Source organism: Micromonospora zamorensis (assembly GCF_900090275.1).
GTDB lineage: Bacteria > Actinomycetota > Actinomycetes > Mycobacteriales > Micromonosporaceae > Micromonospora > Micromonospora zamorensis.
This window is the reverse complement of record NZ_LT607755.1, coordinates 1,036,263-1,151,605: the sequence shown is the minus strand read 5'-3', so window position 1 is coordinate 1,151,605 and position 115,343 is coordinate 1,036,263. Positions and strand designations below refer to the sequence as shown.

Here is a 115,343-nt window from a genome sequence, read left to right as displayed (position 1 = left end):
TGGGTCGCACTGCGCACCTTCTTCACCGGGGCGTGGGCCAACCGCAACGCCGTGCAGCGCGTACTCAAGATCTTCTACCAGGACGCCGAGGTGGTGAACAACGTCCGCCCCGAGCTGCTTCCGTTCGACCTCGGCGCGGAACTGCACGTCAAGAGCGACCTCATCGCGGTGCACTACCGGCGACGCCGCCAGGAGCTGGCCGAACGAGGCTGGATGCTCTCCGACGCCGACCGGATCACGGGCGACGTGCCGCGCCGGGAGGCGACCGTCATCCCCTCGCCGGCCCGCCGGGAGAACCCGGAGCTGGCCCGCGCCTGGGTGCACAAGGCCAAGGGCGACCACCCGACCGTGGCGGAGGCGCAGCGGATCGGGCTCAAGCGCATCACCGAGGAAGAGGGCGCCGACGCCGCCGCAGGAGCCGAGGCGCAGGCGAGCCCCACCAGCAGCGCGACGACGAAGGAGCAGGCATGAGTCTCCCGCTGGAACTCTGCGAGAACGCGGTGGCCCACCTGACCGCCCGGCACCCGCTCACCGCGGTCATCGACGAGCCGCTGAGCAGCCCGATGTCGCCCGACCCGGTGGGTGCGCTGCGGGTCTGGCAGGGCGCACCCGGTCAGCCGGTGGCCAAGGTGGTCTACGTCGGGCTGGTCGTTCCGATGATCCGCCTCGACAGCCACATGGTCTTCGCCTTCACCGCCGCCGACAGCGCGGTCCCGCACTTCACCCTGGACTCGGTGTACGGCGGCGACTACTACGCCTACCACCTCGACCTGATTCCCCGGGCCGAGCTGAGCAGCCACCTGCCCTACCTGGACGCGGCGTACCAGCCGCTCACCCCGGTCTTCACCGAGGCCAGCGCGATGGACGGGCTGAGCCGGGCCGACATCGGGCCGCGCCAGCACGCGCTGATGTCGCCGTGGATGCTGGTCAGCCGGGCCACCGAGGAGGCGTTCCGGAAGATCGGAGCCGCCGTCTCCGCGTACGCCGAGCACTGGTCCGCGCTGGTGACCGACGGCCTACCGGCCGACGTCGTGGCGGGCCTGGCCGACACCGACCTGGCCGCCCGCGACACCGCCGTGCGGGTCAACCTGTTCAGTCCCGACGTCGACCCGGTCTGGGCCCGGGTCACCCGGCTGATCGGCGAGCCGGCGACCGACCGGATCCGGGCGGAGCTGATCGGCAATGGGTGAACCGACCGCACCGGCGGCGGCTGAACCGAGCGAGTGGCAGCAGCGGATCGCCGGCGAGTGGCACGGCCGGCCGTCGCTGTTCACCGCCACCGGTGTGTGGCAGGGCTTCGAGAAGATCCGCCGCTCGTCGGTCTTCGCCGACGGCGTCACCACGTACTTCATGGACGGCGGGCTGGTCGGCGGGGGCGAGCTGGCCGGGCGCTACCGGCTGGGCGCGCCGTTCGCCTTCGGCGTCATCGACTCCGACGCCGACCGGGTCTACACCGGCCCCGACTTCTTCGGCACCGGCCAGCCGTACGGCTCCTTTGTAGACTCGCATTACTACGGCCCCGGCTGGCAGGTCGACCTGAACACCTGGAATCAGGTGTTGCCCGACGGCGAGACCCAGGTCTACTCGTCGATGCTCTACCAGGGCTGGACGGTGGTGGGCTGCTTCAACGGCGTCTACACCCGAAGCTTCGACCACGACACCAACCCCGACACCCGCGAGCGGGTGGCGCGGTTCCTGTCCGCCGAGGAGCGGCGCGGTCCGGTGCCGTACATCCTGCCGACCAAGCAGGCCGGCGCGTTCACCGGCAGCTGCGAGCTGTGGGGCGCCGACCAGCAGCTGCGCGGCGAGGTCGCGGTGCGCCTCGACCTGGAGCCGATCGATCTGCTGCGCACCCGGCGGGTGGTCAGCTGGGCCGGTGCTGGCCTGGACCGGCGGTACGTGGTCGAGCAGCGCCGCGACGGTGACCGGCTGTTCTTCGAGGGCCCCGACGCCTGGGGCAACGCGCAGGGCTTCGGCCGGGCCAGCTACCCGTCCTGGCACTTTCACGCTGACGGCGGCGACGTGTGGAAGGTCAAGGGCCGCGAGTTCGCCATCGACGCCGAACCGGGCATGTCCGCCGGCGGGCGCCTCGCCGTGGTGTACGAGCTGTTCCGGGGCAACGTGCTGGACAGCGTCCTACACGGCCTGCTCGCCTGGGAGCCGGCCGAATGACCGCGGTGGTGGTGACCGGCGGCACCCGCGGGATCGGTGCCGGCCTGGTACGCGCGCTGCTGGCCCGCGGCGCCCGGGTCGCGTTCTGCGGACGCAGCGCGGAGTCGGTGGCAACTGCGCTCGCCACACTGCGTTCCGAAGCCTCCGTGCCGGCCGGAGCCGAGGTGCTCGGGGTACGTGCGGACGTCACCGACCGCGCCGACGTGTCCGTGCTCTGGGCGACGGCCGCCGAGGCGTTCGGCGGGGTCGACATCTGGATCAACAACGCGGGCACGAACCATGCCCGCCGCCCACTGTGGGAGCTGCCGCCGGCAGAGCTGGACGGAGTGCTCGCGGCGAACCTGGGCGGGGTGGCACGGGCCAGCGCGGTGGTGCTCGCCGCGATGATCGAGCAGGGCCGCGGCGCGCTGTGGAACATGGAGGGCTTCGGCTCCAACGGCCAGGCCCGGCCGGGGCTGACCGGGTACGGGGCATCGAAGCGCGCGGTCACCTACCTGACCGACGGGCTGGCCAAGGAGCTCGCCGCAGCCGGGGTCGCCGACAGGGTCACCGTGCACCACCTCTCCCCCGGCATCGTCGTGACCGACCTGCTCACCCACGACTACCCGCCGGACGAGCTGGCGAAGGCCAAGAAGGTCTTCAACATCCTCGGTGACCGGGTCGAGACGGTCACCCCGTGGCTGGCCGACCGGGTCCTCGCCGGGGGCCGCAACGGCAGCCGGGCCGCCTGGCTGACCAGCCGCAAGGCCGCCGCTCGGTTCGCCGTCGCCGCCTTCCGCAAGCGCGACCTCTTCGGCGAGCCCGTCGGCGGCCCCGCGGTGACCCGGCGCGAGCACCTGTCGTGAACGGCAGCGACTACACCGTCGTCCTCGCGCTGGAGGACTTCGTGCCGACCGGTCTGGCGCTGGTCGGGTTCTGGATCCTGGCCAGCGTGGCCGCCCGGGTCGTGCCGCAAGTGGGCCCGGTCGCCCGCGTCAGCGCCGTCCTGATCGGCCTCGGCGGCCTGGCCAAGTCGACCTGGAAGTTGCTGCTGGCCGGATTCTCGATCGACCTGCCCTGGCTGGAGGCGGCGCTGTTCCCGCTGATGGCGGTCGGCGCGGTCGGGCTGATCTGGGGCCTGGCGAGCGCGCTGCGCGGGCGTAGCGTGCCGTGGTGGCCGTTCGCCGCCGTGCTGGCCGTGACCGCCGGCGTGGCCGCCGCGTACGCCATCTTCGCCCCCATCTTCGCCCTCGCCACCACGGGCGTGACCACCGTCAGCGTCCTGGCCGCGATCATCGCCGGCCGGCGGCGTGCCTGGGGCGCGGTGGCGCTCTACGTCGCCGGGCTGGCCTGCGTGCTGCTGCTGGTGCCGCTGCGCAACCACCCCGATCACGAAACCCTGGCCATGCAGTGGGTGGAGCAGGGCACCAACACCCTCGGACAGGCGGCGCTGCTGGCCGCGGCGTGGCTGACCGTGCGCGCTCACCACCCGGCCTCGACCACGTCCCACCCGACCCCCGCCCAGGAAGGAGCCGTCCGCTCATGACCGACGCGCTCGGCTGGCGCCGCAAGTTCGGCGTCATCGCCCCGTCGACCAACACCATCGTGGAGCCGGACTTCTACCGGATGACAGTGCCCGGGGTGACCGCGCACTTCTCCCGGATCCACATCCGCGACCAGGACCTCTCCAGCGACGGCAACTTCGAGAACCTCCTGACCCAGATCCGCGACGAGATCGGCGGGGCCTGCGAGCGGGTGCTGACCTGCGAGCCCGACTACATGGTGATGGGCATGTCCGCCGAGACGTTCTGGGGCGGCGTCGAGGGCAACCGGCAGTTCGTCGCCCAGATCAAGGCGATCACCGGGCTGGAGGTGGCGACCGGCGCGGAGGCGTGTGAGCGGGCACTGCGCCTCTACGGCGCACGCCGCATCGGCGTGGTCACACCGTACCAACCGATCGGCGACACGAACGTCGTGCAGTTCTTCTCCGAGATCGGCTTCGAGGTGGCCGCGATCGAGGGACTCAAGTGCCCGACCGCGGTCTCCATCGCCCACGTTCCGGAGGACGAGTTGCGCCGGGCGCTGCTGGCCGTGGACGGCCCGGACGTCGACGCCCTGGTCCAATGCGGCACCAACCTGTCGATGGTCGGGCTGGCCGACGAGGCCGAGCGCTGGCTCGGCAAGCCGGTGATCGCCATCAACGCGGCGACCTGGTGGATGGCGCTGCGCGAGAACGGGATCACCGACAAGGTGTACGGCGCCGGTTCCCTGCTGCGCGAGCACTGACACGGCGCTGTCGGCAAACGCAAGCGGCGCGGGCCGGGGCAGCATCCCCGGCCCGCGCCGTTCGCCGGTTCAGCTGCGCAGCAGACGGCGACGCCTCGGCAGCACCACGACCAGACCGACACCGAGCAGGAGCGCCGCGCTCGACCAGAGCAGTATCAGCGTCGTCACGCCCCCCTCGCCCGTGGTCGGGAGCGACCCACCACCGTCGCCGTTGCCACCGCCACCGCCTTCGCCCTCGTCGTCGGTCGCGGCCCGCGACTTCACCGTGAACTTGGCGACGATCGACGTCTCCTTCGGGCCGGTGACCGGATCGGCGCCGGCGTTGCACTCGGTGTCGACCTGCGGGTGATCGAAGACGACGTTGGTGACCGTCAGACTGACCAGGCCCGCCTGCGAGGTGGTGTAGGTCCCGGTCAGCGTCGCGCCGGGCAGTATCGCGTTGGCGTCGATCGCGCCGTACGCCGGGCCCGTCAGGTTGACCGTGCCGCTGCCCACCCCGCCGACCTTGACGGTCGCCTTGGGCACCAGGTCACCGGCGCCGACAGGCACCGGTCCGCTCTTCGGGCCGGCTGAGAACTTCAGGCTCACCGTCACCTTGGCACCCCGACCGGGGTTGCTGGGCGACATGCTCAGCGTGTGCGTGGCGGTCCACGTCGAGAGGCTGCTCAGCGTCTTGCAGTTCAGCTTCACGCTTTTCGGGCCGAAGGGTTGGGCCGACGTGTCGACCTCGTCGGTTGCCGTCGGCGGCGGGTCGTCCGTCGCGGACGGCGGGAGCGACGGCGACGGTTTCGCGGAGGGCGGCGGCGTTGCGGAGGCGGACGGGCTCGGCGGTGGGGTCGCGGTGCCGGTACCGCCGACGGTGAAGCTCTCCACGATAGAGGTCGGCACCGGTGCGGCCTTGTGGTCGCGGTCGCCGGCCGCCGAGCAGTGCGTCGTGGCCGAGGCGTTGGCGAAGGTGACCCGGCCGACGGTGAGCGTCGCCGCCCCGGCCGCGGCGGCGAAGTAGGTGCCGGTCGCGGTGATCGGGCCGAGCGGTTGCGCCGGGGCGACGGCCCGCGCGGGGTACGAGGACATCCGCAGCGTCGCGCTGCCGGAGAGCGAACCGCCCAGGGCCAGCGTGACGTTCACCGGAACGTCACCGGCGTTCAGCCCCACCGGCCCGTTGTCGGGGCCGGTGGGCGCGGTGAGTGTGACGGTCACCGTGTCGCCGACCTTCGGCTCGGCCGGCGACTGGGTCAGGGTGAAGGTGTCCTGCCAGACCGTCGGCGAGCTGCCGGTGCCGGCGTCGTTGAAGTAGAGCCGGCAGCCCAGCGTCGCGGCCGTGGGACCGATCGCCGCGGCCGGTGGCGCCGCCCGGGCGGGGGCCGCCGCTGGGATCGTCAGCAGCAGCGGCGCCAGGACGAGCGCGGGCGCTGCCATCCGGACGGGGAAACGACGTCGGGTCATGAGGACCTCCGGTTCCGGTAGGGCATCAGCACGAGCAGGCCGATGCAGAGCAACAGCAGGCCGGAGCCGACCAGCACGGTGACGGCGTACCGGTCCGGGCCGGCGTTCACCCGGTTGGCGTTGACCAGCGTCGGGGCCGATGTGCCGGCGGCGCCCGCCGGCCCGGTCGGGGGTGAGGTGGTGGCGGCCGGTGTGGCCGAGGGTGCCGCCGGCGCGGCTGGGGTCGCGGACGGGGTTGCCGGTGCGGGCTTCTGCGCCGGCTTCTTGCCGAACGTCAACGTCACCGAGACCTTGTTGGCCTCGACCTGGTCGGCGTTGCCGCTCGTGGGCAGGATCTGCGCCGCGACCACGCACTCGCGCTTGGTGCAGTCGAACGCGCCGAACTTCTGGGCCAGCTTCAGGGTGACCGTGGGCAGCTTCCCGCTGCCGTCGGCGTTGACGAACGCGGCGCCGCCGGACAGATTGCAGTCGGTCGGGCCCTTGAAGCCGGCGACGCACTGACCGACGGCGATCTGCTTCAGGTTCGGGGCGAAACCCGAACCGTTGACGATGACCTGCTGCTTGTCCGTCAGCCCGGTGGTCACGCTGACGGTGAGGGCCGGCGCGGCGAACGCGGCCGGGGGTGCTGCCACGACGGCGAGGCCACTGCTGGTGGCGAGCAGGGCGGCGAGCGTGAGCGCCCGGCGGCGGAAGGTTCGCACGGCGATCTCCTGACAGGTTCGGCGCAGGCCGGCACGGGCACGTGGCGGGGCGACGCGGAGCGGGCTCACGACGGCACCGTCGTACGTTGAGCGGGCACGCCGGAGCGGTTGACGGCGGCGTGGTCGGTGCCGAGGTAGGAGCGGACCACGTCGGGGTGGGCGCGGACCTCCTGCGGGGTGCCGTCGGCGATGACCCGGCCGCCGTCCATCGCGACCAGGCGGTCGGCGAGCCGGGCGAGCAGCGGCAGGTCGTGCTCGATGATGACCATGGTGACCCCGAGTTCGTCGTGGATCCGGCGCAGCACCTCGCCCAGCGCGACGCCGTCGGTCTGGGACACTCCTGATGAGGGCTCGTCGAGCAGCAGCAGCGCTGGCTCCAGCGCCAGCAGGCAGGTGATCTCGACGATCCGGCGGGTGCCGGTGGACAGTTCCCCGACCAACCGATCGGCGAGCGGGGCCAGGCCCATCAGCGTGACAAGTTCCTCGGCCCGGTGGCGCTTGGCCTGGTCCGGCCCGGTGGCACCAAGAGCCGCGGCGACGAGGCTGGTCGGTGCGGTGCGTTCACCTGCCACCATGACGGTCTCCAGCACCGTCATGGTGGCGAAGAGCCGGGCGTCCTGGAACGAGCGCACCAGCCCGAGACCGGCCCGCCGCTGCGGCGACAGCCCGGTGACCGGGCGGCCGGCGAACAGGACCGCGCCCCGGTCGGGGCGGGTGAAGCCGGCGATGATTTCGAACAGGGTGGTCTTGCCGGCGCCGTTCGGGCCGATGATGCCGACCACCTCGCCGGCGGCGACGTCCAGGCTGGCCCCGGCGACGGCCCGCACGCCGCCGAAGGAGCGGGCCACCTCCCGCACCGAGAGCAGCGGCTCGCCGGTCGCCGCCGGTCGCAGCGGGACGGTGCGCGGCGGGAGCGTGATCGGGCCACCGCCGCTGGCGGCCTGCGCCGGCCCGCCCATCTCCTCGGTGGCGGACGGCGTCGGTGCGTCGCGCCCGCGGGCGATCAGCGCGGCGATCCGGTCACGCAGCCACAGCACCGGCCCGCCGAGTCCGGCCGGCAGCGCGATCACCACGACCAGCCAGACCAGGGTCAGCGCGGCCTGGCCGATGATGTCCAGTTCCAGGAATCCGGGTACGCCGACGATCAGGAACGCCCCGAGCAGCGGGCCGCCCAGCAGCGTGATCCCGCCGACCACCACTGTGGCGACGACGTCGATGCTGGCCGACGCCGGGAACGTGTTCACGGTGAGCTGGCTCTGCCCGTGGCCGATCACCGCCCCGCCGAGACCGGCGAGCGCGCCCGCGACCGCGTACGCCTGCAGGACCCGCACCGGCACCGCGACGGTGAACGCGCGGGCGGCGTCGGCGTTGTCACGCAGCGCCACCAGGATCCGCCCGAAGGCGCCGGCGCGCAGGTTGGCGGTGACCCACAGGCCCAGCAGCAGCACCACCAGCGCGAACAGGTAGTAGTCGGTGGCCAGGTCGAAGGTGTGGCCGAGGATGCGCGGCTTGGGCACCTGCGCGCCATCGCCGAGCAGCCAACCCTGCCGCAGCAGGAACGTGCTGGTGGCCAGCGCGAAGGCGAGCGTGGTGACGGCGAGGGCGAGCCCGCGCAGGCGCAGCGCCGGCACGCCGACCGCGACTGCGGCCAGCGCCGCCGCCGCGCAGCCGGCGAGGATCCCCAGGAACAGGTTGCCGGTCCGCACGGAGACCTGCACCGACACCGCGGCGCCGATGCCGGCGAACGCGAACTGGCCCAGGGACAGCTCGCCGGCCACACCGGTGACCAGCCCGATCGACAGGCCCACCAGGGTGAAGCCGATGATCGCGATGAGCACCGAGGCGGTCTCATTGCTGATCACGAAGGCCAGCACGGCGGCGACGGCAAAGCCCACCCCGGCGACGACCCGGCCCAGGTTGCGCAGCAGCCAGATCCGCTGGTAGGCGGCGGGCAGCGGCGGCGCACCGATCCGGCCCCAGCCGCCGTCCTCGCCGTCGCGGCGCGCGCGGACCGGATGGGCCAGCAGCGCGACCAGGATGACCGCGACCAGGGCCAGCTCCACGAGGCCGCCGCTGGACTGACCGGACAGCAGGATCTGCTCCCCCACCCCGATGCCCAGCGAGGCGCCGAACGCGATCGGGACGGAGGAGAACCGGGCGATCACCGCGCCGGCGAGGCCCCGCACCAGCAGGGCCGGGCCGAGCGACTCAATCGACTGGGTGCCCTGGGTCGGCGCCATGAGGATCGCCGAGAAGGCGGCCACGGCACCGGCGATCGACCAGGCGAGGGTCGCCATCCGGGCCGCGGTGACGCCGTTGAGGGTGGCCGCGTCGGGGGCGTCGGCGGCGGCCCGGATCGCCAGCCCGAACCGGCTGCGCTTGAGAAACATGGCGAGCCCGACCAGCAGCACCGGAGTGAGCAGCAGCATCGCGGTGAACGCCGGGCCGACCGGGGTGTTGCCGATGGTGAACGACGGCATGCCGGGCGGCGCCGGGAACGCCGGGCCGCTGGCTCCCGAGCTGTTCACCAGCAGGGCGAGCACGAGCACGAACTGGGACAGCCCGAGGGTGGCGATCATGCCGATCACCCGGGGCCGGTGCCGCAGCCGGCGGACCACGCTCAGCTCGATCGCGCCGGAGACCGCGGCGGCGGCGAGCATCCCGACCGGCAGGGCGAGCCAGTACGGCAGCACCCCGTCACCGACCAGCCGGCCGAGCACGGCGGCGCCGAACACCCCGACCGCGCCGTGTGCGAAGTTGACGAACCGGCTGGACCGGTAGACCAGCACCAGCCCGACCGCCAGCAGCCCGTACGTGAGGCCGGTGAACAGGCCCAGCACGATGCGGTCCGGGCCGACGTCGAAACCGCCGATCATCGGATCACCGCCCCGTCCACCGGGGTGGCCTCCGACGTGGGCGCGTCCTGCGCCTGGGGCGCGGGCTCGGTGTCGTGCGCCTGGGGCGCGGGCTCGGTGTCCTCGGCTGGCGCGTGGCCGCCGAGCATCAGGGCCCGGACCAGGTCCGGCTGACCGGCCAGCTCGCCCGCGGTGTGCTCGGCGACCATCGCACCCTTCTCCATGAAGTAGATCCGGTCGGCCAGCGACAGCGCCACATTGACGGACTGCTCCACCACCAGCACCGAGGTGCCCAGCGCGTTGAGTCGGCGCAGCATCTCCAGCAGGCCGCCGACGACGACCGGGGCCAGGCCGAGCGACAACTCGTCGACCAGCAGCATCCGGGGGCGCTGGATCAGCGTCTTGGCGAGCACGAGCAGTTGCCGCTCACCGCCCGACAGGGTGGCGGCGACCTGGTCGCGCCGCTCGTAGAGGCGGGGAAAGACGGCGAACGACGCGTCGACCCCCCGGTGCACCGCGTCGCTGCGCCGGCCCAGCGCGTAGCCGTGCATGCGCAGGTTCTCGGTGACGGTGAGCGAGCCGAACACCGCCTGACCGACCACCGTGGACATGCCGAGCTCGATCCGGCGGGGCGCGGTCAGCGCGGTCACGTCGGCCCCGCCGAGCCGGACCACCCCGGCTGCGGGGCGATGCAGGCCGGAGAGCACCCGCAGGAACGTGGTCTTGCCGACCCCGTTCGGGCCGCAGATCGCCACCATCTCGCCGTCGCCGACGCGTACGGCCGCGTCGTAGAGCACCTGGACCGGACCGTACGCCGCGTCGATGCCGGAGCAGGAGAGAGCGGCCGGACGTGCGCCGCTGTGCCGTAGCCGGGCGACCTCCGCCTCGTCGGCGAGCACCCGGGCCAACCGTTCGGCGTCAGCGGCGGCGGTGCGCCGGAGCCGTCGGGCGTAGCCGGCGCCGACCAGCACCGCCGCCGCGGCCACCGCCAACGCCGGACCGGCGCCGTACCGGGTGTTGAGCAGGGCGAGCAGGCCGGCGCCGCCCAGGCCACCGGCCAGGGACAGCACCGATGTCGCCGCCACGAACGCGGGGCCGGCGTCGGGGTGGAGCACCTCGGCGGCGATGCGTTCGCCCGAGACGGCGAGCGCGACCAGCGCACCGACGGCGACGGCCAGGCCGGATGCGAACAGCACGACGCCGACCGTGGCCCCGACGGACAGGGCACCGGCGGCGACGAGCAACCCGGCCGGGGCTGCGGCGACGGCGAGGCGCAGCGCCCGCTCCCCGCGCACGAGCACCGCAAGCGCGGCCCCGGCGAGCAGCGCGTCGCCGATGACTCCGACGGCGCCGCGCGGACCGAGGCCGAACCCGGTGCGCAGCACGTCGACGGCGAAGATCAGCGCGCCGGGCACGATCATGCCGAGGCCGGCCTGGGCCAGCACGGCGGTACGCGCGGTGCGTGGGCGGGTGGCGTTGTCGAACAGGGTGCGTAGCGCCGGTGGCCAGCCGGCATCGCCCGGCAGTTCCGCGGCGGTCGCCCCGGCCAGCACGCCGAGCGCCGCGAGGACGCCCGCCGCCGCCCAGTGGTAACCGGATCCGCCGCCCGTGCCGCTGGCGAGCAGCGCGGCCAGGCCGAGCCCGTTCAGCAGCCCCACGTGCCAGTACCGCAGGGCGGCCGTCGCGGCGGCGATCGCGCGGCCGGACACCACCAGGACCGCCCAGGGCAGTCCGAGCGCGGTGAGCGCGAGCAGCCCCGGCACCGGGACGGCGACGTTGACCACCAGCAGCAGCGCGGCGCCCAGCCCGGCGCCGGCGAGCAGCGCGGCGCGTACCGAATGGCGGTGCGGTACCCGCTGCACGACCGCGACGGTCGCTGCCGCGCCGACCACCGCGGCGGCGATCACCGCGGTCAGCACGCTGGTCAGGTCGACATCGAGACTCCGGGCGAGTCCCGCGGCGCCGAGCAGCGGCACCCCGGTCAGCAAGCCGCTGGCCGTACCCGCTCCCCAGCCCGCGCTGCGGGAACGCCATGCTCTTGCACCGTCGCGGGCGGTGCCCGGCGGGACGCTCCGGCGGGTGTTGTCATCGGGTCGCAAAGGACACGTCCTCCCCGCGGTAGGTGAAGCAGGCGCAGCCGCTGTCGTAGCCGAACGCCCGGTAGCCGTTCGAGGCGGCGAACCGGTCCGGGCCGAGCCGCCCGGAGAATCCGGTGGCCGGCTGGAACTGCGTGTCGAGCCTGCCCACGGCCGCCAGCCACCGGTGCGCGTTGAGGTCCGCGCCGAGGTCCTTCGCGCCGGTCTGCAGCAGCAGGACCGCGTCGCAGTACGGGAAGGCCACGCGGGCGTTCTCGCGGGTGCCGAACGATTCCCCCGCTGCGGCGAAGATGCCCAGGCAGGCTCGTTCGGGGTCGGTGGCGGGGAAGGCGTACTCCCGGTCGGCGACGTCCTGGCTGGGGTTGAAGCCGATGCCCACCGCCCCGGTCAGTGCCTCGCGCGGAATGATGTCCGGGTTGCCGATCAGGAAGCTGGGATTGTCGTAGCTGGAGATGCCGTACCGGGCGGTGAAGCCCTGCGCGGAGGCGGAGGTGAGGAAGAAGGAGGCCAGCCGGGTCCCGCCGAGGAAGAAGACCCGCTCGACGCGCTTGGCCCGCAGGTCGACGGCGGCCTGGTTGAGCCCGGTGTTGAGGGTGCCCAGGTCGGTGGAGTCGATCCAGGCCACGGTCGGGGTGATTTCCCGCTGCTTCAGGTACGGCACCACGTGCTGCTCGTACATCGCGCGGTTGGCCGGTGCGTCGACCGCGACGATGCCCGCCTGCCGGGCACCGTCGAAGAAGCCCTGCGCGGCCAGCGCCGGCAGGTACGCGCGCACGAAGTCGTCGTACGCGGGATAGGCCGGGGCGAACAGGTATGGCGCGAGGCGCTCGTTCGTTGCCTGGTCGATGGTGATCAGGGTGGCGTCGAGCACCAGGGTGTGCCGCTGTGCGTAGCAGGGGCGGGCGTTGGCCTGCAACTGACCGGTGAGCACGACCGCGAACGCGCGGTCGTCCTGGGTGATCTGGTTGCAGAGCTTCTCTTCGGCGGCCGGTGAGTCGTCGCTCGCCTCGTAGTTGCGGAAGACCGCTCGCATCCGCCGGCCGGCGATGCCGCCGTTGGCGTTGACGTGGCTTTCCAGCGCCCGCATCTGGCGTACCGGGTCGCCGGCCGAGGCGGTGTTGAACCCGGTCAGGTTCGCCGTCCTGGTCAGGTCGGTGCCGACGAACACGACGGTGACCGCGTCGGCGGTGACGCCGGGTCCGACGCCGGTGCCGTCGGCGCCGCCCACTCCGGGCAGCACCGCGCCGCAGCCGACGAAGGCGAGCAGCGCGGCGACGGTGGCGATGGCCGCCCGTACCGTCAGGGCCCGGTCCCAGCCGGTGGTGTGGGTGCCAGGGTCGCGACTCATCGAGGGCTCCCGAGGTAGGTGTCGAGCGCGGCCAGATCGATCACGGCGGCGGCGCTCTGGTTGCCGGCGCGTGCTCCGGCCGGCGTGGCCGCGCCTGGGCGGGCGGCGAGCACCGCGTCGAGGGCGGTGAGGTCGATGACCGCGGTGCCGGCGGCCTCGGTGCCGGATGCGTTCGGCAGTCCGGTGTCGCCGAGCAGGTCCCGCAGCGCGGCGACGCTCAGGTGGGCGTTGGCCCGTCGACGTAGCCGGCCGGCGCCGGGAGCGTCGTCGAAGACGAGGTACGCCCCGAGTGAGCCGACCCGCACGACGGACGGCAGCAGCGTGCCGGTCGGGGCGGCGGCCATCGCGGGCAGCGGCGGGCGGTCGCGGCGGTTGGCGATGCGGCGGGCGATGCCCACGACGATCAGCGTCCCGCCGAGCAGGTGCACCAGGAACAGGCCCCACGGGTACGTCCGGAGCGTCACCTCGGCCGGGCCGAACCCGCCCAGGTCGGCCTGCACGGTGTACCGGCCGAACGCGGCGAACGGGGTGGTGACGGGTATCCGGTAGGTGCGTGTCTCGCCCGGCCGGATACTGCCGGTGCCGGGCGTGCTGACCCGGTCGCCGCCGCCGTCCCGGCCGATCCGGACGTTGAGGGGCGGGTTGGGCAGCGGGTGCGGCCCGGGGTTGTGCACTGTGTAGACGAGGGTCCGGGTCGCGGCGGCGCCGAACAGGCTCCGCCAGCCCGGTCGGCCGGCGATCCTCGCCTCGACCAGGTCGAGGCGGACCGGGGCGGCCGAGACGGTGGGGGTCTCTCCCATGGTGTGCCCGGTGAGTTCCAGCGGCGCGTCGACCTGGCCGCGCGCGGTGCCGCCGACGAGCGTGGCGTGCACGACGCACGGGCAGGGCACCGGCGGGGTGCCGAGCACGAGTTGCACCGCGAAGGTGCCGTCCGGGCGCACCGGAACAGCCAGGGCGGCACGTGTGTCGCAGGAGGCCGAACCGCCGATGGCGAGTTGCCCGCAGGTGACGAGCTGGACCAGTGCGCCGCCGGGCCAGCCGGTGCCGTTCACCCCGAGCCGGTCGCCCGGTGCCGCCGCCGGGGCGGCGAGGGTCAGTCCCTCGGCTGCCCACGCCGGCCCGGTGGGCAGTGCCAGCCCGATGACCAGCCCGCACACGACGGCGGTCAGGGTGCGTCCGATCCTCGTCATCCGACCTCCGCGTGCGCGCGGACGCGTGAGACGCCCCGGGGGCGGGCCACCTGGGCGCGGCGGCGCCTGCGCCAGGCCACGACTGCGGCGGCGATCAGCGCGGCGAGTGCGGCGACGCCGGTCCAGGAGACGACGACGGTACGGGTGGTCCGCACCGTGAGCACGCCGCCGTCGGCCTTCGCCGTCACGGTGGCGGTGACGACGTCGACCGGCCACAGGCCGGTGAACCGGGTACGCATCCGCGACTCGGCGCCCGGGACCAGGTCGAGCTGTGGGGTGGCGCCACGCTGGTGGATCCGGTGGCCGAACATGCCGGAGGCGGTGACCGTGATGGTGGGGGCGAGGCGCAGGTTGCCGGTGTTGGCCAGGGTGTATTCCAGGGCACCGTCGACCGGCGTGGGCAGCCAGGGCGTCGGGTGCGTCAGGTCCAGGTCGGCGAGGTTGAGCCCGGGCATCTCCGGCCCGGCCACCCGCAGGTAGATGCGGGCGCCGACGGCCCGCTGCACCGCGACGGCGACGCCGTTCTGCTCGCTCCGACCGCCCGGGACGGACTCCATCGCGACGATGCCGCCGATGTGGTCGCCGGGGCTGGCGTTCGTGGGGATGGTGATGGTGAACGGGATGTCGGCCTGCGCCTTGGGCGGGAGCACCACGGTGCCGGCGCCGACCACCGTCCACACCCCGATGTCCGACTGCTTCTCGGTGAGCTGGCGCAGCGCGAATCCGCCGTCGCGGGCGGTGTTGTAGGCGTCCGCGCCGTACACGGTGAAGGTGCGCTCGGTGTCGGTGCGGTTGATCACCCGCACGGAGTCGGTGAGGGTCCGGCCGGCGGGTGACTCGAGGAAGAAGTAGAGCCGGGGGGTGGGTCCGGCGTTGGCCGGCGGGGTGGGCACGACGGCCCACTCGCCGTTGTCCGCAGCGGCGGCCGGCCTGATCGGGACGACGGTCAGCGTGACAGCGGCGACTGCGGCGGCGAGGGCTGCCGCACCGGTGCGGAGGCGGCGTGGCCAGAGGGGGTGACGCACGCGGTTCCACCCTTCGACTGGTCGGTGTGGGGGCGGCCGGCTCGCACCGACCGCCCTCACCTCGATGCGGTCCTCAGCTCAGGGTGAGCGTGAGGGTCGCGGCGTAGGTACCGGCGAGCTGGTTCGCCGGCACGGAGAGGGTCAGCCCGGCTGAGGCGTCGAAGCTGCCGCCCGTACCGGTGGCGCTGGTCGGTGCGGAGCAGAGCGTCGCCGCGTCGACCGTGCCCGGGGTGCCGGCCACCGCGGTGACCGCGTTGGTCGCGCCCGCGGTGTCGACGCAGGCCGGTGTCCAGGACAGGTTGCTCTTGGCGATGGTTCCGCCCGGGGTGCCGGTGAAGTCGGTGACCGTGCCGACGAGGCTCCACCCGAAGGTGCTGCCCCGGTGGTCGGTCACCGTGACGGTCGACAGGTTGCCCGTCGCCGTCTGCACGCTGCCGCCGACGGTGACGCCGGAGAACGGGATGTTGCCGGTGCCGGCGGCGCGAGCCATCGACAGGTTTCCGGCGGTCACGGTCTCCGACAGGTTGTACGACAGGGTGCAGTTGCCGGTCGTGGCCGAGCCGGTCTTGGCGGTGCACGAGTCAGCCGACCCGGTCCACGCGGAGATCGCGAACAGGGCGCCGGACTGCGCGCCGATGTACGCGGTGGCGCTGTCCGTGACGGTGAAGGTGGCGTTGATCCCACCGGTGGCGCCGGCCGTGGCCGTCGTTGCCGGGTCGCTCGTCGCGGGCGGCGGCGGGGCGCCGGTGAGCGCCTTGTAACCGCCGATCGTGACTGTGCTGCCCGGGTTCCAGTTGGTGCCGGTGACCGTCACCACGGTGCCGGAGCCGCCACCGCTGGGAGTGATCGCGATGCCCGGCGAGCCGAGAATCGTGATCGGGACGGAGACCGTGTTGGTCCCGTCCGAGACCGCCACGGTACGTGCTCCCGTGGTGGCGCCGCTGGGCACCGTGAGCGTGCCGGTGCCGACGCCGGCGGCGTCGGTCGTGCCCGTGCCGGAGCCTTCGGCCGTTCCGGTGCCGTCGGCCGCGCGCAGTGTTGCGGTCAGTGCGGTGGACGGCGCGAGACCGGTCACCGCGTAGTTGATGACGTTGCCGGCCCGGGCAGCCCCGGTCACGGTCTGGCCGGTCACCGAGGTGACCGAGACCGTGCCGCCGAAGACGGTGAAGCTCTCCACGATGGAGGTCGGGACCGGTGCTGCCTTGTGGTCCCGGTCGCCAGCCGCGGAGCAGTACGTCTTGGCGATCGGGTTGTTGAGGATCACCCGGTTGACGGTGAGCGTCGCGGCTCCGGTCGCTCCGGCCACATAGGTGCCGGTGGCGGTGATCGGGCCGGTGGGGGTGTTGCCGGGGACAGGACCGGCGGGGTAGTTGGTCTGCTGGAGGGTGACCGGGCCGCTCTGTGAGCCACCCAGCGCCGCCTCCACGACGATCGGCACGTCACCGGGGTTGATCGCGACCGGGCCGTTGTTCGGACCGGCCGCAGCGGTGAAGGTCACCGTCACGGTCTGACCCGGGCTCGGCGTCGCCGGCGTCTGAGTGAGCCCGAACGAGTCGGCCCAGTTCGTCGGCGAGCTGCCGGTACCGGCGTCGTTGAAGTACAGCCGGCATCCCAGGTTGCCCGGGGTGGGGCCGTACGCCTGCGCGGGGGACACGCAGACCGCGGTCGCGGCGGCGGCCAACGCCGCTACGCCCACCGCTGTTGCCGTAGTTCTGAGCAATCCCATTGCGGTCCCGCTCTCCTTCCTGTGGGGAACGGTGCACCCCTGGCTGCCGTTTCGCTAGTGGAAACAGCAGTTTCCAAAATTGGATAGGTTCATAAAGGCAGCCGGCCGACCCTCCTGTCAATAGCCCGACAGGCGATTTGACTCCGGCCGATGTGATCGATTCCCCGGGCCAGCGCAGCGCCGACGGGCGGGTTCGGCGGCACGGCCTTGGCAGGGGGCCCGAGATGGGGCAGAGTGTGGAAACGGCGTTTCCATGAGGAGGTCCAGGTGCGTTACGTGATCATCGGGTGCGGCAACGTCGGCATGGAGCTGGCCCGTCGTTGGGTCTCGGCCGGCCACCAGGTGATCGGCACGACCACCTCCCCCGACCGGGTGCCCGAGCTGGCCCCCGTCTGCACCGAGGTGGCGGTCCTCCGTGGCAGCGACCGTCCCGCCGTCGAGCGGGTCACTCACGACGCCGACGCGGTCGTGCTCACCGTGAGCCCGCGCATCGCCCGAGCCTTCGACGCCGACCAGCGCATCGCCGAGTACGCCGACACGCTCACCGCGTCCGCGCGCACCGCCGCCGCCGTGCATCCCCGGGTGGTCTTCACCAGTTCGGTGTCGGTCTACGGTGCCGGCCATGGCGCGCTGGTCGACGAGGCAACCCCGGTCACCGACGACCCGGACGCCTCCCCCCGCAACTTCGCCGCCGCCGAGGCCGCCGTGCTGGCCGCCCCGCGCGGCGCCGCGCTGCGGATCCCCGACGTGTACGGGCATCCGCGCGACCTCGACTATCCGACCCGGGTGAAGCTGGCCCACGAGATGCTCGGCGGCAGCGTGCCGTTCTCGGCCGAGGCCCTGCACTACCGCATCGACTACCGCGACGCCGCCGCCGCGCTCGACTTCGTGGTGACCCGCGACCTCACGGGCGTGTTCAACGCGGTACCGGACGCGGTCGTGCCGCAGACCAACCAGGCCGTCCTCGACGAGCTCTGCGCCGCCGGGGGCTGGCCCGCGCTGACCTACCGGGGTGAGATCAGGACCCCGTTCGTGCCGATCAGCTCCGGCAAGCTGCGCGCGGAGGGCTTCGCCTTCGCACACTGACTCGGCCCGCATCCTGCGTCCGCTGTGGACGGGCCGGCCGAGACCGGCTCAGCCGGCGGTCCCCGCGAGCCGGCGCCCGACCAGCCGACCGAAGGCCATGGCCGGGGTCAGGCACATGCCGGAGCAGAACGCGTTGCCATTGACAGCGGCGGAGCCGATCACCTCACCGACGGCGTACAGACCGGGGATCGTCGTGCCGTCCGCACGGCGGACCCGCAGCAGCTCGTCCACGTCCAGGCCGGCGAACGTGATCAGGGTGACCGGATGGTTCTCCAGCGCGTAGAACGGCGGCTCGACGATCGGCGCCGGCAGGTACGTTCGGCCGAAGTCGGCATCCCGGCCGTCGGCGACGAAACCGTTGTAGCGGGCCACCGTGGCCGACAGCCCCGCCGGGTCGATGCCGGCCAACCCGGCGAGCTCCGCCAGCCCGGACGCCCGGTGCACGCCGCGGCGCCGGCCGCACTGGGCGTCCAGCTCGGCCGCGCTCCAGCCGTGCACCATCGGGTACGACTCGCGTAGGGCATGGGCGTCGAAGACCGTCCAGAAGGTCATCCGGTCGACAGTGGTCAGCACCCGCTCCTTGTGGTCGATGCTGGGCTCATCCTCGGCGATCCAGCGACTTCCGGCGCGGTCGACGTAGATCTCCCAGGGCGGCCGCTCCGGCGCCACCAGGTGCGGCCGGTGCGCCCAGTCGACCCGAAGGTCGCCGTCGACCGGGGGCAGCCCGCCGAAGGTGGGGATGTAGCGGCCCAGGCCCTGCAGGCCGGCGCCGACCGACCGACCCATGAGCAGGCCGTCGCCGGTCGAGGTGGGCGCCGCCGAGGTGGTCAGCGGCGCGCCCTCCAGCTCGGCGAACAGCTCCGGCGCGTACCCGAATCCGCCGGTGGCGAGCACGACGGCGGGTGCCCGCCACCGCGCGCCGTCGGCGGTGGCCACCCCGACCACCGCGCCGCCCTCGGTCAGCAGCTCGGTGACGCGCACCTCGCAGCGCAGGTCGATGCGGCCGGCGGCCAGATGCGCGTCGAGCATCGGGCGCAGCACGGCCAGAATGGCCGGACCGCCGGGGACGGTGGTGGCGTGGACGGTCCGCGGCGTGCGGTACGGCTCGTGCCCGTACACGATGCGGGGCGTACCCGGATCGACGGTGAGCCCGGCGGCGAGCAGCCACTCCAGCACCGCCGGCTGTTCGCGCAACGTCAGCCGGGTCAGGTCGGCCCGTGCGGCGCCCCGGCTGATCCGCCAGACGTCGTCGAAGTGCCGCTCGGGGTCGTCGCTGATGCCCCGCTCATGCTGCAGCGAGAAGCCGCCGGCGGACAGGTGCCCACCCGAGTACGGCAGGGCGCCCCCAACGTCCGGCGCCTTCTCCAACAGCAGCACGGTGCCGCCCGCGTCGGCGGCGGCGATGGCACAGGCCAGGCCGCCCGGCCCTGCGCCCACAACGATCATGGTCGGCACACCCACCTCCGGCACTCCCGTTGCGTTTCTCTGGATGTGACAGTGTTTCCATAAATTCGGACACCGTCAAACGTCCTGCGGGGTGTGGCTGGGGTTTTCAGCCCACCGGGTGGTTGGGGATCCTCGATCGGACGGCCAGGCCGTACAGGCAGGCCAGCCCGGCCAGGATGCCGAACAGGACGAACGGGCCGGCGGGGCGCCAGTTGTCGTACAGGGTGCCACCGGCGGCGAACGCGATCATGATGCCGATGCCGCCGCTGAGCGCGAACGTTCCGATGACCGACCCCCGGGTACGGCTGGGAGCCTGTTCGGCGATCAGCACCTGACTGGAGATGACGGCGCTGACCTGGCCGAGGCCGATCAGCGCGGCGACGGCGTAGCCGAGCGGGCTGAACGGGTCCCCGACGAAGATCGTGGCGGTGTAGCCGAGGGCGGCGGTCCCCAGGGAGATCAGCACCGCGTCGGTGCGGGACAGCCGGTCGGCGATGATGCCGATGGCCGGTGCCCCGATCAACGCGATGCCGTTGGCCACTCCCAGCAACAGACCTGCCTTGGCCAGCGCCTCGGCTTCGCTGAGCCCGAGGTGCTGGGTGCCGTACTGCTGTGCCCAGAGGGTGAGGTAGGCACCGACGAGCGCCAGGTCAGCTCGGGCGACGAAGGCGCTGAGGTAGGCGAAGGAGACGCCGGGGCGCCGGATCTCGGCGACGCCCTCGCGCAGCAGCCTCGGGATCGGGATGTGCTCGGAGTGCGTTGTCGCCAGCCCGCCCCGGAGGGTGAGCCGCATCAGGATCGCGGTGAGCAGGGCCAGCCCGCCGACGATGAGGTAGGTCGCCCGCAGCGCGGCGATCGTGTCCATCCCCATGCCCTCGAAGATGTCCGGCAGTTTGACCAGCACGAAGAACGTGACGAGCGCGCCGAGACCGTTGCAGAAGCCGAGGATGCCGTTGGCCCTGCCGCGGGTGGTGTCCTGGACGTAGTCGGCGACCACTGCCGTGAGCATCACGGTGACCATCGCCACGCCGACGGCGGCGACACCCCGGGCCAGGTAGTAGGGCAGGACCGAGCCGACGAACGGTGCCATGCCGACGCCGAGGCCAAGCAGAATGTAACCGCTGACCACGATCGGGCGCCGTCCGAGGCGGTCGGACCAGGCACCGGCCAGGCCGACCGCCGCGATCAGGACGATTTCACTGATCAGCCCAGCGGTGCCCACGATCGAACCCTGCTCCCCCTTGGGCACACCCAGGATGGAGGTGAGTAGCGCCGTCTGCGCGGCCGGGATGAACGTGAACGTCATGATCGACGTCAGCGCCAGCCAGTAGTACCCGCTGATGTTGGCCCGGGTCGTGCCCGGTGAGAGCTGGAGCGGGCCGAACGTGGTGGCCTGCTCGCCGACCTCCGGCGCGGCGGCGGTGTCTTCCTGGCTGCGATGCACGCTGGTCCCCTGCCCTGTGATGGCATGAATGGAAACGCTGTTTCCACACACTAGCGGGTCAGGGCCCGGACGGGATGGCGTCGGTGCGGCGCATTTCTCGCCGCCCGGTCCCCTTCCGGCGCCGTCGACCCGCCCCCGGTTGCGCGACCGGCGGGCTCAGGAGGCCGACGACGCCGCGGGCGTTGTGCGAACCGACAGCGGGTCAACGGCCGGAAGCGGTTCATCGTCACACCTCGATGCTGCACCGGTTGGACGGCGACGACCCGTACGAGACGAAGCTGCAGACCGCAACGCTGCGATACCTGACCAGCTCCCGCGCGTACGCCACCAGCCTGGCCGAGAACTACGTGGGCCTGCCCCTCGGCTGACCTCGGCGCCGGGTCGGCGGCGGCCCTCTATTGCTACTCATCGATTCGTGGTAGAAATCTTTCGCACTGCCCGTTCCCAGGCAATAATTTCTTCAGACGGAGGCAACGTGAGAGTCACTGCCGGGTGGCTGGCGAGTCTCATCCTTGCCGCAGCAATCGTGGCGCCCGCCCAGTCGATTGCTGTGGCCGCGACACCCACACAAGCATCGACTGCAGTGACGCCGCTGGCCACCGGCCCGCAACCCGGCACCTTCACCGGCCGGGGATTCGACACCTGCGCCGCTCCGTCACAGACCACGATGAACGCGTGGCGGGCCAGTTCGCCCTACGGCGCGGTCGGCATCTACATCAGCGGGGCGAGCCGCTCCTGTTCCCAGCCCAACCTCACCGCAAGCTGGGTGGCAAACCAGACCAGCAACGGATGGCGACTGATCCCCATCGAACTGGGTTACCAGGCACCGTGCGGCACCCGCACGCCGAAGATGTCCGCCGATCCCACCACCGCCCGGTCGCAAGGCGTCTCCGCGGCCAACAGCGCCGCGAATGCCGCCCAGGCACTGGGCATCGGCACTGCGAGCACCATCTACAACGACATCGAGCAGTACCCGTCGAACGCGTCGTGCCGGGCCGCCGTGCTGTCGTTCCTGTCCGGTTGGACCGAGCAGTTGCACGTACGGGGCTACCTCGCCGGCATGTACTCCAGCGGTTCGTCCGGCATCAAGGACGTCTGCGAGGCATACGACAACCCGAGCTACACGCGACTCGACCAGATCTGGATCGCCTGGTGGAACGGGGTGGCTGACACCGATGCCGGAAGTTACTGCGCCGATGCCTACTACGCGAACCAGCAGCGCTTGCACCAGTACGCCGGGGAGGTCACCGAGACGTGGGGTGGCGTCACGATGAAGATCGACCGCAACTACCTCGACGTGAGGGTTACGCAGACCCCGCCGCCGCAGCAGTGGACCACGACCATCGACAACAGCGCCTCGGGCGGGTTCACCGCGAGCACTGCATGGGGCACGTCGGCCTACTCCAGCCAACGGTTCGGCACCGACTACCGGTTTACCAGTCCGGTGTCGTCCAGCGACGTCGCCTGGTTCCGGTCGACCATCCCGGCGACCGGAAGCTATGAGATCTCAGTCTGGTACCCGGCCGACGCGGGCTACAACAACCAGACGCCATACCTTGTGGAGACCACCACAGGCAGCAGGTCCGTCTCCGTCAATCAGCGGGCCAACGGCGGTAGGTGGGTCTCGATCGGCGTGTTCACCCTGGCTGCGGGCACGGGCAACAAGGTCGGCGTGAGTCGCTGGACCAGCGGCACCGGACTCGTGGTCGCCGACGCGGTGCGGATCACCCGGGTCTGAGCCCCCTCGCCTCGGCCAGGTTCCTGCCGATTCCCCGGGCACCGAAGCCGGCCTCCTTGAGGGTCCGGTACGCGACGATCTTCGGGGTGACCCGCCTCCGCAGTGGACAGGTTGGAGCCGGCGGTTCGTACCCGACAGGCCCACCGGAGAAAAGACCCGGGATCGGTGTCGCCGGAAAACCTCTCGATTCGAGTGACGCGGATCGACCACAATGCCAGCGTGGAACGCGAGCGCCTGGTGAAGTTGAGCAAACGGATGTCGAAGGCACTCCGGCACGATCCCGAGCGGGCCGGCCTGGTGCTCGATCCCGCCGGTTGGACTCCCGTCGACGCTCTGCTCGCCGCCCTACGGATCGAGCGGGCCGAGCTGGACGCGGTCGTCGCCGGCAACGACAAGCAGCGGTTCGCTGTCGAGCGCGGCGCCGACGGGGTGCTGCGGATCCGGGCCAACCAGGGCCACTCAGTCCCGGTGGACCTCGGGCTGCCCCCGGTCACCCCACCGGACCGGCTCTATCACGGCACCAGCGCCGGCGCGCTGGAGTCGATCCGGGCCGCCGGCCTGCACCGCGGCGGCCGGCACCACGTCCATCTCTCCGCCGAAACCGAGACCGCCCACCGGGTCGGCGCCCGACGCGCCGGTCGGGTCGTGATCCTCACCATCGACGCGGCGGCGATGGCCGCCGACGGGCACGTGTTCCACCGCAGCGCCAACGGTGTCTGGCTCACCAACGCGGTCCCTGCCAGCTATCTGCTCGACTGAGCCCTGGCCAGGCCCGCACCGCTGTTTCCGGCGAGGTGCGCGCGGCCTCGAACGGAATGAGGCACCAGACATCCGGAGCGAGCTACGAGAAGTGCCTCGCCGAGGCTCACCGCCGTCGCGCTTGAATCCACAGGAGCGCTCAACCGAGGGTGAAGCGGAAGAAGCGGGGGCGGTAGATGCCCGGGTCGCGGTAGTGGTCCGCGTCGGGGGAGATACGGGTGTCCATGCTGTTGACGTTGTACGAGGCGATGAACGTGTCGCCGGAGCTGAGTGCCGCGTGCACGTGGGCGTTGTACGAGATGACGTTCGGATTCCAGTAGCTGCCGTACGGACCGGGTTCGGGCATCCGGTAGACCGGGGTTTTGTCGGTGAAGGGACCGTACGGTGAGCAGGACGTCCACGCGTTGATCTGACCGCTGAACGCCAGGGTGCTGTCCTGGCTGAGCAGGAGGAACTGCCCGCCCCAGGGGGTGACGCTGTATTCGTTGGCGATGCCGGTCAGCAGGTTGCGAGAGTTCTGCTCTCGGAACGTCCAGCCCCACGGCGTGTGGTACTGCCAGGTGCCGCTGGCAAGGTCGCTTCCGTACACCCGGGCGATGCGCATCTGCTTGTTGATCGGGGAGTCGTCCACGCCGTAGACGTAGGTGTAGCCGTCGCCGCTGCGGCTGGCCGGCAGCAGCCCCGATCCCCAGGCGACGCCGCTGGCCGAGGGCAGCTGTCGGACGCTGACCGGGGCTCGTAGGTTGGACAGGGCGAAGTTCGCCACCACGTTGCGGTTGAATCGCCAGTCCCAGGCGCCGGACCCGAAGCGCTCGTACTCCTGGTACACCACCTGCAGCTGACCGCCGGAGACGTGGCCGTCGCCGACCCAGTACCACTTGCCGGGTCCGGACGGAGGCATCAACGCCCGGGGTGCCCCGGCGGTGCCGCCCTGATACGTGGTCAGGCTGCCGCCGTTCTGCACCACGAACGTGTTGTTCACCAGCGGTGCGCTCACTGGTCTGGTGCCGTCGCCGTTGAGCGGCCCCATCCAGGTGTCGGAGAACAGCCAGACGATCCGCCCGTCGGGCAGCTTCACCGAGTACGTGGAGTCGCCGCCGGTCCAGCCGTCCGGCGTGCTGGCCGCGTACCGGTTGAATGTGCCCTCCGGCTCGACGGTGGTCTCCACGCTGTTCACCGACAGCGGCCGCAGGACGCACGAGCGGCCTGTGAGCGGCAGTGTGGTCTCCACGTAGGTGCTGAACGTCTTCGGGCTGCTGTCCGCGTCGGCGGAGTGGATGTCCAGCTCGGTCCAGGTCGTCACCAGGGTGGCGACCATGGGGTACGCGAAGTCCGCCACGGTGATCAGACCGCCGGCGTCGGGGTAGCGCACCGTCTGGATGCTCGGGTACTTCACCTGCGTGCCAGCGCTGCCAGCCGGCGACCAGATGACCACCGCGGAGCTGCGGTTGGCATCCTTGCCCGTGTCGATCAGCAGCGTCGAGCAGTACCCGCAGCCCGGGTCGCCAGAATTCTGAACGGCCCGGAAATCATGGTAGACGGCGCCGCCCTTACGCAGGATGTCCTGGTACTCCACGTGCATGCCAGCGGGTGTCGAGTGACTCTTGCGGGCCGGCCTCGCGCCGCCAAGAACGTCGCCGCTCGTCCCACTCAGGGAGGAGATGTTGTCACGCCACAGTTTCGTGTCGGAATCCGTGTAGCCGTAGCTGCGCCACGCGTCCACCGTCGGGGCGGGGGCGGCGTTCGCCTTGGCCAGCCGATAGTTGGCGATGTGGTAGCCCAGCAGCATGTCCTTGAAGTTCAGGCCGTAGCCCTGCGCGGCGTGCCGGATCGCCTCGATCGGCAGATGGTCGTGGTCCCGGATGCTTTCCCAGGTCCGCCGCACGAAGACCGGGTCGATCTGCTCGGTAAGGTACGTGGGTAGCAGGAATGCGCCGTACTGCGGGCCCTCTGCCAGGCCGCCCCACGAGTTGAGCGCCGACCCTGGTTTGCTGAGCACGTCGTAGACGTTGCGCGCATACAGCTTCTCCTCGCCGGGGATGGGCACGTACGGCTCGCGGGCGTAGGTCTGGTGGGCGGCCCACTCGGCGGTGGCCTCCATCCACCAGTTCATTGAACCGAACTCCTCACCGCGCACCAAGGTGGCAAGGAAATCGAGGCTGACGTCAGACTTGTCCCAGTACTGGTACTGCATGACGTGGAACAGCTCATGCCGGGGCAGGTAATCCCAGTCGTCCTGCCCGTTGGGCACCAGCATGGTGGCCTGCTGATTGAGCCCGAACGGCAACACGAAAGGCGCGTCAATCTCCAACCCGAGGCCGCCGACGACAGGGATCTCGTCAACGCCGTAGACCAACACCCACGGCTTGCCGTCGCGCACCGGCAGCGGGTAACCCATCTCGCGATACTCGTCGACAGCGATCGCGAGCGAATTCAGCAGGTGCTGGACCGCCTTGGCCCGCCCGTTGGAATGGTAGTCCGCCGGAATGCCCGGCCCGCCTGCTCCGGCGATGTTGAACAGGATGAGGAACTCGCCGGCAGATGCCCGGCAGCGGTAGGTGACACCGAGATAGTCGAACGGCTCCGCGGCGCAGTCGTCGTAGCCGGCCGCCGCAGGGGCGGCAGCCGGCGCGGCGACGTCCGGCGCGATCATCCTCGCCGCCTCGGGCTCAGCGTTCGCTGCCAGCATCGAGAGGTAGGTCAGGTACCGCTGCGGGTCGCGGATGGCACCGGTCTGCCGTAGGTGGGCGGGTACTGCCCGGGGCGAGCGAAGCGCGGTGAGTCCGTACCGCACCGCGTCGTCCCGGGAAAGCTTTCCCCGGTGGTACGCCGAGAGGATCCGTTCGCCCGGTCCAAAGTCGGGCGGAGTGACTGCCTTGTGCGGCGCAATGCTGGGCGGGGCCTCCTCGAACGGCTTGGGCCTCGGGACCGGCGGGGTATTCAGGTCCGGCTTGGGGGTGTGCGGCGCTGGAGCGGTGCCAATGGCACGGCTGGCGGCTCGCGCGGTGTCTGGGTCGGGGGCTGCCTGCGCAGCGCCACTGGTAGACACTGCCCCGGCCAGAACTACCGTCGCCATGACCAGAGCCAGGGTCTTCCTCATCTACCGCTCCTAGCTGGAGGTTGTAGGACGTTTCGGGTTGCACGTGCAGTCTTGAGGTGCGCTGAGCAGCCACTGTGGATTGTTTCGACCGCCATGTGAGCCGAGTTTCCGTCCTTGGGTCGCCGACCAGGTCGCGAGCCCGATCTCCGACGGCGCGTTCGGGACCGCCGGCTACATCGCGACGATGCTGATGCCGATCATGCGTGCGCCGGTCTCGGTACGCGGGCGGTGCGTGCTGCCCGGAGCAAACACCACGTAACTGCCGGGGCCCAGGCGGTGGCCCCGATCGATGAACTCGCCCGACACCACGTAGTAGCGCTCTTCGCCGTCGTGCACGTCCACCTCTGGCCACTCCGTTCCCGGGGCGAAGTCGTACATCCAGCCACGGGCCCGCTCGGTCGCCGGCAGGCGCCGTCCGACGATGCCGGGGACGACCTCGACGGGTTCCACCTCATCGACCTGCAGGATCTGCACATCATCGGATTCATGCGTCACGCAGTCATGATCGTCGTGTCGGCCCTTACCGGCCAGTGTCTGGAATGACGTTGCCAGGTACATTCTTGCCATGATCATTCATCGGGTGGTCGCCCTCGTCCTGCCGCCGCAGTCCACGTTCGAACTGGCGTGTGTCGCTGAGGTGTTCGGCGTGCAGCGCCCCGGCCTACCAGTCAGCTACCGGTTCGAGGTGTGTGCCGAGCAACCGGGCATCGTGTCCACGATGGCGGGATACGACATGGCGGTCACCAGTGGGCTGCACGCGCTCGAGACCGCGGACACGGTGGTGATCCCCGGCTGGCAACGCCGCGAGCAGCCCGCTCCGCCCACCGTGATCGATGCGCTGCAGCGCGCCCACAGACGCGGCGCCCGCATCGTCGCCATCTGCTCCGGCGCCTTCCTACTCGCCCACACCGGGCTGCTCGATCGGCGCAGGGCGACCACTCACTGGCGGATGGCCGCCGAGTTCGCTGCCCAGTTTCCGGGCGTGCACGTCGAAGCCGACAGCCTGTACATCGACCACGGCGACGTCGCGACCAGCGCAGGCACCGCCGCCGGCATCGACCTGTGCCTGCACCTGGTCCGCAATGACCACGGCGCCGCTCACGCCAATCAGATCGCCCGGCACATGGTCATGCCGCCACATCGCGAGGGCGGGCAGCTGCAGTACGCGGCAACACCCCTGACCGCGCGTACCCCGGTGTCCGTGGCCCCCGTCCTCGACTGGGCCGCGGAGAGACTGCACGAGCCGCTCACCGTCAACGACCTCGCCGCACAGGCCAAAATGTCCCCGCGCACACTCGCCCGCAGATTCACCGCGCAACTGGGTATCAGCCCAGGACAGTGGCTGCTCCAGCAACGCATCACGGCCGCGCGAGCCCTGTTGGAGGAGACCGAACTGCCGGTCGAGACAATTGCTACCAGAGTGGGCCTATCCACGGCCACCAACCTGCGCCGCCGTTTCCGCACCACGGTGAACACCACACCGACCGCCTACCGCCGCTCCTTCGGCCGCGGCGCGAGCACCTAGACCACAGGCCACGACGCCGAGCCCGAGCTGCCTCTCCGGCAACTCGACAGCGGGCGGGCCTCTTCGAACCTCCGCCGTCCTGTGGCAGGCGTGGCACGCGGTGGCATTGACGGTTCGTTCGGATGCAGTGTCGCGCCGTCGACCCGAAGAACCGCAGCGACCTCCCGGATGCAGGTCTCGAACAAGGCGACCAGAGACTCGCTCAAGCGCCTGGCGATTCACTCGGCCACTGACGCCGTTGCAGGACTAGCCGCTGCACGACAGCAGAAAGGCCACCTCCCGAACCCGGGAAGCGGCCTCTGACCTGCGGAACTGACAGTGGGCGATGCTGGTATCGAACCAGCGACCTCTTCGGTGTGAACTCTCGGCAACCCGGTTGGATCGGGCTTGATGCGAGGTCAGACGGCCTGCTGACGCGCCTTTCGGGCCGGTTCGGCCGGGACCGTTGCTGCACTTCGCTGCTGTACGGCTGGCGTCAGACGAGACGCTGGATGCGGACCTTCGGACGCTCGTTCCGGACGTGGCTGTGTTTGTGCTGCCGGACCTGCTCGTCCCAGACCTCTTGGTCGTAGTCCGGGTCCGGCGGGATCCATTTGTGGGAGCCGTCGCTGTAGTGGAACTTCTCGTCACCCGGCCGCAGGATGCTCACCGAAGCCACCCGAGGAAGCGTCTGTGCAGCGCACCCGCCGGCACCCAGGTCAGGTCCTCGGAGGCCCGCACCAGCTGCGCACCTAGGTAGAGAGCCAGGGAGATCGGAGCGTCGTCGAACTCGGCGCGTAGCTCGCGCTGCCGCGTACGGCAGGGCCAGGGCGCATCGCAGCCGCCACAGCTCCAGATCGGCAGCACCGGGCCGTGCGTGGTCATGTGCGACCTCCGAGCAGCGCCGCCGTCATCGACCGGGCCTGCCGGCTGGTCGCCCAGTCCACCTGCCAGCATGGGTACGGCGTGAGCCGCGACCACCACGCCCGGCAACCGGTGCACAGGCCGTCGTTAGCGAGCAGGTGCACGACCAGGATTTGCCGCTCCGCATCGTTGCTCACTGCTCCTCCTCGGCGGGCCAGTGCCCCCGGTTGATCGGAATGCGGTGTCGGCTGTGACAGGGCAGTTCCGCCCCACAGCGGCAGACCCAGTTCCACCTCTGCCACGACCAAGCCGGGCGGTGTCGCCGTCCAGGGTCATCGCGACGGCGATCAGGTACTGGTCGTAGGTCACTCGTCGCCATGGTGGTGTCCTGTCCCCCATCACTGGCTCCCTCCACCGGGCAGCACTCCACGGCCGACCCCGAAACGACGGGATCAAATCTGGAACGTTCGGTAACTGCGACGCTACGATCACGACGGCGGCGGTGGGACTCACCCGCAGTACGAGTGAGCAGGCCAGATGAGCCGCCGCAGCAGTGGTTTCACGGCGAAACGTCGACCACGGGTCAACGTAGGGATGACGTATGAAAGGTCACGGACGATCAGCACCACATCGCGGCGAGGTGACCGGCTACCTGTTCAAGCTGATCCGGGAGTCCATCCCGCTCACGCAGGAGCAGCTCGCCGTCGACCTGGACGTCGATCGCGTGACCGTGCAGAGCTGGGAGTCCGGGCGCCGACCATTCACCGCGGTACCGCTCGGGCAGGCGATCGCCGTTCGACGCCGGCTCGGACGGCTCGGCGCGAACACAACCCTGCTCGCAGCACTTGACGACGCCGCTGAGGCGGATCTCATCCTTGCCGCCGTCCTCAACGAGAATGTGGGCCGTTGCGACATCGCCGAACAGCCGCTGGGCTGGTCCGTACTCACCCACCGTCTGACCGACTTGATCCTCTGGGCCGTCCTCGGGCAGACACCGACCTTCGCCCGAGGGCTACCCATCGCCCATCCCCGACGGGGTCCAGTCGCGTCCGGGCCAACCTTGCCCGTCGACGAGCAACGTGCGTTCTTTACTCACCTTCACGTGCTCGCCGATCGCGCCGCAGCCGGACGGCATCGGAACGTGCTGCTGCACCGGCAAGCCTGCTTCCTTGCCGGCATGGACCCCACGAAGGCAGCAGCAGGTTGGCTCACCCAGACCACCGCCCGATCACACCGCACGACCACCTTTCACACCTGGTCACCGCTGTGGCCCGACGCTCGCTCCGTCGTCACGTCCCTCGCTAACCAGGGCGACCCGGAACCGTTACGAGACTTCATCGCTCGCGCGCATCCCGATGACTCCTGCGAGCGAGCGGCTCTCAACTACTCGGCCTACTGGGTGGGCGAGATCCCGTACCGCCACCGCGACGACTCCTTCATGCCCGAAGCGCTCGCTGACTGGAATGGCTCAATCCTTCTTCGGCACCTGGTTCATCGCCTCAATCCGGGGCATTCCTTCGTTGACCTCAACATCCACAATGTCTGGGCTCTGCTGGCCGCACGACGCGGTCTCGCTCTCGACAACCCCGCCGCGACTCGGGCGCTCCTCGACCGCAGTGTCCCGCTCCTGGACAGTGACCGGATCTCCGCACAGTCGCGGCAGGAACTAACCTCTATCGTCTACAGCCTGCGGGCGGACGGACTCACCGGCACAGGGACGGGCAGATGACCGACGATCACGACGCCGCCGGAGCGATGAACTTCATCTTCGAAGCTGGCGTCCTCAAACGCGCTGCCCGGACCGGATGGTGGTTCGCCGGCGTCAAGCAACCCGAGTCCATCGCCGAGCACTCCTTCCGAACGGCGCTCATCGGAATGATGCTCGCCGCCATGGAGGGCGCCGACCCAGCCCGAGTGTCGATGCTCTGCACCCTGCACGACACTCAGGAAACCCGAATCACCGACATCCCACACATCGCCAAGCGCTATCTCACCGCCGTACCCAACACCGCCGTCACCGCCGACCAGGTCGCCGCCTGTCCCCCAGCCGTCGCCGACGTCATCACCGCCGCCGTCGCCGAGTACGAAGCTGGCGAGACACTGGAAGCCGTCGTCGCTCGTGACGCTGACAAGCTGGAATGCCTCGTCCAAGCCGTCGAGTACCGCCACCAAGGCGTCGACAACGTGCAGCGCTGGATCGACAGCTCACGAGCGGCTCTGAAGACCGCCAGCGCCCACCGCCTTGCCGACGCCGCCCTCAGCGGACAGCCCCTGGCTTGGCTCGCTCCCCCGCCGCACGCGTAAGCGTTCAACACTTGGCTTTGTATTGATGCCGGCGATGGGCACAGTCGATCAAGTGGACGAGACGCCTCGTGACCTGGGCATGAAGAGTCCTAGCCGGTCATTGGTAGTCACTGCTGGTCCACCTAAGACGACCTGAGATCGACATGATCTTGGGTCGGCTGATGCCGTAACCCGGACGCGCCCCAGGCGGCATCAGACGCACACGGTTCAGGAAGGAGATAGCGCCGCCCGCGCCACCTCCCGTCCTGCCAGGACATTCGTCCACCGACTCCCGGCCGATGATCCTGATCATTCGGTGCATGTTCCGGATCTTGCGACGTCCGGGATTACTCACTTACAAGCTCTGTGCAAGTCGTCTCGCGGGCAGGCTCCTGCAGTAAAGGGCATGCTCGAATCCAGCCAACCAATGGCAATGGCGTCCGGGGCGCCCGGGTAGTAGTCACAGGGCGCCAGGTCCGGGATGTACGTCACGCGTCGATCATCGCAGTCAGGCGCGGGCCGTGCGAACAACAAAACGACGGTGCGGGCCGCCTCTGGGCGGCCCGCACCGTTATCGATCGCCGGGCGCGTTACGCCCGCTGGCGGGTGGGAGTTCCCGGCCTACAGGTCGGCCTTCGTCACGCGGGAGGATTCGTACGTCGTGGAGGCCTGGGGGAGGCCCGGCACGGTGGAGATGTCCTTGACCAGCATGCCGGTCGTGGCGTCGATGGTCAGCACCTCGCCAGCCTCGCCGCCGAACACCTCGGGGCTGGCGGTGATCGTCAGCGTGGCCTTGCCGTGGGTGGTCGAGTTCTTGACGCTGACCGCGGAGATGGTGGACAGCAGACGCAGCACGCCGGCCCGGACCTGCGTGTTGCCGTCGCCAGCGGACAGCGCTTGGGTGCTGTAGGTCCATAGGGCGTTGTCGAAGTGCCGCTGAACGGCCTGGGGGCTGTACGGCTTCGGCTTGGCGTTGCCGCCCTTCTGCTTGATGATCACCTGCGCGGACGCCTGCTGCTTGTCCCATACCGCCTTCTGCGCTGCGGGGTCGAGGCCCACCAGCGGATCCTTGGCTGCCTTGAGCATCTGGGTCCGGCCGTCGGCCGGGCTGCTGTCCGCCGCGGCGACGGCTGCCTTGAGGAGCGGAGCGTAGCCGCCGTCCGTCATCTGGTCCTGGTGACGGGCGATCGCACGCTTGATGTCCTTCACGCTGTTGCCCGTATAGATCGCGTGATCGTCGGTGTACAGCGTGTAGACGACCTGCATGGTCTTGGTGCCGTGGACCTGCGTCGCCTTCACCAGCCACGCGTCGCCCGCCGACGGGGTAACCGTCTTGATGGACCCGGCCAGGGTCATCAGCGGCGCGCGCTCTGCGGACCCGTCGACGGTGGTCGAGCTCGAGGTGGCGGCTGACGAATCCTTGCCGGCCTCGATGCCCCCGGTCGCCGGCGAGTTGAGCACCACAGCGACGACTGCCGCCGCGGCGGCAACCCCCACCCCGGCGCCGATGCCCAATCGGCCCGCGATACCGATCCGGCGGCGGCGCTGAATCGCCGGGCTGGATTCGTGGTCCCGCGTGGTTGTCGTCGTTTCCATGGTTGAAGTCGCCTCCATAGTCGTGTTCTCCGCTGATATCGCGCCCAGCAGCCGCACGGTTCCGGGGTCGGCCATAGCCGCCCGCAGCACCGCCCGCGCCCGCTGATACGCCTCCGGGCGTAGTGGTTCTGCGCTGCCCAACGCACCGACCAGATCGAGCTCGTCGGTCATCGGTGTCTCTCCTTCGTGCTGTTGCGGTCCTTCAGAAGCGCGGACACCCCCGGGGCGTCGCGCACTGCCGTCCTGGCCTGGCTCAGCAGCCGCCGCGCGGTGCCCGCTGGTATGCCGAGTGCCCGCGCGGCGTCGGCTGCGGTCAGGTCCTCCCAGGCGACGAGCCTCAGGACCTCCCGCTCTTCGGGTTTGAGCCGCGTGAGGGCCGACCGGAGCACCGCCCGGGCGTCCATGCCGAGGTCCACCGCCGACCACGGATCCCATCCAGTAGCCACGTCCGGTACGTCCGCGACCAGGTCCTCGGCCGGCCGGGACCGCCAGTAGCGTCGCAAGCGATTCAATGCCACCCCGTACAGCCACGGCCGCGCATCGTTGTACGACCGGTCGTACGATCGCCGCGACTCGAACGCCGCAACCCAAACCTCGCCCAGGAGGTCCTCAGCCGCATCCCGCCCCGCCCGGCGAACGAGGTACGAACCGACGGCGGCCTCATGGCGCTCGACCACCTCCACGAAGGCGTCGACATCGCCATCCAGCGACCGGCCTATCAAATCCGCATCCGAATCCATGGCCCTCCTCGGCAAAGTCCGCGCTTCACCCTGACATTGCCGATCAGGCGGGGAAGTGTTCAGGCGCCGAGGTCCGACGGCAAGCGGTCGCCCAATAGCGACCTCTCAGCGGCGATCTGCGGCTGCGGCTGCGGCTGCGGCTGCGGGCCCAGCTTCGCTACCTGCCCGATCTCACGGGTGGCGTTGGCCATCGGAGGCGATTGGGATCAGTCTGGCTGCTACGTCTTCGAGGTCGCCGAAGCCACTGACGGTTTGCAACAGGCCGTGGGTCCGGTAATAGGCGCGCAACGGCTCGATCTGCTCTTGGTGGTTCTCTTGTGAATGCGTGTACATGAGCAGGAGTTCCTGGCGTCGCTCGGCTTGCTGGGGGTCCAGTTCTATCCGTCGTTCTACCCGGCGGTGAACGGCGAGACGGAGTTGGTCCTCAGTCAGGACGAGCTCGATCACTGTGTCGGGCCCGTGACCGCTCTGCGTCAGCAACTCGGCCTGACGGATCTTGCGAGGGAAGTTGTACAGCACCCAGCCGCCGTCGACGTTGGCTAGGGCTTCAGCGACCACTCCGACCATCAGCTCATCCGGGACAAGATGTCCGGCCTGCATATACCCGTTCGCCTCTTCGCCCAGCGGAGTCTGCTGCTGCACGTGTTGGCGGAAGACGTTGCCTGCGCTGACGACCTGTAGGCCGGTGGCTGCCAGGGCCGACGCAGCGGAAGCCAGGTCGACTACCGGGCCGGCGATGAGGGCCACGTTGGGCATGTGCACTCCCTTGGGGACGCCGACGAGCCAAGCTATCAGCACAATTAGCACATGACGTCAGATGTCAATGTAGAGCGTCAGCCCGGATGCGCCAGGGCGGCAGCCGGCCCTTGATGCCGATTGCCCAAATCACGGCGGGTTGACTTGTCGGTACCGGGTGTTATTTGGCGCTCATCGAGCACGCCAGCGCGGCCTTCCTACCGGATCGCTGGACTCGACTTCGGAGATGCCGAGCGGCCTTCCTGCTGCTGATGCGGGTCACGTCCCGCCAGCTCTCGATCGCACCGGCCGCCGCGCCAAGTCGTTGGGCTCGGTGTAGTTGTGCAGGCTGCTTTCGGCGATCGCGGTGGTGATGGCGATGAGCGCCGCCCGCTTGTCCAGGCCACGGTCCCGGGTGATGTCGGCGATGGCCCTGGCGCAGGAGACGTGGTAGCTGTTGAGCGCCCCGTCTTTGACGTAGCCGTTCATTTGGGATCGGAGCTGACTGGCGTTGGTGTTGTCCGCTGAGCTGGGCCCGGGCGCGCGCCGAACGCCGGTCAGAGCAGTGTCAGCTCGAAGCACCCCCACCCGTCGCCGGCCTGCGCGACGAGCTTCCACGTTCCGGCGGCCGGCAACGGGATGCCGCTGGGGTACATCGCCTGCCCGGCGTCGTTGGTCGCCAGCGAGCCGGCGCTGTAGGTCTCGGTGCGGCCGCCGGAGGTCGCGGTCACGGTGAGCGCAGCGTTGAGCTGGGGGCGGGCCGGCAGCCAGAACAGCTTGCCCAGGTCGGGGCCGAGGTCAGGATGCCATTGCCGGCGGTACTCCACAAAGTCCCCGGCGATGAAGTCGCCCGAGCGCACCAGCGTGGCGTCGCCGGGCACCGCGACGCACTCGCGCCGGGCGCTGCCGGGCAGGCTCTGCTGGAAGGCCGGCACCGGCGGCGACGCGGCCGGCGCCGACGGCACCGGCGCCGACCCGGCCGGCGAGGCCGGGCCGGCGGCGGGCGGGGCTGGTGCAGTACACCCGCAGAGCACCAGTGCCACGACGAACAGCGGGATTGCTCGCACGGCGTTGCCTCTCTCCTCAGGCGGCTGGGGTCCAGATCGAGACCCGGCCGCTCCAACAGGCTATGAGCGTCGCGGTCGTGATGCATTGCGTCGGCGGGGAGGCGGCGGGGCGAATCGCCGGGTTATCGTGTCCGGCGAGGATTGATCTGGTGAATGCTGACCCGTCGTACCCCGGTGGGCCGTCCGGATCCGGGCGCGCGTCTGGCTTAATCAGCATCGGGAGCGATGCGGCCGCCGTCGAGCAGGACCAGCACTCCGCCGTCCACGAGGCGCTCGCCGTCGAACATCCGTGCGGCCTGGACGGCGTGCTTCGTCATCGTCATCACCCAGTCTCACCCTGCGCGGCCACAGCCGCCACCGACGCCTCCTCGTCCTCCGGCGACAGCCGGTGGTGGCCCGACCATCGCACCGCGCACCTGGTGGCCGGCCTCCCTCGCCAGGGTGATCCCCGCTCCGTCCGGCGGGCCAGCGGTGGGCACCCAGGCGCAGCATAAAGGCCACCTCCCGAACCCGGGAGATGGCCTTTGACCTGCGAGAACTCAGAGTGGGGGATGCTGGTTGCGGCTCTCGCGGTTCGTCAGGAGCCGGGTTCGAGCGTCCACTGGCTGGTCCACCAGCCGGCGGGCGCGGCGCCGTACTGGACGCTGCCGGTCATGTTCTCGGTATGAGCGTAGGTGCCCTTCCAACGGTTCTTCAGGCGTAGGTGACCGTCGACGGACTCCTGGCTCCACTGCGCCGACCAGTAGGTGCCGGGCACCGTCCCGGTCTGCACGGTGCCAGTCTGGTTCTCCACGTGGAGGTAGTTGCCGGTGGCGCGGTTCTTGAGCCGGACGTAGCCGTCGACGTTCTCGACGGCCCACTGAGCGGACTGGTCGGTGCCGGAAGCGGCGACGTACTTGGCGGTGCCGCTGCCGTCGTCCTTGACGTACTGGCCGGTCTGCCGGTTCTTCAGCCGCTGATAGGACACCGGGTAGCCGCCGTCCTTCTTGTAGACGCGCAGGTAGTCGACGCTCCAGGTCTTGGGCCAGACGTCGTTGTGCCGACCGGAGCCGGCGTCGGTGTAGATGCCCATGATGAGCCCCATTGGCATGTTTTGCTCCCCAAACCGGGCTCGCAGTAGCCGGCGGCGTATGCGGATCCGCTGGGCGGCGCCCCGACGTCTTGAGCGCCGGCATCGGCGGTCGGGCTGGTGTCGCGCTCGATCGCCGACGGATCTATGCCGGCTCGCGCACGCCGCCGGCGTTGCCACCGTCGTCTGGCGTCGGTTCGGCCGGGGCTTCGGGCAGTTCGTCCGGCGCGCCAGGCAGAAGGACGCCCACGTCGTCGGGCACCGGTTCACGCGGGTCGATGGGCGGATACTGTTCGGGGTCGAGATCCGGTCCAGTCATCAGGCGAGTATCCGTCGTCTTCCGGACTGCCGCTCGTCGGGCCCGCGAGCCGGGCGGCCTTCCCCTCGCCTTAGGCGACTGGCGGCATTGATCCATCGGCTGCCGGTCACCTCGGGCGGTGCTCATCGGCGTCGGCCATAGCCCACTCGCCCCGATGGCCACGTGGCCGGGAGGTCAACCAATCCGGCGCGGGGTTGCTGGTCGGCTGAAGTGCCTGGCATGATCCGGACATGATCGAAAGAATCGAGTCCTCTGTCCGCCGGTGAGCGTGACACCCGAGCCCGGGCTGCTCGGACCTCAGCTGTCGTTATTTGATCATGCGTTGCGGATGCATCGTGAGGATCCCGACGCGCCTCTTCTCCGTGACGGTGAGCCGTATCCGGATGATGGACAGCACCGAGGTCGGAAGTCCCGTCCTCGAGAGCCGGAGGATCGGCGCCGCAGCGGTGCTGACGTCGCCGCCGTCTTGGATACGCATTTCGCCGATCCATCCGCCGTTCCAGGCGATCTTGCCGGAGCGTTCCATGACCTCTATGTTCCGATCCATCCCAATGAACACATCGCGGCTGCTGCCTGTCGCGTGGACGCCGAACGTGTCCGAGCGACCGGTCGATGGCTTGTCCAGCACGCGACCGATCGGTGCGCTGCGACTGTTGGTCTGGCGTTGCTGACCACCGTGTGGGATGAGGACGACATCGAGTTGATCAAAACGATCGGGTTGCTGTCGGGCTACTTCGGCCCACTGGCCGCCCGCGCGCTCGAACGGCGGTCGTGGTGCGGCGGCTCGGACGCATTGCTGTGGCTAGCCGAGCGGGTCACGGGCTGGGGACGGGTCTATGTCGTGGAGTCCCTGTGCACGATCGGCAGCACCGCAGCGCGGCCATGGATGCTGCGACGCGCCTGTGATGGCGACTACCTCAACCGCTACTTCGCCGGAGAGGTCGCCGCTGCGGCGCACCTACATGAGGCGATCACCGCAGCGAATCCTGACAGCGAGTTGGTCGATCACACCGGTCTGCTGCTGACCATCATGGCTGACAGCGGCGGCACGGGCATCACGCTCGAGCACTACCCGCCCGCCTCCGCCGTTCTAGAGGCCCACTGCGAACACGCCGGCCGCCTAGAGCCATCGGTAGAGCGTTTCGTCATCGCCGCGCAACTGGCTGAGCATTTACATCATCCAGCGGCGGAACGAATAGCTTGGCCCGAGGGCGGACGAGAGCGCGTTCTGAGCGGCTATCTTTCTCTGCTCGATCGCGACGACTGGTGCACGGTCGCTCGCGCTGGGCTGGCCGCCGGCGATCACCGTGTTACCTGGCTTGCGGGAGCGCTGGCACCAGGCCTTGGGCTTCGAGCGTTCAGCGTGAACGACGAGTAGCGCCCGGAGGGGAGGCCGGCGGGGAAAGGTTTGCGGTCTCTCGTCGGCCTGCCGCCGGTTGTCCTCGTGTCAGATACCTCCAGAGGTTCGCCTCTTTTGCGCTTGCGGCATGCTGGTCCGGTGCTTGCCAACGACGTAGTCGCCGCCCTTGCAAAGTGGTCGCCGTGGCTACCCTTCCACGATGCGGCTGTCTCGGCGCCGCGTCTCCCAGGCGTGTACCTCGCTCGGCAAGGGGCAGCAGGCGGTCTCGTCTACGTGGGCATGGCCGGCGAGCGACGTGGCCAAGGACTTCGAGGACGGCTCACGGTGTACCGCCGTGGGAAGGCAGCGGTCAGTGGGCTGGGAGAAGCCGTCCTGGATCGGGCCCTTGCCGATGCCACCTTCGTGCAGGAGCACCTTGAGCAACTCATCGGAGGCCAGCCCAAGCGCGCGGCGACTTGGGCGCGAGGACGCCTTGCACTGGGCCGACCTGCATATCAGATGGGCTGTGACGGAGGACCGGCAAGCTGCAGTGACACTCGAGCGAGCAGTCCTAGACGCATCTGCCGCGTCACCGCTTTGGAACCGAGCACGATGGCGATTCGTCATCGCGGCATCCCAAGCCTATCCCGAGCGGGCAGCGGCAGAAGAGGACGCATGCATTATTCAGCTAAACCGCTTGCCACCTGATCGGCAATATTGAACGTGGTACGGCACTCGGGACAGGTGAAACGGCCGAACAATTTTGTGAGGGAGGTAGCCACGAATTCGCGACCCGCCTGCACGGCCTCGGCATGCAAGCGTTTGGCCAACTCCGAGGAGAGGCCCGGTTCGATGGTGGATTCCCCAGGCTCCAGGCAGAGGAGTAGTTCGCTCTCGCACGCTGGGCATTCCAGTTCGGCCTCACCGCCTTTGATATGACTGACATCCGCATCCCCGAGCCGGGCGCAGAGCTGCGCAACGTCGACCGGCCTCCGCACCTCCACGACACTGCCCATCCCCAACATGATCCTCCACCGCCTACCGCCTACCGCCTGCGAAGGCCGGATCATGCTGGTGATGTGTGCCGCCGCGGTGCCAGTAGGGTCAGCCGGTGACCGCGGACGACATAGCCGCCAGATTGCCGACCATCGGACGGCTGCGGCAACGCTGTAAAGCGTTGGCCGTGCTGGAACGCTTTCTGCGATGAGAACGGACAGTTCATCGCGACCGCCGTGCTGTGGCGGCTACCCGCCCTCGTGCGGTTCGCGCTCACCGCATGGGGAAAGCACTGGCCGACACTGGCACTCGATTGGTTGGACGCCGGCTGGCCGACCCGGGATCTGCGCGACGTACTGGCCGACATGAAGGACTCGCGCGAACTCTCCCAGCCGCTTCGCTACCGAGCACTTCGCCTCTGGAGCGCCTCGGCACCTGCCTGACGGCCTGACAAGCCCGAATCCCGGAGCCGCCTCGACCAACGCCGGACCTACACCGCACTGCACGCACAATCCCTCGATGACGTTCGACTTCGGTGCGGCATGATGGGCGTTCATGGGCAACACCGATCCGTACGTGACCATCACGGAACCGACCTTCGTGGCACGGATCCTTCTCAATCCCCACACGGACACCAACGAGTCTCTAGCCAACGTGGATGCCTTCGTCGATCTTCCTGACGGCTCCAGTTGGGCCCTGACGATCTTCACCGTCGACGAGGTCCGCCGCCTGCTTGCGAGTTGGAAGAAGACCGGCGAAGTCGCGAACGGCAGTTACTTCTGGGCCGTTGACCAGCTGATCGTGCCGGAGCCGGGCGTGTCGGCCATGACCATAGCGATCCGGGAACTGGTTCGCAGCGGGGAGATAGAAAGCGTCGGTGTCCGATGCGGGGATCAGGACTGAAGCCGCCTGGGCGTACCCACGAGGGGTGATGGTTCGGAGGGTGCCAGGCACGGGTGGCGGCAAATCCGGATCCCGAGCGGGAGCTGTGCTCACGTCGGCGTGGTCGAGATGTCGATCGTGGTGAGGTGGCCTTTGCCGATGGCGTGTACCAGGGATCGACCGTCGGCAAGTAGCCGATCGATGCGTGCCGGCAGTCGCACGCAACCGAAGGTTTCCCCGGCCCGGTTCACCATGATGAGTTGGTTACCGGCGCGGGCGAAGAGTGCACCTCCGCAGACGGGGACACCCTCACTGGTAGCACCCGGCGGGAGGTGCGTCACCTCGGTACGGGAACTGCGGTCGAGATCGATGATCGTGACCCCGGCGTCTTCAGCCAGCCACAGCGTCCGACCGGTGAGGAGCAGGGGCAGCGATGGCAGGTCACGGTCGTGCCGCCACAGGATCTCCATGCCGCCACTGGCCGGATGCAGGGCCATGACGGTGCGCCTACCGCTGAGAAAGACGATACGGCCGTCTTCGCTGGCGCTGAAGGCGATGCCGGAATCGGGAAAGTGCACCGGCGCTGGCAGCGACCACTCACCCCTCGCAACGCCGGTCCGAGCGTCCAACAGCAACAGTGCCGCCTGTTTGGCAGTCGCGATGAGGATCGCGTCGGCCGTGCAGCCCGGCGACGGGTCCAGTCGTACGGTCAGCGGCCAGGCCAAGCTGCTGTCCGACGCCGGTCCCGGGAACTGGCCCGGAAGAAGCTCGCCCTTGGTCAGATCCACCCGTATCAGCGGACGGTAGCCGCGCCACCCGCCCAGAAAAGCGATGGATCCACTCACACTGATGTAGTGGCGCAGGCGCAGCTTCGGTGTCGACCACGTCCGCTGCCCGCTGTGCACGTCGAAGCAATGCAGGACACCAGCCTGGCTCAGATAAAGACAGCGGTCCCCCGCGACGACGGTAGTGCCCCAGCAGTCCTCAACCTCCTGCTCCCATAACGGCGCCCCGCTCTGCGGGTCCAGTCGAACAAGACGCGAGTGCCGCTCCGCTACAACAAGGACACCGGACGCCGCCGCCAACGCCGCCGCGCTCGAACGCAGGTGCAGAAGCCGCGACCACAGCACCTTCAGCCGTTGATCCACGAGCCCAGTGTCGCGCACGATCCCGAGGATCTAGCGGCACGCCGTTATCGCCAGCGCCTGGCGAGCAGATCGTCGATGCGACCCCCGCTCATCGGCAAGGCCTGGTGTTCGCTGCACGGACTGCTCCTGACGAACTGTGACACCCGATCGGCGGCAAACAGTGAACTTGAATTTCCTGCCTGCACCCGGGTCCGTGATTGCTGAAGACTTTTGCGCCGATCTGCGTTAGAACCAGGTCCACGGTCGTACAAGTCGCCACAGGCGCCCACGCCAGCGCGCACGCCGAGGATGCAAGAAGACCTCAATGTCCTCCAGCGCGTTGCCGGCAGTCCCCCTGACGTGAGGTCTGGCGCGTACGTGGCGGAGTGCGGGGACTACACGATCTTCGTCGAGTTGACCGTAAACCCTCGCGAGGTGCCCGAGGCAAGTGGCTGCAAGCGCCTGCACCTGGTGGTCAGGGTGATCGAGCAGAGTTAGGTAGAGCTCCTGCGACGCCTTCCAGTCGCCGTCGCCGTACAACGCGCATCCGACCATTGCATCCGTGACCCCGACGATGTCGTTGCGGTCGAGAGCCCTCCGCACATCGGCGGGCGTTGCCGACGGAGGGTTGTGAAAGGTGTGGTGCTCGTGGCTCATGGCCAACATCTTCGATCATCGCGGCCGCCGCGGAACATCCGCTTCTCGACAGATCCGTGCACCTCGAACTCATGGGACGAGCGGCGTCGGCCGGTCGTCTAGCTCACGGCGCCAGACCCGTTTCCAGCGTTCCTCGGCTGAGGAGGCACGCCAGCGTGCGGCGGGGTCGTCCGGATGGACGCCACAGATCGGGCATGCGAGGCCCGGGCGGCGCCTTTCGATACCGCATGCCAGGCAGTGCCTGTCGACGCTGATTCCGGCATCGTGGCGATCGAGGACCCCTTGGACGACCGTGGCGAGAGGTCCCGTCGGGTGGTGCTCAGGGTCGGGACAGTAGGCGATCCGGGACCAGCCCCACGAGTTCCAGGGCGGCGGCGTCCGTGGGACTCGCCTGCCAGTCGCCTTCTCTCGACGCCGCAGGGCGGCGTACTCCTGCGCACGCTGAAGGACCACGTCGCGTGTCCGCTGCAGTTCGTCAGCGGCACGCACGAGCGCGTCGAGATCGTCGGTGAGACTGCGTGGGATACGGGCGGCGACGACCAGGTGGTGCCAGGTGGCGCGGAATCCGTACGGGGCACAGTGCAGAGCGCACTCCCGCAATGCGTGAAGCCTGCGCTGCGGCGAGAGCGTGGTGTCGCGGACGCGGCGCGCCTGCGCAGGGAAGCTGGTCACGGAGCCAATGATGGCGCTCTCCGTGGGACGGCACGACCACGTTTCGGTGCCCGGACGAACCACAACGCAGGACGAGACGGCTCTCACCGTGAAGCCTTGACCTGCGCACACTCCCCAGCCAGACAACATAGAGAGTTGTCGACCGCTGTGCAAAACCGCAGAGCATTCCGCGGTGAAACAGGACGCCACACCCACTCTGACCTGGGAGAACGTGGAGCCGCAGGCAGGGGTGGGCGCAGTTGAACGCCGTTCGATGCCATTGGGCGCACTTCAAAGCTGTTCAGGGCACCCCGCTGCTCCCAGCCTGCTCCCCCTAGACCGGGCTCGCGCCGGGCCGCCGACCACTCCTGAGCTGCCGGCCCAGTGCTGCGGTTGGCACTAGCGCTGGCTCCCGCAGCCGCATCGGTCGATCGGGGAAGCATGCCCACGATCACCGCGCCTTTCAGCGGCAGATCAGTGAACGTGATCTTGGTGCTTCGTAAGGCAAAGGATTCGGTGGTCAACCGAAACCGAATCCTGGTTAGCCACGCCAGGTGGACGGGGTCGTCTATCAGATACTGGTTGCATGCCCTCTCTGTCTTGCCTTGGCCGGAGTACGGGTGAAATGGTGAATCGGCCCCGGACCCTCAGTCATTCCTGCGCTGTGGTTGGGAGAACCCATGTCCCGTCTGATCGGACGGCTAGTTTGCGCGCTGCTCATTGCGTTTCCGCTGCTGACGGCGGCACCGGCGTGGGCGTCCGGGCCGAGGAGGCCGACAGCGGTCAACATCCACCCGGCGGGATGGATGTCGAGTTCTGCGTCGGACATCAACAGCCACGGTGAAGTGATCGTCACCGCGACGAACACGGTCAACGGGGAGATCCAACCGCCGCTCGGATTCCTCTGGCAGGCCGGGAAACACACGGTGCTGCGTCCGCTGCCCGGCGGCAACGGCAGCCTTCCGCGGGACGTCAACGAGCGCGGCGAGGTCGTCGGATTCTGTCAGTCCGCGGTCCACGCGGCACGCCCGTGCCTGTGGCGGCAGGGCCGGCCGCGGGACTTGGGCACGCTCGACGAACGAGGTACGGGCACCGCGTTGGCGGTGAACGACAAGGGCGAAGTCGTCGGTGACAATCAGACGTTCATCCGTGGTGGCCTGACCCGCGCCTTCCTTTGGCGGCGCGGCGTCCTGACCGATCTGGGAGGCGTCGGCGACCGCAGCGCCACCGGCATCAACAACCACAGCCAGGTGATCGGCGTGCACTACTCGTCCAACGGACAACGGGCCTTCCTGTGGCAGCGGGGCACTCTGACCGACCTGGGAACCCTCGGCGGCAACGAGACGGTGCCAGCCGACATCAACGAACGCGGGCAGATCGTTGGGACGAGCACCACGGCGGACGGCGTCCAGCACGCATTCCTCTGGCAGCGTGGCCGGATGATCGACCTTGGCACGCCGTCCGGCATCAGCGGGGCACTCGCGATCAACGACCATGGTCAGGTCGTCGGGTGGAGCAACTCGGCGGATGGGGCGGCCCGGGTCTTCCATTGGTACCAGGGTGTCCGCACCGAGTTTCCCGGGTATGGCGCCCGCATCAACGAACGAGGCTGGATCGCTGGCACCACCGCAGGCGACCCACGACGAGCCTTCCTGTTGCGCAACCGCCGGATGGTCACCGGCGATCCGGCGGCCGCCGTGATGGCACTCAACAATCGGGGAATGCTGGCCGGGTGGACGAACACACCGGGCGGCAACCACGCGACCGTGTGGAAGTGATGACGGGGGCGAGCGCGTACCCGCCGACGTCTCGGCGAGCGCATCATCACACCCTCGCAGCGCGCACTGCCGGCGGCTAGTGTGCGCGCATCTTCGCCCGACGGGGAAAGGTTTTCGGTCTGCAAGGATGCCTGCATGGACGAAAAGATCACGCCCATCCTGCACACTGCGGACGCTGAAGCCTCGGCGACCTGGTACGCGCGGCTCGGCTTCGCCAAACAGTGGGAGCACCGCTTTTGAGCCCAGCTTTCCGCTGTTCGTATGCGTCTCACGCGAGCCGATGCAGCTCTACCTATCGGAGCACCGAGACGATGCCCGACCCGACACACTTCTGTACCTCCATGTCGGTGATGTTGAGGCGGTTGCCGCCGAGTTCGGTCAGCGGCAAATGAGTGAACCCGATCATCGGCGGCTGCAGTCGTCGCGACAGTGCCGGGCTTCTGGCCGTAGCCGCCCTGCACAGCGTTCGTCTGGCTTGGGTCTGCACCGTCCTTTGGCGGTGGACGGACCTCATCGCCCGCGCTGCCGGCCGACGTTAAAGTGTCGATCGTGTCGACGACAGGAGCGCTCGATGACGCCCAGGTGATGGCCCACTGCGGCGGCTCACCTGCCGCGGCGACGAGCTTCATCGCGCGAGCGGTCGCCACCGATCCGCGCGACCCGAAGCCGTACTCGGCGCTGGAGCACCTGCGGCGCGAACTGCCCGCCGAGGTCACGGCCGTCGTCGCGGCGGCGAACACGATCGGACCGATGCTGGCCCGCGCCTACCTGTCCTTCGTCGACGGCGACATGGACGAGGCCGCGATGTCGCTCGGCGCGGTCACCGGCTACCAGCCGGACGTACCGTGGGCGTCCGCACCGTGGTTCGGCGACGAGCGATTCCTCGGTGCGGTGACCCCGGCCGCCATCGCCGAGGCCACAATGCGCATCAACGACTACGACCGCGACCTCGACACCGACGCCGTCCGCGAGTCCCTGGCCCCGTGGTTCCAGGCGATCGAGGCTGTCTGCGACCGGCATGCGGACCCTGACGCGATGGCCCGCATGGCAGTCTTGCTGCGCGTGTGCGGCCGCACCGACGCGTCGTTCGCCCTGTGCGACCAGGCCGACGCCGTGCGGCGCGTCCCGTTTACCGAGGTCGTCCGCGCGGGCACCTGGCGCCACATCGGCAACCGTGTCGAGACGGCCGCGGCCTTCCGGCGCGCCCTGGCGCTCGATCCGGCCAACTGGTCGCTGCACCTCGACCTGGCCGATCTGGCCGCCGAGGGAGGCGACTTCGCCGAGGCCGCTGCGCTGGCCACTCGCGGCGAGGAACTCGAGCCGGACGACGTCACGATGCGGGCGGCCGCCGCCGCCTACCGTGCCCGCTCGACGGGATCGGTCGCTGACCTGAACACGTTCACCGAACTAACGCCGCAGGTGCCCGAACCCTACCGTCGGACGCTCATCGACTACGCCTACGCTCGCGGCACCTAGGACATCTCACGGCTCGATGTTCGCGAGTCCGGCGCCGCCTCGAACGTCGGCCCTGGTTGCCTGCTTCGCCCGTCGGATCACGCACGGTGACGAGTCGTAGGAGACTGGCGCGCACGTCGGCGGCAGATCAGTGCGTTGACTCGTGCTGAGGCGCGCCAGCGGTCGTGGCGGTCGACGAATCGAGCACATCGGGCCGAGGGCGGGTTGGCTGCGGGCTCGTAGAGCTGTGTGAACAGCGACATCTCTATGATGCGGGGTGCAACGATCCCCGCCCGTACGGCTCAAATGGCGGGTTCGCCGGTGCTGCGGTGCCAAGGCCCGGTTCGACGACAACAACGGTCACTACTAGGCACGAAACTGACGAAACCATTCTGATGGACATGCTGATCGGTTGCCGCCTGGCCGCGGTCACGCGGCTGGCCTGGCACTGGCCCGGTGGCGCGGTCGATCTCACTACCGGGCCTGTCCATCTCGTCGTGGACGACGGCCGTGGCCTGCTGTTCGAAGGGCGCGGTGACTGGTCCCTGACGATCGTGCCGACGGCTCCGGGTGACGAGGGCTGGCGGTCGGCCTACGACTACGACTACGACGGTGGCCGCTGGGTCGGGCGGGACGCCTCCGGCGAGGAGCCCTTCGCCTCGGTGATCGCGGGAGTGCTGAGCGGTTGGAACCCGGAGCACGATGAGGTCGGCCAACTGGTCGGCGGCACCCTGCACGTCGGCGACCGGGCAGTGCGGCTGGGACTGTGGGAGGGCGAGGTGATTTCGTACGCTGCCGGGCGTGGGTGACTTCCTCAAGACGACCCTGGCCCGGGTGCCGGACGGATTCGACCTGCCGGAGCCGCTGCGCCTGCTCTTCGCCTGGGTCGACGAGCAGGGTTTCGTGGTGAAAGGCCACGACGGGGATCTGTACGGCTCGTTGAGCGACAACAGCTGGGCGGGCACTCGATCGAGTTGCGTGGCTACACCGCCGAGCAGACCCTGTCGTACGCACGGTCGTGGTTCGACGAGTCGGTCCCGGATGCGGCCGCACGGTTGTGGCCGTTCGCGCAGACCGGTGGCGAGGGTTCGATGGCCGCGCTGTGGCGCGACGGTCGGGGACGGGTCAGGATCGTTCATCTTGGTTCGGGCAGCGGTTCGATGATGACGTGTGTGCTCGCCAACGATGCGGTCGACTTTCTGCGGCTGCTGGCGATCGGTTACCGGGAGATCTGCTGGAACGAGGAGTTCGGCGCGCCGCCCGAGCCGTGGGACGCCGACCACGAGATCGTCAACGTGCCCTACCGGGACTGGCTGCACCGCACCTTCGGTGTCACCGCCCCGGCGACCGGGCTGGAGATCGTGGCGGAGCCCGCCGAGATGGGCGACGAGGACACCACGGACCCGTTCTGTCGCTGGGTCGACGGTAAGGAAGCCTGAGCCCGTCACCGGGTCAGGACGCCACGGCGATCTCCGGCTACGAAAATCTTGCCGAAGCCAACTTCATGCAGAGCCAGATACACGACCTCGCAATGTGGACCGGCGAGTGGGCGGATCACCGGACCGACGGCCATCAGTCAGCCTGCGAATCACAGCGCGGGGGCACCCACTCGTGAGGTGGGCGCCGGTAACGGTAGGACTAGTTCCTCAACCAGCCAGCAGGCCCGCCCGTGACCGCAAATCAGGTCACTCAGCCGGGCGCGTCCATGGCCGCACGAACCGGGAACCAGCCGCGCTGCTCCCAATCTGCTCCCAATGTAAGCCGCACATGCGGCAAAGCCCGTTACCGACTATCTCGGCAACGGGCTTCTGACCTGCAGGAACTGAGAGTGGGCGATGCTGGTATCGAACCAGCGACCTCTTCGGTGTGAACGAAGCGCTCTCCCACTGAGCTAATCGCCCTCAGCGCCACTGACTCTACCCGATCGTGGAACCGGACCGGAAATCCGGGGTCAGTGCGTCGCGAGGTAGTGCATCGCCGCGGCCACCACGTCGATGCCGAGGCTGTACTTGAGGGACAGCCAGACCACGGCGCCCACGAAGACGAGGCCGACGGAGCCGAGCACGATTCGCACCGCCAGTGACTGCCGCGTCACCCACTGTGTCCATCCGTGGACATGTCGGCGGGTGAAGCCGAGCAGCCGGCGCGCCCAGTGGTATTCGACGGCCCAGATGCCCAGCCCGGCGATCACCAGCAGCCAGCCTGGACCGGGCAGGGGAATGAGAGCGATGCCGATGGTCACCACGAGCGCCCCGGCGATCGCGATGAAGATCTTGAGTGCGATCCGGCCGGTGGGGTTGGCCCGGATGAGATCGAGCGTCACCGTGATCCGCTCCCGCCAGCGGGGGCGGCGTGGCGGGTCCTGCACGACGGTGCTGCCACCGCTGGGGCCAACAGCTGACCGGTCCGCGTCTCGGCCGCTCGGATGATCGGCACCGGACGCCGGCCGACCGGCCCGTTCGGGCTGCTCCATCGGCACTGCGTACCCCCGCTTTTCGGCTGCTCGGACCGCGACGTTCGGCGGGCCGGGCGCCGCCGACGGATCCATAGAGGATCTCTTCGTCACCATTTCACCCCCCAGTGTCGCTCGGGCCCGTCACTGCAACGGCCGACTGGACGTTACCGGAGTAAGTCGACGACTGAACCACCCGATGCCGGGCGGGATCACGCACTGGGCAGAACCGGAAATTCTACGCGAATCCTCGTATTCACGCGGCCTTTCCGTCCCCCTTCCCACCACTGGGTGAAGTCAGCGTATGGCGGAGCGTAGCCAGGAGTAGCACCTGAGTATGGGAAAAGCGGGACACGCGCGTTCCGCAGCGGTGCCGGGGGGAGAACGTCCATGAGTGTCATCCGACCGACGACCGTAGAGGTCGAGACGTCGCTAAGGCTCGTCGCACCTGACGCCACCGCCTTGCCGGTGCGTGCCAGTCTGCGTTACGACCCTGCTGACCCGTATGCGGTCCATGTCCTGTTCCACGCCGAATCTGCCGGCGGCGAGGCGGTGAGCTGGTCCTTTGCCCGCGAACTGCTGGTCACCGGCCTGGACGAGCCAGCCGGCATCGGGGATGTGCGGGTCTGGCCCTGGGCCACACCGCGCGGTGACTTCGTCGCGCTGGCCCTCTCGTCACCGGACGGCAACGCCCTCTTCGAGGTGCCGCGCAGCGTCCTGGTGCGTTTCCTTCGACGGACGTACGTCGTCGTCCCGCGCGGCCGCGAGGCCGAGCACCTGGACGTCGACACGGCGGTGAACCGGCTGCTCGCCGGTCGCTGAGCACCGCCCGAACGGGCAACACCGGCCACACCGGGGCCGCGCGGATCTGCCGAGTCCGCGCGGCCCCGGCACACACCCGAAGGTGTACGCGGGCAGACCGACCCGGGTCAGCCGGTGCTCAGCCGTGCGTGGTGATGCCGCCGTCGACGGGGATGACCGCGCCGGTGAGGTACGCGCCGGCGCGCGACGACAGGTAGATGGCGGTGCCGGCCATGTCATCGGGGCGGCCAATGCGGCCCAGCGGCACCTGCTGCTCGATGGCGGCCCGGCTCTCCGGGTCGTCCAGTGCGAACGCCATCATCTTGCTCTCGAACGGGCCGGGCGCGATCGCGTTGACGGTGATCTGCTCGCTGGCCAGTTGGTGGGCCAGGCTGCGGGTGAGCATGTGCACTGCCGCCTTCGTGGCCGAGTACGCGTACACCTCCATCCACGGCACCCGGATGCCGTCGATCGACCCGATGTTGATCACGCGGGCCGGGTCGTCGGCGCTGGCGGCGGCGCGTAGCGCCGGCAGCAGCGCGGTGGTGAGCCGGAAGACGGCCTTGACGTTGACCGCCCAGAGCTTGTCGAACGCCGCCTCCGGGTAGCCCTCCAGCGGCGCGCCCCAGGTGGCGCCGGCGTTGTTGACCAGCACGTCGAGGCGACCGAAGCGCTCGCGTACGGCGGTGGCCAGCGCCTCGGCGCCGCTGTCGTCGCCCAGGTCGGCGGGGATGGCCTCGCAGCGGCCCTCGGCGGAGAGTTCCTTGGCGACCGCCTCACAGACGTCCGCCTTGCGGGACGAGATGATCACATGGGCACCGGCCCGGACGAACCCCTGGGCGATCATCAGACCGATCCCCCGCGAACCGCCGGTGACCAGGACCGTCTTGCCTTCAACCGAGAACAGCTGCGTCATGCCCATCCCATCGCGAGTCGGCGGAGGCCGCCGGCCGGGTAGGCGGCCGGCGGTGCGCCGGGCGGACCGCGGACCGGACGGCGCTACCGCCGGGTAACGTAGCCCGGCCACGACGATCGCGACAAGCCCGCATCGACGCGCCAACTTCGCTGCGCGCGTCGATCGGGATGCGGTGACCTGCGGTTCGGGCTACCGTCGCAGGCGATGGTCTCCACCGGTCCCTCCCCCGCGCCACCGATCGGAACGGCGTCACCCGTCCCCGACGAGATAGCCACGTTCGCGTTGGCCGACCTCTCCCCTGACCCGCGCTGGCGTCGGCCCGTGATCGTCGAGCGGGAGCTGCTGATCCTCACCACGCGTGGGCACGGCGACGCCGAACCCGACTTTCACCCGTTGCCCTGTCGGCCCGGCACGCTGCTGCGGGTCCGCGCCGGCCAGGTGCTGCGCTGCTCCGGTCCGCAGTTCGACGCGACAGTGGTCGCCTGGGACCCGGAGGCGCTGCGCGGCTTCGACGTCGACCTGGACACACCCGTGACCTGGCGACAGTTGGCCGGCGAGGACGAGGACGCGGTGATCACCGAGGTGAGCCAACTGGTGGTGGACTGCCAGCGGCACCCCGACACCGTCGCCGCCCGCGCGCTGCTCCGCCACCAACTGGCCGTGCTGCTGCTGCGGCTGGCCCTGGGCAGTGCCGACCGGTCGACGCCCCGCCCCGAGGACGAGACGTTCCACCGGTTCTGCCGGGAGGTGGAGCACAGCTACGCGCACACCCGCCGGGTGGAGGATTACGCGGCCGAGCTCCGCTGCTCGGTGCGGACCCTGACCCGGGCCTGCCTGGCCGTCACCGGTCGCAGCGCCAAGCAGGTCATCGACGAGCGGGTCGCGTTGCAGGCCGGCCGGCTCCTCGCCGCGACCGACCAGCCGATCGCCCAGATCGGCCGGCACCTCGGCTTCTCCGAGCCCACGAACTTCGGTCGCTTCTTCACCCGGGAGGTCGGCGTCAGCCCCGGTGCGTTCCGGGCCGCGCGGGACCAACCGGCCGCCCGGGTGATCCGGCCCCGGCCGCCGGCCGAGCCGACGGGCGCCAACGGCGGCGGTTTCCGCGCCGGCGGATCGGCCAACGGTTCTCACACCACGCGACCCGGGTCGCCCACCACACCGGCCAACGGCACCGGGCGGGCATGATGACACTGTGCAGATCTCCGCGCGCGGCGACTACGCGGTACGGGCAGCGCTGAGCCTCGCCACCGCGTACCCTTCGCTGCTGTCCACCCAGGCCATCGCCGCCGAGCAGGACATGCCTCGCAAGTTCCTGGAGGCGGTCCTGGCGGATCTGCGTCGGGCCGGCATCGTGCGCGCCCAGCGCGGCGCCGAGGGCGGCTACACGCTGGCCCGACCGCCGCGCGAGGTGACCGTCGGCGCGGTGCTGCGGGCCGTCGAGGGCCCGCTCGCCGGCGTACGCGGGCTGCGCCCCGAGGAGACCCGGTACGAGGGTTCGGCGGAGAACCTGCCCGGCCTGTGGGTGGCGGTGCGCGCCGCCGTGCGGCGGGTCGTCGACGAGGTGAGCCTCGCCGAGATCGTCAGCGGTCGGCTGCCCGCCCACGTCCGCAAGCTCACCGCGTTGCCCGACGCCTGGGAGCCGCGCTGACGCCAGGCGGCGGCCCTGTCCTCAACGCCTCGGCGCCTCAGCGCCTCAAGGCCTCAGCACCTCAAGGCCTCAGCACCTCAGCGGCCGAAGAGCTTGTGCAGCCAGGCGAGCTGTTCGAGCTGGTGGTGCGCCTCGCCACCTTCGTGGTCGTTGAACTCGTACACGCGCACCTCCTTGTCACCGCCGTAGCGGTGGTAAGCGGCGAAGCAGGTCGAGGGCGGGCAGATCTGGTCCATCATCGCGATGGAGAACAGCGCAGGCGCTGTCGCGCCGGGTGCGAGCACGGCCGCGTCGACGTACGACAACGTACGGAAAACCTGGCTGCTCTGACCCCGGTGAAGCGCGAGATATTCGGCGACCTCGCCGTAGGGGCCCTGACCGGCGACCTGGACGGCGCGCGGGAAGTCACACAGGAAGGGCACGTCGGGCATGGCGGCCGCCACCTCCGGGAACAGCGCAGCCACCGCCAGCGAGAGACCGCCACCCTGGCTGATGCCCGTGACGACGACCCGGTCGGGGTCGACGGCGGGATGCTCCCGGGCAGCCCGGGCGAACCGGACCGCGTCGGTGATCAGCCTGCGGTAGTAGAAGTCCTCCGGGCTGGTGACCCCCCGCGTGAGGAAACCGGGAACGGTGCCCGCCGGATAGCGGTGCGGGTCGGCGGTGTCGCCGGGCGCGGCACTCCAGCCCTGACCCCGGGTGTCCATGATGAGGTGCGCGAAGCCCGCCGAGGCCCAGAACAGTTTCTCGTGCGGCAGGCCACGACCACGGCCGTACCCGAGATACTCGACCACGCAGGGCAACGGCCCGGTGGCATTCGCCGGCAGATGCAGCCAGCCGTGCACCGGCTCGCCGCCGTAGCCGGCGACGGTGACCGACCAGGTGCGGATCTGGGTGAGACCGGTGTCGACGGGCTCGTACGTCGCCTCCACCGGTTCGTCGATGCGAAGTGTCCGCTCCCAGAAGGCGTCCAGGTCCTCCGGAACAGCCAGATCGGGTCGGTACGCCCAGCATTCGGCGAGGGTGAGATCGCTCAAAGCCACAGCTTGGCCTCCGTGACAGCAGGATTGTCAGTTGTCCGTGGGTGCCGACCGTCGCCCGCGACGCGGGACCGCGGTCCGCCGGCTCGTGCTCCGAGCGCTACCGGGCGTCCGCCATCGCCGACGCGAACCAGCCGGTGATGGTGCTGGGGTGGGTGATCGCGGTGCCCACCACCACCGCCCACGCCCCGGCCCGCAGCGCTTGCGCCGCCTGGGCCGGGGTGTGGATCCGACCCTCCGCGATCACCGGCACGTCGATCGCGGTGGCGAGCTGAGCAACCAGGTCCAGGTCGGGGCCGGGCTGCTTGCTGGTGTACGCGGTGTAGCCGGAAAGGGTGGTGCCGACCAGATCGGCGCCCGCCGCCGCGGCGGCGATGCCCTCGCCGAGGGTGGAGCAGTCGGCCATCACCAGAGCCCCGGTCAGTTCGTGGACGGCGGCGATGGTGTCACCGAGGGTTCGGCCGTCGGGCCGTGGCCGCGCGGTGCCGTCGAGCGCGACGACGTGTGCGCCCGCCCGTGCCACGGCCAGCGCGTGCTCCAGCGTGGGGGTGATGAAGACGTCGTCGTCGCCGTCCTTCCACAGCCCGATGAGCGGAAGGTCGACGGCCTCCCGGATGGCCGCGATGTCCGCCACACCCTGGGCGCGGATGCCGGCGGCACCGCCCTTGGCGGCGGCGAGGGCGACGCGGCGCATCGTGTCCGGGGTGCGCATCGGCTCACCGGGGTACGCCTGGCAGGAGACGACGAGGCGGTGGCGGAGATGCGCGATCAGCTTGTTCATTCGGTGCCCTCCCAGGCGAGTGACGCGGCGCCGAGCAGTGGGGCGTCCGATCCGAGGGTCGAGGCCAGCACGGGCACGTCGACCAGGCTGGGCAAAGTCTCCCGCCGCACGGCGTCCCGAAGTGCCTGCCACCAGAGGTCACCGAGGCCGGCGACCCCGCCGCCGATGACGACGGCAGCGGGATCGAGCATGTTGACCAGTCCGCCGACAGCCGAGCCCACGGCAGCCCCGCCCAGCAGGACCACCTCCCGGGCCGTCGCGTCGCCGTCGGCTGCGCGCGCGGCCACCGACCGCAGGTCGTCGACCGGTTGGCCGGTACGCCGCGCGTACTCCTGGGCGAGGCCGGGCCCGGAGGCGATCGCCTCCAGGTGTCCCTGCCCGCCGCAGGTGCAGGGCAACTGCCCGGCGTACGGCGACGGCTGGTGGCCGGCGTGCCCGGCCGCGGAGTGGGCGCCGGCCAGCACGGTGCCGTCGACAACGAACGAGGCACCGATGCCGGTGCCGACCGCGAGAAAGAGCGTCGTCTGATGGCCGGCGGCCACCCCGTGGCGCGTCTCGCCGAGGGCGTGCGCGTGCACGTCGTTGATCACCGCGACGGGCAGGTCCAGCAGCTCGCGCAGTCGTCGTCGCAGATCCGTGCCGGCCCAACCGGCCAGGGCGTCGGTGGCCGAGAGCACCAGGCCCGTCCGATGGTCGATCACTCCGGCACTACCGACTCCGACGGCACGGACGCGTGTCCCCGTCGCCCTCGCCCGCAACCGATCGACGAGATCGGCCGCGGTGTCGAGGATGGCGGTCGCCCCGGCCCGACCAGGGGTGGGGGCCGTGGCCCGGTGGACGACCTCGCCCTGTCTCGTGACGAGGGCGGCAGCCGTCTTGGTGCCCCCGATGTCGAGCGCGGCTACCGCCTCGTCGACGACCGGGGGCTTGCGCACCTTGGACATGGCTAGAGCAGCCCTGCCAGTTCCAGCTGGGCACGAACCCGCGCCGCTTCGTCGGCGTCGAGCGGCCGCATCGGCAGTGACACGGTGTTGCTGTCGATGACGCCGAGCAGGGCCAGGGCGGTCTTGAACGCGCCCACGCCCCGGGTCGCCCCCGCCGCCGTCGCCGGGTCGGCCGCGTCGACGATCCGGAACAACCGGGTCAGTCGGTCCTGCTCCACGCGGGCGGTGTCCCAGTCGCCGTTCACGCAAGCCCGGTGCAGTCGCACGTAGCCCGCCGGGTCCACGTTGGCCAGGCCGGGAACCGAGCCGGAGGCGCCCGCGAGCATCATCGCGTCGACCACCACCTCGTGCCCGGTCAACAGGCTGAAACCGGCGTCCGGCGCGCGTTCCGTGATCGCCAGCACCAGCTGACGGAAGGCGACGTCGTCGCCACTGGAGTCCTTGACACCCGCGAGGACGCCCTCCACCGCCAGCTGGCTCAACAGACCCGGGGAGAGCTTCGTGTGCACGCAGACGGGAATGTCGTACGCCAGCAGGGGAAGCTCGACCGACGCGGCGAGAGACCGGAAGTGACGCTCGACCTCGTACGGGCCGACGATGGCGTAGAAGGGTGCCGTGGCCACCAGGCCGTCGACGCCCAGGCGCGTCGACGCGTCGGCCCGGTCGAGGACCCGGCGCGTGGTGGGCTCGATGCAGCCGGCGATGACCGGTACGGCGCCCGCGACGGTCTTCACGACGACCTCGAGAGCCTGGTCCCGCTGGCTGTCGGTGAGGAAGACGGTCTCGCCGGAGCTACCGAGGGCGAAGATGCCGTCGACGCCTGCGCCGAGCATCCGCTCGATGAGCCGCTCCAGGGAGGCGACGTCGACCGCACCCTCCTCGGTCAATGGGGTGACGACCGGCGGCACGACTCCGGCGAACCGCGGGGCAGGGGTGGTCACGCTGTCTCCTCGAGATGTAGGGGGGTGGTGCGGCCGGTCGCTGCTCTGGCGAGCTCGACCAGCTCCGTGTTGCTGGATCCAGCGGGTACGGGGTGGTAACACCGGAACTCGTGGGAGCCGGCGCCGCCGTCGCCCGACCGGACCGGCGGCATCTCGATGGCGCAGCCGTCGGTCGCCTTCCAGCACCGGGTGCGGAACGGGCATCCGGTCGGCGGCTTGGTGGCGAGCGGGACGGGGCCGACGAGCGGGATGGGATCCAGGGGCGAGAGCAGACCCGGCGTGGCCGAGAAGAGCGCACGCGTGTACGGGTGCTGCGCGACCTCGGGAAGCCCGGCGGCGGGTGTCTGCTCCACGATCCGGCCGAGGTACATGGTGACCACGCGGTCACTGATCCGCTTGACCGTCTGGATGTCGTGCGAGACGAAGACCATGGCCAGGTTCAGCCGTTCCTTGAGGTCCAGGAGCAGGTTGAGGATCTGCGCCCGCACCGACACGTCGAGGGCGCTGGTGGGCTCGTCGGCGATGACCAGGCCCGGTTCCAGGGCGAGGGCACGCGCGATGGACACCCGCTGGCGTTGACCACCGGAGAGCTGGCTCGGCAGGACGTCGGCGACCGACCGGGGCAGCCCCACCAGGGCCATCAGCTCGTTGACCCGCTCCTCACGCTGCTTGCGGGTGCCACGGCGGTGCACGTCGAGCGGATCGCGCAGGATGTCGCGGACCGGCATGCGCCGGTTCAGCGACGTGGCCGGATCCTGGAAGATCATGCCGACGCCGGCGCCGATGTGCTGCCGTCGTTCCGACGCGTTCATCGACCAGACTTCCTTGCCGGCGAAGGCGACAGTGCCGCTCGTCGGCCGCTGGAGGCCCACCAGCACCTTGGCCATCGTGGACTTGCCGCAGCCGGACTCACCGACGACCCCGATGGTCTCGCCGGTACGCACGGTCAGGTCCGCGCCGGTGAGGGCGTACACCCGCTCGCGGCCGAACAGGCCGCCACCGCGGGTGCGGTGAACCACGTGCACGTCGCGTAGCTCGACGATCGAGTCGCGCGGGGATGTCGCACTCATCGGGCCAGCTCCTCTTCCCTGACGGTGACGGCCGGGTGGTGACAGGCGTACCGGTGGTTGGCGTCGCCCTCCAGGCGGGGCGTCTCCGTCCGGCAGACCTCGGTCGCCATGGGGCAGCGATCAGCGAACCGGCATCCCGCCGGGAAGTCGGCCGGCGACGGCACCACACCACGGATCTGGGTGAGCCGCTCCGCACCGGCCTCAAGGGAGAGGACGGAGCCGAGAAGACCCCGGGCGTAGTGGTGTGCCGGCGCACCGACCACGTCGGCGGTGACGCCGCTCTCGATGATCTGCCCGCCGTACATCACCACGACGCGGTCCGCGACGTCGCTGACCAGCGCCAGGTCGTGGCTGACCAGGATCAACGCGAAGCCCAGCTGGCCGCGCAGCCGCAGCAGCAGCTCCATGACCTGCGCCTGGACCGTGACGTCGAGCGCGGTGGTCGGCTCGTCGGCGATGATCAGGCGCGGGTCCCGGGACAGCGCCATGGCGATCACCACGCGCTGCCGCTGCCCGCCGGACAGCTCATGCGGGTACGCGGACAGGGTGCGCCGTGCGTCCAGGCCCACCAGGTCCATCAGCTCCTCGGCCGACCGGGTGCCGCCTCGGCTGATCATCTGGGCGAGCTGGGGGCCGACGCGCAGTGAGGGGTTCAACGCCGAGAGGGCGTCCTGGTAGACCATCGCGATCTCGCGGCCCATCAGGGCACGACGTCGTTTGGTGCTCATCGTCAGCAGGTCGGTGCCCGCGAAGCGGACCTCGCCTCGGACCCGGGCTCCCTGCGGCAGCAGGCCCATCACGGCGAGCGAGGTCAGGGACTTGCCCGAGCCGGACTCTCCCACCAGGCCCATCACCTCGCCGGGGCGGACGTCGAAGGTCAGGTCGTCGACGATGTCGACGCCACGGTGGCGCCCCTCGAACCCGATCGACAGGTTCCGGACCTCCAGGACGGGCTCACCCTCCGGGAGCGGACGGGCCCGCTCGCGCAGCCGCTGCGCCGCCTCGGCCAGGCCGGGCAGCTGCACCACCTCACCGGAGCCGGGCTGCGCCTCCTCCTGCGCGTCGCCGACCTTCGTCGCGGTGGCACGCCGCGCCGCCGGGGCGGCCCAGGCGTCGGACATCCCCTCGGAGAGCACGTTCAGGGCGAGCACGGTCAGCAGGATCAGCAGGCCGGGGAAGAACGTGGCCCACCAGCCACCGATCTGCACCATCTCCTTGCCGAAGGCGATCACCGAACCCCACGAGGAGGCCGCCTCCTGGGGCGCGAGCCCGCCACCGATGAAGGAGAGGGACGCCTCGAACACGATCGCGTCGGCCACCATGACGGTGACGAAGACGAGGATCGGGGCGGCGCAGTTGCGCAGGATGTGCCGCCAGAGGATGTGCGGCCGTCGGGCACCGATGATCCGTTCGGCCGCGACGTAGTCCTCCCGGTACTGCGAGAGCACGTTGGCGCGCACGATGCGCGCGATCGAGGGCACGAAGACGAACCCGATCGCGACCACGAGGACCACGAGGCTGTTCTTGCCGAAGGAGATGATCAGCAGGGCGGAGAGCACGATGGCGGGGAATGCCATGACGACGTCGAGGCACCGCATCACCACCTCGTCGATCGCGGGCCGGCTGGTTCCCGCCAGCGCGCCCAGAATCGCGCCGACCACCAGGGCGATGCCGGCGCTGCCGAAGCCCACGATCAACGAGCGGCGGGTGCCGGCGACCAGCCGTGAGAACACGTCGCGTCCGAGCTTGTCCAAGCCGAACCAGTAGTCGCCGTTCGGGCCGGTCAGCGCGGCACCAAGCCCGGCCTGCGCGGGGTCGTGCCGCAGGAGTAGCGGCGCGAAGATGCCCACCACGACGATGAGCAGGACGAAGCTCAGTGCGATCCGGGCCGTGATGCTGAGCCGTTTGAAGGCGATGCCGGGAGCCGACAGCCGGGCGGTGAGTGTTCGACGCATCAGTGGGCTCCGCGCAGTCGAGGGTTGGCGAAGAGGTAGAGGATGTCGACCACCAGGTTCACGACGACGAAGCAGATGGCGATCGTCAGCACGGTTCCCTGCGCGAGGGCGGTGTCGTTCTGCTGCACCGCGCTCATGATCTGGGTGCCCATGCCGGGCAGCGAGAAGATGGCCTCGATGACGACAGTGCCGCCCAGCAGGTAGCCGATCCGCAGGCCCAGCACGGTGAGCGGGTTGACGAGCGCGTTGCGCAGCACGTTGCGGCCGACCACCACGCGGGGCGGCAGGCCGGCGCCGATGGCGGTGCGCACGTAGTCCTTGTCGAGTTCCTCGACCATCGACGTCCGCACGATTCTGGCCAGTGAGCAGCCGACCGGGACGGCGAGAGCGAGCGCCGGCATGGCGAGCGACTGGAGCCAGAGCGAGAACGAGTCACCGGGGTTGACGTACCCGCCGGTCGGGAAGACGGGGCGGCGGACCGAGAACTCCTGGATGAGCAGGAGGGCCAGCCAGAACGACGGCATGGCGATACCGGCCATCGAGACGAACCGGATGACCTGGTCGGGCCAGCGATCGCGGTACAGCGCCGCGGGGATGCCGAGGGCCAACGCGATGATCAGCGCGCCGACGATGCCGAGGGCGGTCAGCTGGATCGTCAGCGGCAGCGCGGTGGCGATCTTGTCGGCGACCGGGACGGACGGCGGGAAGGTCATGCCCAGATCGCCCCGGAGCAGGTCGCCCAGGAAGTGCAGGTACCGCAGGGGCAGCGGGTCGTCGAGGCCGTTGGCGGCCTTGAACGCGGCCACCTGCGCGGCGGTTGCCTGGTCGCCGAGGACGGACAACGCGGGATCGATCGGGGAGAACTGCATGATCACGAAAACGAAGATCGTGATGCCCAGCACCAGGGGTATCAGGGTCAGGAGTCGTCGCGTGACCAGGCTCAGAACGCTCAGCATGGTGTCTTTCTTTCGTCGAGGGCCGCCGGGACGTCCCGCCCAGCCCAAGGGACAGGGCTGGGCGGGACGCTAGGGGCCGGGGTCCGGGCCCCCGAAGCGGGCTCAGCCCTTTCGGCTGCTGCCCAGGAAGTACAGGCCTGTGGTCGCCGCGCCCGAGAAGTCGCTGAGCTTCGCGGGGTCGTACGCGGTGACGACCTTGGTGTGCAGGATCGGGTACAGGGGGACCTCGTCGGCCACCTTGTCCAGAGCCTGCTTCCACAGGGCCTTGCGGGCCGCCTCGTCGGAGGTCTGCGCGGCCTTGTCGAGCAGGTCGGCCATGGCCTTGCGGTCGGTGGCGTTCCACCGGTAGCGCAGGCCCGGCCAGGTCTCGCCGTAGTAGAACCAGCGCATCAGCAGGTCGGTGTCGACGCCGAAGACGCTGGGGTCTCCGGTGGCCATCAGGACCCGGAAGGTGTCCTTCGGAACGATGTCACCGTAGATGGCCGAGGACGGCACGGTGTTGAGGGTGGCGGTGACGCCGATCTTCTTCCACTGCTCGATGACCAGCGGGGCGACATCCTTCACGGCGGAGTTGTCCGTGGTGTCGAGCTGGAACTTCAGGTTCGAGACGCCGGCCTCCTGGAGCAGGCTCTTGGCCTTTTCCAGGTTGTAGTCGTAGACGGTGGCGGCCTTCTGGTAGTCCTTGTTGCCCTCGTCCAGGTAGCTCGTCGCCGCCGTGCCGTAACCGTTGAGCGCGGTCTTGATGACCTCGTCCTTGTTGATCGCGTAGTGCAGGGCCTGGCGCACCCGCTTGTCGTTGAACGGCGCCGCCGACGAGTTGAACATGAGGAAGACCTGGTTGAAGGCCTGCTTCACGTCGACCGTGTACTTGTCCTTGAGCGAGTCGACGTTCAGGTAAGGCACCGACTCGATGGCCTGGACTCGGCCGCCCTGCAGGTCCGACACCCGCGCGGAGGCCTCGGAGGTGGTGTTCCAGGTCATCGTCTCGACCTTGGCCGGACGGGGCCCGCTGTAGTTCGGGTTCTTGCTGAGCTTGATACCCGACTCCTTGGACGCGCTGTCCATCTTGAAGGGGCCGGAGCCGATCGGTGCCGTGTCGAAGGCCTTCGACGCGTCCGCGTCCGCGGTCTTCGCCTTCGGCAGGATCTTGATGACGGCGATCCGCTCGGAGAACAGGGCGAACGGGTACTTCAGCTTGAACTCGGCGGTCGTCGCGTCCTTGGCGGTCACCGAGTCGATGAACGACACGAAGCCCTGCATCAGCGGCGGGGCCTTGGGGTCGGCCGGCTTGAGGACCCGGGTGAAGGACCAGGCGACGTCCTCGGCGGTGACCGGGGTGCCGTCGGAGAACTTCGCGCCGTCACGCACCGCCACGGTGTAGGTGAGCCCGTCGGCGCTGGCCACCGGGTCTTCCTTCGCGAGAGCACGGTAGGGTTCCCGCGTGACCGGGTCTAGATCGATCAGACCCTCGAAGATGTGCTGGTTGACCGCGGTCGCCACCGCCGACGAGGCGTTACCCGGGTCGAACCCGCTGGAGAGGGTGAACGCCAGGGTGGTCTCGATGGAGGTCTTCCCCCCGCCCCCCTCGACGGCGTTGGTCGAAGCCGGCCCGCCGCTGCACGCGACGAGTCCGAGAGCGAGGGTTGCCGCAGTGGACGCGACGGCCAGCGAGCGGAGCCGACGCGGGGGGACGCGCCAACTCCCCGATGGCTTAACGGTGGTGCTCACGTAGCTGCCTCCATAGGCTCTTCATGCGCTCGCGTGACGCTCGCGCTGAGGGATTCGAAGATAATGGGGTCTGACGTCTGACATCTGATGCCGATAGGGTGAGCGTGTCAGATTCGTGAGGGAAGGGCAAGTGCCAGATGACGACCATTGACGCCACTCCGCTACGCGGTGCGGAGCGCCCAGGTCCCCGCCGGCAGGAAGTCGCTACCAAGATCAAGGAGTACATCCTGCGGAATCGCCTCAAGCCGGGAGACATCCTCCCCACCGAGGCGGAGCTGTGCGACGCGGTGGGCGCCAGCCGGTCCAGCGTGCGCGAGGCCGTCAAGATCCTCTCTGCCCTCGACATCGTCGAGGTGCGGCACGGTCACGGCACGTTCGTCGGCCGCATGTCCCTCGCCGCTCTCGTGGAGGGCCTGACCTTCCGCGGCCTCCTGAGCGGCGAGGAAGATCACCACGTGCTGGGGCAGGTCGTCGATGTCCGCCAGACCCTCGAGCAGGGGCTCGCAGCCCAGGTCATCGCCGTCCTCGACGGCGAGCACCGGGTGGCCCTCTCCGCGCTCGTCGACGAGATGGAGAGCCTGGCGGCCCAGGGGAAGGACTTCCTCGATGTCGACCGGGCCTTCCACGTGAAGTTGCTCGAGCCCCTCGGCAACGACCTGATCCTCCAGCTGACCGAGGCGTTCTGGCAGGTCCAGGCCATCGTCGCTCCCACGCTGCGCACCGAGCCGGAGGACCGGCTGATCACCGCCCACCGTCACCGGGCAATCGTGGACGCGATCGCGGCCGGCAACGTGGCCGGCCTGCAAGCCGCCATCGCCGACCACTACGCGCCCATCCGGGCGAGCATCGCCCGCGTCGTGCGGGCCTGAATCGACACCGCCATCGCCGTACGACTCGCAAGCCGGTCAGCGGCCATGGTCGGTCACAGTGCCCTGCGGAGCCACTCCTCGACGCCGGCGATGTGCACTGTCGCCCAGGAACGCGCAAGGTCGGCGTGCCCGATCGTGATCGCGTCGACAATCGCCTGATGCTGCTCCCGGGTCCGGGTGATGACGCCCTGCTGGGTGACACCGCGCCAGATGCGGGCCCGGGTGGTGGGCCCGGAGAGCCCGTCGAGCAGCGAGCACAGCACCGTGTTTCCGGAGCCGACGGCGATCAGGCGGTGGAACTGCAGATCGTTGGCGACCAGGGCCTCCACGTCGTGGGTGTCGCCGAGGTTGTCGAGCACGGCCTGGAGGCCGGCGACGTCCTCGGCGGCCATCCGCTGCGCGGCCAGCGCCGTGGCGGCCGGCTCAAGGATGCGCCGGACCTCAAGGAACTCCAGCACTGTGTCGTCGCGGTGGAAGTCCACGACGAAATTGAGCATGTCGAGCAGCAACTGTGGGGCAAGGCTGGTGACGTAGGTGCCGTCACCCTGGCGGACATCCAGGATGCGGATGATGGACAGGGCCTTCACCGCTTCACGCAGGGAGTTGCGGGACAGACCGAGCCGCCGGGCCAGGTCCGCCTCCTTCGGCAGTCGATCGCCGGGGCCGAGCTCGCCCGACGTGATCATCATCTTGATCTTGCCGATCGCCTCGTCGGTGAGAGCCATCGCCGCCTCCGCACATGTTCGGGGTTGGACCCGTTCCCATGATCGCCGGGTCAGACCGCCAGCCGGTAGACCCGCGCGGCGGTGCCTCCGAAGATCGCGTGTGAGGCCGCCTCGGACAGCGCCGGCAACACCTGGTGCAGCGCGGCCCGCGCCCGGCCGTAGCTGCCCGCGAGCAGGCACAGTGGCCAGTCCGAACCGAACATCAAACGATCCGGCCCGAAACGGTCGAGCGCCTCGCGGACGAACGGTCGCAGGTCGTCGGCCCGCCACGAGACCCAGTCGGCCTCCGTCACCAGGCCGGACATCTTGGCCGTGACATTGGGCTGCTCGGCCAACGCCGCGAACGGCTCGCGCCACCGGGCCAGCCCGGTCGCACCCGCCCGGATCTCCGGTTTGCCGAGATGATCGAGGACGAAGCGGACGTGCGGCAGCGCCGCGGCGGCCCGCGCCGCGGCGGGCAGCTGGTCCACCCGGACCAGCAGGTCGAAGGCCAGCCCGGCTGCCGCGACGACACGGAGGCCGCGGCGCACGTCCGGGCGGTCCAGATGGTCCGGATCCGGCTCGGCCTGGATCTGGGCGCGGACACCGACCACCCGATCGCCACCGGCGCGCCGGAGGTGTCTGGCGATGCGGGCCTCCAAGCCGGGACCGGTCAGGTCAGCCCACAGCACCACACCGGCGATCTGCGGCGCCTCGGTCGCCCACCGGAGCAGGTCCTCCGACTCCGCCTCGTCGCATCGCCCACTCTCCACGAGGATGGAGCGATCGACCTCGGCCGCGCGCAGTTGCGCCTGCCACTGGGCCACTGTGAACGGACGCCGGACCGACCGCATCCGGTCGTCGTCGAGCCGGGCGCAGGCGGGCGGTTTCCCCCAGAGGTGATGGTGCGCGTCGACCGTCAGCACGCAGGCCCCACCGCGGCTGACGCCGCGGGGCTGGCCATGTCCGCACCGCGATGCCGTGATCGCAGAAGCTTCACCAACACCACCCCGCATACATCGGATGTTTCCGGGTTTGAGAGCTCGGACATCTGATGTCTAACAGCTGTCGATGGTTCAGGCAATAGGCCGAGATGGGCTGGCGATCCACCATTCAGGTCGCGATCTTCATCGCAGGCAACCTCACCAGGTTTTCGAGTACGACCCATTGACAAAAATATACATCCCACGTTAACTCCCATGGCATAGAGGAGGCCCTATGCCTGTCATCGGCCGTACCCAGACGATCCTGCGAGCCGCAGCAGCGGCTCTTCTCGTGGCCGCGGCCCTGACCGCCGCGTCCGCGAACTCCGCTCCGGCCGAAGCAGCCGCCGACCCCGGGCTGGCGCTCTGGTACGACGAGCCCGCCGCCAACTGGGAGAGCAACGCGCTTCCGCTGGGCAACGGTGCGCTCGGCGCCATGGTCTTCGGTGGCATCCAGACCGAACGCCTGCAACTCAACGAGAAGACACTCTGGACGGGTGGACCCGGCACCAGCGGCTACAACCACGGCAACTGGACGTCACCACGGCCCGGAGCCCTGACCGGCGTGCAGGCTCAGATCGACCGGGACACACGGATGGCACCTGGCTCGGTCGCCACGGCACTCGGTCAGCCGGCGACCGGATTCGGCTCGTACCAGAACCTCGCCGACATGTACCTCGACATGACCGGCACCCCGGCCACCGTGAGCGACTATCGTCGCGAGCTGGATCTCGCCGAGGCCACCGCTCGCGTCGGATACTCCTACGGCGGGGTGTCCTACCAGCGCGAGTACTTCGCCAGCCACCCCCGCAACGTGATCGTCACCCGGCTGTCGGCCAGCCAGGCCGGCAAGGTCTCCTTCGTCCTGCGTACCGCCTCGGCCCAGCCCGGCAGCACCGTCACCGTGGCGAACGGTCGGATCACCGTGCGGGGCGCGCTGCCCGGCAACGGGCTGACCCACGAAACCCAGTACCGGGTGGTGACCACAGGTGGCACCCGGACCGACGGCACCGACCGGATCACCGTCACCGGCGCCGACTCGGCGTTCATCGTGCTGTCCGCCGCGACGTCGTACGCCGACACCTACCCCAGCTATCGCGGCGCCGACCCCCACGCCCAGGTCACCCAGGCGGTCGACGGCGCGGCTGCCTCGACGGTGGCGGCGCTGCGCGCGGCCCACCTCGCCGACTACAAGAGTCTCTTCGACCGCGTCCGGCTCAACGTGGGCGGGCAGATGCCGAACGTTCCCACCGACGAGCTGCGGTCGGCCTACACCGGTGCCGCTGGGCGAGCCCAGGACCGCGCGCTGGAGTCGTTGTACTTCTCCTTCGGCCGGTACCTGCTCATCTCGTCCTCCCGCGGCGGCTCCCTGCCGGCCAACCTGCAGGGCATCTGGAACAACTCCAACACCCCGCCCTGGCAGGCTGACTACCACACCAACATCAACGTCCAGATGAACTACTGGCCGGCGGAGACCACGAACCTGGCGGAGACCGCCACGCCGCTGTTCGACTTCATCGACGCCCTGCGCGCGCCAGGCCGGGTCACCGCGCAGAACATCTACGGTACGAGCGGCTGGGTCACGCACCTCAGCACCAACCCGTACGGCTTCACCGGCGTCCAGGACTGGGCCACCGCCTTCTGGTTCCCGGAGGCGGCCGCGTGGTTGTGCCAGCACCTCTACGAGCACTACCGCTTCACCCGCGACACGACGTTCCTCCGCGACCAGGCGTACCCGGCGATGAAGGAGGCCGCGGAGTTCTGGCGGGCCAACCTGCACCTCGATCCGCGCGACGGCAGGCTGGTCGTCTCGCCCAGCTACTCACCCGAGCAGGGTGACTTCTCGGCCGGCGCATCGATGAGCGAGCAGATCGTGTGGGACCTGCTCACGAACACCATCGAGGCGAGCGCCACGCTCGGCGTCGACGCCACCCTGCGCGGGCAGTGGCAGACCACCCTGAACAAGCTCGACCCCGGCCTGCGGGTCGGCTCCTGGGGTCAGTTGCAGGAGTGGAAGGCGGACTGGGACAGCCCGACCAACGACCACCGGCACGTCTCGCACCTGTACGCCCTGCACCCGGGGCGGCAGATATCACCGTCGACCACCCCCGCTCTCGCCAACGCCGCCCGCGTTTCCCTCACGGCGCGCGGCGACGGCGGCACCGGCTGGAGCAAGGCCTGGAAAATCAACTTCTGGGCCCGGCTGCTCGATGGCGACCACGCCCACAAGATGCTCAGCGAGCAGCTCAAGAGCAGCACCCTCGCCAACCTGTTCGACACCCACCCGCCGTTCCAGATCGACGGCAACTTCGGGGCCACCGCCGGAATGGCGGAGATGCTGCTGCAGAGCCAGAACGGTGTCGTCGACGTGCTGCCCGCCGTGCCGGCGGCCTGGCCCACCGGCTCGGTCAGCGGATTGCGGGCCCGCGGGAACATCACTGTGGACACCGAGTGGCGCAACCGGCTGGCCAGCCGGATCACGCTGACCGCAGGCAACAGCGGCTCCCTCACCGTACGGAATCCGATGCTGGCCACCGCCTCGCTGGTGGACCTGACCACGAACCAGGCCGTGCCGGTGAACCGGACGGGTGACCGGGTGACGTTCACGGCCGAAGCCGGGCACCGCTACCAGGCGGTCTCCGACGCCGCGACCGGCACGATCGCCGGGGTGGCCAGCGGACGTTGTGTCGACGTGCCCGGCGCCGCCACCACCGACGGCACCGCCCTGATCCTCTGGGACTGCACCGCAGCGACCAACCAGATCTGGACCCGCCAAGCCGACAACACCATCCGCAACCGCGGCAAATGCCTCGCCCCCGCCAGCACCACAGCCGGCGCCGCCGCCACCATCACCACCTGCGGCACCGCCACCAACCAACGCTGGACCTACGACACCACCACCAAAACCCTGCGCAACCAGGCCACCGGCACCTGCCTCGACGCCAACGGCGGTGCCACCGCCAACAACACCAGACTCATCCTCTGGCCCTGCACCACCGCCACCAACCAGCAGTGGCTGGTGTGACGCCGGCCCTCACCGCCGGCCGGCCGTACCCGTAGGTCACCTCACCTCTGCGCCACCCCTCCCTGACCCGTTCCCGGAGAGGACACCCCCATGACCCGCACCCTGCGCCGCCGCGCGCGCGCAAGCGGCGCCACCCTGGCCGCCCTGGCCCTGCTCGCCACCTGCCTGGTCCAGCTCACCCCACGGGCGGCACCGGCCGCCGCGGCCCCGGGGGACGGCACGATCACGGGAGTGGCCAGCGGACGCTGTGTCGACGTGCCCGGCGCCGCCACCACCGACGGCACCGCCCTGATCCTCTGGGACTGCACCGCAGCGACCAACCAGATCTGGACCCGCCAAGCCGACAACACCATCCGCAACCGCGGCAAATGCCTCGCCCCCGCCAGCACCACAGCCGGCGCCGCCGCCACCATCACCACCTGCGGCACCGCCACCAACCAACGCTGGACCTACGACACCACCACCAGAACCCTGCGCAACCAGGCCACCGGCACCTGCCTCGACGCCAACGGCGGTGCCACCGCCAACAACACCAGACTCATCCTCTGGCCCTGCGCCACCGCCACCAACCAGCAGTGGCGCGTCGCGGCGGCTGACTACCAACCGCTGCTCGACGTCGGCTTCAGCGGCACGTTCACCTCCACCACCGGCTACACCCCCTCGACCGGGGAACTGGTCGACGGGCAGCTCACCCGGCTGGCCGGCAGTGAGGTGATCAGCGGTACGACCGTCACGCTCACCGGAGGGGGCACCGGCATCGGGTTCACCCCACGGATCCCGGTGACCAGCGCGAAGTACGTCAACAAGAGCCTGCTGGCCGAGGCGGTCGTACGCCGACAGAGCGGCGCCACGATCACCTTCGACACGCTGCTCAGCCTCGCCGGCGGCGGCTACTACCGCTACGCCAGTGGCTCGCAGACCACTACCGAGTTCGGCATGTACGGGCCGGACGCGCCGTACCACGACACCCGGCAGAGCGGGCCGAACCTGGCCGACACGCAGGACACCCACGTGGCGTTGGCCTACGAGTACGTGAGTGACACCGCGGCACGGCTCGTCGCGTACGTCAACGGCTGCCAGGTGGGCACCACAGTCACCACACCGGTGGCGGCGGCCAACGCGTCGCAGGGTCTGCTGGCCTTCGGCAACGACGCCGGCGCTCGCAACCGCGGCTGGCACGGCACGCTGGACGCCGTCGCCCTCGCGTCGATGACCGGCGCCGCCGGTCCGGCCGACTTCCAGCTCGACGCGCCGGTCTGTGGTGGCACCCCGCCGCCCCCCGGCTGCGCGAGCGACCCGGGCAGCAGCGGCCCGGTCACACCGGCCACCGTCATCACCGTCGACCGGTGCGACACTCTCGACCGGATCCGGCAGAAGGCAGCCCAGGTCACACCGTCAGCCGCCCAACTGGCCTGGCAACAACGCGAGCTGACGGCGTTCCTGCACTACGGCATGAACACCTTCACCGACGTCGAATGGGGCAGTGGGAACGAGGACCCGGCCCAGTTCAACCCCACGGTGGTCAACCCGACACAGTGGATCGACGTGCTCAAGCGCAACGGTTTCAAGCAGGTCATCCTCACCGTCAAGCACCACGACGGGTTCCTGCTCTACCCGTCGCGATACAGCACCCACTCGGTGCGCAGCAGCCCCTGGTGGGGCCGGACCAGCCAGAACGACATCCTTCGCGCCACAGTCGACGCCGCCCGCTCGGCCGGTCTCGCCGTGGGCTTCTACCTCTCCCCCGCCGACGGCGCGGAGATCCCTGGCCGGCGCGGCGGCGACCGGTTCGGCAACGGCAGTGCCAAGCGGAACGTCACCATCCCGACGCTCGTCGCCGGGGACACCCGCGCCCCGACGCAGACGTACACGTACCAGGCCGACGACTACAACGCCTACTTCCTCAACCAGCTCTACGAGCTGCTCACCGAGTACGGGCCGATGGCCGAGGTGTGGTTCGACGGCGCCAACCCGTACACCGCGTACCCGCAGCCGTACCAGGTCGGTGACTGGTACCGGCTGATCCGGGCCCTGCAACCAGGCGCCACGATCGCGATCAACGGCCCGGACGTGCGCTGGGTCGGCTCCGAGTCCGGGGCGTTCCGGGCCGACGAGTGGAGCGCACTGCCGTTCAAGGGCGCCGATCCCGGCGCGTTGAACCGTGACGACGACATGCTCAGCGGTGCCGCGTCGGGTGACCTGGGTTCCAGCGCGCTGATCGGACGCAACCTGGGGACTGTCACGTACCTGTCCTGGTATCCGGCCGAGGCGGACGTGTCCATCCGACCCGGCTGGTTCTGGCACGCCGGCCAGAACGGCTCGGTCAAGCAGCCGGCCGCGCTGATGCAGCTCTACGAGAACGCGGTGGGTCGCAACGCCAACCTGCTGCTCAACGTCCCGCCGAACCGGGCCGGCGTGATCGACGCGCCGGACGTCACGGCCCTCGACGGGTTCGGCACCGCACAACGCGCCCGGTACGGCCGGGAGCTGTTCGCCACGGCGGGTGCGACCGGCACCCACGCCGCCCTCACCGACACGGCCCTGGGCACGTACTGGTCGCCCTCGGGTGGTGCCACCACCGGCGCTGTCGAACTGACCGCCTGCCGGGCCCGCACGTTCGACCGGCTCCTGCTGCAGGAGTCGGTCGGCAACGGCCAGCGCATCGAGGCGTTCGCCGTGGACGCCTGGATCAACGGCGGCTGGCAACAGGTCGCCGCCGCCGGAACGGTCGGATACAAGCGGATCGTGCCGCTGACCGCCGCCGTGAACAGCGACCGGCTGCGGCTGCGGGTCACCGCCGCGCGCGGTGTCCCGCAGGTCGCGACTCTCACCGCGTACGCCACCGACAGCACCGCCAACCCGGCGTCCTGCTGATTTCCCAGCCTTTTGAGAGGAGCGAACAATGCGTCTTCGACGTATCAGCGTCACCGGCGCGGTGGGGGTACTCGCCGCCGCACTGTTGACAGTGCCGGCCACGCCGGCTTCGGCCGTACCGGGTGATCTTCAGGTGATCCCGGCGCTGAAGCAGTGGACGGCGGGCACCGGCAGTTACACCTTCGGCACCACGACCCGGATCGTGGTCGATCCCGCGTACACCGCCCAGCTCAACGACGACGCTGCCACCTTTGCCGCGGACCTGCGGGACCTGACCGGCCGCACCGTCCCGGTCACCACCGGCACGGCCGCCACCGGCGACATCCGGCTGACCCTGGGCGGCAGCCAACCCGCCGAGGGCTACACGATGACTGTCGGGTCGAGCATCGCCATCCAGGGCTCGACCGACGCCGGCGCCTTCTACGGCACCCGGACGGTGCTGCAACTGCTCAAGCAGTCCAGCACGGTGCCGGCGGGCACGACCACCGACGCCCCGACCAAGTCCGAACGCGGCATGATGGTCGACGTTGGTCGCAAGTACTTCACCGTCGACTGGCTCCGTCGGCACGTCAAGGAGCTCGCCTACCTGAAGATGAACCGGTTGCACCTGCACCTGTCCGACACGTTCGGATTCCGGCTGGAGAGCACCACCCACCCGGAGGTGGTGTCGGAGCAGTTCTACACCAAACAGCAGATCCGCGACCTCATCGCCCTGGCGGCCCAGTACCACATCGAGGTCATCCCCGAGATCGACATGCCCGGCCACATGAACGCCATTCTGGCCGACCACCCGGACCTGCAGCTCACCGACACCAACGGCAACCGCAACCCCTACTACCTCGACCTGTCCAAGCCGGGTGCCTACACCCTCGCCCGGGACCTCATCACCGAGTTCCTGCCGCTGTTTCCCGGCCGGTACTGGCACATCGGCGCGGACGAGTACATCGGCAACTACGCGGCCTACCCGCAGCTGCTGACCTACGCCCGCGCGACCTACGGGGCGAACGCCACCGCGAAGGACGCCTACTACGGCTTCATCAACTGGGCCAACGACATCGTCCGCGCCGGCGGCAAGACCACCCGCATGTGGAACGACGGCATCGGCACCGACGGCACCATCCGGCCGGCGTCCAACATCCACGTCGAGGTCTGGTACAACTACGGCATCACCCCGCAGGCCCTGCTGGACCGTGGGCACACCATCTCCAACCAGGCGTGGGATCCGACCTACTACGTTCCCGCCATCAGCAAGCCGAACGTGACGTGGGCCTACGAGACCTGGACCCCGGACCGGTTCCAGGGCAACACCACCGTCGGCGACACGTCCCGCAACCTCGGCACTGTGCTGCACATCTGGTGTGACTACCCGGACGCGGAGACCGAGGACCAGATCGCGGCGGGCATCCGGACCATCCTGCGCGTGATCGCCCAGCAGACCTGGGGGTCACCGAAGCCGGTCGCCACGTACACCGCCTTCGGGGCGATCATCGACCGCATCGGCCGGGCTCCCGGCGGCCCGGCGGTGGCGACCGGCAACCTGGCGACGAACCGCCCGGTGACCGCGTCGTCGACCGAGACGGCCAGCTTCCCGGCCTCGGCGGCGGTGGACGGCGACATCAGCACCCGCTGGTCCTCGGCCTACACCGACCCGAGCTGGATCCAGGTCGACCTCGGCAGCAGTCTGGAGTTGTCCCGCGTCGCACTGCGCTGGGAGGCCGCCTACGCCCGGGCGTACCAGATCCAGACGTCCACCAACGGCACCACCTGGAGCACCGCGGTGACCGTCACCGCCGGGGACGGCGGCACCGACGAGCACCTCGTCAACACCACCGCCCGCTACGTCCGCATGCAGGGCACCGCGCGCGCCACCACCTTCGGCTACTCCCTCTGGGAGTTCGAGGTCTACGGCCCGAAGAAGGGCGTCATCACCGGCGCTGCCAGCGGCCGTTGCGTCGACATCCCCGGCAGCAACACCACCGACGGCACCGCGGTGAACCTCTGGGACTGCAACAGCGGCGCCAACCAGACGTGGACCCACCGTAACGACGGCACCCTCACCGCGCTGGGCAAGTGCCTGTGGCCGGCGAACGGGAGCCTCGCCGACGGCACCACGATCGTGATCGGCACCTGCACCACCGCCACGACCCAGCGGTGGACCTACGACACCGCCACGAGCACCTACCGCACCGGCGGCAAGTGTCTCGACGCCAACGGCGGCGCGACCGCCAACGGCACCCGCCTCATCCTCTGGCCCTGCACCAACGGCGCCAACCAGCGCTGGAGCACCCCCACCGCCTGAACCACCGATGGAGGCACGATGCAGCACGCCATCCCCCCGCCATCCTCATCGGCAGCACGGCCACGGCGACTCGTCGTGCCCACCATCGTCCTGGCTCTGATCGCCGCTGCCGTCGCCACGGTCGGGGGCCATCCGGCCCCGGCCGGGGCGGCGGTCCCGGCCGACCCGACCTACACCGATGCCGCCGGCCTGGTCTTCCCCGGCCCCCAACCGGGAGCGGCGACGGCGTCGCTGTCCGGCGGCAGCTTCACCCTGGCCAACGCGGCGCTGTCGACCACGTGGAGCGTGCTCGGCAGCACTGTGTCGCTGACCCGGTTCGACAACCGGGCAGCGAACACCACGGTGCCAATGAGCCTCCGTGGGCTCTTCACCCTCACCCTCGCCGACGGCAGCACCATCACGACGGCGAACACGACGGTCTCCGCCGGCCCGGTGGTCAGCGACCTGCCGGCGAACGCGGCGTCGGCACGGCTCGCGGAACGTTTCGCCGGCAAGGCGGTCACCACCACCTTCCGGTACGGCAGCGGGGCGCGGACCCTCGACGTGCAGTGGCAGGTGCGGCTGCGCGGCGGCGCCAACTCCGTGCAGCACAGCTTCACTGTGCGCTCGGTGGCCGGCACGTTCGACGTGACGTCGCTGCGCCTGGTGGAACTCAACCTGGCGAACGCACGGGTGCGTGGCAACGACGACGGCAGCCCGGTCGTGCACGGCGCGGCCGGTGGCGAGACGGTGTTCGTCGGCATCGAGAACCCGATGGCGAAGGCCACAGTGACCGGGTCGACCGTCGACATCGCGGTGCCCCGTGCCGGGGATCTCACCGCGGGCGCGTCGTGGGTGTACACCGCCTCCACCGGTGTCTCGCCCGCCGGGCAGCTACGCCGCTCGTTCCAGTACTACCTGCAACGCGAACGCGCTCACGACCGCCGGACGTTCCTGCACTACCAGAGCTGGCTGGACCTCAAGCCACCCGGCGAGGTCATCAACAGCGCCGAGCTGACCCGGGCCGTCAACCTGTTCGGCACCCAGCTGCGCAACCGCGGCGCCACCATCGACAGCTTCTGGGTCGACGACGGCTGGGACTATCTGCGTTCACCACGGGTCGACGAGACGAACCTGAACGTCTGGTCGTTCGACCCGACCCAGTTCCCCACCGGTTTCGCACCGCAGAAGGCCGCGGCCGCGCAGTACGGCGCATCGATGTCGGTGTGGATGTCGCCGTTCGGCGGGTACGGCACCAGCGCCGCCACCCGCCAGGCCATCAACGCGAGCAAGCCGGCCGACCAGCGGCTGGAGACCCACAGCGGCGGTCAGTTCAAACTCGGCGGCAGCCGCTACTACGACCGGTTCCGGTCGGTGGCCTTCGACATGATGGACAACCAGGGGGTACGCGGCTTCAAGCTCGACGGCATCGGCGGCGGGCTCTACCAGTCCGGCCCGAACGCGAGTTACATCGCCGACTACGAGGCACTGCTCGGGCTGACGGGGGATCTGCGGGCGCACCAGAAGGACGTGTTCGTCAACGCCACAGTCGGCACCTGGGGCTCGCCGTACTGGTTGTGGTACACCGACTCCATCTGGCGCGACGGACACGACGCGTCGCTGACCGGTGCGGGAAGCGCGCAACAGCGCTACGTCAACTATCGCGACTCGGAGACGTTCCGCAACGTCGCCACCCAGAACCCGCTGTTCCCGATCCCGAGCCTGATGAACCACGGGGTCATCTTCTCCGACCGCACACCACAGTTCACCGCCGACTACGACCTGACCAAGGCCAGCGTGCAGGCGGAGGTGTCGCAGGACATCCGCGCCTACTTCGCGCTCGGCCTGAGCCTGCAGGAGCTGTACGTGCGCAACACGCTCGTCGACGCCAGCAGGCCGGGCGCGGCCTGGTTCTGGGACACCGTGGCGGCCAACGCCAAGTGGGCCCGCGCCAACCAGGGACTGCTCAGCGACGTGCACTGGGTCGGCGGTGACCCGGCGGCGGGCGCCGTCTACGGCACGGCCGCCTGGAACTCCTCGGCCGGGGCGTCCAGAGGCATGCTGATGTTGCGTAACCCGTCGGCGTCGGCGCAGAGCTTCACGGTCAACCCGCAGACGGTCTTCGAGCTGCCCGGCGGGACCCACCAGCGGTACAAGTTCACCGAACGCGACGGGCGCCGATCCGGCTTCGTGTCCGGTCCCGCCGCACCGGTGAGCATCACGCTGGCGCCGTTCGAGGTGGCCGTCTTCCAGGCCGCACCGACGGACGAGGCGATCGGCGGCGGAGACAGCCCACAGCTGTCGCGCGCCCGCTGGACCGCGACGGCGGACAGCGTCGAGACGGTCGGCGAGAACGGCGCCGCCGCCAATGCCATCGACGGCAACCCCGCCACCATCTGGCACACCCGCTACGTCGGCGGTGTCGCCGCCATGCCGCACCAGATCACCATCGACCTCGGCGGCACCTTCCGCATCGACAAACTCGACTACCTGCCCCGCCAGGACGGTGGCACCAACGGCACCATCGCCGACTACCAGATCCAGACCAGCACCGACGGCACCACCTGGACCCAGATCGCCGCCGGCACCTTCGGCTCCGGCAGCACAGTGAAGTCGGCGGTCTTCGCTCCCACCACGGCCCGGCACGTACGCCTGCGCACCACCCGCGCCGCCAACGGCGCCGGGTACGCCTCCGCCGCCGAGATCAACCTGTACGGCTCGACGGCCTGACCGGTCTCTCTGCCGTTCCGGGGCGACGCTGGTGTCGCCCCGGAACGGCAGGATCGACGGCAACCCGCCCTATCGGGCGAGAACATGGGCGAGGACCGCCACGCCGCCCGTCACGACCAGCGCGCTGCCGGCGGCCAGCAGTGCGGCACCCTCCGGCTGACCCAGGTGGGTGGGCAGTCGGACGGTCCGATACCGACGCCGCGCCAGGACGGCAACCGCGACGGCGAGCGGAGCGCAGGCCAGCACAAGTCCCGCCGCGATCGGATGGCGCGGCACCAGTTCCCGTCCGACGGCCACCAGCACGGTGGCCGTCGCCAACGCCGTACGAAGCCACGCCAGCAGGGTGCGTTCGGCCTGTGCTCCCCGGTCGGCGAGCCGTGGTGGCTCCGTCACATCAGCACCACGACATCAGATCAGCACCGACATCAGATCAGCACCACGACGAGGATGGTCAGGCCGGCCACGACCACCCCCGCCGCCGCCACGACCGCGACGGGAGTGGACGGCAACGGCAGTTGGAGCCGCAGCGCCCGTTCGTTGCGGCTCCAACGAGGGAACGCCTCGACGGCCACCCCGACGGCGAGCACCGCCAGCACGGCCGCCGCCCACTGCGAGCCTTCCGCGCCGAAGGCCTTGACCGCCGCGGCGGTCACCATGAGGCCCAGCGCGGTCCGCAGCCACGCGAGGAAGGTCCGCTCGTTGGCGAGGGTGAACCGGGGGTCCGGCTCCGTGCCGACCCCGTAGACGCGGCGTGGCCAGCGACGGTCGGGCCGGCCCGGGCCGGCCTGCGCGGGAGGTCCCTCGTCCGTCACCCGCTGACCGGTGCCGGAGGCTGCCACGGGACGTCGCCACACTCCCGCTGGACGCGGGCGAGTTCCTCGACGAGCGCCACCCTGATCCGCGCGTACGCCGGGTCGTCGTAGACGCTGCGCATCTCCCACGGGTCGGCGCGCAGGTCGAACAGCTCCCACTCCGGCTCCTGCACCGTGGTGGAGGTGCCGGGCAGACCCAGCCCGTCGGCGTAGTAGTAGACCAGTTTGTGGTCGTGGGTGCGTACGCCGTAGTGCGCCCACACGTGGTGCTCGTCGTCGTCGTGTTCCCAGTAGCGGTAGTACACCGACTGCCGCCAGTCGTCGGCGTCCTCGCCGCGCAGCAGGGGTCGCAGTGAGCGTCCCTGCATGCGGGAGTCGGCCGGCACGTCGGCGTAGTCGAGGAACGTCTGCGCGAAGTCGACGTTCATGGCGAGCGCGTTGGTGGTGGAGCCGGCCGGGATCTCCGCCGGGTAGCGGATCAGGAACGGCATCCGCAGCGACTCCTCGTACATGAACCGCTTGTCGTACCAGCCGTGGTCACCGAGAAAGAAGCCCTGGTCGGACGTGTAGACGACGATGGTGTCGTCGGTCAGCCCGTGCTCGTCGAGATAGTCGAGCAGGCGGCCGACGTTGTCGTCGACGCTGGCGACGCAGCGCAGATAGTCCTTGATGTAGCGCTGGTAGGTCCAGAGGGCGGCCTCGTCGGGGTCCAGGTGTGGTGGCAGCATCTCCTTGATGTCGTTGGCGGTCAGGTCCCGGTCCACCCGCATCCGGGCGGCCCGGGCGGCGGCGGCGTGCCCCGAGTGGTCGTCGTCGAACGAGCCCGGCACGGCCACGTCGTCGACGTACATGTCGCGGTGCTTGTCGTCGGGCTCCCAGTTGCGGTGTGGCGCCTTGTGGTGCACCAGCAGGCAGAAGGGTCGTTGCGGGTCGCGCTGGTCGAGCCAGTCGACGGCCAGGTCGGTGATGATGTTCGTGCAGTAGCCCGGACGGACCTGCTCGGTGCCGTCCATACCGATGAAGACGGGATCGCGGTACCGCCCCTGGCCGGGCACGACCTCCCAGTAGTCGAACCCCCGGGGGTCGTGCTCCGGGCCGTGCCCGAGGTGCCACTTACCGACCAGGGCGGTCTGGTAGCCGGCGCGGCGCAGCAGCTCCGGGAAGACGAGCTGCCTGTTGTCGAACTCGGTCGACAACGTCTGCACGCCGTTGACGTGGTTGTAGGTGCCGGTGAGGATGGTGGCCCGGCTGGGCGCGCACAGCGAGTTGGTGCAGAAGCAGTTCTCCAGGAGAGCACCGCCGGCCGCGATGCGGTCGATGTGTGGCGTCTCGTTGATCTTGCTTCCGTAGGCGCCCACCGCGTGCGCGGCGTGGTCGTCGGCCATGATGAAGACGATGTTGGGCCGCACGTGCTGATCCTTTCTCACGCGACCCGCCTCAGGACGCGTACGCGGCGGCGTCGTAGTAGGTGCTCGGGTCGACAGCGTTCGGCAGCTTCCCCAGGTCCTTGAAGAGGCCGTTGAGGCCGGTGAGCCAACCCGCGACGGTGCCGTCGGTGGACTTGGCGGCGAGCTCGGCGGACGGCAGGAACCGGGCGTTGGCGGCCTCGGCGCGCAGTTGGTCGATCGGGGCCGACTTGAGGAACTTCGCGGTGACCTCGACAGCGCGGTCCAGGTTGGCGGCCCGCTCGTCGTTGGCGGCACGCAGCACCGCGAGCACCTTCTTCACCAGGTCCGGCTTGCCGGTCACCACGTCGTTGCGGCCCACATAGGCGGACGGGAAGCTGATGGCCGGGTAGAAGTCGTCGTTCTTGGCCAGCTCGGTCAGCTTCGGCACCCGCTTGCTGATGGTGCCGATGAGCGGGTACCAGATGCCGGCCGCGTCGATCTGGCCCGACCCGAACGCGGTGACGACAGTGCTCGGGTCCATCGCGACCTTCTGGACGTCGTCGATGGAGAGGCCGGCGCTCCGCAGGGCCAGCCGCACGATCATGTCGCCGGAGGTGCCTTCCGGCACGCCGACCTTCTTGCCCTTGAGCGCGGCCATGGAGGTGATGCCCGGCTGGGCGATGACCCGGTCGGCGAAACCGAGCGAGTTGATGGCGATGACCCGGGCCTTGCCGGAGGCCGGCAGCCACATCGCGCCCGGGCCCAGGTAGCCGAAGTCGAGGTCGCCGGCGCCGAGCGCCTGCACCTGCAGGGGGCCGTTGGTGAAGACCTTGAGGTCCGGCTTGAGGCCGTGTTCGGCCCACAGTTTCCTGTCGTCGGCGATCGCCATGAGGCTCGCGCCGGTGAAGTCGGCGATGTAGCCCAGCTTCACCGGCTCGCTGCCGGAGCCGCCGGATCCGGACTGGTCGTCGTCGCCGCAGGCGGCGAGGGCTGCGGCGGTGCCGAGGCCGGCGATGCCGGTGAGCAGGGATCGACGGGAGAGAGGGCTCATTGCGATGCACCTTCCTGAGGGGTCTGGTGGTAGACGGCGCGCCAGACCCGATTGCGGATCCGGGAGAATTCCGGTGACAGGCGAACGGCTTCGGTGCGCGGGTACGGCAGGTCGACGTCGATGACCTCGTGCACCCGGCCGGGCCGGGCAGCCATGACGACGACGCGGTTGGCGAGGTAGACGGCCTCGTCGACGTCGTGGGTGATGAACATGACGGTGCGTCGCTCGGAGCCCCAGGTGGCCAGCAGCTGATCCTGCATCTGCACCCGGGTGAGGGCGTCCAGGGCGCCGAAGGGTTCGTCCATGAGCAGGACGCCGGGGTCGACGGCGTACGCGCGGGCGATGGCGCACCGCTGCCGCATACCGCCGGACAGCATCCGGGGCAGCGCGTCGGCGAAGTCGGTGAGGCCCACCAGGTCGATGAAGTGCTGCGCCCGTCGCCGCCGCTCGGCCCGCCCGACCTTGGCGATCTGGAGACCGAACTCGACGTTCTGGCGCACGGTCAGCCAGGGGAACAGCGCGTACTGCTGGAAGATGACGCCGCGTTCCGGGCCGGGCCCACGCACCGGTCGCGAGTCGACGAGCACCTCACCGCCGGTGGGTTCGACCAGGCCGGCCGCGATGTTCAGCAGTGTCGACTTGCCGCAGCCGGACGGGCCGACCACTGTGACGAACTCGCAGTCGGCGATGTCCAGGTCGACGTTCTGCAGCGCGTGGAACGGTTTGCCGCCCACCTCGAACGTGCGGCTGGTGGAACGGAAGGAGATCTTCTCGGTCATCGACGTTCCTGCCATCCGGTGAGGCGCTTCTCCGCGGTGAGCAGGAGCCGGTCCATGATCAGGCCGAGCACACCGATGGTGATCAGGCCGACGAAGATGCTCGGCAGGTCGTAGTAGATCTGCGCCTGCTGCATGCGGTAGCCGAGGCCCTCCTGCGCGGCGATCAGCTCGGCGGCCACGAGGGTCGCCCACGCCGCACCGAGGCCGACGCGCATGCCGACCAGGATGAACGGGGTGGACGCGGGGACGATGACCCGGCGGAACACCACGGCGTCGTTCGCGCCGAGCACCCGGGCTGCGTTGATCATGGTGCGTTCGACGCTCACCACGCCCTGGAACGTCGACACGACGCAGGACAGGAACGCGGCCAGGAAGATGACGAAGATCTTCGGCGTCTCCCCGATGCCCATGAGCAGGATGGCCAACGGGATGACGGCCAGGGGCGGGATCGTGCGGAAGAACTGCACGTAGGGCTCGATCAGGCCACGTGCCGTCCGGTACCACCCCATCAGGAAGCCGACCGGAATCGCGAGGGCGGTGCCGAGCGCGAATCCGATGAGCACCCGGCGCAGGCTGGCGAGGCTGTCGTCGAGCAGGGTGCCGTCCATGGCGAGCTCACCGGCGCGGACGGCGACCGCCTGCGGCCCGGGAAGGCCCGACACCCCGACCCGCGCGAGCACGGTCCAGATGCCGATGCCGAGCACGACGGCGATCACGTTCCACGCCAGCAGTGGTACGGCGCGGCGTGGTGGCGACGCCGTGGGGGTGGTCTCCGACCCGCGGGTCCGGGGCGGTTGAACGTCTATCGGCACGGTGGCCCTCCGTAGCCCAGGTCGGATTGGAGCGCGCCTTCCGGGTGGGCGGCGCTCAAGGTAAGGGAATCTTTGGTGACCGGACTAATCATGTCAACCCTTCGGACTAAAATTGCCGAGCTGGCGGCATTGCCTCGATTCATAAGACATCCGATGTCTGGTGACCAGCAACCCTAGGGTGACGGCGCTGCCGTGACAACGCCCGCCCACCCCGCCGTGGGCGCCGGATATTGTGCGACGCATTGACTAAATTGACGGCTCTCGTCAGACTGCGGCGTACCGAGCCACCCCAGCCGCCCGGCGCTCCGGGCGACGGCCCAAGGAGTCCCATGTCGATTCCACGCTCCCGCCACAGCACCGGATCGAGACGCCGGCGCATCGCCGCCCCCCTCGCCCTGCTGATCGCCGCGACGCTCGTCGCGCCAGTCACCTCCGGCACGGCGGCCGCGGCCGCCGCCGCGCCGGTGAACCTGGCCCGGACCGGCACCGCCACCGCGTCGAGCGTCGAGCTCGACCGGGCCGACTTCGTCGCCGCGCACGTCAACGACGGCGACCGCAACACCCGGTGGTCGTCGAAGTACCAGGACGCCAACTGGGTGCAGGTACGGCTGGCGACCCCTGCCACTGTCGACCACGTCGTGCTCGCCTGGCCCAACGCGTGCGCCCGTGACTTCACACTGCAGACCTCGACCAACGGCACCACCTGGACGGACGTCGCCCGCGTCCAACGCGACACCTGCCCCCGGACGGACGTCATCGCGGTGAACTCGGCGCAGCCCGTGTCCCACGTGCGCATGCAGGGGCACCAGCGGTGGGCGGGTTACGGCTACTCCATCTCCGAATTCGAGATCTGGAACGAGACGGCGCCCGCACCCGCGCCCTCGCTGGGCCTGCTGCCCAAACCCGTGTCGATGACGGAGAACGGCGGCACGCCGTACACGCTGAACCGGAACACGCCCATCGTCGCGGTCGGGGCGCAAGCGACCGCGCCCGCGACCTACCTCGCCGGCCTGCTACGACCGGCCACCGGGTACGGCCTGCCGGTGGTCACCCAGAGCAGCGCGCCCGCGCCCATCGTCGTCGAGGTCGGCGCCGGCAAGGGCCCCGCCGGGCAGGCAGCCGAGGGGTACCGCCTCGTCGTCACCACCACGAAGGTCCAGATCAGCGCCGACACGGCGAACGGCGCACTCAACGGCGTGCAGACGCTGCGGCAACTCCTCCCCCAGTGGGTGGAGTCCGACACCGTCGTCGACGCCACGTGGACCGTGCCGGCGGTGACGATCTCCGACTACCCACGCTTCGCCCACCGCGGGATGATGCTCGACGTCGCTCGCAGCTTCTACCCGATGAACGAGATCAAGGCGTACATCGACGGCGCCGCCCAATACAAGATCAATCGTCTGCACATGCACCTGACCGACGACCAGGGTTGGCGGATCGCCCTCGACAACCCGGCGAGCAACCCGGCGGGCATCGACTACGGCCTGCTCACCACGGTCAGCGGCCGTACCGCCATGACCTACAACGACAGCGGCCAGCTGATGGGCACCGAGTTGGGTGTCACCGGCTTCTACACCAAGGCCGACTACGCCGAGATCGTGCGCTACGCCGGAGTGAACGGCATGACCGTCATCCCGGAGATCGACATGCCGGGGCACACCAACGCGGCGCTGCACGCCATCCCCCAGCTGAACACGACCGGCGCCCAGCCGAAACCGGCCACCGGACAGCGGACCGCCCCGGCCAACGGCACCGGCAACGTCGGCTACTCGACGTTCGACTCGGCCAGCACGACGACGTACGAGTTCGTCACTCAGGTCCTGACCCAGATCGCCGCCATGACGCCGGGGCCGTACCTGCACATCGGCGGCGACGAGGCCCACGTGACCAGCCACGCGAACTACACCACGATGGTGAACGCCTTCACCTCGACTGTCGCCTCGCTCGGTAAGACGGTGGTCGGCTGGAACGAGTACGCCGGCACGACGCTGCCCCAGAACAGGGCCGTCGTGCAGTACTGGAACGGCGACCGCACCGCGGTGGCCAACGCGGTGACCGGCCGCGGCGCCCAGGTCGTCCTCTCCCCCGCCGCCCACACGTACGTGCCGCAGAAGCAGGACTCCCGTCAGCCGCTCGGTGGCACCTGGGCGTGCGGCGGACCGTGCGGGCTGGACCGGCACTACAACTGGGACCCCGGCACCTTCATCCCGAACATCGCCGAGACCAGCGTGCTCGGGGTCGAATCGGCGCTCTGGGGCGAGTTCATCCGCCGCATCGGTCAGGCGCAGTACTACAGCTTCCCGCGCCTCGTCGCCACCGCCGAGGTCGGATGGACGCCGCAGGCGCAGCGCAGCTACGCCGACTTCACCACCCGTCTGTCGGTGGCCGGGGGCCGGTTGACGGTCCAGGGCGTCAACTTCTTCCCCACCGCGGACGTCGCGTGGCGCAAGCAGGCGATCGGCCGTCCGGCCACCGCGGTCGTCGGCGCACCGGCCGCTGCCACCTGGACGGTCACCGCGCCCGGACTCCGGTCCGCCGACCTGGCCACCACGGTCACCTGGAGCGACGGGCGGGTGGAGGCGCTCACACCGACCGCCACGCGCGAACCGAGCATCTCCGCGATGCAGATCAACAGCGCGTTCACCGTGGTGTCCCGACGCACGTTCGGCGCACCGGGCACGTACACCGGGAGACTGTCGGTGCGCTCGGCCGGGGCTTCCCCCGTCGAGGCGGCGCTGACCGTCACGGTCCGAGCACCCTGACCACCGGCCGGCGCCGTCACCTCGCGCTGGTGACGGCGCCGGCCACCGCGCCCGTACGCTGCCGCAACGACATTCGAAACGAGGCATCGGTCATGATGGTCCGGTGATCGAACGCCCGGATGCCATGCAGCGTGTGCGGCTGGCACACACCGAGGTCCTGCTGGCTCAGCTCCGCAGCGCCGGCCCGCTCAGCCGGGCCGAGCTCATCCGGCTGACCGGGCTCTCGCGTACCACGCTGTTCGACATCATCGGCGACCTCATCGCCCGCGGTGTGGTCGTCGAGCGCGAGCCCGCGCTGTCCGGGCACCGGGGCCGGGGACGGCCGTCCACGACCGTCAGCCTCAACCCGTCCGCCGGCCGGATCGTCGGCATCGACCTCGGCCGGGCGACGATCACCGTCATCGTCGCCACCCTGGGCCACGACATCCTGGCCCGGGGCAGCCGCCCCATCACGCTGACGGCGGGGCCGGCCCGACGAGCCAACGCCGCGATCAAGCTGATCGACGACCTCGTGCAGCAGCACGACATCGACCTGCGGGCCCTGGAGGCGATCGGCCTCGGCCTGCCCGGCCTGGTGGCGGGTCGGAGCCGTTCGGCCGGCGACAGCGGCAGCAGCCCCTCGGTGGCCGCGAAGCAGATCAGCACCCGAATTCAGGACCGGTACGGCGTCGCCGTCGTCACCGACAACAACTCCCGACTGGCCGCGCTGGCCGAAGGCACCTGGGGGGCGACCCGTGACGTACGGGACGCCATCTACGTCCGGTGGAGTGACGGCGTGGGCGGCGGGCTCATCGTCGACGGCCGGCTCGCCCGAGGAGCGCACGGCGCGGCCGGCGAGATCGGTCACGTCAGCGTCGAGCCCGACGGCGACCCCTGTCCGTGCGGTGGCCGCGGCTGCCTTGAGCTGCTGATCCGCCCGTCGGCGCTGATCGAGCAGTGCGCCCGGCGCGGTGTCACAGTCGCGGACCCGGCCGATCTGGTCGCGCGGGCAATCGCCGGCGAGCCGATCGTCTCCGACGTGGTGCGGCACGCCGCGACGCTGCTCGGCCGAGTCCTGTCGGGAATGGTGGTGCAGTTGGACCCGGGCAAGGTGGCCATCGGTGGCACCCTCGCCCATGCCGGCGAAGCGGTGCTCGAACCGGTCCGGACGGCCATCGGTCAGCTGGCGATCCCCGGACACACCCGCCGCCTGGACGTTGTGACGGCCCAGTTCGGCGACGAGGGCGGCGCCCTGGGCGCCGTCGCGGCAGCCCTGCGGCTCAACATGTCCGAGCCCCTGCCGGCCCTCCCCACGGCATAGGACCAGCGCACGGCCCGGCCGCGCGGCACAGGACCAGCGCGCGGCCCGGCAACGCGGCGGCTGGCTACGGTGCCGCGGGCAGGAGCGTGAGCAGTCGTTCGACAACCCCGGTCACCGCGTCCCGTCCCGCTGCGAGGTAGCGGCGCGGGTCTCGGGACTGCGGCAGGGCCTCACGGACCGCGTCGGTGAACGCCACGTTGAGGGCCGTACCGACGTTGATCTTCACCATGCCATGACCGACCGCGGCGCGGATCTGGTCCAGCGGCACCCCGGAGGAACCGTGCAGGACCAGGGGCACGGGTACGGCTTCGCGGATCGCGGCCACCAGGTCGAGATCCAACGAGGCGGTGCGGTCGGCCATCGCGTGCGAGCTGCCCACCGCGACGGCGAGAGCGTCGACGCCGGTCTCGGCCACGTACCGGGCGGCCTCGGACGGGTCGGTGCGGACGCCGGCGGTGTGGGCGCTCGCCGGAGCGTCCGGCTTACCGCCGACGTAGCCGAGTTCGGCCTCCACCCACAGCCGGTGGTCGTGCGCCCACTCGGTCGCCTTGCGGGTGGTCGCCACGTTGGCGGCGTACGCCAGCGCTGACGCGTCGACCATCACGGAGCTGAAGCCCGAGTCGGGAGCCTGCTCCAGCAGACCGATGTCGTCGACGTGGTCCAGGTGCAGCGACAGGGTCGCACTGGACCTCCAGGCGACCTCGGCCGTCGCCGCTGCGATGGCCGACAGGCCCGAGTGGTAGCGCGCCGCGTTCTGGCTGATCTGCAGAATCGCCGGCCGGCCGGCACGCTCCGCCGCGGCGGCGATCGCCTGGGCGTACTCGATCGTGATCACGTTGAAGGCGAGCACGCCGGTGCCGGCGGCACGGGCCGCCGCCACCAGGTCGGCGGTGGGCACGAGGGTCATCAGTGGTCCTCAGGCAACCGGCGCGGTCAGCACGACGGACCGGGTGAGCAGCCGGGGCTGGTCCGGGTGCAGGCCGCGACGGTTCGCGAGCTCGACCGCGAGCCGCTGCGCGGTGGTGAGGTGCGCCATGGCGTCGACGTCCTCGTGCACGACGATCGCCCCCGTGGCGGCCAGATCGTCGCGGAGGCCGGGCACCACCGGCCCGAAGATCCAGACCACGGACCGGTGGTCCACCACGCTGATCGGGCCGTGCCGGAACTCCATCGCCGGGTACGACTCGGCCCACATCTGTGCGGCCTCCCGCAGCTTGAGGGCCGCCTCGTGCGCCAACCCCACGGTCCAGCCGGTGCCGAGGCAGGTGAACTGGCTCCGACCGACGACGTCCGGGTCGATCGGCGTGTTCAGCTGCTCCCGCGCCTGTTCGATCGGCTCGGTCAGGTCCTCTCCGAGGCCGGCGCGCCAAGCGGCTAGCGCGGTCGTGGCGAAGCGGGTCTGCACCACCGACTGTTCGTCGGCGAAGTCGAGGACGACGCAGTCACTCACGAGCCGGCTCACCGGCCGGTCGGCGTCGGTCGTGATCACGGTCGAGCGGCTGCCGCGCGGCAGCTGCTCAAGGAGCCGGATCACCTCGGTGGTGGTGCCGGAGCGGGTGATGGCGACGATGCGGTCGTACCGCCGCCCGGAGGGAAACTCCGAGGCCGCGAAGGCGTCGGTCTCCCCCTGGCCCGCCGACTCGCGCAGCGTCGCGAAACTCTGCGCCATGAAGTACGACGTGCCGCAGCCGACGACGGCGACGCGCTCACCGGGTTGGGGCAGCGCCCGCGCCACGCCCGGCTGGGCGACCAGGTCCGCGGCGCGACGCCACGTCTCGGGTTGGGAGGCTATCTCGGAGGCGACGTGCGACACGGTTCCTGCTCTCTGTCGGTGCGGTGTTCTTCCAGCTTTTCCACAGTGGTTCCGGGCAGCAGCCGGGAAGCCACGTCGTCGTCGTACTCGCCCGCCCACGGGCAGGCGACGGCGGCCGCCGAGACGGCCGCGCCCTGGGCGAGGACATCCCGCCAGGGCGCGCGGGTGAGGAGCCCGTACGCGAGCACGGCCGCGAGGGCATCGCCCGCGCCGGTCGGGTTGCCGGACACCCGTTCGGGCGCACGGACGCTGTAGGCGGCGCCGCCGGTGACCGCCACGAATCCGTCCGCGCCGCGGGACACCACACCGGCGGTGGCGCCGCTTCGGACGAGCTGGTGCGCCACCGCGACGGCGTCCTCGCGGGTGCGTACCGAGCGTCCGAGCAGGTCGGCCGCCTCGTGGGCGTTCGGTTTCGCCAACGCCGGTCCAGCGGCCAACGCATGCCGCAATGCCGGGCCGTCGGCGTCCACGATGGTTTCGGCCCCGGTGGCTCGCGCGATGGTGACGAGATCGGCGTACGCGGTCTCGGGTACGCCCGGCGGCCGGCTGCCGGACAGCACCACCACCCGCGCGGCCCGCACCCGCTCGGCGAACGCGTCCCGGAACGCCGCCCACTGCGCCTCGGTGACGTGCGGGCCAGGTTCGTTGAGGACGGTCGCCGTGCCCTGCGCGAGGACGGTCACCGTCCGACGGGTCTCCGCGCCGAGGCGGGTGAACTGCGTTGGCACGCCGGCCGCCGCCAGTTCCGCTTCGATGTGCTCGCCGGAGGCACCGCCGAGCAGACCCAGGACCACTGTCTCGGCGCCCAGTTGACGCAGCACCCGGGCGACGTTCAGACCCTTGCCCCCGGCACGGGCGACCACGCCGGTGACCCGGTGCGACGTGTCCGGGACCAGTTGGGGAACGGTGTAGGTGATGTCCAGGGCCGGATTGAGCGCCACCGAGATGATCAGGTCACCCCGACCGCGGGCCCGGGGCGGGTCTTCGATCGTCATCTGGCCGCCTCCTCCGGCAGATGCCGGCTACACGAACACGCATGATCTTTCGTGACACCCGAGCGCCTGTATCAATCAGGATGTTGCAGACCCTAGGATCTGACCCTACTGCCGTCAAGGTCTCCCAACCCGCCTGGGGCCGGTGTACGCCGTTGGGCCGCCCCACAGGCGCGAGGATCAGCGAGGAGTGGGGAGGCGTCGGAGTCGGTCGGTGAGCTGCCACGCGGACGACACGAATATTGCAGAAAGTTGCACAGATCGCACACCTCAGACGACAGCACGGACGGCCCGACCGGGCGTCGGGGAGCCCTTGACGAGTATCGATAAGGCTCGTAAGTTCGTCCGACATCTGACGTAGGACAATCCCCCCGCTGTCCGAAGGACAACCATGACCACAGGAATCTCCCGCCGCGCGGTCGCTGTGGCGGGTGCCGCCGGTGCCCTCGCCGCCGTCGCGCCGCCCGGCCGGGCCGACGCCGCGATCGTTTCGACGTCCCTCCCGGTCCTCGGCGTCACGGACGACTGGAACGCCGTCCTCGCCCGCACGCCCCAGGTGCAGCTCACACCCGGTGCCACATACACCCTTACCGCTCCTGTCGCGCTCCCCGATCGCTGCGTCATCGTCGGCAACGGCGCGACGGTCACCGTCGCCAACGATCAGACTGGCGCCCTGTCCATCGCGGGTCGCAGCAGTGTCACCATCAGCGGAGTCCACTTCCTCGGACGCCAGGCCAGCCCGGTCGACTCAGCACCGCAGTTCGCGCACGTCGGCATACGGATCAGTCGCAGCACCGGCGTCCGGATCCTGGACTGCGACTTCACGAACTGGCGCGGCGCCGGCCTGGCGGTCACCGGGTCGACGGCGGACGACTACTTCGGCTACCGGCTCAAGGTGAGCGGCAACGCCTTCCACCGCTGCTACTTCGGTGTCTCGATGGCGGACCGCAGCGAATACTCGCAGTTGACCGCGAACAGCTTCACGTCGTGCCGACTCGCCATCTGGAACTCGTCGGGGAACTGGACGATCAACGGCAACGTGGTCGTCGGTTGCTACGGCGCCTACTACTCGTTCGCCCAGACCAGCCCGTACGGCGCTCTCACCAGCGACAACTGGGGGCATGGCAGCCTGACCGGCAACACCGTCAACCACTCCAACGGCGGCGTGCCCGTGCGGTGGAGCACCGCGTTGGCGTTTCCGATCGGCGGGGTCGACCGCAATCCCGGCACCGGCGTCGTCGTCGACGGCGTCCTGCCGCCGACCTTCACCGGCAACACCCTCTGGTACAGCGACATCCGCGCCACGAACCTGCTGGGCACCCGCTGGATGCTGTCCGGCTGCACCCTGTCCAATCTCGCCGTCAGTTGCACCGGCTCCGTCCCGGTGCACCTGGTGGGAACGCAGGCCAACAGCGGCAACCTGCCCCTGTTGCAGGGCAACGTCAAGGATCTTCTGCCGCTCTGAGCGTCACCCGACCGGAGGTAGGCGACAGTGTTCCCATCCCGCAAACAGCGTCTTCTTTTCGTACTCGCCGCCCTGCTGGCCGGCGCGGGGCTCCAGGTTCCGTCGGCGGCGCACGCGGCCAACCCGGCACCGCAGGTCGCGCCGAGCGTCCGGGAATGGACGGGCGGCACCGGCGTCTACACGCTGACCACGACCTCCCGGATCCTGGTGGACCCCGCCCACACCGCCCAGTTGTCGACGGCCGCGACCGCGTTACGCGTCGACCTCGGTGCGATCAGCGGTGTCGACGTACCTGTCATCTCGTCGGCGGCGCCCGCGACCGGCGACATCCTGCTCACCCTCACCACGACGGACGCCGGCATCGGTGACCAGGGATACCTGCTGACCGCCGGCCCGAACGTCGTGGTCCGAGGAAACGCGGCGGCCGGCGTGTACTACGGCACCCAGACCCTCCTGCAGATGATCAAGCAGAGCGCGACGGCGACCACAGTGCCGGCGGGAACGATCCGGGACTTCCCGCAGTACCGCGAGCGCGGGTTGATGCTCGACGTCGGCCGGCACTTCTACGAGATGGACTATCTCGAGAACCTGTTGCGCCGCATGGCGTGGCTGCGCCTGAACACGCTGCGCATGCACTTCACCGAATGGAACGGCTTCCGGCTCCGCAGCGACCGGTACCCCGGTCTGGCGTCTGCCCAGTCCTACAGCAAGGCCGACCTGCGCCGGATGCAGGATGTCGCCAAGCGGTACCACATCACCATCGTTCCCGAGATCGACCTGCCCGGGCACGCCACCACGATGACGACGTACGACCCGACGACGCGGTTCACCTGCCCGTCGATGGACTACGCGCCCTGGCCCGGTGGATCGAACGGCGGTTGGACGCTCAACCTGACCAAGGACTCCGCCCGGACGTTCGCCATGAACCTGCTGTCGGAGTTCGTGCCGCTCTTCGACGGCCCCTACTTCCACATCGGCGGCGACGAATACCAGAACGACGCCGCCAAGAACAGCTGCCCTGAGCTGGTCAGCTACGCACAGGCACGCGGCTTCCCGTACACCGGCGACGTCTTCACCGAGTTCATGAACCTGATGAACGACAAGGTGCGGTCGTACGGCAAGACAGCCCAGCTCTGGAACTGGTGGGAGACGAACGGCCAGCAGACCAGCATCAAGCCGTCGACCAGCATCGTCCTCACGCCGTACACCGGGTCGCTGAACTACTTCTACAACCTGGGCTACACCGTGGTCGGCGTTCCGGAGAGCACCCTGTACGTGACTCCCGGCCTGAACCTCTACGTCAACGCCAAGAACGTGTACGAGAGCTGGACTCCGGACACGAACGCGAAGGTCAACGGCTACAAGATCGCGCGCTGGTCGGATGCTGTGGAACACCAGACGGACGAGTGGTTCGACCAGTACGCGAAGCGGCCGACGGAGGTCCTCGCCGAGCGTCTGTGGGGTGGCCCGCGGTCGAGCACCGTGGAGGCGTTCTTCACCCGCGTGGACGCGATCGGGGACGCTCCGGGCGTGCCGAGCGTGGTCCAGGTCAACGACGACACCACGGGAACCGGCGACAACCAGTTCAGCTACTCGGGCACCTGGCAGTACGGGACCAACGGCGCCCGGCAGTTCCAGGGCGACGACCACTACAGCAGCACGCTCGACAGCGCGTACCAGGTCCGGTTCACCGGAAACAAGGTCAAGCTCTTCGCCGCCAGGGCGGCGAATCACGGGCGGGCCGGCGTCTCGATCGACGGTGGCCCGGAGACGGTGGTCGACCTGTACTCCCCCACGCGGGTGGACCAGGCGATGGTCTTCACCAGTGGACTGCTCGCGCAGGGCTCGCACCTCCTGCGGGTGCGGGTGCTGAACAGCAGGAACGCCAGTTCGTCCGGCACCGCGGTCACGGCGGACAAGGTCGAGGTGTCCCGGGCGGCGACGCCGGCCGCCGCGTTCGACCCGTCGACCGGGTACCGGGTCGTCAACCGCAACAGCGCCAAGGTGCTTGAGGTGCCGGTCGGCAGCGGGGACGGCGGTGGCGCCATCCAGTGGTCGAGCAACGGCGCGGCGCACCAACGGTGGACTCTCGTCGAGGCCGGCGGCGGCTACCACCGCATCGTCAACCGCAGCAGCGGCAAGGTGTTGGACGTGTCCGGCTCATCCACCGCCGACGGAGCGAGCGTCGTGCAGTGGACGAGCCACGGCGGCGCGAACCAGCTGTGGAGCGTCATCCCGGTCGGCGCGCACTACAAGATCATCAACAGGAACTCCGGCAAGGCGCTCACCGTGGCGAATGCCGCGACCAACGACGGTGCCGCCGTCGTCCAGTGGACGTACACGGGTGCGGCCAACCAGCAGTGGTCATTGTCCTAGTCCCGTTTTCGGTCCCGGTACTGGCCGTGGCCCGTCGGACAGGCCGGCAACCCTGTCCGACTGGCCACGCGGGGATCAGCTCCCCGACGTCACCGGGGTTCCGGTGATCGCCAGGTCGGCCATCGTCGTCCAGGGACCCCGGGCGCCAGCCTCGCTCAGTGCCCGCAGCCGCACGTACCGGCCGCTGCGGAAAGCGCCGAACGGCACCACCTTCTGCGTCGACGTGTCGGCGAAGGTCCCCGACGCCACCGGGGTGCCCCAGTTGCTCGGGCTGTCCGAGACGTACACCTCGTAGCGGCCGATCCGGCCGTTCACTCCCCCGTCCTGCCGTGGCAGGTACCGCAGCCCATCCATCCGGTACGTGGCACCCAGATCGATCTGGATCTCGTGCGGCAGGGGCGCGGCCGTCGACGACCAGGCGGTGTGCCAGAAGGTGGCCGGGTTACCGTCGAAGGCGTTGGTAGCAGCGCCGTTCTCCGCGCTGGTCTCCTCGCTGTCGGCGTACACGAGGCGCCAGCCGTCCCTCGGGATCGGTGGCGGCGTCGTACTGGTGCCGGCGACCGGCAGCACGGCGCCGTCGATCCGGGTCTGGAACGCGGTGTTCCGCGCACCGGCCTTGATCCACAGAACTCCGTCCGCGTAGAACCATCCGCTGCTGGCCGAGTCGTAGGAGGCGCGCGTGCTCAGCGGCGGCAGCGTCCGGCCGGCGACTGTGACCGCCTGCGGAGCACCCGCCAGGTGCACGCTGAACTCGTAGGACCGCGACGACGGCTTGCCGGCGTACGTGCCGGTGGAGGCGCCCACGTCCACGGTGACCGTTCCGGTGCCGGACGTCGGCGCCGTCATCTGGACCTGCTGGGTGGCATAGGCCCCGTTCCGGTAGGCGCGGGTGATGCCGTCGTCCTCGTAGAGGGTGAAGCTCGACGCGCCGCGCGGATACAGGTCGTAGGTGAGTGTGGAGACCGGTTTCTCGCCGGTGTAATTCATCTGCGGCCACATCGGCACGATGGAACCGCCCTTGACGAACAGGGGCAGCCGGTCGAGGGGTGCGGCGTACCCGTTCAGCGTGAGTGGCCCCTGGTACACCCGCCCGGTCCAGTAGTCGGTCCAGGTGCCGGCCGGCAGGTAGATGCCGTCGCGCAACTCGGTGTCGGAGACCACCGGCGCCACGAGGAAGGCGTCGCCCGCCATGAACTCCCCGGCGGTGGCGTTGCCGCGGGCGACCGGGTCGTTGGGATACTCCAGCACCAGGGCCCTGGTCGCCGGCACGCCGGTCACGCTGGCCACGCGGCTCATCGTGTAGTGGTACGGCATCAGCCGCATCTTGAGCTGGAGGTACCTGCGGTTGATCGACAGGTACGGCTCGGCATAGCGCCAGGGCTGCTTGTCCTGGTAGCCGGGCGCCGGGTTGGTCGCGCCCCAGCCGGACATCGTCATGAAGGCCGGCGTGAACGACTTCCACTGCAGGTCCCGCACGTAGGTGTTCGGGCTGCCACCGAAGATTCCGTCGACGTCGCCGGTGGCGTAGTTGAAGCCGGACAGCCCCGCGCCGGCTACGGCCGGCACGGTCCACCGCATGTCGTCCCACCGGCCGTACGTGTCACCGGTCCAGACAACGGCGTTGCGCTGGCTACCGGCCCAGCCGTCGACGGTCCACACGTAGCGGCGCGCGTCGGAGTTCCGCTCGATGCCGTCCACAGCCTGTTGCACACCACGGAACGCGTCGCGGTAACCGCCGCCCACCCAGGCGACGTCGGTCTTCACGCCGCGCGAGCCGGCGGTGCCGACCTCCGAGTCGATGGACCCGAGCCCGGCGGATGTCCACAGACCGGTCTGGAAGCCGAGTGCCTTGGCGCCCGCCACTGTCGACGGCAGGTCGGTGTAGCCGCAGCCGTACCCGTCGTTGGGCAGGAACCACCCGGACGGCATGTTCTTGGCCCGGGCTTCCCGCGCGTACGCCAGCACGTCGGGAGTCCGCTGGTGCCCGGCCCGGTTGTGGTCGCCCTGGTAGGTGGGGTTGGACGCGTTGAAGCAGTCGGCGTTGCCGAGTTCGAGGCCCCACATCGGGCTCAGGAACGGCTTGCCGGTCACGTCGGTGTACGCGCCGAGCACCGCCTTGAGCGAATCACCCACGAAGTAGTACGCGTCGAAGCGTTCCTCGTTGTGGGTGGTGGTCACCGGTGCGGTGAAGCCGTAGGAGCCGGCTGCCCAGGTGTTGCGCAGGACGCCGTAGCCGTTGGTGGACAGGTAGAAGGGCGCCGGGCTGGCGTTCGTGTTCTCCCGCCACTGGTTGTCCACGGCGATGGGCACCGTCTTGTCGCGGAGCGCCCACTCGCCCAGCCGAAGGCCGGTGCCGTAGAACTGCTCGTCCGCGTCGCGTACCAGCCGCTGCGTGGTCCGGCCGGCGGACCAGTCCAGCGGTTGTGCCTCCCGCCAGACCGGCCGCCCGTCCGGGCGGAGGACCTGCATGGTCAGGGGGTTCTTGTTGATCCGGATGACCACCGCCGCGGTGGTGATGCGGAAGGCGGTGCCGTCGTCGGTCACCGTGCTGGCGACCCCGCCGAAGTCGGTCCGTACGGTGATCTCGTTCGCCGCCGGTTCGGTGAATGTGCCGTTGGGTGCCGCCCAGACGCGGAAGATGTCCGCGCGTGTCAGCGTCACCCGGATGCGGGCGGCCGTGTTGGTGGCGATGGTGTACGTGTTCCCGGCCCGCGTGAGGCCGGTGGCGCTTCCCGGTGTGCCGGCATGAGCGGGTACGGCTTGCAGCATTGCGGCGAGCAGGATGAGGGCCACCACGGCGGCCCGGACGGCGGTGCGGGGGCGACGGAACGCGGGCAGCGATGACCAGATCATCGATTTCTCCCGGTGTGGTGAGGGGTCGACGCGGCTCCAGACATTCACGAGGGCCGATAAGCAGGGATGCTGCACCCACTTGACTCAAGATGCAAGAAATCGGCGACGATTTCGCATCGAGTTCCATCTTTGCCGTCGAGAGACGCGCGTCAGACCCGCACCACCTTCACCCCGGCCTGCTCGACGAGGCTCACCTGCTCCGGATCCGCCGCCCTGTCGGTGATCAGGGTGTCGATGTTGCCCAACGGACAGATCCGGTTGAAGCTCCGGCGGCCCAGCTTCGAGGCGTCCGCCACCACGATCGTTCGCGCGGCGCTCGTCACCATGACGTGGTTGACCGCCGCCTCGCCGTCGTTGTGCGCGCTGGCGCCGTGCTGGTGGTCGATCGCGTCCACCCCCAGCACCACCACGTCCAGCGCCACGGACGCGAGCATCGTCTCCGCGATACGGCCGACCAGCTCGTACGACTGCGGGCGGGCCGTCCCACCGGTGAGCACCACCCGGATGTGCGGCCGCACGATGAGTTCGTGGGCGATGTTCAGCGCGTTGGTCACCACCGTGTTCGCCGTCGTCTGCCCGTTCGGGTCGGTGCGCAGCGCGAGAGCCCGGCCCACCTCGGTCGTCGTGGTGCCCCCGTTGAGCCCCACCGTGCTCCCCGGCGGAATCAGTGCGACGGCTGCCGCGGCGATGCGCTGCTTCTCCGATGCCTGCCGGACCGCCTTGTAGCGCAGCGGCAGGTCGTAGGACACGTTCGTGACGACCACGCCGCCCCGGGTACGCGTCACCAACTGCTGCGTGGCGAGCTCGTCGAAGTCACGTCGGACGGTCGCCGTGCTCACGCCCAGCTCGCGGGCGGTGGATTCGATGTCGAGCTGACCCTCGACCGCGACCATCTCCAGGAGTCGGTGCCACCGCTCGCGCTGGTTCACGTCTCACTCCGGTCGCTCGGCCCGCCCATGCGCCCATCCTTGCATCCCTGATGCAAAGTTCCGTACCGCACCACGGCGGAGCGGGCCCGGGAGCGCGGGGTGGACATCACGCGTCGGCGAGCCCGTGCCGATGAGGGCCGGTAGGTGACCTCTGCGGTCGCCGCACCGCAGCCGGTCGCCTGCCCGGCCCTCACCGTCCCGGCCGAACCGCTGGTCCGGCCGGTGTCATGTCGCCCGGGGCATCAGCTCGGGGTGAGCCGCCAGTGCTGGGAGGCGCTGCCGGTGTCGCTCTGCTGCACGATGGCGGCACCGTTGGTGGTGGCCCCGCCGGCCACGGCGAGGACCTTGCCGGTCTGCACGTTGACGAGTTTCACGAAGTCGCCGGTGGCGGTGACGACCCGCCACTGCTGGTTGCCGCCGCCGGTCGCGCTCCACTGGATGACCCGCGCCCCCTCAGCCGTGGAGCCGGCCTCGACGTCCGCCAGCAGCCCGGAATTGACGCTGGTCATCGTGGTGACGCCACCCACCGCGCCAGCCATCAACCACGCCTGGTTGGTCCCGCCGTTGGGGGTCCACTGGATCAACTGCACGCCGGTGACCCGGGACAGGTCCGGCACGTCGAGGGCCTTGCCGCTGGCCCGGTTGACCACCGTGTGGCGGACGGCGCCCGACTGGCCGCTCAGTGTGGCCTCGAAGGAGATCGGCTGCGCCTGCACCTGGTGCAGGTCGAAGACGACGATCTCGTTGGCCCCCACCCGCAGCCACGGCGCCGGGCAGTAGAGCCGCTGCTGTGGCCCCACCTTCCAGTAGCGGCCGAGGTTACGACCATTGACCCAGACCACGCCCTTGGTCCACCGGGACATGTCGAGGTACGTGTCGCCGGTCTGGGTGAGATTCACCGTGGCCTTGAAGAAGATGCCGGGCCGCGAGCTGTTGGTGATCACCGGACGGAGGCCGGCCACGAACGCCTCGTCGACGGGCAGCAGGTGGGTCTGCCAGTTGGTCAACGTGCCGGTCAGGGTGCCCGCGTCGACGAGCGACACCCGTTCCGTAATGCCCTTGCGGTCGACCAGGGCCTGACCGAAGTTGTTGCGGCCCATGCCCTCCACCAGGATGTCGAGCGTGGGACTGCCACTGGCCGAGGTCTTCAACGCCAGCGGCGCGTCCTGCACGGTCACCCCGAGCGGGGTCGTGTAGGCCGCCGGGAGGTTGCTCCGGGACAGACCGCCCTGGTACACGCCGTCGAGGAACACCGTCGCGTAGTCGCGCACCGACCTGATGTCCAGCGTCGCCCGGGTGTAGCCGGGCAGGACCCGGCGGTACAGCATGAAGCCGGAGTTCTGGCCGTACATCTCCATCGGTTGGGGGTTCGTCTGCGTCGACAGCGCGGCGGGCAGGTTGTCCCACAGCGAGGCGTACGGCGTCGGCACCACCGCCTGAGCGCCGGTACGCACGATGGTGGGGTTCGGCGCGGGCACGGCCGGCAGCGTCACCCCGAGGGCCGTGCCGATGATCTCGCGGTAGGTGGGGTACAGCCGCGACGGGCCGCCCTGTTCGTTGATCGGCGCGCCGTAGTCGTAGCTGGTGATGTCCGCCTGGTAGCCGGTCCCGTTGTCGGCGGCGTTCGCGCCCGCGGAGTACCCGAAGTTCGTCCCGCCGTGGATCATGTAGAGGTTGAACGACAGCCTGCCGGCCATCAGGCCCCGCAGCTGGGTGGAGATGTCGGTGTTCGACCCGGCGAAGCCACCGTCGCTCCAGTGCGTCAACCAGCCCGTGTAGAGCTCGCCGGACATGGCCGGGACGGTCGGGAAGGACTGCCGGGCCGCGGCGATGGCCGCCGCGTCACCACCGCTGAGTGCGATCGCACCGCCGGCCACGACCGTTCGGTTGCCCTGCACCTGGCCGAGCCCGTCCTCGGTGTAGAACGGCCCGGTGATCCCGGCGGCCAGCCACAGTTGCCGCAGTTCCTCGAGATAGACGGCGTCGCTGCCGTACGACCCGTACTCGTTCTCGATCTGGACCATCAGGATCGGCCCACCGTTGGCCACCATGAGCGGCCTGACCTGCGCGGCGAGCGCGTTGACGTAACGCGTGACGGCCGCCATGTAGTTGGGGTCGGAGGCGGTGCGGACCCGCAACCTGATGTTCGGGTTGCGCAGCAGGTACGGCGGCAGACCACCGAGGTCCCACTCGGCGCAGACGTAGGGGCCGGGACGCAGCAGCACGTACATGCCCTCGGCCTGGCACAGCCGGATGAAGCCGGCGATGTCCCGCCGGTCGGTGGTGAAGTCGAAGACGCCGGGCCGTTCCTCGATGTGGTTCCACATCACGTAGATGGCGATCGTGTTCATGCCCATCGCCTTGGCCATCTGGATCCGGTGACGCCAGTACTGCACCGGGATGCGGGACGGGTGCATCTCCCCGCTGCGGATCTGGAACGGCTGACCGTTGAGCAGGAAGTTGCTGCCATCGGCGGAGAACCCGAAGACCTGTGCCGCGGCCGCAGCACCGGCCGGGCCGCCCGACGCCAGCATCGCCGCGAACGGACTGAGCACACCCAGGGTGAGGAGTTGGCGCCGTTGCATGGTGTCTCCTTCGGACAGGCATCGTCGGCACGCCGGCGGCGGCCGAGGGCCGGGACGGGCCGGGTCGCCAGCGTGTCGACAATGATCGATGTAGAGCGAGCCTGCCAGACGATGCAACAAGATGTAAATATCTAAGCTCGTTTTGCATCTTCGATCATCTGCGTCCGCAATCGAGCCCGCACGCCCGCACCTGGCAGCCGCCCACGGGTACCCGAGCGTCGATCTATTGACGACCCGCCCGGCGCCCCTTAGCGTCTTGGACGTCAGATATCCGACGTCTTATGGCTAAGTTCTCCGTTCCTCACCCCCGTCCCCGGAAGGACATCCCCCGTGTCTCCTGTCCGAGTACTGACGCGCCGAGTGACGGCGGTCGTGGTCGCCGTCCTCGGCGTGGCCGCGATCCTGCCCGCCACGCCAGCTCACGCCGCCCCCGCCGGTGTGAGCGCGACGGCCAGCGCCGACTGCACGACCGGCCGGCTCAACCTGCGGCTCACCAACGGCAGCACCACCTCGCAGACCTTCACCGTCACCTGGCCGGGCCGCACCAACTCCCCCTGGACCCGCACGGTCGCCGCCGGCAGCAGCAGTAACGAGCTGTACTGGACCCTGCCGGCGGGCACGGCGTACACGCTGCGCACGACCACGCCGACCGGACTGGACGACACCTCCGCCGGCATCTTCCACTGCGGCACCGGCATGTCCGCGGTCGCCAGCTACGACTGCACGGCCGGCCGGCTCCAGCTCGCGGTGGAGAACCGCACCACCACCGCCCGGGACTTCACAGTCGCCTGGCCCGGGCGCACCGGATCCCCGTGGACGCGCACCATCGCCGCCGGCGGCAACTACCTGCACTACTGGACGGTCGGCGCCGGCACCACGTACACCCTGCGGGTCACCGCCCCCGGTTTCGACAGCACCCTGCGGGGAACCGCCGGGTGCGGCCTGGCCGCCGGCACCCCGCAGATGAACGCCACGACGGTCATCAGCACGCAGTCCGTCATCCGCAACCTCAACGGGCCCAACGGCCGCTACGACGGCACCTCCGCCTCGGTCCGCATCCCGGGCATGGCCGTCACCAACAACGGCACCGTCATCGCCGTCGCCGACGCCCGGATCAACGGCTCGTACGACCTGGGTGGCGGCACCAACAACATCCAGATCGCCATGACCCGCAGCACCGACGGCGGTCGCACCTTCGACCAGCCGCGCATCATCCACGCCCCCGCCACCACGAGCGAGGGAGCGGGCGACCCCAGCCTGCTGGTGGACCGCAAGACCGGCGTCGTCTACTGCTTCTACACCTACTCCCCCAAGCCGGGCATCAGCTTCTGGTCCGGCTCATCCGGTCTCAACACCGCGAACGACCCGAACAGCCTGCACCTGCAATACATCACCAGCAGGGACAACGGCGCCACCTGGAGTGCCCCGGTCGAGCTGAACCCGACCATCAAGGTGCCGACGTGGCAGCAGGCGTTCTTCTCCTCCGGTCACGGCATCCAGAGCAGCACCGGGCGCCTGATCCAGCCGTTCGTCTACCGGGACGGTGCGGGTCTCACCCAGACCGGCAACATCTACAGCGACGACAACGGCGCGACGTGGCAGCGCGGTGGACCCGCCGGCGGCAACATCAACGAGAGCAAGGCGATCGAGCGTGGCACCGGGGCGATCGTGCAGAACATGCGGCACAACAGCACCCGTAGCCGGTTCTACTCCACCTCCACCGACGGCGGCGCGACGTTCGGACCGGCCACGGCCAGCGCCCTGCTGACCGATCCGCTCTGCAACGCCGACGAGATCTCCTACCTGCGCCCGTCGGAGCTGGGCACGAACGGCGCGCCGGTGCGGACCCGTACCGCGCTGTTCAGCAACAACGCGGCCCCGGCCGCGCGCAACGACCTCACCGTCCGGCTGTCCACCGACGACGGTGCGAGCTGGCCGGCGCGGGCACTGGTCAAGCCCGGCGGTGCGGGCTACTCCACGATGGCCGTGCTGAACGACGGCACGATCGGCAACCTGTACGAGGTGGGCAACACCGGAGGCATCTTCTTCGCCCGCTTCACACTGGACTGGGTCAAGGGCGCCTGATCCGCGCAACTCCCGTCCCCGGTGCCGGCACCACGCCGACACCGGGGACGGCCCTTTCCCCCGGCCACCGCTCAGCCGGCATCGTCGACGGTGCGGATCACCTCCCCGGTGTCCAGCCGGGGCAGACGTTCGTGCGAGGCCTCGGGGCCGGGGTGCCCTAGATTGAGCAGGAGCAGCACCTCGTGGCGACCGTCGGGGAAGAACTCCCGCCGCACGCCTGCGGCGTCGAAGCCCGCCATCGGGCCGGCGGCGAGACCCGCCGCGCGGACACCGACGATCAGGTAGCCGATCTGCAGGGTGGCGTTGAACCGGGCCTGCTCGACCCGCGCCGCCCGGTCCGCCAGCCAGTCCCGCGCCTGCGGACGGCGCGGATACAGCTCGGGCAGCCGCTGGTGGAAGTCCACGTCGGCGGCGAGGACCGCGGTCAACGGAGCGGCGGCCGTCTTGGCCCGGTTGCTGCTGGAGACGTACGGCAGCAGTCGGGCGCGCGCCGCCGGTGAGCGGAGCAGCAGCACGCGCAGGGGCTGGCCGTTGTACGCGGTCGGCCCGTACCGGATCAGGTCGTGGATCGCCGCGATCTGGGCGTCGGTGACCGGCTCGTCGGTGAACGTGCTGGCCGTGTGGGCCGCCCGAAACAGCAGGTCCTGGGCGGCCCGGTCCAACGCGAGCAGGTCCGGCGTGGTCGGTGCGCTCACACCTCGACCGCCGTGGTGTAGCCGCCCTGGTGGTGCACCAGCGGTGCGCCGTCCCCACCGTCGCCCAACGCGAGCGGCTCGGCGATCACCAGCGTGTGGTCGCCGGCCGGCACCCGGTGCACCACCCGGCAGAGCAGCCGGGCCAGCACTCCGGTCAGCAACGGCACCCCGAAGGGCCCCGGCGTCCAGTCCGGGTACGCGGCGAACCGGTCGATGCCGCTGGTGGCGAAGACGGCGGCGGCCTCCCGTTGCCTGGCGGCCAGCAGGTGCACAGCGACGTGCTCGGCTCGGGCCAGCACCGGCCAGCTCGACGACGCCGTCCCGAGGCAGAACGAGACGAGAGGTGGATCCAGCGACACTGAGGTGAACGACGTTGCGGTGAATCCCGCCCGGACCGGTGCGCCGATCCCACCCAGGCAGGCGGGGTCGGTGGCGCGGGCAACGGCGGTGACCACTGTGACGCTGGTGGCCTGCCGACGCAGCAGGGCACGGAACAGGTCCCGGCTCACCGGCCGCAGCTCGGCGGCGTCCGTCGTCGGACGCTCCACCGTGGTCACGCCGACACCAGGGTCGACGCGGCGTACGCGCTGACCGGTCGGGGCAGGCCGTAGTGCTCGCGTAGCGTCCGGCCGGTGTAGTCGCTGCGGAACAACCCGCGGGCGCGCAGCACCGGCACCACGTGGTCGACGAAGTCGGCGAGCCCACCGGGCAGGTGCGGCGGCATGATGTTGAAGCCGTCGGCGGCGCCCTGGGTGAACCACAGCTCGATCTGGTCGGCGATCTGCTCCGGGGTGCCCGCGACCACCCGGTGACCCCGGCCGCCTCCGAGCCGGCCGATCAACTGCCGGATCGTGAGCCGTTCCCGGCGGGCCAGCTCGGTGACGAGCTGGTATCGGCTCTGGTGGGCCTGCACGGTGCCGGAGTCGGGCAGCTCCGGCAGCGGCCCGTCCAGCGGCAGGCCGGTCAGGTCGACGCCGAGGATCCCGGAGAGCTGGGCGAGGGCGTAGTCGGGGACGATCAGCTCCTCCAGCTCGGCGGCGAGCGCCTGCGCCTCGGCCTCGGTGCCGCCGATCACCGGCGCGATGCCAGGCAGGACCTTCACCAGGTCCGGGTCCCGGCCCGCGGCGGTGACCTGCCGTCGCAGCTCGGCGTAGAAGCCCTGCCCGTCGGCGAGGGTCTGCTGTGCGGTGAAGACCGCCTCGGCGTAGCGGGCGGCGAAGGCGATCCCGTCCGGTGACGAGCCGGCCTGCACCAGCAGCGGCCGGCCCTGCGGCCCGCGGGGGATGTTCAGCGGGCCGCGGACCTGGAACTCCGGCCCGCGATGGGCCACCTCGTGCACCCGGTCGGTGTTGGCGAACACCCCGGCCGTGGTGTCGAAGACCAGCGCGTCGTCCTCCCAGCTGTCCCAGAGCTTGATCGCGACGTCGACGAACTCGGCGGCCCGCCGGTACCGGTCGGCGTGCGCGGGGTGGCTGTCCCGGTTGAAGTTGACCGCCTCCCGCTCCTGCGCGGAGGTGACGATGTTCCAGCCGACCCGGCCGCCGCTGAGATGGTCCAGCGAGGCGAACTTGCGGGCGGTGTGGAACGGCTCGTTGTAGGTGGTGGACACCGTCGCGATGAGACCGATGTGCTCGGTCACCGCGGCCAGCGACGCGAGCAGGGTCAACGGTTCGAAGACGGCCTGGATGTTGTGCCGGGGGTTCGGCCCGACCGAGAGCCCGTCGGCGAGGAACAGCGAGTCGAGGGTGCCGCGCTCGGCGATGCGGGCCAGGTCCTGGAAGTGCCGCACGTCGGTGACCCGACGCGGGTCGGTGCGGGGGTGCCGCCAGGCGGCCTCGTGGTGGCCGACGCCCATCAGGAACGCGTTGAGGTGCAGGGTCCGGGTCATTGGTGTCCGTCCTATCCGGCGGATACGTCGACGCGCCACGTGGAGAAGCGACGTTCGAGGGCGACGAGGAGCTGGTTGACGACCAGGCCGATGGCGGAGATCGTGATGATCCCGGAGTACATGTCGGCGATCGCGAAGTTGTACTGCGCGTAGTTGATGAGGTAGCCGAGGCCGGCCTTCGCGCCGACCATCTCGGCCGCGACCAGCACGAGAATCGAGTACGCCCCGGCCAGCCGGACGCCGGTGAAGATCGTCGGCACCGCGGCCGGCAGGATCACCTTCTGGAACAGCCGCAGGTGGTTGAGCCCCATCGAGCGGGCCGACCGGATCAGCAGCGGGTCGACCCCCTTCACCCCGGCGATGGTGTTCAGCAGGATCGGCCAGGAGCACGCGTACAGCACCAGGGCGATCTTGGAGGTCTCCCCCAGGCCGAGGATGAGCACGAACACCGGCAGCAGGGCCAGCGCGGCGGTGTTGCGGAAGACCTCCAGCAGAGGGCTGAGCAGCTCGGCGAGTGGCCGGTACCAGCCGATCAGCAGGCCGAGCGGGATGGCGGTGAGCACCGCCAGGCCGAGCCCGGCCAGTGACCGGGTGAGGCTCGCACCGACGTGCTCGGCGAGCTGCCCGCTGCGCAGCAGCTCCCACCAGGCCACCAGCACCTCCGACAGCGGGGGCAGGAAGACCCGGTCCACCAGCCCGAGCCGGGGTGCGCCCTCCCAGGTGGCGGCCAGCGCGGCGATCGCGACCGTGCGGTGCAGCACCTTCCCACCGACGCCGAGCAGGCGACCGGCGAGGGCGGGCCGGGTGGCGTCGACGGCCGCTGGGGGCACGGCGGGTGCGGCCGCCAGCCGGGTGGGACGTTCGGCGATGTCAACCAACGCGGGCCTCCTCGGTGTGGCGGACGCCGGTGCCCTCGGCCGCCTGAGCGGCACGCACCTCGTCGCGCAGCAGGGTCCAGATCTCGTGCCGGTGGTGCCGGAACGCGTCGGTGGAGCGCACGTCCTCGACCGCGTCCCGGTCACCGAGGTCGATGTCGATGACCTGTTTGAGTCGTCCAGGCCGGGAGGTCAGCACGGCCACCCGCTGACCGAGGTGCACTGCCTCGTCGATGCCGTGGGTGATGAACACGATGGTCTTGCCGGTGCGGGCCCAGATCCGCACCAGCTCGTCCTGCAACGAGTCGCGGGTCTGCGCGTCGAGGGCGGCGAACGGCTCGTCCATCAACAGGACGTCCGGGTCGTACGCGAGGCTGCGGGCGATCGCGACCCGCTGTTTCATCCCACCGGACAGCTCGTGCGGGTAGCGGTCGGCGAAGCCGCGCAGACCGACCAGGTCCAGGTGGTGCTCGATCAGGGCGGCACGGTCGGCCCGGGGCACGCCCTTGGCCTCCAGCCCGAACGCGACGTTGCCGGCGGCGGTGCGCCAGGGCAGCAGCGCGTACTGCTGGAAGACGATGCCCCGATCGAGGCCGGGGCCGGTGACGGGCCGACCGTCGACGAGCACCTGGCCCGCCGTTGGCCGGGTGAGCCCGCCGAGCAGGTCGAGCAGTGTGGATTTGCCGCAACCGCTGGGGCCGACGACGACCAGGAACTCGCCGGGGCGTACCCCAAGGGTCACCTGGTCCAGCGCGGTGACCGCGCCAGCGCTGCCGCGCCGGGTGGCGCGGACTCCGAAGGTCTTGCTCACCTTGTCGAAGAGGATCTTGTCGGTGCTCACGCGCCGCCCCCGTCCACGAAGGGGTTGAAGCGGTTGGTGTAGATGTCGGCGGCCTTCGGCCGGTCGCCCCTGAGCTCGCCCTCGGATGCGAGCCAGTCGATCCAGGTGCCGAACTCCTGCTCGCCGATCACGCCGCCCCGACCGGCGACGCCGCTGCTCTTCCAGTACGTGACCAGCGACGGGTCCTCGTTGCGGCCTCGTTTGCCGATGATGTCCCGCATCCGGGTCACCACCGTCTCCCGGGACTGGGTGCGGGCCCACTCGATGGCCTTGCCGACCCCGGTGACGAAGGTCCTGACAGTCTCCGGGTTGCGCTTGATGAAGTCGTCGCGGAAGACGTACGTGCCGCCGCTGAACGCGCCGAGCAGCTCGTAGTCGGTGAAGATGGTGCGGATGCCGCCGCTGGCGACGGCCTTGTCCCGGATCACCCCGCCGAGCACCGCGACGTCGATCTGCTTCTGCCGCAGCGACTGCTCGGTGTTGACCGGGGGTAGGGCGACCAGCTCGACCTGCCTGGTCTCGGCGGGGGTGAGCCCGCCGCGGGCGAGCCAGGTCTTGAGCACGGCTTCGGCGTGTGCGCCGAGGGTGTTCATGCCGACCTTCTTGCCGATCAGGTCGCGAGGGTTGCGGATCGGGCTGTCGTCGAGCACGTAGTAGCCCTGGAAGGTCTGCGCGTCGGAGCCGTAGTAGCTGACCACGGCCGTGATCGGTGCGTTGGCGGCGGCGAGTTTGACGATGGCGCCGTTGAACGCGCCGCCGAAGTCGCTCTGCCCGGTGGCGGTTGCCTGGATGTCCTGCGGGCCGCCGGTGACGTTGCCGATCCAGTTGAGTCTGACGTCGCCGAGGTAGCCGAGGTCGGCGGCGAGTTCGGGGAGGGTGACCTGGCCGACGGAGCCCTGGTAGCGCAGCTCGGTGGTCTGGCCGCCGCCGGCTGCGGCGTCGGCGCCGCAGGCGGCCGTGCCGGTCAGCAGGGTCAGGGCGGCGACGGCGCCGAGGGTACGCAGGATGGCGCGACGAGGTGGGGACATGAGGAGTCTCCTGATCTGTCCACGGTGGGAGCGGGGACGCCCGAGGTGGGCGTGAAGGCACGCTGCTCCGCGTTGAGCGGGCGGGCGGTGGGAGTGCGGCGCTGGAGCCGAGCCGGACGAACCGGTCAGCTCAACAGAGCGCGCTCGCGTGCCGGACCAGGTCGACGTGCACACGAGCGGTGAGGAGAAGCTCATCCCGCTGCGACATGACCTCATGTTGCCGGGCACGGGATCGAGCGGTCAACGGTCTTCCAGCAGATGAGACTTTCGCCGCTGCCGATGTTACGGAGTGCCCTCAGCAGCGTTTACCGTGCCGCAACACCTATCTGTTGGATAGAGATTCGGGTACGCGGCTGAGCACTGTCCAGGACGGACATTGAGAGGGTTTCAAAAGTTGTCGGTTCGGGCATGTTCGATCTCGACACGGCAGGGAACGGTGACGAGGGGAGACCTCCGATGGGCCTCATGTTTCGCAAGCGCAAGAAGTACGGTCCGATCATCCTGAACTTCACCGAGAACGGCTTCTCCTCGTGGAGCATCAAGATCGGTCGCTGGTCCTGGAACTCGAAGGCCAAGGCGCACCGGGTCGACCTGCCGGGTCCGCTGTCTTGGAAGCAGGACAAGTCCCGGTCGTAATCATCCCGGGAGTCGAGCGGGGTGCCGGTGATTCACCGGCACCCCGCTCGGCGTCTGTGGGGGTGCGGGATGCTCAGCGCGCCAGGGCGATGATCTCGTCGCCGGCCAGCCGGCCAGCGTCGCGGTCGCGCCGCACCTCACCCGCGTCGAGCAGGTCGGCGAGCGCCCGGTTGGCGTCGGCGGCACGGTAGACGGTCGCGGTGAGGGTGTGCCGGCGCAGTTCGGTGACCGGCCGCGACCCGCCCTCACGCAGCTCGGCCAGCAGCTCGCGGATCAGTGGTTCGAGGTCGGGATCGCCGGCCACGTCGACAGTCGCGCCCATCGGGTCGGCCGGGTCGCGGTAACGCACGTCGAGATCCGCGCCGATCGCCCAGAGCGCGTCGCGGACCGCCTCCAGGCTCCGGTCGGATCGGCTGCCGAATGCGATCACGCCGGCCCCGTCGCCGTCCGGCAGCACCGGCGCCACCTCGGCGACCAGGGGGAAGCCGGCGGAGACGAGCGCGTCACGGGCGCTGTCGCCGGTGTGCAGCAGCAACTCTCCGGTGCGACCGTTGGTCGCGGCGGTGAGCAGTTTCGGCGTCACGGCGCCGGGCAGGTCCACGAAGGAGAACAGCGGGGCGCCAGCGGCCCCGGCGGCCTTCACGGCGACCGGAAGCCGGTATGGGTCACCGGGCAGCAGGTGCACGGTGACCTCGGCGGGCAGCTCCGCCTCGATCGGGCCGAGTCGGGCCGGCAGGTCGGCGGCGCCGTCGGCCAGCACCAGCACCGTCACCTGCCGGCCGCGCACCTGGTCGCCGTGCGCGGCGACCAGGCGCAGCGCGGCCTCCGCGCTGCCCGCGGTCGTGCCCGCGAGTGCGACGGTGGCCCGCCGGGAACGGTGCAGGGCCGCGGGCAGCCAGGTCGTCAACTGGCGGACCAGCAGCTCGCGGAGGAAATCAGTGGTCCGGTCGGTCGGCATCGGTCCGTTCTACCGTACGACCGATCAGGCCGGGACGGAGATCCCCACTCCGCCCCTGGTCTGCCCGCCGTAGCGCTGCCGCTCGGCGTCCAGGTCGAGCCGACCGATCTGCTTGCGGGCGGCCAGCGCGCTGTCGTCGAGCAGGTCGGCGGGGATCAGCCAGACGATCTCGAACTCCAGACCGTCCGGGTCCTTGCCGTAGAGGCTCTTGGTCGTGCCGTGGTCGGAGGTGCCGGCCAGCGCGCCGGCGGCGGCGAGTCGCTCGGCGGTGGCGGCCAACTCGTCGAGAGTGTCCACCTCCCAGGCGAGGTGGTAGAGGCCGACGGTGGCCCGACCGGCGGTTGACCGCCCGGCGGTGGCACCGATCTCGAACAGGCCGAGGTCGTGGTCGTTGGTGGAGTCGGGGGCCTGGAGGAAGGTGGCACCCCGGAAGCCGTCCGGGGTCATCGCCACCGGGCGGAAGCCCAGCACGTCGCTGTAGAACGCGACACTGCGGGCGAGGTCACTGACGTAGAGGACCGCGTGGTTGAGCCGGTGGATACCCATGACCCGAGACTAGCGCGGTTTGGTTGAACGTTCAACTACAGGGGATATGATGGCTGTCATGACCCGCTGGCTGGACCCCGACGAGCAACGCACCTGGCGCGCGTACCTCACCGCCTCCCGGGTGCTGATGGACACGCTCGACCGCGAGCTGCAACGCGAGGCGGGCATGCCGCACGCGTACTACGAGATCCTGGTCCAACTCTCCGAGGCACCCGGCCGCCAACTGCGGATGAGCGAGCTGGCCCAGGCCGCCGGCTCGTCGCGCAGCCGGCTGTCGCACGCCGTGGCCCGGCTGGAGGCCGCCGGCTGGGTGCGCCGCGAGGAGTGCCCCACCGACCGACGAGGGCAGATCGCGGTGCTCACCGACGAGGGTTTCGCCACCCTCGCGGCCGCCGCGCCCGGCCACGTCGAGGGGGTACGACGGCACCTGTTCGACGCGTTGAGCCCCGCCCAGGTCGACCAGCTGCGCCGGATCAGCGAGACGTTGGCCGAGCACCTGACCGGATCCTGACCAATCGACACCGGCGCGGGTCTTGTACTTACCGTCGTCGGATGAGCACGATGGGGCGTGTCTTCCGGCTTCGGCGAACTGACTGATCAGGCGCACCACCTCGTGTCGGCCGGTGATCTGGCCGGCGCGCAGCAGTTGCTCTCCGACGCGCTCACCGACGCCGACCCCCGCCCGGCCAACGCCACCGGCGAGCTGGCCGAGGCGGCCAGCCTCCAGGCGCGGGTGCTGGTGGCTCTCGGTGAGCCGCACTCGGCCCGGGGGTGGGCCGCGTTCGCGTACGCGGCCACCACCCGACTGCACGGCCGCTCCGACCCGCGCACCGTGGCCGCCGCGGCGACCCTGGCCGCAGTGCTGCACCGGGTCGGCAGCCATTCGAGGGCCGCCCGGCTCTACCAGGAAGTCATCATCGAGCTGACCGCACAGGACGGTCCGGAGTCGCTGCGGGTGCTCGCGGCGCACGCCGACCTGGCCACCGTCGAGTACGCCCGCGGGCAGTGCACGGTGGCCCGTGACCGGCTCCAGGATGCCTGGGAGCTGCACCGCGAGGTGTACGGCGACGGGCACCCCAGCGGCATCAAGATGCTGGCGCGGCTCGGGGCGATGCAGCGGGACTGCGGGCAGTTCGCCGAGGCGCACGACAACCTGGCGCTGGCCCGCGAGCTGTGCCGGCAGCACCTGCCCGCCGACGACCCGCTGGCGGCACAGGTGGCGACGCTGGCCCGGGCGGCGGCCAACCCCGACCATGCCTGCGCCGAGGCCCCGCCCACGGCCCGGGACACCCCGGTGGTGCCGGCAGCTCGTGTCCCTCCGCACCGCGACGACCCGGGCGACTCCGACTACGACCCGCCCGCGCCTCCCCCGCACCACACCGGGGCGGCGGGCGGCGGATCCGTTCCGAACCCCCGGGTGCCTGCCGACGAACCGGTCGGGCCGGCGGGCACCAGATGGCCACCCGAGCCGACGGGCGAATCCTCGTCGTACACCACCGACACCCCGGTGCCCCCGTCCGTGGTCGGGCTGGCCGGCGGCACGGAGGAGCAGTCCGGGGTGTACAGGCTGCGCCGGGCCGACGCGCACCCGCCGTCCGACCCGTACGAGCCGTCCGACCCGTACGCGCCACTTGAGCCGTACACACCGTCCCGGCTGCTGCCGGTGCCCGTGCACCGGGTGCCGTCGGCGCAGCGCAAGCGGCTGGTGCCGGTGCTGGTGGCTGGCGTGGTCGTGGTCCTGCTCGGCGCCGCCGCCGTGATCGCCGGGGTGGCCCAGGTCGACGGCGACGACGAGCCGGCCCCGCCCCCGGCGAGCGGCTCCCCCAGCGCCACCTCACAGGCCAGCACCGCCTCACCGGCCAGCACCGCGCCCGCCTCCACCGGCACCCCGCCGCCGTCGGCTGGCCCCGCGGCACCGCCCGGCAGCCCGCCCGGCGCGGTGACGCTGCGCGACAGCCGGGACAGCATCGCGCTGAACTGGACCTACCCTGCCGGCAGCGAGGGCCCGGTGGTCATCGCGGGTGGCCGGACCGGCCAGGACCGCAACGTCTTCGCGACCCTGCCCGCCGGCACCACCAGCTACGTCATCTACGCGCTCAACCGCACCAACGACTGGTGCTTCACGGTCGCCGTCGTCTGGTCCACCGACACCGTCGCCAGCTCAGAGCAGGTCTGCACCCGCCGCCGCTGACCCGCCCGGCACGCCCAGCCGACCACACCCGCGCCGGCCAAGCCCCGCCGGCCCCGCCCTGCCGACCTCACTCACCGTGGCTTGCCCACTGACAAGCCTGCCGTGACATTGCGTTACCTCCGGCGCGCCCAGCCACACATCCCACCTCGCCTTTGCTCTGCTTACCTCGATGCACCACCGCGGACGAGCAGCGGAGACGTCGCGGCAGCCGCTTCGACAGGCATCGGCGAAGTATCACGCTACGTAGCTGTCGCATCCGCGGGTGCAGAGCAAAGGGGTGATCTGTGGGTGGGTGGGGGCAGGCTCGCCGTCACGGACCGTCAATCTGTGGCCCAGGGCCGTCCTCGCCCGGAAACGCCGGCAGCAGCAGACACACTCGCAGCCCGCACTGCTCCGGCGCGTCGGTCAGGCTGATGCTGCCGCCCGCACGTCGCACCAACTCCCGGACGATGGCCAGCCCCAGGCCGGCGCCCCCGTCGTCGCGGGCCCGTCCGTCATCCAGCCGGGTAAACCGATCAAAGACCCGCTCCCGGTCCGCGACCGGGATCCCCGGGCCGTCGTCGGTCACCGTCACCAGGTGGTACGCCCCGGAGCCACGCCCGTCCGTCGACGCCGCCTCGGCGGCGAGCACCACACTGCCGTACGCGTGCCGGACCGCGTTGTCGACCAGGTTGGCCAGCACGCGCCGCAACTCGTCGGCGTTGCCGGTCGTCCAGAGCGGGCCCGGCGGCGGCGTCAACCGAACCGGCGGCGACGGGTAACGGGCGGCGACCTCGGCCAGCAGCGCGCCCAACTCCACCGGGCCGACGCCCCGGGTCGGTGGCGCTTCGTCCAGGCGGGCCAGCAGCAGGAGGTCGTCGACCAGCCGGCTCAGTCGCTCGGTGTCGGTGAGCAGGTTGGTGGTGACGGCCGTCCAGTCCGTCCGGTCGGCGAGACGCTGGGCCACCTCCAGCTCGGTCCGGATGTTGGTCAACGGACTGCGCAGCTCGTGTGCGGCGTCGGAGACGAACGCCCGCTGGCGGATCCGGGCCGATTCCAGCCGGTCCAGCATGCCGTTGAGGGTGACCGCCAACCGGTGGATCTCGTCGGCCGACGCGGGCACCGGCAACCGGCCGGCGCCGGCCCGCCCGGTGATCTCCTCGGCGCCTCGGCGGAGCGCCTCGACCGGGCGCAGGGTCGCGCCCACCACCCGCCACGCCACGGCGGCCAGCACGGCCACCAACAGGGGGAACGCCACCAGCAGGATGGTCCGGACGACGTGCGCGCTGTGCCGCACGTCGGCCATCGAGCGGGCGACCAGCACGGTGAGCGGGTCGGCCGCGGTGCCGGCGGGAACGGTGACCACCCGGACCGGACCGGCGAGCCCGACCCGCTCGGCCGGCACGTCCAGGCGCTGGCGGCGGTCCCGGTCCAGCCGCTCCGGGCGGACCATCGGCACCAGCCGGTCGGCGTCGATCGAGGCGGCCCTGATCCGCCCCTGCGCGTCGACGACCTGGACGCGCACCTGGCCACCGGCCACCGGCAGCGGGTCGGGCAGCGCGTCCTCGGCGGCGAGCAGGGCGACCGCGTCGGCGGTCCGGAACGCCTCGGTGTCGACCGTCCGCTGGAGCACGAAGCCGAGCGCGCCGAGCAGCACCACCCCGCCCAGGGCGAGCCCGATGGTGAGGCCGAAGACTCCGAGCGCCATGAGCCGCCCCCGCAGCCCGAGCACCGGCATCCAACCGAGCCACCCCCGGCGGGCACCCACCGGGGCGTCGCTGGTCACGTCGCCAGCCGGTAACCGGCGCCCCGGACCGTCTCCAGCCGGTCGCGGCCGAGCTTGCGGCGCAGGTAACCGACATACACCTCGACGGCGTTCGGCGCGGTCTCCACGCTCGCGTCCCAGACGTGGTCCAGCAGCTCGGTCTTGGAGACGACCTGGCCGGGCCGGCGCATCAGGTAGTCCAGCAGCGCGAACTCCCGCGCGGTCAGGGTCACCTCGTCGTCGGCCCGGGTCACCCGTCGGCGGGCCGGATCCAGTCGCAGGTCACCGACCGCCAGCACCGCCGGGCGTTCCGGCGCGCCACGGCGCAGCAGCGCCCGCAACCGGGCCAGCAGCACCACGTACGAGAAGGGTTTGGTCAGATAGTCGTCGGCCCCGCAGTCGAGGCCGTCGGCCTGGTCGTACTCGCCGTCCTTGGCGGAGAGCATCAGCACCGGCAACCAGTGCTGCTCGGCCCGCAGCCGCCGGACCAGCTCGTAGCCGGAGAGGCCGGGCAGCATCACGTCGAGGATCATCGCGTCGTACCCGCCGTGGCGGGCCGCGTCCAGGCCGGCCGGACCGGTCCCTGCCACATCCACCGCGAACCCCTCCGCCTGTAGGCCGCGTTGCAGGGCGGCCGCCAACCGGGCTTCGTCCTCCACCACCAGCAAGCGCACGGTCCAAGGGTGCCACCCGGGTCAAACGTGCTGGTCCGCCGTCCTCAGCACACTCACAGCGCACAGGGGGGAGGATGTGCGGAGGAGGTGTCACCATGTCCGTTCTGAGAAGCCGTCCCGTCCTTCGTTGGCTGGTCCCGGCCACTGCTGCCGTCGCCGTCATCGGCGGGGGCGCGGCGATCGGCACGTTCGCCGCCGAGGCGGAGCCGAGCCTGCCACCGCGTACCGCGGCCCAGCTTCTGGTCGATCTGCAGACCTCCCGGCTGGAAGGGCTGTCCGGGACCGTCGTGCAGCGCGCCGATCTCGGCCTGCCGCCTCTCGTCGGGCTGGTCTCCGGCAACGAGCTGACCACCATGCTGACCGGCACGCACACCCTGCGGGTCTGGTATTCCGGCCCGGATCAGCAGCGGGTCGCGCTGTTGGACACCCTGGGCGAGCAGGACGTGATCCGCAACGGCCGGGACGTCTGGACCTGGCAGAGTCGCAGCAACACCGCCAAGCACCTCACACTGGGCGGCGACGCCGGAAAGCCGGTCCCCGACGCGGCGGCGACCATGCCGGCCACCCCGCAGCAGGCCGCCGACCTGGCGTTGGGCGCGATCGACCCGAGCACCGAGGTCAGCGTCGGCCGGTCGGCCACGGTCGCCGGCCAGGACGCCTACGAGTTGGTGCTCCAGCCGCGCGACAAGGACTCACTGGTGCACCAGGTGCGGATCGCCATCGACGCCAAGCAGCACGTGCCGCTGCGCTTCGAGGTGCTCGCGAAGGGCAGCGACCGGCCGGCGTTCGAGATGGCCTTCACCCAGGTCGACTACCGCCGCCCGGACGCCGACCAGTTCACGTTCAACCCGCCGCCCGGTGTGACGGTCACCGAGGAGAAGGCGGAGCGGCCGGCCGCCGGCCCGGGTGCCGGCAAGCCTGGCCACGTCGCACCCTCGGGTGACCCGCAGGTGCGTACGGTGGGCTCCGGCTGGACGACCGTGCTGGTCGGCCGCCTCGACGGGCTCGAAGACGGCCCCAAGACCTCCGCGAAGCCGGCTACGCCACCGGCCGGCTCGCCGGACGTGGACATGTCGAAGCTGCTCGGTGGGCTGCCGGCGGTCAGCGGTGACTGGGGCAGCGGTCGGCTCTTCAGCAGCAAGCTGTTCAGCGTGCTGCTCACCGATGACGGCCGGGTGCTCGCCGGAGCCGTCACCCCGGAGCGGCTCTACCAGGCCGCGCGCGGCTGATCCACACGGTGTTCGCGCCGGGTCGACCTGACGGTCGGCCCGGCGCTTCGCTGCGGTGGACGCCCGGTCAGCGGGCGGAGGTCACGCCGAGTGCGGTGAGGTAGGCGTCGGCGAGGACCGCGTGGCCGGGCAGGTGCGGGTGGACCCGGTCGTCGGCCCAGCGCGTCGACGGGCTCACCGCCAGCACCCGGTCGAACGCCGCCTGGTTGGCCACGTGCACCGCGTCGAACTCGGTGGCCAGCCCCGCCACGACCGCCGCGTACCGGTCCGTGTCTGCGCGTTGCGGGACGCTCCGGTCCGCCTCGATGAAGAACGGGTCACCGAGGATCAGTCGGCAGCCGGTGGCGGCAACCGCCCGTCGAAGCAGGTCACGCAGGGTGCGCTCGTACTCCTCGATGCCGACTGCCTCATCCGGCCGGTCACCGTAGTGCCGCCAGATGTCGTTGATGCCGATCAGCACCGCGAGCCAGTCGGGGCGCTCGCCGATGGCGTCGTCGTCCCACCGGGCGGCCAGGTCCCGCACCGTGTCGCCGCCCACACCCCGGTTGACCCACTCCAACTCCAACTCGGGGTGCCGTGCGTCGACCAAGGCGCGCACGAGGCTCACGTATCCGCTGCCGTAGGGCGCGGCGACGTCGCGTCGACCACAATCGGTGATGCTGTCCCCGATGAAGACCACCCGTTGCCCGGTCCGCAGGATCATCCGCCGCCACCTCGCGATCACCGGCGCGCCGACCCGTCCGGCTTGGTGAGAGCCGACGCAACGCGCTATCTTCAACAGTTCGAGGACACAAAAAAGAACGGCTAAAAGCCGTTCCTGCAAAGGATTCTAATCTTTAGGGAGACGGCTTGTCAAGGCACTCCGGCGGTTCCGGCGAATTGCCGCTCGACGACGAGATCGGTCGCGAGCAGGAGTACGTCTCGATGCTCTACGACCGGCTGGACGGGCTGCGTGAGCAGGCCGCCCACCGGCTCACCGCCGAGCTGCGCAACACCGGCGGCACCCTCCAGGACCGCTCGCAGCGCGACAGCTCGGTAGCGATGTACGCCGATCAGGTCGAGCAGTTCTCCGCCGTGGAGAATGGGCTCTGCTTTGGCCGCCTCGACGGTGACGACGACTCCCGCCGCTACATCGGCCGGATCGGCATCTTCGACACCAGCGGTGACTACGACCCGCTGCTGATGGACTGGCGGGCTCCGGCAGCGCGCCCGTTCTACCTCGCCACCGCCGCCAACCCGCAGGGCGTACGCCGGCGCCGGCACCTGCGCACCCGGCAGCGCAAGGTCACCGGCCTGAACGACGAGGTGCTCGACATCGACACCGCCGCACCCGGCGGCCACGAGGAGCTGACCGGCGAGGCGTCCCTGCTCGCCGCGCTCAACGCGGGCCGGACCGGCCGGATGCGCGACATCGTCGAGACCATCCAGGCCGAACAGGACCAGATCATCCGCGCGGAGCTGCCGGGCGTCATGGTGGTCCAGGGCGGCCCCGGCACCGGCAAGACCGCTGTCGCGTTGCACCGGGCGGCCTACCTGCTCTACACCCACCGACGCGAACTCTCCAGCCGGGGCGTGCTGCTGGTCGGCCCGAACGCGACCTTCCTGCGCTACATCTCCCAGGTGCTGCCGACGCTGGCGGAGACCGGCGTGCTGCTGCGTACCCAGGCTGATCTCTTCCCGGGCGTGAGCGCCCAACGGACCGAACCGGCCGAGACCGCGGCGCTGAAGGGCCGGGCGGTGCTCGCCGAGGTCCTGGCGCTGGCCGTGCGGGACCGGCAGTGGGTGCCGGACGAGCCGCTGGAGATCGAGGTCGAGCGGGAGACGCTGACCCTCGACCCGGAGATCGTGCGGGCCGCCCGGGACCGGGTACGTCGCATCGACCGCCCGCACAACCTGGCCCGCGCGCTGTTCGACGTGGAGATCGTGCACGCCATCGCCGACCAGGTGGCCGAGCGGATCGGCGCCGACCCGCTGGGCGGGGACAACCTGCTCGACGAGGCGGACCGGGCCGAGATCCGCCGCGAGCTGCGCGAGGAGACGGAGATCCAGGCAGCCCTGGACCGGCTGTGGCCGGTACTCACCCCGCAGCGGCTGCTCGCCGACCTGTACGCCGACCCGGAGCGCATCGCCGCCGCCACGCCGATGCTGACCGAGGACGAGCGGGAGCTGCTGCGGCGGGAGCCCGGTGGGTGGACGCCGGCCGACGTGCCGCTGCTCGACGAGGCCGCCGAGCTGCTCGGCGAGGACGAGCGGGCCGCCGCCGCCCGGCGGGACCGCATCCGGATGATGGAACGGGAGTACGCCGAGGGCGTGCTGGAGATCGCCCGAGGTTCCCGCTCAATCGACGTCGAGGACGAGGCCGAGGGCGGTGAGATCCTCGGCGTCACCGACCTGATCGACGCGGACCGGCTGCTGGAGCGGCAGGAGGAGGCCGACCGCCTCACCACCGCGCAGCGGGCCGCCGCCGACCGGACCTGGGCGTTCGGCCACGTCATCGTGGACGAGGCACAGGAGCTCTCGCCAATGGCGTGGCGGCTGCTGATGCGCCGCTGCCCGAGCCGGTCGATGACGATCGTCGGGGACGTCGCACAGACCGGCGCGCTCAGCGGCACGCCCTCCTGGGCGGACGCCCTCGCCCCGTACGTCGCCCAGCGGTGGCGGCTGACCGAGTTGACGGTCAGCTACCGCACCCCTGCCGAGATCATGGCGGTCGCCGCCGAGGTGCTGGCGGAGATCGACCCGGCGCTGCGTCCGCCGCGTTCGGTGCGGGAGAGCGGCGTACCCCCGTGGGACCGCGCGGTGCCCGACGAGCGGTTGGCGGCGGAGCTGGTCGCCGAAGCCGCCCGCGAGGCGGCCCGGTTGACCGAGGGTCGGCTCGGCGTGCTGGTGCCGGCCGGCCGGGTGGGTGAGTTGGGTGCGGCAGTGACCGCAGCCCTGCCGGAGGCCGCCGTGGGCGAGCACCCCGAGCTGGAGAGCCGGGTCGTGGTGCTGACCGTGGCGCAGGCCAAGGGGTTGGAGTTCGACTCGGTGCTGGTCGTCGACCCGGACCGGATGGTGGCCGAGTCGCCGCGTGGGCGCAGCGACCTGTACGTCGCGCTCACCCGAGCCACCCAACGCCTGGGCATCCTGCGCCCCACAAGCTGATCCCCCACGGCCTCCCGGCCAACCCCTGCGTCGATCATGAGGTTGGCGTGGACTGTGATCTCCGACAGCCACGCCAACCTCATGATCACGGCGGGGTTCCGCTCTAGTCGCCGGCGTGATCCTGGGTGGACTTGGCGGGTCCGGTCGCGGACGTGGACTGGTCGCTGGTGCTCCCGCCCATCGGGGTGCTCAGACCGCCGGTGGTGGCGTCGCCGGTCGTGGTCGGGGCGACCTTGCCCGGGTGTCGCTCCGGCTGCCGGGCCACCCTGCGTACGCTCGCCGGACCGGCGGTGCCACCGGTGGTGGTCACCGCGCCCTGCCCGCCGACCGGGCCGCCGTCGCGCAGCACCTGCGGATCGATCCGTTCGTGCGCCGGGTCGAGCGGGTCGTCGCGCTGAATCTCGCTCAGCACATCGGTGCGGGGCACCGTCACCTCTTCGACGGCTCCCTTGCCGTACACGCCTCCGGCGATCCGATCCTCGGCCTGGCGGGCGGCGTCCTGCCGCATGTCGTCCTCACGCACGATCATCACCTCGCAGAAGCTGTGGAACTGACTGCTTGCCCGGCCACCCGCCGACCAAACCCGGCGTGACCGGGAGGTCGTCCACGGCGGTTCACCGTCGCGCCGTCCACTGGCCGCCTGCCCGCAGTCCGAGATGTCCATGCTGTCCGGCGACCGGTGGGAGATGCCCGCCGGCAGAGGGGATGACAGCGTGCGCACAGTACGCCGTACCGCCG

General features: G+C 70.3%; 100 protein-coding genes and 1 tRNA gene (2 of these 101 cut by a window edge). 38 read left to right on the top strand and 63 right to left on the bottom strand.

Annotation, left to right across the window (positions count from 1 at the left end):
- The 6 genes in view from GA0070619_RS05220 to GA0070619_RS05195 are tightly spaced (each overlapping or abutting the next) and all read left to right on the top strand, a layout consistent with a single transcriptional unit that may run on beyond the window.
- Positions 1–471, top strand: partial view of an aromatic ring-hydroxylating dioxygenase subunit alpha gene (locus GA0070619_RS05220; protein WP_088947004.1) — the 3' end only. Its footprint begins 795 nt before the window's first position; the window shows 471 of its 1,266 coding nt (coding positions 796–1,266); its start codon lies off the left edge, out of view; its stop codon occupies positions 469–471.
- A complete protein-coding gene (locus GA0070619_RS05215; RefSeq protein ID WP_088947003.1) occupies positions 468–1,190 on the top strand; it encodes a hypothetical protein in 723 nt (240 codons plus the stop codon). Before GA0070619_RS05220 ends, GA0070619_RS05215 begins: the two co-directional genes overlap by 4 nt.
- Positions 1,183–2,172 (top strand): hypothetical protein, encoded by a 990-nt coding sequence (locus tag GA0070619_RS05210; RefSeq protein WP_088947002.1) that lies wholly within the window; start codon positions 1,183–1,185, stop codon positions 2,170–2,172. The genes GA0070619_RS05215 and GA0070619_RS05210 overlap by 8 nt, the downstream gene beginning before the upstream one ends.
- Positions 2,169–3,017: an SDR family NAD(P)-dependent oxidoreductase gene (locus GA0070619_RS05205; protein ID WP_088947001.1), complete on the top strand. Its 849-nt coding sequence runs from the start codon at positions 2,169–2,171 to the stop codon at positions 3,015–3,017. The genes GA0070619_RS05210 and GA0070619_RS05205 overlap by 4 nt, the downstream gene beginning before the upstream one ends.
- Positions 3,014–3,697 carry a hypothetical protein gene (locus GA0070619_RS05200; protein ID WP_088947000.1) on the top strand — a complete coding sequence of 228 codons (684 nt, stop codon included), beginning with the start codon at positions 3,014–3,016 and terminating at the stop codon, positions 3,695–3,697. Before GA0070619_RS05205 ends, GA0070619_RS05200 begins: the two co-directional genes overlap by 4 nt.
- Entirely contained in the window at positions 3,694–4,437 is a 744-nt protein-coding gene (locus tag GA0070619_RS05195) for a maleate cis-trans isomerase family protein (protein WP_088946999.1), read from the top strand. Before GA0070619_RS05200 ends, GA0070619_RS05195 begins: the two co-directional genes overlap by 4 nt.
- A 69-nt stretch (positions 4,438–4,506) precedes the next feature.
- On the opposite strand, the gene GA0070619_RS05190 is transcribed toward GA0070619_RS05195, so the two are convergent.
- The 8 genes from GA0070619_RS05190 to GA0070619_RS05155 form a co-directional block, all read right to left on the bottom strand.
- Positions 4,507–5,883, bottom strand: a complete 1,377-nt coding sequence (locus tag GA0070619_RS05190) for a hypothetical protein (RefSeq protein WP_157743908.1) — start codon at positions 5,881–5,883, stop codon at positions 4,507–4,509.
- Positions 5,880–6,584, bottom strand: a complete 705-nt coding sequence (locus tag GA0070619_RS05185) for a neocarzinostatin apoprotein domain-containing protein (RefSeq protein ID WP_172861981.1) — start codon at positions 6,582–6,584, stop codon at positions 5,880–5,882. Before GA0070619_RS05185 ends, GA0070619_RS05190 begins: the two co-directional genes overlap by 4 nt.
- 65 nt (positions 6,585–6,649) lie before the next feature.
- On the bottom strand, positions 6,650–9,460 hold the full coding sequence (locus GA0070619_RS05180; protein WP_088946996.1) for an ABC transporter permease subunit: 2,811 nt from the start codon (positions 9,458–9,460) through the stop codon (positions 6,650–6,652).
- The gene (locus GA0070619_RS05175) at positions 9,457–11,427 is read right to left on the bottom strand and encodes an ABC transporter ATP-binding protein (RefSeq protein WP_157743907.1); all 1,971 of its coding nucleotides are present in this window, start codon (positions 11,425–11,427) and stop codon (positions 9,457–9,459) included. The genes GA0070619_RS05180 and GA0070619_RS05175 overlap by 4 nt, the downstream gene beginning before the upstream one ends.
- Before the next feature lie 97 nt (positions 11,428–11,524).
- A complete protein-coding gene (locus GA0070619_RS05170) occupies positions 11,525–12,883 on the bottom strand; it encodes a type 1 periplasmic-binding domain-containing protein (protein WP_088946994.1) in 1,359 nt (452 codons plus the stop codon).
- Entirely contained in the window at positions 12,880–14,073 is a 1,194-nt protein-coding gene (locus GA0070619_RS05165; RefSeq protein WP_088946993.1) for a hypothetical protein, read from the bottom strand. Before GA0070619_RS05165 ends, GA0070619_RS05170 begins: the two co-directional genes overlap by 4 nt.
- Entirely contained in the window at positions 14,070–15,098 is a 1,029-nt protein-coding gene (locus GA0070619_RS32675) for a WxL protein peptidoglycan domain-containing protein (RefSeq protein WP_172861980.1), read from the bottom strand. The genes GA0070619_RS05165 and GA0070619_RS32675 overlap by 4 nt, the downstream gene beginning before the upstream one ends.
- A gap of 73 nt (positions 15,099–15,171) precedes the next feature.
- A complete protein-coding gene (locus tag GA0070619_RS05155) occupies positions 15,172–16,824 on the bottom strand; it encodes a WxL domain-containing protein (RefSeq protein ID WP_172861979.1) in 1,653 nt (550 codons plus the stop codon).
- 267 nt (positions 16,825–17,091) lie between these two features.
- On the opposite strand from GA0070619_RS05155, the gene GA0070619_RS05150 reads away from it, so the two are divergent.
- Positions 17,092–17,910 carry an NAD(P)-binding domain-containing protein gene (locus tag GA0070619_RS05150; RefSeq protein WP_088946990.1) on the top strand — a complete coding sequence of 273 codons (819 nt, stop codon included), beginning with the start codon at positions 17,092–17,094 and terminating at the stop codon, positions 17,908–17,910.
- Positions 17,911–17,958: 48 nt separating this feature from the next.
- Here the strand turns inward: GA0070619_RS05150 and GA0070619_RS05145 are convergent, their stop codons facing one another.
- Complete coding sequence (locus GA0070619_RS05145; protein WP_088951566.1) at positions 17,959–19,356, bottom strand: FAD-dependent oxidoreductase; 1,398 nt, start codon at positions 19,354–19,356, stop codon at positions 17,959–17,961.
- A gap of 106 nt (positions 19,357–19,462) precedes the next feature.
- A complete protein-coding gene (locus GA0070619_RS05140; RefSeq protein ID WP_088946989.1) occupies positions 19,463–20,800 on the bottom strand; it encodes an MFS transporter in 1,338 nt (445 codons plus the stop codon).
- Positions 20,801–21,036: 236 nt separating this feature from the next.
- Here GA0070619_RS05140 and GA0070619_RS33745 point away from each other — a divergent pair, with 236 nt between their 5' ends.
- The 3 genes from GA0070619_RS33745 (at position 21,037) to GA0070619_RS05125 (ending at position 23,297) form a co-directional block, all read left to right on the top strand.
- The gene (locus GA0070619_RS33745; protein ID WP_269458558.1) at positions 21,037–21,168 is read left to right on the top strand and encodes a hypothetical protein; all 132 of its coding nucleotides are present in this window, start codon (positions 21,037–21,039) and stop codon (positions 21,166–21,168) included.
- Positions 21,169–21,383: 215 nt separating this feature from the next.
- On the top strand, positions 21,384–22,538 hold the full coding sequence (locus tag GA0070619_RS05130) for a glycoside hydrolase domain-containing protein (RefSeq protein WP_231927273.1): 1,155 nt from the start codon (positions 21,384–21,386) through the stop codon (positions 22,536–22,538).
- 219 nt (positions 22,539–22,757) lie between these two features.
- On the top strand, positions 22,758–23,297 hold the full coding sequence (locus GA0070619_RS05125) for an RNA 2'-phosphotransferase (RefSeq protein ID WP_088951564.1): 540 nt from the start codon (positions 22,758–22,760) through the stop codon (positions 23,295–23,297).
- Between the two features lie 139 nt (positions 23,298–23,436).
- Here GA0070619_RS05125 and GA0070619_RS05120 read toward each other — a convergent pair whose 3' ends face one another.
- Both GA0070619_RS05120 and GA0070619_RS05115 read right to left on the bottom strand, forming a co-directional pair.
- Positions 23,437–26,091 (bottom strand): hypothetical protein, encoded by a 2,655-nt coding sequence (locus GA0070619_RS05120; RefSeq protein WP_231927272.1) that lies wholly within the window; start codon positions 26,089–26,091, stop codon positions 23,437–23,439.
- A gap of 477 nt (positions 26,092–26,568) precedes the next feature.
- Positions 26,569–26,955 carry a cupin domain-containing protein gene (locus tag GA0070619_RS05115; RefSeq protein ID WP_197699596.1) on the bottom strand — a complete coding sequence of 129 codons (387 nt, stop codon included), beginning with the start codon at positions 26,953–26,955 and terminating at the stop codon, positions 26,569–26,571.
- 7 nt (positions 26,956–26,962) lie between these two features.
- Between GA0070619_RS05115 and GA0070619_RS05110 the strand changes: the two genes are divergently transcribed.
- Positions 26,963–27,922, top strand: a complete 960-nt coding sequence (locus tag GA0070619_RS05110; protein WP_088946985.1) for a helix-turn-helix domain-containing protein — start codon at positions 26,963–26,965, stop codon at positions 27,920–27,922.
- Positions 27,923–28,397: 475 nt separating this feature from the next.
- On the opposite strand, the gene GA0070619_RS32670 is transcribed toward GA0070619_RS05110, so the two are convergent.
- Genes GA0070619_RS32670 through GA0070619_RS34025 form a run of 3 tightly spaced genes read right to left on the bottom strand, consistent with a single transcriptional unit; the run spans position 28,398 to position 28,962 of the window.
- Complete coding sequence (locus tag GA0070619_RS32670) at positions 28,398–28,571, bottom strand: hypothetical protein (RefSeq protein ID WP_172861978.1); 174 nt, start codon at positions 28,569–28,571, stop codon at positions 28,398–28,400.
- Positions 28,568–28,786, bottom strand: coding sequence for a hypothetical protein (locus GA0070619_RS05105; RefSeq protein ID WP_088946984.1), 219 nt, complete (start codon positions 28,784–28,786; stop codon positions 28,568–28,570). The genes GA0070619_RS32670 and GA0070619_RS05105 overlap by 4 nt, the downstream gene beginning before the upstream one ends.
- The gene (locus GA0070619_RS34025) at positions 28,783–28,962 is read right to left on the bottom strand and encodes a hypothetical protein (protein ID WP_231927271.1); all 180 of its coding nucleotides are present in this window, start codon (positions 28,960–28,962) and stop codon (positions 28,783–28,785) included. Before GA0070619_RS34025 ends, GA0070619_RS05105 begins: the two co-directional genes overlap by 4 nt.
- A 404-nt stretch (positions 28,963–29,366) precedes the next feature.
- Here GA0070619_RS34025 and GA0070619_RS05095 point away from each other — a divergent pair, with 404 nt between their 5' ends.
- Positions 29,367–30,494 carry a helix-turn-helix domain-containing protein gene (locus GA0070619_RS05095; RefSeq protein ID WP_088946983.1) on the top strand — a complete coding sequence of 376 codons (1,128 nt, stop codon included), beginning with the start codon at positions 29,367–29,369 and terminating at the stop codon, positions 30,492–30,494.
- A complete protein-coding gene (locus GA0070619_RS05090; RefSeq protein WP_088946982.1) occupies positions 30,491–31,069 on the top strand; it encodes an HD domain-containing protein in 579 nt (192 codons plus the stop codon). Before GA0070619_RS05095 ends, GA0070619_RS05090 begins: the two co-directional genes overlap by 4 nt.
- A gap of 600 nt (positions 31,070–31,669) precedes the next feature.
- Here the strand turns inward: GA0070619_RS05090 and GA0070619_RS05085 are convergent.
- The 8 genes from GA0070619_RS05085 to GA0070619_RS32950 all read right to left on the bottom strand — a co-directional run bounded on the left by GA0070619_RS05085 (position 31,670) and on the right by GA0070619_RS32950 (position 37,202).
- Complete coding sequence (locus GA0070619_RS05085; protein WP_157743906.1) at positions 31,670–32,815, bottom strand: hypothetical protein; 1,146 nt, start codon at positions 32,813–32,815, stop codon at positions 31,670–31,672.
- Positions 32,812–33,384, bottom strand: coding sequence for an RNA polymerase sigma factor (locus GA0070619_RS05080; protein ID WP_088946980.1), 573 nt, complete (start codon positions 33,382–33,384; stop codon positions 32,812–32,814). The genes GA0070619_RS05085 and GA0070619_RS05080 overlap by 4 nt, the downstream gene beginning before the upstream one ends.
- Before the next feature lie 171 nt (positions 33,385–33,555).
- Entirely contained in the window at positions 33,556–34,140 is a 585-nt protein-coding gene (locus GA0070619_RS05075; protein ID WP_157743905.1) for a nucleoside monophosphate kinase, read from the bottom strand.
- A gap of 258 nt (positions 34,141–34,398) precedes the next feature.
- Entirely contained in the window at positions 34,399–34,608 is a 210-nt protein-coding gene (locus tag GA0070619_RS05070; RefSeq protein WP_088946978.1) for a hypothetical protein, read from the bottom strand.
- Between the two features lie 68 nt (positions 34,609–34,676).
- A complete protein-coding gene (locus tag GA0070619_RS05065; RefSeq protein ID WP_088946977.1) occupies positions 34,677–35,186 on the bottom strand; it encodes a hypothetical protein in 510 nt (169 codons plus the stop codon).
- Positions 35,187–35,763: 577 nt separating this feature from the next.
- Entirely contained in the window at positions 35,764–36,276 is a 513-nt protein-coding gene (locus tag GA0070619_RS05060) for an RICIN domain-containing protein (protein WP_088946976.1), read from the bottom strand.
- A 124-nt stretch (positions 36,277–36,400) separates the two neighbouring features.
- A complete protein-coding gene (locus tag GA0070619_RS32665; protein ID WP_172861977.1) occupies positions 36,401–36,574 on the bottom strand; it encodes a hypothetical protein in 174 nt (57 codons plus the stop codon).
- Positions 36,575–36,881: 307 nt separating this feature from the next.
- On the bottom strand, positions 36,882–37,202 hold the full coding sequence (locus GA0070619_RS32950) for a hypothetical protein (RefSeq protein WP_197699595.1): 321 nt from the start codon (positions 37,200–37,202) through the stop codon (positions 36,882–36,884).
- A gap of 36 nt (positions 37,203–37,238) precedes the next feature.
- Here GA0070619_RS32950 and GA0070619_RS05055 point away from each other — a divergent pair, with 36 nt between their 5' ends.
- Entirely contained in the window at positions 37,239–37,952 is a 714-nt protein-coding gene (locus GA0070619_RS05055; protein WP_197699594.1) for a hypothetical protein, read from the top strand.
- A 641-nt stretch (positions 37,953–38,593) separates the two neighbouring features.
- Here GA0070619_RS05055 and GA0070619_RS32150 read toward each other — a convergent pair.
- Complete coding sequence (locus GA0070619_RS32150; protein WP_157743904.1) at positions 38,594–38,929, bottom strand: hypothetical protein; 336 nt, start codon at positions 38,927–38,929, stop codon at positions 38,594–38,596.
- Positions 38,930–39,464: 535 nt separating this feature from the next.
- Here GA0070619_RS32150 and GA0070619_RS05040 point away from each other — a divergent pair.
- Positions 39,465–39,812: a hypothetical protein gene (locus GA0070619_RS05040; protein ID WP_088946973.1), complete on the top strand. Its 348-nt coding sequence runs from the start codon at positions 39,465–39,467 to the stop codon at positions 39,810–39,812.
- Positions 39,813–39,901: 89 nt separating this feature from the next.
- Here GA0070619_RS05040 and GA0070619_RS05035 read toward each other — a convergent pair whose 3' ends face one another.
- On the bottom strand, positions 39,902–40,939 hold the full coding sequence (locus GA0070619_RS05035) for an outer membrane protein assembly factor BamB family protein (RefSeq protein WP_157743903.1): 1,038 nt from the start codon (positions 40,937–40,939) through the stop codon (positions 39,902–39,904).
- Positions 40,940–42,906: 1,967 nt separating this feature from the next.
- Between GA0070619_RS05035 and GA0070619_RS05025 the strand changes: the two genes are divergently transcribed.
- From GA0070619_RS05025 to GA0070619_RS05005, 4 genes are all read left to right on the top strand, one after another.
- The gene (locus GA0070619_RS05025; RefSeq protein ID WP_088946971.1) at positions 42,907–44,004 is read left to right on the top strand and encodes a hypothetical protein; all 1,098 of its coding nucleotides are present in this window, start codon (positions 42,907–42,909) and stop codon (positions 44,002–44,004) included.
- A gap of 549 nt (positions 44,005–44,553) precedes the next feature.
- Positions 44,554–45,480 (top strand): tetratricopeptide repeat protein, encoded by a 927-nt coding sequence (locus GA0070619_RS05015; protein ID WP_197699593.1) that lies wholly within the window; start codon positions 44,554–44,556, stop codon positions 45,478–45,480.
- 374 nt (positions 45,481–45,854) lie between these two features.
- Positions 45,855–46,268 (top strand): hypothetical protein, encoded by a 414-nt coding sequence (locus GA0070619_RS05010; protein ID WP_088946969.1) that lies wholly within the window; start codon positions 45,855–45,857, stop codon positions 46,266–46,268.
- 165 nt (positions 46,269–46,433) lie between these two features.
- Positions 46,434–46,898, top strand: a complete 465-nt coding sequence (locus GA0070619_RS05005) for a hypothetical protein (protein ID WP_231927270.1) — start codon at positions 46,434–46,436, stop codon at positions 46,896–46,898.
- A 390-nt stretch (positions 46,899–47,288) separates the two neighbouring features.
- Here GA0070619_RS05005 and GA0070619_RS05000 read toward each other — a convergent pair.
- Together GA0070619_RS05000 and GA0070619_RS04995 are read right to left on the bottom strand one after the other, a co-directional pair.
- Positions 47,289–47,360, bottom strand: a tRNA-Val gene (locus GA0070619_RS05000).
- Between the two features lie 50 nt (positions 47,361–47,410).
- A complete protein-coding gene (locus tag GA0070619_RS04995; RefSeq protein WP_414855622.1) occupies positions 47,411–48,028 on the bottom strand; it encodes a TIGR02611 family protein in 618 nt (205 codons plus the stop codon).
- Between the two features lie 273 nt (positions 48,029–48,301).
- On the opposite strand from GA0070619_RS04995, the gene GA0070619_RS04990 reads away from it, so the two are divergent.
- Positions 48,302–48,733, top strand: coding sequence for an SsgA family sporulation/cell division regulator (locus GA0070619_RS04990; RefSeq protein WP_007457244.1), 432 nt, complete (start codon positions 48,302–48,304; stop codon positions 48,731–48,733).
- Between the two features lie 118 nt (positions 48,734–48,851).
- Here GA0070619_RS04990 and GA0070619_RS04985 read toward each other — a convergent pair whose 3' ends face one another.
- Positions 48,852–49,628 (bottom strand): glucose 1-dehydrogenase, encoded by a 777-nt coding sequence (locus GA0070619_RS04985; RefSeq protein WP_088951561.1) that lies wholly within the window; start codon positions 49,626–49,628, stop codon positions 48,852–48,854.
- Between the two features lie 204 nt (positions 49,629–49,832).
- Between GA0070619_RS04985 and GA0070619_RS04980 the strand changes: the two genes are divergently transcribed.
- Together GA0070619_RS04980 and GA0070619_RS04975 are read left to right on the top strand one after the other, a co-directional pair.
- Positions 49,833–50,813, top strand: a complete 981-nt coding sequence (locus GA0070619_RS04980; protein WP_088946968.1) for a helix-turn-helix transcriptional regulator — start codon at positions 49,833–49,835, stop codon at positions 50,811–50,813.
- Between the two features lie 7 nt (positions 50,814–50,820).
- Positions 50,821–51,276: an RrF2 family transcriptional regulator gene (locus GA0070619_RS04975; RefSeq protein WP_030333674.1), complete on the top strand. Its 456-nt coding sequence runs from the start codon at positions 50,821–50,823 to the stop codon at positions 51,274–51,276.
- 77 nt (positions 51,277–51,353) lie between these two features.
- Here GA0070619_RS04975 and GA0070619_RS04970 read toward each other — a convergent pair whose 3' ends face one another.
- The 8 genes from GA0070619_RS04970 to GA0070619_RS04935 all read right to left on the bottom strand — a co-directional run bounded on the left by GA0070619_RS04970 (position 51,354) and on the right by GA0070619_RS04935 (position 60,691).
- A complete protein-coding gene (locus GA0070619_RS04970) occupies positions 51,354–52,319 on the bottom strand; it encodes an acetylxylan esterase (protein WP_088946967.1) in 966 nt (321 codons plus the stop codon).
- Between the two features lie 97 nt (positions 52,320–52,416).
- Positions 52,417–53,097, bottom strand: a complete 681-nt coding sequence (locus GA0070619_RS04965; RefSeq protein ID WP_088946966.1) for an N-acetylmannosamine-6-phosphate 2-epimerase — start codon at positions 53,095–53,097, stop codon at positions 52,417–52,419.
- Positions 53,094–54,041 carry an ROK family protein gene (locus tag GA0070619_RS04960; protein WP_088946965.1) on the bottom strand — a complete coding sequence of 316 codons (948 nt, stop codon included), beginning with the start codon at positions 54,039–54,041 and terminating at the stop codon, positions 53,094–53,096. Before GA0070619_RS04960 ends, GA0070619_RS04965 begins: the two co-directional genes overlap by 4 nt.
- 2 nt (positions 54,042–54,043) lie before the next feature.
- Complete coding sequence (locus tag GA0070619_RS04955; protein WP_088946964.1) at positions 54,044–54,982, bottom strand: dihydrodipicolinate synthase family protein; 939 nt, start codon at positions 54,980–54,982, stop codon at positions 54,044–54,046.
- On the bottom strand, positions 54,979–56,052 hold the full coding sequence (locus tag GA0070619_RS04950) for an oligopeptide/dipeptide ABC transporter ATP-binding protein (protein WP_088946963.1): 1,074 nt from the start codon (positions 56,050–56,052) through the stop codon (positions 54,979–54,981). The genes GA0070619_RS04955 and GA0070619_RS04950 overlap by 4 nt, the downstream gene beginning before the upstream one ends.
- Positions 56,049–58,007, bottom strand: coding sequence for a dipeptide/oligopeptide/nickel ABC transporter permease/ATP-binding protein (locus GA0070619_RS04945; protein WP_088946962.1), 1,959 nt, complete (start codon positions 58,005–58,007; stop codon positions 56,049–56,051). Before GA0070619_RS04945 ends, GA0070619_RS04950 begins: the two co-directional genes overlap by 4 nt.
- Positions 58,007–58,963, bottom strand: coding sequence for an ABC transporter permease (locus GA0070619_RS04940; RefSeq protein ID WP_088946961.1), 957 nt, complete (start codon positions 58,961–58,963; stop codon positions 58,007–58,009). Before GA0070619_RS04940 ends, GA0070619_RS04945 begins: the two co-directional genes overlap by 1 nt.
- Positions 58,964–59,065: 102 nt before the next feature.
- A complete protein-coding gene (locus tag GA0070619_RS04935) occupies positions 59,066–60,691 on the bottom strand; it encodes an ABC transporter substrate-binding protein (protein WP_088946960.1) in 1,626 nt (541 codons plus the stop codon).
- Between the two features lie 137 nt (positions 60,692–60,828).
- Here GA0070619_RS04935 and GA0070619_RS04930 point away from each other — a divergent pair, with 137 nt between their 5' ends.
- Positions 60,829–61,560, top strand: a complete 732-nt coding sequence (locus tag GA0070619_RS04930) for a FadR/GntR family transcriptional regulator (RefSeq protein ID WP_088946959.1) — start codon at positions 60,829–60,831, stop codon at positions 61,558–61,560.
- Between the two features lie 53 nt (positions 61,561–61,613).
- Here GA0070619_RS04930 and GA0070619_RS04925 read toward each other — a convergent pair whose 3' ends face one another.
- A complete protein-coding gene (locus GA0070619_RS04925; protein WP_088946958.1) occupies positions 61,614–62,285 on the bottom strand; it encodes a FadR/GntR family transcriptional regulator in 672 nt (223 codons plus the stop codon).
- Between the two features lie 50 nt (positions 62,286–62,335).
- A complete protein-coding gene (locus GA0070619_RS04920) occupies positions 62,336–63,190 on the bottom strand; it encodes an amidohydrolase family protein (RefSeq protein ID WP_231927268.1) in 855 nt (284 codons plus the stop codon).
- Positions 63,191–63,482: 292 nt separating this feature from the next.
- On the opposite strand from GA0070619_RS04920, the gene GA0070619_RS04915 reads away from it, so the two are divergent.
- The 4 genes from GA0070619_RS04915 (at position 63,483) to GA0070619_RS04900 (ending at position 74,154) form a co-directional block, all read left to right on the top strand.
- Positions 63,483–66,272 (top strand): glycosyl hydrolase family 95 catalytic domain-containing protein, encoded by a 2,790-nt coding sequence (locus tag GA0070619_RS04915; RefSeq protein ID WP_088946956.1) that lies wholly within the window; start codon positions 63,483–63,485, stop codon positions 66,270–66,272.
- Between the two features lie 90 nt (positions 66,273–66,362).
- Positions 66,363–69,146: an alpha-L-fucosidase gene (locus GA0070619_RS32945; protein ID WP_088946955.1), complete on the top strand. Its 2,784-nt coding sequence runs from the start codon at positions 66,363–66,365 to the stop codon at positions 69,144–69,146.
- A gap of 28 nt (positions 69,147–69,174) precedes the next feature.
- The gene (locus GA0070619_RS04905; protein WP_088946954.1) at positions 69,175–71,445 is read left to right on the top strand and encodes a family 20 glycosylhydrolase; all 2,271 of its coding nucleotides are present in this window, start codon (positions 69,175–69,177) and stop codon (positions 71,443–71,445) included.
- Between the two features lie 75 nt (positions 71,446–71,520).
- Positions 71,521–74,154, top strand: coding sequence for a discoidin domain-containing protein (locus GA0070619_RS04900; protein WP_157743902.1), 2,634 nt, complete (start codon positions 71,521–71,523; stop codon positions 74,152–74,154).
- Between the two features lie 69 nt (positions 74,155–74,223).
- On the opposite strand, the gene GA0070619_RS04895 is transcribed toward GA0070619_RS04900, so the two are convergent.
- From GA0070619_RS04895 to GA0070619_RS04870, 6 genes are read right to left on the bottom strand one after another with little or no spacing between them, the layout of a single operon-like run.
- Positions 74,224–74,547: a DUF202 domain-containing protein gene (locus GA0070619_RS04895; RefSeq protein ID WP_088946952.1), complete on the bottom strand. Its 324-nt coding sequence runs from the start codon at positions 74,545–74,547 to the stop codon at positions 74,224–74,226.
- A 32-nt stretch (positions 74,548–74,579) separates the two neighbouring features.
- Positions 74,580–74,966: a YidH family protein gene (locus GA0070619_RS04890; protein ID WP_088951560.1), complete on the bottom strand. Its 387-nt coding sequence runs from the start codon at positions 74,964–74,966 to the stop codon at positions 74,580–74,582.
- Positions 74,963–76,375, bottom strand: a complete 1,413-nt coding sequence (locus GA0070619_RS04885) for a sulfatase family protein (RefSeq protein ID WP_197699592.1) — start codon at positions 76,373–76,375, stop codon at positions 74,963–74,965. Before GA0070619_RS04885 ends, GA0070619_RS04890 begins: the two co-directional genes overlap by 4 nt.
- Before the next feature lie 28 nt (positions 76,376–76,403).
- Positions 76,404–77,405, bottom strand: a complete 1,002-nt coding sequence (locus tag GA0070619_RS04880; RefSeq protein WP_088946951.1) for an aliphatic sulfonate ABC transporter substrate-binding protein — start codon at positions 77,403–77,405, stop codon at positions 76,404–76,406.
- The gene (locus tag GA0070619_RS04875) at positions 77,402–78,184 is read right to left on the bottom strand and encodes an ABC transporter ATP-binding protein (RefSeq protein WP_088946950.1); all 783 of its coding nucleotides are present in this window, start codon (positions 78,182–78,184) and stop codon (positions 77,402–77,404) included. The genes GA0070619_RS04880 and GA0070619_RS04875 overlap by 4 nt, the downstream gene beginning before the upstream one ends.
- The gene (locus GA0070619_RS04870) at positions 78,181–78,996 is read right to left on the bottom strand and encodes an ABC transporter permease (RefSeq protein ID WP_197699591.1); all 816 of its coding nucleotides are present in this window, start codon (positions 78,994–78,996) and stop codon (positions 78,181–78,183) included. Before GA0070619_RS04870 ends, GA0070619_RS04875 begins: the two co-directional genes overlap by 4 nt.
- Positions 78,997–79,325: 329 nt before the next feature.
- On the opposite strand from GA0070619_RS04870, the gene GA0070619_RS04865 reads away from it, so the two are divergent.
- Together GA0070619_RS04865 and GA0070619_RS04860 are read left to right on the top strand one after the other, a co-directional pair.
- The gene (locus tag GA0070619_RS04865) at positions 79,326–81,758 is read left to right on the top strand and encodes a family 20 glycosylhydrolase (protein WP_088946949.1); all 2,433 of its coding nucleotides are present in this window, start codon (positions 79,326–79,328) and stop codon (positions 81,756–81,758) included.
- A 103-nt stretch (positions 81,759–81,861) separates the two neighbouring features.
- On the top strand, positions 81,862–83,058 hold the full coding sequence (locus tag GA0070619_RS04860) for an ROK family transcriptional regulator (RefSeq protein WP_197699590.1): 1,197 nt from the start codon (positions 81,862–81,864) through the stop codon (positions 83,056–83,058).
- A 64-nt stretch (positions 83,059–83,122) separates the two neighbouring features.
- Here the strand turns inward: GA0070619_RS04860 and GA0070619_RS04855 are convergent, their stop codons facing one another.
- Genes GA0070619_RS04855 through GA0070619_RS04845 form a run of 3 tightly spaced genes read right to left on the bottom strand, consistent with a single transcriptional unit; the run spans position 83,123 to position 85,866 of the window.
- Positions 83,123–83,965 carry a class II fructose-bisphosphate aldolase gene (locus GA0070619_RS04855; protein ID WP_088946948.1) on the bottom strand — a complete coding sequence of 281 codons (843 nt, stop codon included), beginning with the start codon at positions 83,963–83,965 and terminating at the stop codon, positions 83,123–83,125.
- Positions 83,966–83,974: 9 nt separating this feature from the next.
- Positions 83,975–84,871 carry an SIS domain-containing protein gene (locus GA0070619_RS04850; RefSeq protein ID WP_088946947.1) on the bottom strand — a complete coding sequence of 299 codons (897 nt, stop codon included), beginning with the start codon at positions 84,869–84,871 and terminating at the stop codon, positions 83,975–83,977.
- Positions 84,847–85,866, bottom strand: coding sequence for a 1-phosphofructokinase family hexose kinase (locus GA0070619_RS04845; RefSeq protein WP_231927267.1), 1,020 nt, complete (start codon positions 85,864–85,866; stop codon positions 84,847–84,849). The genes GA0070619_RS04850 and GA0070619_RS04845 overlap by 25 nt, the downstream gene beginning before the upstream one ends.
- A 388-nt stretch (positions 85,867–86,254) precedes the next feature.
- Between GA0070619_RS04845 and GA0070619_RS04840 the strand changes: the two genes are divergently transcribed.
- Positions 86,255–87,328: a right-handed parallel beta-helix repeat-containing protein gene (locus GA0070619_RS04840; RefSeq protein ID WP_088946946.1), complete on the top strand. Its 1,074-nt coding sequence runs from the start codon at positions 86,255–86,257 to the stop codon at positions 87,326–87,328.
- A 27-nt stretch (positions 87,329–87,355) separates the two neighbouring features.
- Positions 87,356–89,704 (top strand): family 20 glycosylhydrolase, encoded by a 2,349-nt coding sequence (locus GA0070619_RS04835; RefSeq protein WP_088946945.1) that lies wholly within the window; start codon positions 87,356–87,358, stop codon positions 89,702–89,704.
- A 75-nt stretch (positions 89,705–89,779) separates the two neighbouring features.
- Here the strand turns inward: GA0070619_RS04835 and GA0070619_RS04830 are convergent, their stop codons facing one another.
- From GA0070619_RS04830 to GA0070619_RS04820, 3 genes are all read right to left on the bottom strand, one after another.
- Positions 89,780–92,557 carry a discoidin domain-containing protein gene (locus GA0070619_RS04830; protein WP_231927266.1) on the bottom strand — a complete coding sequence of 926 codons (2,778 nt, stop codon included), beginning with the start codon at positions 92,555–92,557 and terminating at the stop codon, positions 89,780–89,782.
- Between the two features lie 149 nt (positions 92,558–92,706).
- Entirely contained in the window at positions 92,707–93,486 is a 780-nt protein-coding gene (locus GA0070619_RS04825) for a DeoR/GlpR family DNA-binding transcription regulator (RefSeq protein ID WP_088946944.1), read from the bottom strand.
- A 242-nt stretch (positions 93,487–93,728) separates the two neighbouring features.
- A complete protein-coding gene (locus GA0070619_RS04820; protein ID WP_157743901.1) occupies positions 93,729–96,071 on the bottom strand; it encodes a beta-galactosidase in 2,343 nt (780 codons plus the stop codon).
- 360 nt (positions 96,072–96,431) lie between these two features.
- Between GA0070619_RS04820 and GA0070619_RS04815 the strand changes: the two genes are divergently transcribed.
- Complete coding sequence (locus GA0070619_RS04815) at positions 96,432–98,156, top strand: exo-alpha-sialidase (protein ID WP_088946943.1); 1,725 nt, start codon at positions 96,432–96,434, stop codon at positions 98,154–98,156.
- Between the two features lie 71 nt (positions 98,157–98,227).
- On the opposite strand, the gene GA0070619_RS04810 is transcribed toward GA0070619_RS04815, so the two are convergent.
- From GA0070619_RS04810 to GA0070619_RS34020, 7 genes are all read right to left on the bottom strand, one after another.
- Complete coding sequence (locus tag GA0070619_RS04810; RefSeq protein ID WP_088946942.1) at positions 98,228–98,851, bottom strand: malonic semialdehyde reductase; 624 nt, start codon at positions 98,849–98,851, stop codon at positions 98,228–98,230.
- On the bottom strand, positions 98,848–99,408 hold the full coding sequence (locus GA0070619_RS04805; protein WP_088946941.1) for a flavin reductase family protein: 561 nt from the start codon (positions 99,406–99,408) through the stop codon (positions 98,848–98,850). The genes GA0070619_RS04810 and GA0070619_RS04805 overlap by 4 nt, the downstream gene beginning before the upstream one ends.
- Positions 99,405–100,739 (bottom strand): LLM class flavin-dependent oxidoreductase, encoded by a 1,335-nt coding sequence (locus GA0070619_RS04800; protein WP_088946940.1) that lies wholly within the window; start codon positions 100,737–100,739, stop codon positions 99,405–99,407. The genes GA0070619_RS04805 and GA0070619_RS04800 overlap by 4 nt, the downstream gene beginning before the upstream one ends.
- Before the next feature lie 11 nt (positions 100,740–100,750).
- On the bottom strand, positions 100,751–101,617 hold the full coding sequence (locus GA0070619_RS04795) for an ABC transporter permease (RefSeq protein ID WP_088946939.1): 867 nt from the start codon (positions 101,615–101,617) through the stop codon (positions 100,751–100,753).
- Positions 101,610–102,455: an ABC transporter ATP-binding protein gene (locus tag GA0070619_RS04790; RefSeq protein WP_172861976.1), complete on the bottom strand. Its 846-nt coding sequence runs from the start codon at positions 102,453–102,455 to the stop codon at positions 101,610–101,612. The genes GA0070619_RS04795 and GA0070619_RS04790 overlap by 8 nt, the downstream gene beginning before the upstream one ends.
- A complete protein-coding gene (locus GA0070619_RS04785; protein WP_088946938.1) occupies positions 102,452–103,483 on the bottom strand; it encodes an ABC transporter substrate-binding protein in 1,032 nt (343 codons plus the stop codon). Before GA0070619_RS04785 ends, GA0070619_RS04790 begins: the two co-directional genes overlap by 4 nt.
- A gap of 130 nt (positions 103,484–103,613) precedes the next feature.
- Positions 103,614–103,691 carry a putative leader peptide gene (locus tag GA0070619_RS34020; protein WP_349881247.1) on the bottom strand — a complete coding sequence of 26 codons (78 nt, stop codon included), beginning with the start codon at positions 103,689–103,691 and terminating at the stop codon, positions 103,614–103,616.
- 248 nt (positions 103,692–103,939) lie between these two features.
- Between GA0070619_RS34020 and GA0070619_RS04780 the strand changes: the two genes are divergently transcribed.
- A complete protein-coding gene (locus GA0070619_RS04780; RefSeq protein WP_053653605.1) occupies positions 103,940–104,119 on the top strand; it encodes a DUF4236 domain-containing protein in 180 nt (59 codons plus the stop codon).
- Between the two features lie 73 nt (positions 104,120–104,192).
- Here the strand turns inward: GA0070619_RS04780 and GA0070619_RS04775 are convergent, their stop codons facing one another.
- The gene (locus tag GA0070619_RS04775; RefSeq protein WP_088946937.1) at positions 104,193–105,077 is read right to left on the bottom strand and encodes a hypothetical protein; all 885 of its coding nucleotides are present in this window, start codon (positions 105,075–105,077) and stop codon (positions 104,193–104,195) included.
- Positions 105,078–105,101: 24 nt separating this feature from the next.
- A complete protein-coding gene (locus tag GA0070619_RS04770) occupies positions 105,102–105,623 on the bottom strand; it encodes a VOC family protein (protein WP_088946936.1) in 522 nt (173 codons plus the stop codon).
- A 49-nt stretch (positions 105,624–105,672) separates the two neighbouring features.
- Here GA0070619_RS04770 and GA0070619_RS04765 point away from each other — a divergent pair, with 49 nt between their 5' ends.
- Both GA0070619_RS04765 and GA0070619_RS04760 read left to right on the top strand, forming a co-directional pair.
- Entirely contained in the window at positions 105,673–106,134 is a 462-nt protein-coding gene (locus GA0070619_RS04765; RefSeq protein WP_088951553.1) for a MarR family winged helix-turn-helix transcriptional regulator, read from the top strand.
- A gap of 57 nt (positions 106,135–106,191) precedes the next feature.
- On the top strand, positions 106,192–107,814 hold the full coding sequence (locus GA0070619_RS04760) for a tetratricopeptide repeat protein (protein WP_088946935.1): 1,623 nt from the start codon (positions 106,192–106,194) through the stop codon (positions 107,812–107,814).
- A 310-nt stretch (positions 107,815–108,124) separates the two neighbouring features.
- Here GA0070619_RS04760 and GA0070619_RS04755 read toward each other — a convergent pair whose 3' ends face one another.
- Positions 108,125–109,501: a sensor histidine kinase gene (locus GA0070619_RS04755; RefSeq protein ID WP_088951552.1), complete on the bottom strand. Its 1,377-nt coding sequence runs from the start codon at positions 109,499–109,501 to the stop codon at positions 108,125–108,127.
- A 74-nt stretch (positions 109,502–109,575) separates the two neighbouring features.
- Positions 109,576–110,232, bottom strand: a complete 657-nt coding sequence (locus GA0070619_RS04750; RefSeq protein ID WP_088946934.1) for a response regulator transcription factor — start codon at positions 110,230–110,232, stop codon at positions 109,576–109,578.
- Positions 110,233–110,327: 95 nt separating this feature from the next.
- Here GA0070619_RS04750 and GA0070619_RS04745 point away from each other — a divergent pair, with 95 nt between their 5' ends.
- Positions 110,328–111,461: a LolA family protein gene (locus GA0070619_RS04745; RefSeq protein WP_088946933.1), complete on the top strand. Its 1,134-nt coding sequence runs from the start codon at positions 110,328–110,330 to the stop codon at positions 111,459–111,461.
- A 67-nt stretch (positions 111,462–111,528) separates the two neighbouring features.
- Here GA0070619_RS04745 and GA0070619_RS04740 read toward each other — a convergent pair whose 3' ends face one another.
- Positions 111,529–112,164 carry an SGNH/GDSL hydrolase family protein gene (locus GA0070619_RS04740; RefSeq protein ID WP_088946932.1) on the bottom strand — a complete coding sequence of 212 codons (636 nt, stop codon included), beginning with the start codon at positions 112,162–112,164 and terminating at the stop codon, positions 111,529–111,531.
- 146 nt (positions 112,165–112,310) lie between these two features.
- Here GA0070619_RS04740 and GA0070619_RS04735 point away from each other — a divergent pair, with 146 nt between their 5' ends.
- Positions 112,311–114,605 carry a HelD family protein gene (locus GA0070619_RS04735; RefSeq protein ID WP_088946931.1) on the top strand — a complete coding sequence of 765 codons (2,295 nt, stop codon included), beginning with the start codon at positions 112,311–112,313 and terminating at the stop codon, positions 114,603–114,605.
- Positions 114,606–114,708: 103 nt separating this feature from the next.
- Here GA0070619_RS04735 and GA0070619_RS04730 read toward each other — a convergent pair whose 3' ends face one another.
- Positions 114,709–115,128 (bottom strand): hypothetical protein, encoded by a 420-nt coding sequence (locus tag GA0070619_RS04730; protein WP_088951551.1) that lies wholly within the window; start codon positions 115,126–115,128, stop codon positions 114,709–114,711.
- Positions 115,129–115,318: 190 nt separating this feature from the next.
- Between GA0070619_RS04730 and GA0070619_RS33265 the strand changes: the two genes are divergently transcribed.
- On the top strand, positions 115,319–115,343 hold the start of the coding sequence (locus GA0070619_RS33265; protein ID WP_231927265.1) for a glycerophosphodiester phosphodiesterase family protein. The gene runs 2,018 nt beyond the window's last position; 25 of the gene's 2,043 nt are visible here — the first part of the coding sequence; its start codon is at positions 115,319–115,321; its stop codon lies off the right edge, out of view.

What these genes read in the sequence shown, in the direction of transcription:
- GA0070619_RS05215 (WP_088947003.1), top strand. Translation starts at nt 468, where the DNA reads ATGAGTCTCCCGCTGGAACTCTGCGAGAACGCGGTGGCCCACCTGACC.
- GA0070619_RS04745 (WP_088946933.1), top strand. Translation starts at nt 110,328, where the DNA reads ATGTCCGTTCTGAGAAGCCGTCCCGTCCTTCGTTGGCTGGTCCCGGCC.
- GA0070619_RS32665 (WP_172861977.1), bottom strand. Translation starts at nt 36,574, where the DNA reads ATGACTGGACCGGATCTCGACCCCGAACAGTATCCGCCCATCGACCCG.
- GA0070619_RS04925 (WP_088946958.1), bottom strand. Translation starts at nt 62,285, where the DNA reads ATGGCTCTCACCGACGAGGCGATCGGCAAGATCAAGATGATGATCACG.
- GA0070619_RS04875 (WP_088946950.1), bottom strand. Translation starts at nt 78,184, where the DNA reads ATGACCGAGAAGATCTCCTTCCGTTCCACCAGCCGCACGTTCGAGGTG.
- GA0070619_RS04965 (WP_088946966.1), bottom strand. Translation starts at nt 53,097, where the DNA reads ATGAACAAGCTGATCGCGCATCTCCGCCACCGCCTCGTCGTCTCCTGC.
- GA0070619_RS05165 (WP_088946993.1), bottom strand. Translation starts at nt 14,073, where the DNA reads ATGACGAGGATCGGACGCACCCTGACCGCCGTCGTGTGCGGGCTGGTC.
- GA0070619_RS32945 (WP_088946955.1), top strand. Translation starts at nt 66,363, where the DNA reads ATGACCCGCACCCTGCGCCGCCGCGCGCGCGCAAGCGGCGCCACCCTG.
- GA0070619_RS05210 (WP_088947002.1), top strand. Translation starts at nt 1,183, where the DNA reads ATGGGTGAACCGACCGCACCGGCGGCGGCTGAACCGAGCGAGTGGCAG.
- GA0070619_RS04945 (WP_088946962.1), bottom strand. Translation starts at nt 58,007, where the DNA reads ATGCGTCGAACACTCACCGCCCGGCTGTCGGCTCCCGGCATCGCCTTC.
- GA0070619_RS04880 (WP_088946951.1), bottom strand. Translation starts at nt 77,405, where the DNA reads ATGAGCCCTCTCTCCCGTCGATCCCTGCTCACCGGCATCGCCGGCCTC.
- GA0070619_RS05180 (WP_088946996.1), bottom strand. Translation starts at nt 9,460, where the DNA reads ATGATCGGCGGTTTCGACGTCGGCCCGGACCGCATCGTGCTGGGCCTG.
- GA0070619_RS05115 (WP_197699596.1), bottom strand. Translation starts at nt 26,955, where the DNA reads ATGTACCTGGCAACGTCATTCCAGACACTGGCCGGTAAGGGCCGACAC.
- GA0070619_RS04830 (WP_231927266.1), bottom strand. Translation starts at nt 92,557, where the DNA reads ATGATCTGGTCATCGCTGCCCGCGTTCCGTCGCCCCCGCACCGCCGTC.
- GA0070619_RS05070 (WP_088946978.1), bottom strand. Translation starts at nt 34,608, where the DNA reads ATGAACGGCTACGTCAAAGACGGGGCGCTCAACAGCTACCACGTCTCC.
- GA0070619_RS04780 (WP_053653605.1), top strand. Translation starts at nt 103,940, where the DNA reads ATGGGCCTCATGTTTCGCAAGCGCAAGAAGTACGGTCCGATCATCCTG.
- GA0070619_RS05090 (WP_088946982.1), top strand. Translation starts at nt 30,491, where the DNA reads ATGACCGACGATCACGACGCCGCCGGAGCGATGAACTTCATCTTCGAA.
- GA0070619_RS05010 (WP_088946969.1), top strand. Translation starts at nt 45,855, where the DNA reads ATGGACATGCTGATCGGTTGCCGCCTGGCCGCGGTCACGCGGCTGGCC.
- GA0070619_RS04940 (WP_088946961.1), bottom strand. Translation starts at nt 58,963, where the DNA reads ATGCTGAGCGTTCTGAGCCTGGTCACGCGACGACTCCTGACCCTGATA.
- GA0070619_RS04840 (WP_088946946.1), top strand. Translation starts at nt 86,255, where the DNA reads ATGACCACAGGAATCTCCCGCCGCGCGGTCGCTGTGGCGGGTGCCGCC.
- GA0070619_RS05060 (WP_088946976.1), bottom strand. Translation starts at nt 36,276, where the DNA reads ATGCCAATGGGGCTCATCATGGGCATCTACACCGACGCCGGCTCCGGT.
- GA0070619_RS04855 (WP_088946948.1), bottom strand. Translation starts at nt 83,965, where the DNA reads ATGACCCTCGTGCCCACCGCCGACCTGGTGGCGGCGGCCCGTGCCGCC.
- GA0070619_RS05085 (WP_157743906.1), bottom strand. Translation starts at nt 32,815, where the DNA reads ATGACCGACGAGCTCGATCTGGTCGGTGCGTTGGGCAGCGCAGAACCA.
- GA0070619_RS04985 (WP_088951561.1), bottom strand. Translation starts at nt 49,628, where the DNA reads ATGACGCAGCTGTTCTCGGTTGAAGGCAAGACGGTCCTGGTCACCGGC.
- GA0070619_RS05025 (WP_088946971.1), top strand. Translation starts at nt 42,907, where the DNA reads ATGTCCCGTCTGATCGGACGGCTAGTTTGCGCGCTGCTCATTGCGTTT.
- GA0070619_RS34020 (WP_349881247.1), bottom strand. Translation starts at nt 103,691, where the DNA reads ATGTCGCAGCGGGATGAGCTTCTCCTCACCGCTCGTGTGCACGTCGAC.
- GA0070619_RS04990 (WP_007457244.1), top strand. Translation starts at nt 48,302, where the DNA reads ATGAGTGTCATCCGACCGACGACCGTAGAGGTCGAGACGTCGCTAAGG.
- GA0070619_RS05190 (WP_157743908.1), bottom strand. Translation starts at nt 5,883, where the DNA reads ATGACCCGACGTCGTTTCCCCGTCCGGATGGCAGCGCCCGCGCTCGTC.
- GA0070619_RS04865 (WP_088946949.1), top strand. Translation starts at nt 79,326, where the DNA reads ATGTCGATTCCACGCTCCCGCCACAGCACCGGATCGAGACGCCGGCGC.
- GA0070619_RS05040 (WP_088946973.1), top strand. Translation starts at nt 39,465, where the DNA reads ATGGGCAACACCGATCCGTACGTGACCATCACGGAACCGACCTTCGTG.
- GA0070619_RS05145 (WP_088951566.1), bottom strand. Translation starts at nt 19,356, where the DNA reads ATGATCGTTGTGGGCGCAGGGCCGGGCGGCCTGGCCTGTGCCATCGCC.
- GA0070619_RS04740 (WP_088946932.1), bottom strand. Translation starts at nt 112,164, where the DNA reads ATGATCCTGCGGACCGGGCAACGGGTGGTCTTCATCGGGGACAGCATC.
- GA0070619_RS05095 (WP_088946983.1), top strand. Translation starts at nt 29,367, where the DNA reads ATGAAAGGTCACGGACGATCAGCACCACATCGCGGCGAGGTGACCGGC.
- GA0070619_RS04765 (WP_088951553.1), top strand. Translation starts at nt 105,673, where the DNA reads ATGGCTGTCATGACCCGCTGGCTGGACCCCGACGAGCAACGCACCTGG.
- GA0070619_RS05170 (WP_088946994.1), bottom strand. Translation starts at nt 12,883, where the DNA reads ATGAGTCGCGACCCTGGCACCCACACCACCGGCTGGGACCGGGCCCTG.
- GA0070619_RS04800 (WP_088946940.1), bottom strand. Translation starts at nt 100,739, where the DNA reads ATGACCCGGACCCTGCACCTCAACGCGTTCCTGATGGGCGTCGGCCAC.
- GA0070619_RS04995 (WP_414855622.1), bottom strand. Translation starts at nt 48,028, where the DNA reads ATGGTGACGAAGAGATCCTCTATGGATCCGTCGGCGGCGCCCGGCCCG.
- GA0070619_RS04755 (WP_088951552.1), bottom strand. Translation starts at nt 109,501, where the DNA reads ATGGCGCTCGGAGTCTTCGGCCTCACCATCGGGCTCGCCCTGGGCGGG.
- GA0070619_RS04775 (WP_088946937.1), bottom strand. Translation starts at nt 105,077, where the DNA reads ATGCCGACCGACCGGACCACTGATTTCCTCCGCGAGCTGCTGGTCCGC.
- GA0070619_RS33745 (WP_269458558.1), top strand. Translation starts at nt 21,037, where the DNA reads ATGCTGCACCGGTTGGACGGCGACGACCCGTACGAGACGAAGCTGCAG.
- GA0070619_RS04960 (WP_088946965.1), bottom strand. Translation starts at nt 54,041, where the DNA reads ATGTCCAAGGTGCGCAAGCCCCCGGTCGTCGACGAGGCGGTAGCCGCG.
- GA0070619_RS04950 (WP_088946963.1), bottom strand. Translation starts at nt 56,052, where the DNA reads ATGAGTGCGACATCCCCGCGCGACTCGATCGTCGAGCTACGCGACGTG.
- GA0070619_RS05075 (WP_157743905.1), bottom strand. Translation starts at nt 34,140, where the DNA reads ATGCCCAACGTGGCCCTCATCGCCGGCCCGGTAGTCGACCTGGCTTCC.
- GA0070619_RS05110 (WP_088946985.1), top strand. Translation starts at nt 26,963, where the DNA reads ATGATCATTCATCGGGTGGTCGCCCTCGTCCTGCCGCCGCAGTCCACG.
- GA0070619_RS04930 (WP_088946959.1), top strand. Translation starts at nt 60,829, where the DNA reads ATGACGACCATTGACGCCACTCCGCTACGCGGTGCGGAGCGCCCAGGT.
- GA0070619_RS04785 (WP_088946938.1), bottom strand. Translation starts at nt 103,483, where the DNA reads ATGTCCCCACCTCGTCGCGCCATCCTGCGTACCCTCGGCGCCGTCGCC.
- GA0070619_RS05105 (WP_088946984.1), bottom strand. Translation starts at nt 28,786, where the DNA reads ATGACCACGCACGGCCCGGTGCTGCCGATCTGGAGCTGTGGCGGCTGC.
- GA0070619_RS05155 (WP_172861979.1), bottom strand. Translation starts at nt 16,824, where the DNA reads ATGGGATTGCTCAGAACTACGGCAACAGCGGTGGGCGTAGCGGCGTTG.
- GA0070619_RS05080 (WP_088946980.1), bottom strand. Translation starts at nt 33,384, where the DNA reads ATGGATTCGGATGCGGATTTGATAGGCCGGTCGCTGGATGGCGATGTC.
- GA0070619_RS04770 (WP_088946936.1), bottom strand. Translation starts at nt 105,623, where the DNA reads ATGGGTATCCACCGGCTCAACCACGCGGTCCTCTACGTCAGTGACCTC.
- GA0070619_RS04915 (WP_088946956.1), top strand. Translation starts at nt 63,483, where the DNA reads ATGCCTGTCATCGGCCGTACCCAGACGATCCTGCGAGCCGCAGCAGCG.
- GA0070619_RS04820 (WP_157743901.1), bottom strand. Translation starts at nt 96,071, where the DNA reads ATGCAACGGCGCCAACTCCTCACCCTGGGTGTGCTCAGTCCGTTCGCG.
- GA0070619_RS04845 (WP_231927267.1), bottom strand. Translation starts at nt 85,866, where the DNA reads ATGACGATCGAAGACCCGCCCCGGGCCCGCGGTCGGGGTGACCTGATC.
- GA0070619_RS32150 (WP_157743904.1), bottom strand. Translation starts at nt 38,929, where the DNA reads ATGGGCAGTGTCGTGGAGGTGCGGAGGCCGGTCGACGTTGCGCAGCTC.
- GA0070619_RS05195 (WP_088946999.1), top strand. Translation starts at nt 3,694, where the DNA reads ATGACCGACGCGCTCGGCTGGCGCCGCAAGTTCGGCGTCATCGCCCCG.
- GA0070619_RS04905 (WP_088946954.1), top strand. Translation starts at nt 69,175, where the DNA reads ATGCGTCTTCGACGTATCAGCGTCACCGGCGCGGTGGGGGTACTCGCC.
- GA0070619_RS05205 (WP_088947001.1), top strand. Translation starts at nt 2,169, where the DNA reads ATGACCGCGGTGGTGGTGACCGGCGGCACCCGCGGGATCGGTGCCGGC.
- GA0070619_RS04980 (WP_088946968.1), top strand. Translation starts at nt 49,833, where the DNA reads ATGGTCTCCACCGGTCCCTCCCCCGCGCCACCGATCGGAACGGCGTCA.